This window comes from Spongorhabdus nitratireducens, from assembly GCA_947387575.1.
In the GTDB taxonomy this organism is placed as follows: domain Bacteria; phylum Pseudomonadota; class Gammaproteobacteria; order Pseudomonadales; family Endozoicomonadaceae; genus CANDOC01.
Window position 1 is genome coordinate 516,673 of sequence record CANDOC010000001.1, and the last position, 113,311, is coordinate 629,983.

Consider the following 113,311-nt stretch of genomic DNA (forward strand, 5'->3'; position numbering starts at 1 on the left):
TTCGGTACCAGCCTGCCGGAACTGGCTGCCGCAGTGGCTGCCGTTCGTCGTGGCATGCACGATATGGCACTGGCCACGGTGGTGGGTTCCAATATTTTCAATCTGCTGGGAGTGCTGGCATTCCCGGGGCTGATTGGCAATGGCATTGCCATTTCAGACGATGTCCTGAATCGTGATATACCGGCGATGATTCTGCTGAGTGCCATTCTGTTGCTGTCGGCTTATTCAGGTATGCGACGCAAGGTACTGGAAGCTGAAAGTGGTGACCATATACTGGCCGAAACCGTTGTCGCCCGCTGGAAAAGCCTGCTGCTGTTTGGCGCCTTTGTCATTTATATGGGCTGGCTGGCAATGACGTTTCAGTAATATCTCCTGCCTTCTGACCGGCATATCCTTATGACATTTGTTTATTGGCTAAAAAATAGACGATTCGCAGGGATCAGAGTAGCATCGGTCTACTGATGAGCCTCGACTTACAGTGTCAGAGGCTCTGACGACACAAAAATAATAAGAATAAAAAACGAGTCTCTTACGATGATTACTAGATTACTGCTATTAGTGGCTCTGGCTGTCGGATTTTCCCAGACAGCCAGAGCCGGCTGCTGGTCCTGGCAACAGTGCGATGAATATCAAACCCGTTTTCCGATAGTGCTGGTTCATGGTGTTGCCGGCTGGGATACCTTACTGGGTATCGATTACTTCTATGGTGTCAGGGATACCCTTGAGCAACGCGGAGCCACGGTTTATACCCCGAATGTGGCGGCCTGGCATGATGCCTATACCCGTGGTGAACAGCTGATTAACCAGCTGGATGATATACGGGCTATCAGCGGACAGAGCAAATTTAATCTGGTGGGTCACAGTCTGGGTGGCCCTACTGTACGTTATGTAGCAGGCACCCGGCCGGATCTGGTGGCTTCAGTGACCACGGTGAATGCAGTTAACTTCGGCTCCGACTTTGCTGATGCAGCGCGGGGAATTGTACCCGTTGATTCAGCAACTGAAGCACTTATTGAAGCGGCATTGAATGCAATGGGAAAAGTTACCGATATCCTGGCCGGCAACAGTGAATATGATCAGGATGCCCTGGCTGCGGTGGACTTTATGACTAGCCCCGGTGCTGACAAATTTAACCGGCTGTTTCCTGATGGTATGCCGGCATCCCGCTGTGGCAGCGGAGCGGAAAAAGTTAACGGGATCTATTACTACTCATGGGGTGGCAATGACTCATTGACCAATATTGCTGACCCGCTGGATCTCTTTCTGGGTGCTTCCGGGCTGCTGATTGAAGGTGAACATGATGGTCTGGTAGAACGCTGCGACCAACACTGGGGTCAGGTGATCCGTTCCGACTATGCCATGAATCATGCCGATGCGATTAATCATCTGTTTGGACTGCACGGTTTGTTTAATACCGATCCACTGGCCGTCTATGAACAGCATGCTGCCCGCCTGAAGGGGCTGGGGTTATAGCCGAAAGCCTTTGTTCGAACTTTTTATACCACCGTTGTCGATTGTCTCTGTAGAAAACGGTCGACAATGGTGAGTTGCTGTAGAGTAAAACAATAATGACAACAAAAGTGGCATATGCTGCCCTTTCCCTTACTTTGGTCATGACAGGACTCTGGCTGTATCAGCAGCTACCGGTCTATCTTGCGCCAGTCAGTCATTCGGTTATTGATGCGAAGGCCGTGCAACCGATAACGTTGCCTGAGTCGACACACACCACAATCGGCCCTCCCGGCCTGTCGACATTGGCGACGACTGTTCCTCAATTATTGGGGGACAATGCAGATGGGTGGAAGGCCCCTGTACGGCTAACCCTTGATAACAAGGGTAATTTCGTTATCGACCGTAATCTGAAGCGACTGTTTGATCACTACCTGTTGGAGTTGCCAGGCAAACCGCTGAATCAGGTCGTGTCAGCCATTCACAACGATCTGGCTCGTCAGCTTGATCCGACCGCAAGGGCTCTGGCTGAACAGATTATGACGCATTACATCGCGATGAAAATCGATCTGCAACAGCTGGCAGAAAGCGGTGCGGAAATCATGGCCACAGAGCTCACCGCAAGTTATCTACAGACAGGACTGGAACGACTGCGGTCACGGAATGAAATTCGCCAGAAGTGGCTGGAACCTGATGTCTATGAGGCGTTTTATGGTCATGAAGTCGCACTGGATAACTATATGGTTGAGCGGCTGCAGATTCTGGATGACCATTCACTGTCTGCCGAGCAACGGCAGCAAGCACTGGAAACCCTGGAACAAAACCTGCCTGATACCGTGCGTCAGAGTCGCGATAATACCCGTCAGCACTTGCAAGTCGCAGCTGCGGTTGCCGTCGCCAGAAGTAATGGCAGTACACCGGAAGAAATTCACGACCTGCGGGCACAAATGGTGGGAAGTGATGCCGCAAGCCGGTTGGCAGCACTGGACAGAAAACGAGCCGAGTGGAATCTGCGGCTGGACAACTATCGCGATCGCAGGGATCAACTGCTTGCCAACGGCGGCTCGGCCACCCAACTGGAAGCCTTACGGGGAGAGATGTTTTCCGGGCCAGAACGTAAACGTATCAGTTTGATGGATGATTCCGAGCTGGGGGCGAATAAGTTATTAAACTGACCACCCTGATGGAAAAAGGTGCCGACTATACTGCCGGGGAGTTGGAGTATTCGATATCACACCGGAATAACAATAAAACATGTACAGCCTCTATGGCGTCACTGTTGCCCTGCTCTGGCTGATTATTATGCGTCCCTGCCTGGCTGATCTGGATAGCGACCTTACAACGTGTGCCTGCAGGCAGTATCAGGAGTATAGCGGGGAGAAAATTGCCAGATCTGATCTGTCAACGCTGTACAGCCTGAAAGTCTCTATGCCCCAAGGTTGCTTTCCCGTGGTGCTCAAGGATGTTCTGACTGACGCAAGTAATGATGTGAACCGGGAACACCGGGTTCAAGAGGCTCGGAACGAAGAATTCTGGTTAGAGCGGCTGAAAGGTCATCAACATATTGTTTATCTGTATGGCACGGAAAAAACTGTTGAGCATTTCTATCTGGTAATGCCGCACTACTTCAGTGATTTGTATTTATTACTGAAAGCGCTGCATGCAAAAGAAAAAGATATGACAGTGCCTGAACTGATTCGGAAACCACAGCTGGGTCCGTTATTAAGTCACTATGATAGCCAGCTCTGCCCTCTTGTAACCGGGCTGGTCAAGGGGCTTATGGCAGTTCATGAGCAGGGTGGTGTACATAGTGATCTGACACCTTGGAATATCATGATGGAGCGCACTGCAGAAGGATATTTCCAATTGAGGCTGGGCGATTTTGGTGGCACGCAACAGGCAGGAGTAGTCACTGGTCACTTAACCGGAATATTTACCTTTTTTCCCCCAGAGATATTTGATCAGACCGGAATGAAGCCCGCCTTGCCCTGCGTAATCTATCAGTCGGTGGATTTATGGCAGCTGGGTATTGTTATTGCCATGCTGGCGGGTAAAACGTTTTACCCTGTTTTTACCGAGCAAACAGGCAAGAACTTCCAGGGCAAAAAGGAAAGATTGAACTATCGGGACTTTGCTGACGGATTGCTGTGCGATGTGGAAAATGAACTGAACGATTTGGCTGAAATCGTTGACCAGCAGTCTTTTGATAAGCTGCCTCATTACCTGGCAACTTGTAAGCCTGACTGTACATCCCGGGAAGTCCTGCTGATGGCGGCCTGGTATTTACTGGGTGAAGCCAGAAACAGGCCACGGGCAAAAGATATTCTTACTTTTTTGCAAACAGTGACATGTAAAAGCTAACAGGTTTATTGGCTACCATTCCTCTTGGCCCTCGCATAATCCTGTACTCTCAAACTGTAACTGAAGCAGTCCACTTCGCGACTATGCTGATTCGGGTTGGTATAGTGTCGTTCCAATTGACCGATTTGTTTAAATCCGGCTTTATCCATCACTCTCTGGGACGCGATGTGATTTACATCACAGTAACTGATCAATTCATCAATGTATGGCTATGAAGTGGCCCAGTTAACCAGCCCCTGAATCAGCTCGGTGGCTAACCCCTGCCCTGCATAGTCATGACTGATGCCGAAATGAAATTCCAGTTGCCTGCTGTCGCGGAATAAAACCAGTTGGCCAATGGGTTGTTGACTGTTTTTTTCCTCGATAATCAGTGCCACCCGGTTGTTGTGAGTCCATGATCTGGCACAGGACCAGTTCTGCAACAGAGCCAAGGTATCACTGACATCACGATGGGGTTTACGGGCCAGAAAAGCAGATTCTGCTGTACGCCCGGTATAGTTATCAAACAGTGCCTGACTTTCTGTCTCAAGGTCTTGCGTGCGACTGAATCGTGCCGTTAACCGCAGGGTATCAATGCTGAACATTCCAGTTCTTGTCGTTATTGTCACAGTTTGAGGGTCATGATCTGATTTCGAACCTGAACTCCGGATGGCAAAGTGATCATGCCTCCCTGCCCTGTCAGACTAAAACCCATTGCATAATAGAGGTCGATCGCCGGTTGGTTCTGCTGGTGCACATACAGGGTAATGGCAGTAAAGCCATACCTGCGGCTATCGTTAATGACCATTTCCATCAGTCTACGCCCAATTCCCTGATGTCGATAATCTCTGTGAATCTGAATGCCCAGCTTGGCCATGGTGTCGTTCCCGGTATCGTCTGACTGAAAGAAACGGGTTGGCAAAACCTCTGCTGCACCTACAATATCCTGCCCAGAGATAGCAACAAAACCAGGGAGGTTATTTGCAGCTACCCGCGTCAGTATCTGTTGGAGAACCTGGATGGAAGGTGGCCCCTTTTCAAAAAAGAGGCCTTCGCGATACACCGATTGCCATAGCTGATAAAGCCCGGCGGTATCAGTGATCGTTATTCTTCTTATGATTGTTTCCGGGCTCATAAAGACAGCTCTGTCTGGCTAGAAATAGCTCAGTTCTGCTTGTGCCAGCTGGTCATTGTCAGTGAAAGCCAGCAGCATACAGCAACTGTCACTGGACTGATGCACTGTTTCACTGAACCCCAGTTTTTTACAAAACGCCGGATCAATATCAGAAAACAGATAGACAGCCTCAGCACCATGGCTTTTTGCCATTTCTGTAACGCCTTCAATCAGAGCCGCTGCATACCCCTTGTTACGATGCCCGGGGATGGTCGCAACCGAGCCGATACCCAGCGTATTGGTCGGTAGCCCAAAGGCCTGCTCATAGATAATCAGTGAAGATACAATCTGCTGTTCTGCTTCAAGTACACACCAGGTGCCCTGCTGGTACTTCTCGCTGTTATGACATGTCTGGAGATAATCATCCGGGGAGTTTTCTTCTCCCCAGGTATCGTATCCCATCATAAATATGTCGTTCAGCTCTTCTTGTGTAGCTTGTCTGACAGTCACTTTTTGTTTCCGTTCTGCTGTTACCGGAAGTGCCAGCATGGTCTGATACGTCTTTATAATGCTGACAGCTGAAGCCGGGATTATGTAACTATCGGTGGCGTAGAGGCAAATATCAGTAAATATTCTGTATATCTGGAACTCTACGCTTAAGGCAGGATAACACTTGTCAGGCTGATTCGAGCGAATTAATACAACTGAAGCTCTTTGTAAGGTTTCTGTTGCAAAGAATTCAGCCGAGACTGAAGACTGCCTGCGTGGATCTCCAGCTTGTGCCCATCCGGATCCAGCAGATACAGGGAATCACCTTCACTTTGATTCTGCTTCCACTCCCTGACACCCGCTACCTGCAGCTTTTGCTGCATGCGGGGGAAATCAGTAGCTTTGATATCAAAAGCGATATGGGTGTAGTCCCGGGCGGGCTGACTCTGCTCAACCGACAGACAGAGCCAGAGTCCGGGTAGTGAAAGGTAGGCACCACCGGCCCAGCGGGCATGAGGCTTGAGCCCCAGCAAATCAACATAGAAGTGAAAGGCGCGGTCAAGGTCACTGACCGCGATCGTAATATGGTTCAGGCCTCTCAGCACAGAACGTCTTTGTGCCAGCAGAGCGCTTTCTTCTCGTGATGGCGGATAAACTCATCCTTGCTGGCGTAGTAGGCTTCGACATCTTCACCGCTTTCGGATGCAATCTGCCGTTTCAGCTCGGAGTATTCCTCGGCAATTTCCGGGAATGCCGTCAGGTAGTCACGGAATGCCAGGTGACGCTGGATATTGTCATCGCTGGCAGCGAAGGCATGAATCTGGTGGGTACGCTTGTCAGCGCCCTTGCGGAAATAACGGCGGCCGGGAATGCCGAATTCACCTTTGGCCTCGTAGCCCAGCTCTTCCAGTTTGGCTGACTGCTGATCCAGTGCATCTAGGCTTTCGACAGCAACCAGAATATCGATAACCGGTTTGGCAACCAGACCCGGTACGGAGGTGCTGCCAATATGGTGGAGAACCGGATTCAGTTCTGCCAGAGCCTGTCTAACCTGCTCTGCTTCAGTGCTGTAGTCCTGTTTCCAGCTTTCCTGATAATTGACGACTTCAATTTTTTTCATGATATTTATTGTCAATAAACTGTTGTAAGTTGTTATTTTTACGCCATATTTAAACGGTAATAATTGCGTTTAGTCAATAATCAGGCTTCCATCCGGATTAAATTTCCAGAAGTCGGCCCAGGCAATTTCCCACAAATGGCCGTCAGGATCGGCGAAATAGCCGCTATATCCCCCCCAAAATACGTCTTGAGCCGGTTTCATAATTTTTCCGCCAGAGGCTTCAGCTAATTGTAATAGCTGATCAACCTCAGCTTTTGTGCGGGTATTATGTGCCAGCGTTATACCGGAAAAGGCTCCGCGCTCTGAAGATTGCTCCGGAGAAATATCTTCTGCCAGTTTTTCCAGTGGATACAGTGCCAGACAAGTGCCTGAAGTCCGGAAGAACACAATACCGGGTGCCGGATCGTTACTTGGGGGTAGCCCGAGGGCTTTATAGAAGTCAGTCGACCGTTTCAGGTCAGTGACGCCGAGAGATATGATACTGACTCTTGGTTCCATACGGTTACCCTGGATCGTTATTATTATTTTCTGACTGGCTATTTGGCTATGTCATAACGGATAAAATGCATTGGCAAATCTTCATCAGTTTCTATAGCGCGGAAAAAGTGATTATCTGTCACCTGCCCTATTACTGATAACCAGAAAGCCAGTGCCGGTTTGTTTTCCAGTAACACGCGGGTTAACCACTGCCCGGGGAAAGTAGAAACGGATAGCTCAAAGGCTCTACGGCCAACGCCCATCCCCTTGTATTTACGCAGTATAAAGAATTGTCCGATATCGTATAAGGCTGAGTCGGCGGGATATTTTCGTAACAGTGAAAACCCGGCAATTTCACCCATGCAGCGGATCAGGAACGGGTAGTGATCATCCTGTTCCCAGTATTTGTTCAGTTTGGCAGCACTATATGTGAAGATACCCTTGTCTGAGGGAGCCAGCCCCAGAAAATCCGACATTTCATAGACGTAGTAGTGAAACAGGTTCTCGATAATAGCTTTATCTTCAATGCCTGCAGGAACAAGCTCGACGTCAAAATCTTTGCTATCTGCCTTACTTTTATCCACCTTATGCGTACTCCCCTGAAGGCCGAAAGACAGACAAATGCGATTCGCCTGCACAGTGCATCAGTATGCCGGAATAATGTAGTGCATCCTCAATCCAGGAAAAGTCTGCAATCTGCTTTGAATGACTGATTTTGTTTCCCACCAGTACAAAGTTGTAGCCAAGTGTCTGGCAGGCTCTTTTATCCCAGTCGCCGTCACCGAAGTATGTCAGGGGGTGTAACCCTGTGACACCACTTCGGCTGGCTGCAATTTTCATAATTGCGGTTCTTGAAAAGTGGTCGTCTGATGAAGCCATGGGTATACCGCTGATATCTATACCGGCCGACTGCAGTTTAAGCCGGGCTGTTGATTCCCAGCCTCCGGTAGCGATAGACAGGCTGATATTATCCATACGGCGCAGCCGGGTCATAAATGCTGCCGCGCCGGGAACCTCTGCTGCCGGATTACATTCCAACTGGCGCTGAACCTTGGCCGTAAATTGCTGCTTAACCTCGTGATGAATTTCATCCCGACGAGATAACAACCCCGTCAGCTTCAGGTGCTGATCGAGTATCCCGGCATCAGTAACATGCTGATAGCTGCTCCAGCCCGGGTTGAGGCTGTGGCCAAGAACATCTGAAACCGCCTCGATATAACAGATGTCGTCCATTTCGCAGGACTGAACCAGTGTGCCGTCCACATCAAACATTACATGTAGCAATATGGTCTCCCTACACAGGTATTTTAATTATTTTCAGGACCATACTTGATTCACGATCTAAAAAATACATCATGTGATTAACCAGAAATGGTTGTGACTTTCTTTTCTCTGTTATCGGGAATAATTACAGAGCTAGTTTTTAGCCATGAAAATGATCAGTGCGAGATGGCAGCAGGGCGTATTATTTTTGAATAGAAAGATGATTGAATTAAGTTCACAACAACTAAGGTAGAGGCCATACGGGAGGGCAAGATTTATACTCCCCGCTTAAAGTACCCAGATCATGGGTTTCATATTGATAGGCATCTCTGTCCGAAACAGTTTCCCAGTAGAAACGACTTGCATTTATTGCATTAGGCCAGTTGCAGTCAACGCCCTCAGAATATTTCACATAGTCCTCTGTTACCAAAACTACTTTTGCTATATTCCTGTATTTATTGGCAGCAATGAAATCAGATATTTTATCACATTCAGAAATGGCCGAATTTCCTTTCCAGTAACAATATCCCTCTATAAAAACATATTGATTGGTTAAATACTGGCTTTCATATGCAAATTGTACGTTTTCAAGCTCTATTGATGTGTTAGGTAGCAGAGCGAAGTTATAGCGCAGTGCATATGAAAAAACACTGTCTCGAACGGAAGGCCTGATATGATCTTTTGCAACAAGGTCGAAGAATATCCCATCTGGTCTGTTGCTCAAAGCTGCCCAGCGTTCAATCCACCAGATAGCATTATGACAGACTCCCCCCGGACAATCCCAGTCAGGACGGGCGGGCATCTGTCCACAGAAGGTACCAACCGGAGCATCAGCTGTAGCAGAAATATAACCGAAAATCTTTGCTGCAGGATTGAGAACTCTAATTTTTCCGATCAACTCACTCATATGAGGATAAACAGCATCATAGCAGCCATTGCCAAAATTAATGGATTCAACGTGAGTTAATACAATGATATCTGCAACAGCAAATTTCTTTGCTACTTCAGATACACTTCCCAGTCTCTTGTAATCACCCTGGTAAACAGCCAGTCGATTACCAGCAGAAACAATACTACCTACTAATAAGATAGTAAGGCAGGTCATCTTTATAAAATTTGCAAGTCCGCTGGTCATTATTAAATTGCTCAAGCAGTTTTTAATAAGATTTAAAGACTGTTTTATAAATGAAATCATCGGATCATTTGCTTTATCTTTTAATAACAAAATGAAATTAATGTTCGATGAATTATTATTAATTACTGAAAGCAAATTGAGAGCTTTTGAGTCATAGAGGAATTCTTCGCATTTTTTAATTTTGTTTTTGAAATCGAATGATACGAGCTGGAATAAAGTAAACCTGATACTGCAAGTGCGATAAGTGATATAGGGCCGGTTTCAGGAAGCTGATACAGTGTTCTGGTGATAGACTGCCCTCCAGTGCTGCCCGGTCAGGCCGTAATAGACACCAATTCTGGCCATTACCAGAAAGGCCTGCATAATCGCCGCAAATGGCTGTAAGAAACGTCAAGCCAGCTGCCCTCACAACTACACAGCGATAAACGTGCCGGGATTGATCCGGTCGTTCGCCATGATCAGAGAGCTGTCTCTGGCTCCAGCTGTTCTCTTGCCTGCCGGCACGCTATCAGTGCCGCATGTTTCCGGTTGCCAACGGAAGTGGGGCTCAGTTATTCCGAGATGAGGATAGATGGATTATTAATAGACTGAGAATAGATAACGAATCCTATAAAATAACGCGCTGCGCCCCCTATTCAATAATAAAAAGTAGATACAAGGCTAAAAACTGTGTCAATACATATCCTGACGCTGGACAACCCGCGGGAAGACATAGCCTATATTGATGAGCTGATGTCGCTGGTCGAACGTGCCCGGGCAGATAATGCTTCACCTTACATGTACCCGAACGGACGTGACTTTTATGCAGGGAATCTTGCTGGTGCAACGATCAATATACTGGCAATAAAAGAAGACAGCCTGGTGGCCTATGCTGCCCTGCGCAAGATGTCACCATGGCCGGAATATCTTGGCTTACCGAACGTAGATCCACAGAGCTGTGCCCTGATGCTGTTAAATCTGGTAGATCCTGAATATCGGGGCCGGGGGATTGGTCAACAACTTGCCAGTGCCCGCATTACTGCGGCCAGAGCACATGGCTTTAAGCATCTGTTTGCCACGGTTCATCCGGACAACATTGCAAGCAACCAGGTTCTGGAGCGACAGGGATTTCACCGGGTTGCACAACAGCCGATGTTTTCCGAACGGCTGTTGCGCAATCTGATGCGGCTGGATCTAACCGATTAAGCGGTTTCCAGACGCTCGGTAATCAAGGTGTTGGCAGCAATATAGTCTTCTGCCAGGGTTTTTATCCGTGACGGGATATCTACCTGATGGCGGCAGGCGGCACAGTACACCACCAGGCTGACCAGGGTATCGAATGCATAAACATCAGACTGATCCTTCATTTTGACGATCATCTGCCATACCGTGGTGCTGAATGGTAACTCCAGCCCCGGCAGACCATTGACATCAAAAGCTTTCAGGCGGCCATTCCGGTCCAGACGACAGTCGATTCGGGTAAACTCGGAAATCCCCACCGCATCGCATGCCGGCAATACAACCGACTCGATCTGCGCCAGCATTTCCGGCTCTTCCACCACCCGTAACCATTTGCCGTCGTCCCAGTCCCGCATCCGGACACTGTGGTCCAGTACTGCACCGGGGTCGTCGTAGATCTCGGTATCATAATAGGTGGCCAGAATCACCGGTCGTTCCGGTGTCATAAATACTGCCACGGTAATATCACGACCAGGCAGATACTCTTCCACCATCACCGGATAACCGAAACTATCCCCCATCAATAAAGCCTGCTGATGTAATTCTTCAAGATTGTGCACCACACAATCCTGAGTAATTCCCTTGCTGGACGACAGCGCGTTGGGTTTTACAAACAGCGGGAAACTCAGATGCCGTGTCTCAAGTATTGTTTCAAGGTCATTGAGCTGGGTTTTATCAAGGGATGCGAATGCAGGGATTGCCACACCGTGATGTTCCAGTACCCGCTGGCACTCATCCTTGAGCATTACATTCTTGAGGGCGCGGGCATTACTGCCGATCATTGGCAGCCCCTGTTCATCGATCACATCTGCCAGCCAGACAGTGTCACTGCTGCCCTCAAATGCATAGACCTGATAGGCATTGGGCCATACCAGACAGGGCTCTGATTTCAGCTGTTGCAGCACTTCAACCAGTTCTGCCTTGTGGCCGACTTCAACGATCTCAACCTCAACACCTGCACGTCGAAGTGAGCGTATAACATCCTGTTGACTGGCCGGATCCGTTGCCCATCCCATAGACCAGAAGTCAACACTATTAATAATTGTTATTTTCAAGTTCAATTCCTTGATCAAAAAAATCCAAAACAGAATCAATCAAAGGCACATTCGAAGAAGCGTATATTTTGTCTGATTTTGAATAGCTGTCTACTCAAAATTATTAGAGAAATGTTAATAAGGAAGATAAAGGCGGCGTTATCGGGGAAGGTGCTATCAATTCCGGAAGGTAAACATCAGCATTCAGCGGGATTTCCGGACCATTACAACAACATCCTGCTGCAAGTGCCGAAACCTGTCCAACGCAATAAAATCATACCCGGCATAGAATAACTCTGCCGTTGCCGTCCACAAGTAAAGATCACCAACCCCTAGCGCCGGAAGCTGTTTTATAAGATGAGCCATCAATAGTGAGCCAACCCCCTGCCTTCTATATTTCGGAGCAATCAGCAAACTGCCAATCCAGTGCTCGGCATCGGGAAAACGATCCGGCATATCCCTGATTTTGACAGTAATAAAACCCGCAGGCTGTTCACCACAAACAGCGACATAACAAACAGGTACAGAATCACTTTTCAAGCATTGCTGCAGTTGATGTCGGGCCGCCTCCAGCGAGTTTGAGGGGTCACGTTGCCCCCATTCCTGGTAGCTCCAGCTGGTAAGGGTCTCAAGAAAGCTTGAATATTCAGTCAGAGGAGCAATGTGAATTTTATTTACCGAGCGTATGTTTTTCATATATCGACCCTCAGACCATAAACTGCTGATAGTATAGTTATGCTGTTCTGCTTGACCCGACACCAGCTTTAACTATTTTATTATGTGCCTCTTGCTCCGATCTGATTTAAAAAGCAATCCCAACTGGTTACTCAAATAATAGAGATAGGATCATGTATTGCTGGTTAAGGTCTGCATGTCTATGTTTTCTGTACTTGTTTATGATTTCTGTACTTGTTTATGATCAGTGTATGCCTGTTTTTTAATAAGGCTCTGGCAATATCTCTTGCTTTTGGCTCACGGGCTGAATTGGTCAAATCAGATTTGCAAGTGAATTTTCCAGGAGGATGTGTGCCTTTGCAACTATCTCAAGGCGATCAATTCTCAACCAACCTTTTGTTTTCTCAGTCAACTGATTTTCCGCCGTATCTGAAAGTAGATGATACCGAATTCGCTTTACTCGGAGATACTACAAGAGGCAGGGTTCATCTGGTTTTTCAGTCGGATCCAGATAGCCCGTTACTGTCTGAAGATTGTCTTATTCTTGTATTTGAATCTGTCATGAGTGAGCAAGGGTTGTCAGTCGCAACTGGAAATTATCGGTTTGGCAAGGCCCGCAACTCAATAATTTGTAGTCCGGATGGAGGTCGTTTTGAAATGACCTATCCGAGAAAAAACAAGTTGAACTATGTGTCATCCATGTTTGGCGGACAGGCATTATCTGCTCCATTTCCGGACTCTCTGGATGATTTACCTTCCGATGTGCCTATAGAGTCCGAACCCTTACAGTCAGCACATTTTGTATTGATACAAACGCAGAAGGCGCCCTTCAGTGGCCATATGAGCCTAAGTCCAGTTGAAAAATCCACTTGTAAGGATAAATATATTTCGGTTGTCCAGTCTTACTCACCCGTTTTATATCAGCCGTCACAAGATCATGGTCGATCACGTCGCAAGCGCAAGCCAGATCATGCTCATAAAGATACGTCGGTAAGAGCTAAAGTATTCAAGCAGGATTCAAGCCCTGATGGTTCCGAAGATGAGAATGATGAAGACGGGGTAGTATCAGATAGCGACGAGGCTGCAACACTAAAATTATCTGATGATGAAGAAACTGATTCAGGTGTCCAGGAAGTCACTGCTATGGAAGCAATCTCGACTCAGGGAGAAAAGGGAAAGCGGCGGAAGGGAGCGGGTGGACCCAAAAGGCCAAAGAATGCGTTTATGTGCTGGTCAGTGGAACGGCGAAAGCAGTTGCAGGAACAGGATCCAGATATGCATATGGCTGAAATGTCGAGGAAACTTGGAAGAGAATGGAGGGCTTTAACAGACGAAGAGAAAAAGCCTTACGAAAAACAGGCTGAAGAGCTGAAAGCGAAATTGCTTCGGGAACACCCGGATTACAAGTATCGTCCCCGGAAAAGGCAAGCTCACTCAAAACCTGAAGCTTCAAAAAAGAATGTTTTCGGTTTAAATATAGCTACCGATCGCGCGGGCCTGCTTCAGCAGTTGGAGCAGATGCAGCATCAGCTTGATTATCTGAAACAGGGGGTTCTGCAGTTACTGCCAGAATAAATCATCTATTTTGAGGCATCAGGTGCCCGGCAATGAGTCCGGGCTATAAATTGGCCGATTTATTACTGAACTGGCTTCAGTGTAGCCAAAGCGGATTTCAATTGAGCTATTAGTTCTTCATCTATCAACTCTCGCTTTTCTGCATCAAACTGGTCATAAAAGCTGGGTACAGAAAGGCTGCCTTTCACGTCCATTCCGAAATACGGTGCAGAACCAACAGCACTGCCCAGAACACTCTGCGCTCCACCTGGACCGGGTGATGTTGCCAGCAGAATCACAGGCTTGTCCTGGTACACTTTCATATCAATGCGTGAGGTCCAGTCAAAGGTATTCTTGTAGGCCGCGGTATAAGAGCCGTTATGTTCGGCAAAGGAGATAATAACCGCGTCAGCCTCTCCTATCTTGTTGCGAAAAGCATGCGCCTGCTCCGGTATCCCGCTTTCAGCCTCCCGGTCAGCGCTGTAAATCGGCATTTCAAAATCATTCAGATCGATCATTTCGACTTCGGCATTACCATCAAACTCTGATTTCAGTAACTGGCCGGCATAGGCTGCCAGCTGTTTGTTGATGGACTGTGAACTGGTGGTGGCTGCAAAGGCTAATACTTTCATGCTGATTCCCCTGTGTCGTGTTTATCGTGACGTTTTAGCAATCGTGTAGCTATCTTATATTGACCACCTCAGATGATTAATTACCAGATCGTGGAATGATTATTTCCATTTGACTCTTAATCAGGGCAAACTTTTGATCCTGACCACTCGGGATCCGGACATATGGCTTATAACCCCAACCTGCTGGATGGCATGACAATCTTTGCCGAAGTTGTTGAGGCCGGCAGTTTTACTCAAGCAGCAGCCAATACCGGACATTCCACGTCTTATATCAGCAAGGAAATAAACAAACTGGAAGGACGGCTCGGGGTGCGGCTGATGAACCGGACGACACGCTCACTCAGCCTTACGCCGGAAGGTCAGCTCTATTATCAGCAGTGTCAGCAAATCATCAGTGATGCCGAGGAAGCCCGGCTGGCATTAATGGGACAGCAGCTGAAACCTTCGGGAACGCTGCGGGTCAGCTGTCTGACCAGCCTTGATATGAATCTGTTGCAGGCTATGTTTTCCGGTTTCCTCACCCAATTTCCGGAAGTGAATCTGGAGCTGGATATGAGTAACCGCAAGGTGGATCTGATTTCCGAGGGGTTCGACGTCATTGTCAGGGCGACACCGCAACTGGAAGATTCCAGCTTTATCAGCCGTCGTATCATGCAGTCACAAACCATTATTGTGGCGGCACCGGCATATCTACAACAATACGGTGTACCGGAGCGACCTGAAGATATTAAACAGCATAAATGTATCTGTTACAGCTACCTGAAACAGCCCCGGCTCTGGCATTTCAAAAATCAATACGGCAAAGAAACTCAGGTTGAGGTGGACAGCTATATCCAGACCAACAGCTCGGCTATGGAACTGTCCTTATGCAAATCGGGACACGGTATTGTGCGACTGCCTCAGTTTATGCTGCAGGATGAGATCGAAACCGGTGAGCTGGTTGAGATGTTCCCCGACTACCGGCAGCCGGAGGTTAATGTCTACCTGGTCTATCCCAGCCGTAAACACCTGTCTCCGAAGGTTCGGGCATTTATAGACTATGTGGCGAAGTATTTGTCAGAGAACCGATAGACAGATTATTTTACTGCTCCTGCTTTGGCGCCTCTTGCAGCCTGTCCCGCAAGAACAGCAACCCTTCCTGAAACATCGGATGCCACTGGTCACTGGCCGGCTGCTGCAGTGGATGCCAGCAGAACCGAAACATATGCCCGCCGGCATCTTCACAGAAGTGCTCCCAGCTATCAGGCAGATCTGCGGTGGTGTTTCCGGTGATGGCGCACTGAATGAAATGCCATTCATGCTCACCACCGTCAGGCGACCAGTTGCCGATATAGTGAAGCACTTCGCTGTTTTCAATACCGGACTCTTCCCGCAGTTCCCTTAGCGTGGCGGTAAACAGACCTTCGTCCGGCTCAACCGTACCCTTGATCAGCTGGATACCGGCGAGGGGATGCTGAAACACCAGCAGCTCGGTGCCCTGCCCTGCAGCCCGGGTAATTACCGGACAAACCTTGACCCTGCGGCCATTAACCTTGTCTTTGTTGATCAGCATGAATAATAGATTTCGGGTCAGTTATTCTGGTCGTAGTGATCGTCGCATTGATTGTCGTATTGTTCGCTGACTTTTTTAGTCAGAAATATTTTGGCTACACCCTGTTTAGGGTAATTATCAAACCGCCCTATTTCCCTGAAGCCGTACTTTTTATAAAACTCAGGGGCCTGAAATGAAAAGGTATCCAGCATTATCTGTTCAACCCCGGCTTTTTGCGCCTCCTGCTCCAGCCTTTGCAGAAGCGCCGTACCATAACCCTGCCCTCTCAACTCCCGGGAGAGCCAGAAATACTTTACAAAAATATTCTGGTACAGAATCTCTCCAGTCAACCCTCCGGCGATTTTTCCGTCACTGCCCTTTATAAAACAGGCAATGGGTTGTTCTTCGAAACCGGGAAACTCGGGTTGGTTAAACTCGACCAGACCTTCATAGATTGCAGTAATATCCTGCTCTGATGGTTTGCGAGAAAACTCTATTTTCATTTTTTACGATTCAAGCGCCGACTATCATTTATCGGGCATACATGCCCTAGTTTCTGATTAAGCTATCATGTTTGATCAAGGTCGGCAGCATATAACCTGTTAACGTGGAGAAATGCTCAAGACTTCTTGTCTGCCGGATGGTTTACTCCGTCATAGACTGTAATTTCGTTGATTTTCAGAGGATTGATACCCTCCAGGCAGGCAATATTGAAACCGTATTGTGTCGGATTTGAACGGCGCTGGTGGTGGGTATAGATACCGCACTCAGAGCAGAAGTAATGCTTTGCGGTATGGGTATTGAACTGATAGCAGCGAAGTGTATCCTCTCCCTGTAATATTCGGATACCGGACAGGGGTACCGAGGCAACAACAGTACCTCGCCGACGACACATGGAACAGTCACAACGGCGGATATCTTCCAGCCCGTTTGGTAAAGACAGCTCCATTACTACCTGACCACAATGACAGGAAGCCTTGTGGCTGGCCTGCACCGGGGCGCCATCAACGGAAGTCAGTGTTACCGGCATGGAGTTCTCCCTGAATTATGAGTCTATAAATCGGGTTAAAAACTTCGTCCTTGTTAGAATTGAAAGCCGCTTATCTTGTAATAGATAAACGGCTTTCCTTCGGTGATCCCTTCTGACACGTTACCACAGGAACCTGATAATCGGCGGCGTATTACAGGTATAGGCAGATCAAAAATATCAAACCGCAGCCCGAGCTGTAATAGCGAGCCCCAGCGAAGCACCATTTTCATGGTTCAGTACTGACATTCTGCACTCTGCCAGTCCCTGCTCCTTCATCATGTCCATCAGTGTGCTGACGCTTTTGTTGGTATATGCGACAGCACAGATATCCTCCATCCGCAGCCGATAGGCATTATATTCAGTAATCCACTCTTTCAGCATACTGCGGGCTTCATCGGCATCAGATTGCACTTTCATGGCGATCGCCATACCGCCGTTGATCAGAATTGCCAGCATATGGGCATCCTGAAACTGTGCCGCCTGTGTTCGCAGGCGATCAAAGCTGGCTTCCAGCTGTGCCGCTTGTTTATCGAGCACCGTACCGGACTTGCCGGCTGCAAAATCCCGGACCCATTTCTTAACCCGGTTAACCAGTCGTTCATCCTCACCCAGCCGGGCCTGCTCCAGCATGCCGCGTGCCTTGCGGACAATATAGGAGCCTTCATGGTGAACAATCATGGCCACCTTGCCAGCCGGTTTCAGAATACGCTGAATCTCCCGAACCACCTTTTCCGGGTCGCCGTATTCAAAACCGTAATGACTGACCACCAGATCGGCACTGTTCTTCTTCAGTCGCGTGTCTTCCATTGGCGTTTCCGCCTTGAAGCGGACTTTTACCCGTGCATCACGTTTGCGGTATTTTTTAAATTCATCGGAGGGGGCAATAGCGGCATTGTCGATACCGACAATCGAGATTTTACGAGGGCCGTCTTCCAGTTCACGGGCAAACAGCAGAGGCAGCGCGCCGTTACCGGAGCCCAGATCAACGATGCTGGCGCCATCATCAAGCCCGGGTAACTGCTGCAGCCAGAATGACTTGATATTACCCTGGTAACCATCTTCAAATTCAGGACCGCCGAACGTGGTCAGATGCCCCTGGCTCCAGTATTCAGCCCACTGGTCACTGGATACCCGGGTTGTTTTCAGGTTGCTTACATCCGGCATACTACACCTGTTGTTGTTATTTCACTGTTGTCTTTTGGGTCGACTTTTAGGTCGAATAGCCGCCCGGAACCATCCGGGCGGAAAAACTACATAATACATTAATCCTGTGAAGGGTCTAAGAGCCTGTTCTCAACATTCTTGCTATCCGCGAAAGATTATGAACAGGCTCTAATCAGTGGCTGAAACCGGAATCAGACTTTATCCAGTACCAGGGTAAAGTTGACTGGTACGGTTCCGGAAATTGGAATACCACCTACGGTTTTGGCCAGATTGATCAGATTGGCTTCAGGAATACCAAAATCTGCTGCACTGATAATCACCGGTTTGGTGGAGGCAACCAGCACCTGATCCTGCTGCCAGGAAACAACGACATCGGTGTTGTAGGTTCGTTTCTGGCCGTAGATTTCCACTTCAAACGCGACTGTCTGGGTGATGATTCCTTTAGCTTCTTCTACAGCAGAGGATTCAAGCTGTCCTGATACCTTGATATGAGGGAATTTGATGGCCTCAAAAAACAGCTCGTTCAGACGGCTGTCGCGGATGGGAATGCCGGTTTCAATGGCTTTGACCGGTATTGCAATATCAATCTTGCCATCCTTGATCTGCCCGGTTAACTGGCCAATGGTTGCCGCTTCAACCACATATTGATTCTTGATTGTGGCCAGACTGACCTGAGACAACGCCGGGTTCACGGTATATTCGGCTGCGGCTGCATATAAACCCTGCAGCGAAAGTGCAGAAAACAGCAAGACAGGGGCAAATCGTTTGAGCAGGGGGGATTTATTATTCATTTATTACACTCCATTGGTTGCCCTTTGGAGTGTAATCAGTCAGCTTCGATTAGTAATATTAATTTGTTCGATGGACCTGATTGGCGTTGTTAATGAATGATGCTAGGGAGTGTTCTCAATCAGCCGTTGCAGGTTCTGGCGACCGCTGTGCCAGAAACTCCTGTTTGATATGCTGATAAACCAGTGACAGCGCCGTAACGGTCAGCACAGTGGTGATGATATCCAGCGCTGCAGATAGTATGCCGGTGAACGGAATAAAGCTCAGCAATACTGAAGCCATGGCCAGCGCTGCCGGGAAAAATATAACGATCAGCACCATCAGCATTTTGTATTGGGCGGTTACCGTCCATGAATCCTTGAACTCAAAGTCATCATCAATAGCTATGGCAGGAAATATCAGCGAGCAGCGGCTGACAATATACAGTGCGAGCAGCATACCGGCATACATCAATGGTCCAGCGATAAAGCTGGGCAGCAGTACCAGTAACACAATCAGCATCACCAGTCCGATCTGGTAATAAACAAAGCTGCCGGCTTTCCTGATCAACTGACCAAGGCCCATAGTGGATTCCGGATTGTCACCCAGTAAAATCACCCGGTGAGTCAAGATCGAAACAAATACTTGTAGCAGGCCACTGAGCAGATAGATGCCCGCTGTTCCCATTTCTGAAGTATCGGGAGTAATCAGCAGCTGCAGCACAATATAGGCAATTGCCGGTGCTGACAGATGTTTGAGTAGAGTCGCCCGCTTCTCGAATGCAAGATATGCCGCCCCTGAAATAATCTTGAAGCTTTCCATGAATCCCTTTTTGAATAGTGATAATAGCGGTAAAAAACCGGAAATTCGTTATTAGCTTCAGTGCTGTCATTGCACTGATCAGCGGCATGATACTACAGACTATACTCCCGTTCGACGCGAGCTATTCGGGTGGTAAAGGTGGAATACCACTGATCTCGTCCCAGCTGCTGTGCTTGCAGATGTTCGGCATTCTGCTTCCAGGCCCGGATAGCTTCAAGATCACGCCAGTAGGACACGGTAATGCCCACCTCTTCCCGAGCAGATTCAACCCCGAGGAAACCATCCTGCTGTGAGGCCAGCTGCAGCATTCTGTCGGCCATTTTGCTGTAGCCATTGTCGTCAGATGTTCTGATCGAAGTGAAAATGACGGCATAGTAAGGTGGTTCCGGTGTGATGACGGGCTGACTCATACTTTCGGTTCTCCTGATTCAATGTCCTGATTCAATGATGGCGTCGAAAAAAGCCCTGTCTTTCACGCAGCGCTGAGGGTCACTGGCAAAGTCATCCCGACAGCCGGGATTGCAGAAACCCACAATAAAGCCCCGGTACTCAGTGAGTGAGTCGTCTTTTACCGGTTTGCCTGACCGCGGGCAGTTCTGGTTTATCGGTTTCATTATTTTTGTTGCCTTATAAATGAAGCAATAGTGTCTGTCAGCCCGGAAACAACAGGAAGCTCGGGATTGCTGTACGACGGGATCTGGGCGGCCAGTCCGCCATCAACCTGCTTCAGCACATGGTTCATGCCTTCTATAATCACCAGCCGGGAAGCTGGCAAAGCAGTATTCAACCGTCTGCCGTCTGATACCGGTACCTGAATATCAGTGGTGCCATAAAGCATCAACACCGGAACCTTTACCCGGGCAACTTCTTCGGCAGGATCATAACGGAACCAGGACATCATATAAGGCTGGACACTGGGGCGGAATAATACGGACAACTCCGGGGGCGTGTGATCAACTGTTCGTCCGGCCAGCAATTCATTAATAATGGTTTGTGTCTGCTCCATCAACGCGGGCGGCAGTCGGGGTTGCAGTTGCTGCAGGATGACATCCGATGCCCGCCGCCCTGCTCCAGCAACAATAACCAACCCGGCAGCGGATCCGGATTGAGCGACAAGTGTACTGATCAGAGCCCCTTCACTGTGCCCCAGTAACCATACCGGACAATCAAACCGGGTCGTCAGCCAGTCCAGCCACAGTCGGGTATCATTCACATAGGTATCAAAGCGAATATCCTGCTCCGACAGTGTGTCGGAAGCACTGGCACCAATCAGTCGTTTATCATACCGAAGTGTTGCGACTCCCTGCCCCGCCAACGCTTCGGCCAGATATTTCAGGCTGTTATTGTCACCGGGTAGTCCTTTTACATTGCCATTGCGGTCAGTTGGACCCGAACCTGCCACAATCAGTACCACAGCTTTGGTTGCCGTTGCGGGTGTCAGCAGTGTTCCGGCCAGTGGCCCGAGGGGAGTATCAAGAATGATCTCTTTATTTTCAGAGACACTGGCATCTGTTGCCATGGCATGGTTTCCCATCAACAACAGCCACAACAGCGCAAGACAGTTTTTCATTATTATCGGGTAGTTTTTTATGAAGTTGCTGACCGTACTTTACCCGTTACAAACAGGATTTTCAGCAGTGTTGCTGTTTTGAGGTAAAGTCCGGAATAGCGGTGCTCCTGCTACAGAAAAGCAGGAGCGGAGGGTTTTAAAGGCCGCAAGCTCTAGTAATAGAAAAACACCAGATCCTGACTATAGGCCATGGTCTGATCAAGCCAGTTAAGGAACTGCTGGTGCTGCTCCTCACTTTCAAACAGATCAGCCCGATGCTGCAACTTGGCTGACAGCCCGCCAAGTTTATTGCTTATGATACGGTAGACAACCGGATAGTCATCCACCATCGAAAAACCAAGCTCCCGGCTGAAACTAAAGGCGTGTTCAGCTTCAGGGAAGTCGATCAGAAACTCCGGGTAACGACAGGGGTAGAGGTTTCTGTTATCGAGTGCTTTCGAGTTCATTGCACAGCGGATCATTTCCTCGAAAATATACCAGCACGTGGTTCCGTCAAGCTGGCTCCGGTCCTGCTCTGTCAGCATGATACGAGCTGTCTCGACGGCGGGTCTGTCATCCCGCCCGAGGCCGTCCAGGGAAGTAAACCTGGCATGCCGACTTTTGAGGAAACTTTCGGTATAGACCGGATCATTGGCTCCCAGCAGGGCTTTGACAGAGTCAAAGTCGCACCGGTAACCCATCATTCCATAACTCATAAATATACTGCTTTGTGATTTTTATTTTAGTCAGGTACCTGACACCCGACAGACAGGGGTTTCTACATTGTCTGCATGGTGCCTGTATGGCCTGAAACATTCAGGTCATAGCCTAGCAATTTATATGCCGGATCAAGCCAGACCCGGAATCAGTCGTTTTTATTGCTGTCACTAACCCCGTGTCTAATGGGGTTTTTGTTATATCGAAACTTCGCCGGCCTTGATCCTGTCGCGTACTTCCATCAGGGCAAATCCAAGCAAGTTGAGTCCACGCCATAGTTCAGGCTGGCGGCAGGCTTCATCATGCTGATCCAGACCTATTCCCCAGATACGGTCAACCGGGCTTGCTTCCACCAGAATGTCATCACCGGTTGCCAGCAGAAAATCCCGCAGTTCCGCGTTCTGGCTGAACTTGTTGAGATTGGCCTGGACCACAATTTCAAAGCGATGTGCTTCCCATCGTTCGTCAATGAAGCCTCTGACCTTGCGTCCGGCAGCTTTTGCTGCTGCCGGGGTTGTTGCAACCAGCGCTTCGGCAGCTGCGCTCTCATCATTAAATAACAGCGCCTTGTGGTGCATCATATAGTGTTCAGCCGTTTCGAATGTTCTGCCCTGCTCTTCAAAAGAGGCCGGATACCACTGACTGAAACAGCTTTTGGAGACAGCCTGCCCGTTATTGCGGTGCCCCCAGAAAAAGACATATTCAACCTGATGACAGGTTTTGAGATAGTCGCACAGCGATTCTATTGATCGGGGTTTCACGCTCATGGCCTTATCTTCTTAAATCTGATCTGTTTCCAGTCCCGTACCTGCACTACCACCTTACCTTTACATTGTCGTGTTTATCAATCCCGGGCACAAAAAAAGCCCCCCTGAAATCAGGAGGGCTTTCCATCACTGCGACCCTGTTACAGCGGCTGCATCAGATTTTCCAGCAGTTCAATCTTGACTGAAGAGAGACCGGATGCCTTGCGCAGGCTGGCATTTACATCCAGCAGATTCACCGACTCATCAGCTTCCAGAATCACCAGCCGGGAGTTACCCATCTGGCGATAGACTGAAAGACCGTGCTGGTCAGCAAAATCTTCAGCATCAACGCCCCTGTCCAGCAATACCGTAAAGCGCCCGGTTACTGTAACCGGCTGGCCGGTCACGACACTGGTCAAAGTGGTACCCTTGGTAATCAGTGGCAGCACTTCTTCTGTTTCGACAGCTTCTGCCGCGGTTACCGCGCCATCGTCTTCACGAATCGAGAAAGAGCGTACTTTGGGTGCAGCAGCCGGAGCTGACTCTACATAATAACTGCGGTTATTGATGAGTACCGAGTTCTTCTGAACCTCAGCTTTTGCCGCCGGTTTTTCCGGCGCTTCAATCTTGAGATCCTGGTTGGCAGAGGCTGCAGAAGCGGCCACCACCATAATGGCTAACAGCAGACCATTGGTTGATTTCATTTTATTATTCTCCCTTTATACTTCCGGCCTTACTGCTCGCCCACCAGTTTGTTGGCAAAGTTCTGACCAAAGAGTTTGATCCCCCAGGCCTCCAGCTTTGAGTTTTCCTTGTTGTTGACAAAAGTAACATCCGGGTTGGCAGACAGGAAGTCCTTGCCATTGGTGTCGATAACCCGCAAGGTCCACGCGCCTTCCGCCGGCTCGCCGTAGAAGGCGTTACTCAGCAGCATCATGTCCTTGTACATGTACTTTTCTTCCTTCACATCCTTGGCCCAGTCATAGGATGCCATGGTGCCGGTACGGGCGGTCAGCATAATGCTCTTGGTGCCGGACGGTGAAGTCAGCTCGAAGGCGGTGTCACTACCAACAGAGGATGCTGTTTTTGGTCCTTCCTGTTCTTTCAGGGTTGAAAGGCCCTCAGAAGTCAGGGTCACCCGGATCTGCACTTCTTCTACGGCACCGTTGCGGCTATCAACATAGATGGTGTGAGTGACACCGCGGGCATTGTTGTCCGGAACCTCGACATTGGCTTCGGTATCGATCCAGCCGGTTTCACTGTAGTCACCCAGATCCTTGTGATACCGCTCGGCCATGGCAACCGCCTTGCCTGCATTGATACGGCCAAAGCCGAACAGGTTGTTGAAGGCGAAGCCTGCAGCGTTGGTAACCCAGCCTTCATGGGCAACATAGTCGCTGTCGCCAACCGGAAGTACGACCTTGGCATTTTCCGGATCAATCTGATCGGATGTCTTGGCAATAATCCGCTTCACATCACGCCAGGTCAGATCAGGATTGGCATCCAGCATCAGGGCAATGGCACCGGAAGTGTTCGGTGCGGCTGAGGAAGTGCCATTAAAGGTCTGAACATAGTTACATTCCTGATCATACTTGGCACTGGCATCGGATTTGGTACCGTTCAGCGGATAGATATCCCCGTACGGGTAACCCTTGTAGTTAGTGGCATAAAAGTCTTCGTTGATGCTACCACTGTAGCCGATTTCACAGCCACTCTGGTCGGTGGTTACCATCGCCGGTTCACGGAAGCCGTACTCACCCGCGGGAGCTGAAACCCACAATGCCGAACCGGCTGTGGAGTAACTGGTGTGGGTACCATCAGCATTGTTGGCACCGACAACCAGCTGGTACGGATGGTTATTGCCGGAGTTGATGGCAGCATTGGAACAGGTCAGACCAAACTCGGACGCACCGTTCTTTTTACACAGATCCAGCCCAAGCTTGAAAATACGCTGGGACAGGTCGGCGTCGTTGAAGCTGTTTCCGGAGGATTTAACCACCAGAGCGCCCTTGCCATCCCGCAGGTTCAGTGCCGGGTAGGCATCGATATAGCCGTCAATCTTCTCATCATGATAAACGCCGTTGCTCTGCAGCGGCACTGAGAAGCCCCAGCTCTTGTTGATGACATCAACGTCGGCGCCCTTGAACATACCGTGAATAGTGGCAGCCGCTTCATCGGTCTGGTTTTTCAGGTAGTTCTGACCCAGCAGGGTAGCGTCCGGTGCCACACCCCGGCCACCGATACCGTTACCAGCTTTTGCAGCAATCAGACCGGCGACGCTGGTGCCATGGTCGCCACGTTTGTCATAGATGTTGGTCGGGTCATTGGAGTCTTCTTCAACAAAGTTGAATGAACCGTCGGCCCGGTAATTGGGTGCCAGATCTTCATGAGCAGCTTCCAGACCGGAATCAGTTACGGCAACCACGACGCCTTTACCGGTATAACCACGAACATGGGCAGCAACCACATTCATATCCTGACCTTTGACTCTCAGGTCCGGGTTATAACTGTAACGTGCGGGATTATTGGCAATATCTTCGTCGTCCAGACCGAAGAATGATTTGGCCCACTCGATATATTTATCCATGCCATCCTGATTCTGGGCGAATCCGGACTGACCGTTATTCTGCAGATGCCACTGCTGGAAATAGAGTGGATCTGAAGTCATATTGGAAATATTCAAAGTGCCTTCAGACACGACCCGATTTCTTCTACCCTGGGTAACGGTAAAATCAACCGAGGCATCTTCGCCGGTTGTAGATACATAACTGAACAGGCCATTTCCAAGACGATGTAAAACACCGTGTTTGAAAACAAACTCGTCTTCGGTCTGGTTGATAACATCAGCAAAACTGAGTTTGCTGTTTCGATTCAGTTCAAAGTCCTGAACCAGCTCAAACGGTTCGCTGACCCAGTGATTCTGGCCGTCAACATCCACTTCTACTTTACAGCCGGCGAGCGCCAGTGCCAGCGCGCTGATGGCAAGGGGTTTTTTTATTGTTATTGGCATTATGCTTCCTGAACTGCCAGATTTTAATTGCCAGGCTCAAACATCTCGGGTTTGAAATGTTATGCCTGATCCTTGTTTTGATAATGAAATTGATTCAATAACAATTTGCCGCAGCCAGATCATTGGCCTTGAAATCAAATATTGAAGCAACCTCAGGGCAGCACAGTATTTGTCATCAAAATTTCAAATTCAATAGATAGAATTTTGATTATCAGAAGTGACAATTTTTGATTTTATTTCAGAATGGAATCTGTTTTTTTGAATTTTAGTTCCTTTTAAAGAATAAAATTTCAGCAAGAAATATTGATTATCTTTGAATATTTAGTGTTCGTTTGATTTTTAATTGACTTAAAATAGCTATCTGAATCGTCAATTAAAAATAAAAATTAAACGATATTTTATTCAACAAATTTGAATGATTCTGATGCGTTTCAATACAGGATATATTGAATATCTTTGCAGAGTTATCGGACGATATAACTACAAATATGAAGCAATAATTTTTTTCAAAAAATGGTATTTTTTTCAAAATTCTCCTGATTCGGGGTTTAAAGCAAGCCGGAAACAAACCAGAACAAGGCTGTTAACAGGTGCCGTTCCAGGGAAACGACACCTATTATACAGTGTTAGTCGTGCAAAATCAGGTCGGCAAGTACGGACCTGGCCTCTGCAAGATGACTGTCTCTGACACTTCGCCGGTCCAGAGAAGTCATCTGTTCACTGGAAAAAGCGGGTAGTTTAGCGGTGCGCTGTTGATGTTTCTGGCGCAGATCATTGGCTGGCAGACTATCCGGATTACTGAATCCTGTAACTGCTTCAATTTGGTGTGAAAGATCAGATACCAGGGTATAAGGGATTGGCTGCGGCGGTACTAATGCAGGAAATGCGATATCAGGTGTCAGCCCTGCTCCTTCAATCGGTAGACCGGTAACCCGGTAGAGCTCTGCCACAGATAGCTTTAGCTGACCGTGATTCAATGCCTGCATGGTCTGAAGTGCACCGGCACCAAAGGTTCTGGATCCAACGACTACAGCCTGGCCATAATCCTGCAGTCCGGCGGCCAGCAACTCTGCTCCGGACGCTGTCTGACCATCGACCAGTATAACCAAGGGTTTGCTGTACCGGCGGGAACTGTCCTTTGCTATTGGCTGCTGCAGCCTTTTGCGCTCTACAAATTGATAGCACGGGGTACTGCCCACAAACAGACCGCAGACATCAGTAACCTGCTGCAACGACCCGCCACCATTACCTCGCAGATCGATCAGCAGACCATCAATCTGTTGCTTGCTGAACGAAGCCATCCAGCGACGCACATCCCTTTCAGTACTGATAACATCTTTTTTGCCAGCCTGCTGCGCCTGGAAATCCACATAAAACGACGGAATGGTCAGAGTGGCAATTTTTAGTGACCGGGAGCCCTGCTTTACCTCGGAAACGGTAGCGCTGACGGCCTGGGCCTGTAGCGCCACCTTTTGCCGGGTCAGAGTGTGACGACTGATTTTGCCGGAGAGATTCAGTACCTCGAGTACGACCTGCGAACCAGCCGGCCCACGCAGCTGTTTAACAAAAGTATCGAGATCCATACCGCCGGTATCGGTCAGTGCCGCTGTTGATGTGGCTTCTCCTACCGCAATAACCCGGTCACCGGGATTCAGGGATTCATCTTGAGCCGCCGAACCTCCCGGTATCAGGCGGTCAATACGAGGATAGTCGCCCTGCAGAGAGATAACAGCGCCAATACCTTCTGCAGTCGGCAACTCAAACTTGCCCAGCGGAGAATAATAGACACTGCGGGGATCAAACTGCACCGTGTAGGCGTTGAGCATATCATTGAAGTACTGTTCACGGTCTTTCTGCTTGAGTGTGTTCAGCCGGTTCTGTTGTTGATGCTGCAACCGTGTCAGGAGTTGCTGGTCGGTCAGCGCAGTAGCCTGCAACTGTTGAATAGAGCCATTGAGCCGCTGCTGCCAGCGTTGCTGCAATCCGGCCTGATCCAGAGCCCTGTCAGCTGTTTGCGCTTCAATTTTTGTCTTGCCGGAAGTAGCGGTTCGCTGCTGGTGGATATAATCCAGCGTTAGCAGTGAACCGATAAAATCTTCCCGCTGTTTGGCACGTTGCTGGTGTTGTTTGGCAATATTGAACAGTGCCCTGAGATCTCCATTACGGAGATTTGTGATAAACCTGTTGTCTGAATACTCCGCAATATCCTGAATGGTGAAGAATTCATGCTGTGGATCGAGTCGATACAGATAGTGATTCAGATACTGTGCATTTAACTGGTCAGCGTCCAGTGTATTTTCCCGGTAGTTTATCTTCTCCAGGAGCTGATAAGTGTTAACTGCCGCGATAGCCTGACTCACGTTGGGCTTCAGTGCGGTACTAACAGTCCGGCCTGTCGATGATGAGGACGACACAGTTGGCGTAGAAGCACAACCGGTCAGTTGCAACAGCAGCGAACAGCCAATAATGCCGAGTCCGGCATGAAGTGTTTTCTTATTTAATTTCATTCGGAAGACCAAAGACAAAATAAATAGAACATGCAAATGCTGCTGTTCCGGAAAGCGGCTCAATATTTTCCTGACGGCAGGGCTGGTTTAGTAAAGCCACCCTGCCCTGAAAGAAACGCCGACAACAACAAAAAGAATCGAAAAGATGGTAACCGGAATAATATGCCAGGCCATATCCAGCAGCTTGTCAGCAGACAGGTTCGGTATAACCCGGAATCGGGCATCCAGGGCAAAGCAGAAGGTCAACCCAAGTAATAACAGTTTGGCGGCAATACCGTGGGCCAGCGGGTTGGCAAAATTAAACCACTGACTGATATCCGGCAGCAGGTTATAAGCCAGCATCAGTCCGGTAACAATCTGTACGATCAGGGCCGGCATGCCGATTCTTTCATAGACCGATTCAAATGCCAGTAACTGCTCCGGTGATCGTTCCCTCAGCACTTTGGGCAGCACAACGACCGAGAGGACAATATGACCACCGGTCCAGATAGTGGCAGCGAGGATATGTAGCAGAAGTAGCAGGCCGTACAAAGTATTCACCCGGAAAGTAATAAGGAAGTGAACTGCCGGCTGAAATCAGTTCCGGCAGTAAGTGACTACGAGATTATATCAGCCCGGCCTGCAGCTGATTAGTGATATGGTACAGTTCTTCCCGCTCTTCCGGGGTTCTGAAGGTTAGTACCAGCACCAGTGCGTACCCCTTGACGATAATGGCGGTATACTCCTGATAAATTGTCCTGGAACCTACCTTCAGGCTTGCCGGCAAAACATCAAAAGTCGTGTTACCTAATGTCCGTTCAAACCCGCTTTCAAAGTGATATTCCATACTGCTGTTCTGCAGCATTCTTTTTACAATGAAAAGATAGTCACTTCCCCGATTGATACCGGGGAACCCTGCTATATGCTCGGCGGCAGAGGCAACGCTGGGATTGGATTCAACCGGTGTTCCCGTTTCATATTTCGAAAAGGCAAACAGGTTGAGGGTTCTGGGTACAGCTGCCTTGAGTCTCTTTTTCAGGTTCTCATCATCACCGGCCAGCAGATCAACGCCTTCCTTCTGTATTTTTTGTATTTGGGCAGGGGTTTTTACAGACCAGCCTTTGGGTATAACAATCGAGAAGTCGAGATAATCGTTCTGGTAACGGCCGGCAGGGGTTATTACGCCATCGTCTATTTGCTGGACTGCGGCCACACTGTTGCCAGCCAGCAGCAATGAACAAAGGGTGAAAACGAAAGCAGTCTGAAGCTTCCTGATGTTAAACATATGGATCCTTTATGATTATTAAAATGTGCCAGTCCGGCGATTAACAAAAACCGACTCATAACGCGCCCCCATGAGTCGGCTCAGGTAGTGAATTTATACCACTTTATATATCACTTCAGGCAAGGCAGTCTTGTCTGGAAACATCAATAGTTGCAATATTGGCGCCCCATTTGCCGGAGTAACTGTATTTGACTTTGACATTCAGGTTGCGGAACTCGACCATGCCTTCACTGTTACAAAAATTATCCACCAGCTGTGGTTTCATATTGGCGATAAACAGGGCTTTATCAATCTCCTCAGCGGGGTGATTCACAACGGTGTACAGATAGGTCATGGTGCCTTCCATGCCGATAGCAGAATACAGCTCGGTATCATCGTCTATCATCAGCGGCAGTCGGCGATTGAGATTTTCGGCAGTCTCTTTAAGCACCTGCTCCAGCTGGGGTGGCACAATTTCGGCCGGATTGATTTCGGCCCGGGTGATCTCTGCCGGTATACGGGTTTTGGGAGTATCAGTCACCAGAAGCAGTGTCAGTACCAGCACTGTGGCTACGCTGACTGAGCCCAGCAATGGCAGCTCTTTTCTGTGCCTTTCCCGGGTGAAGGTATTTTTAACCCGCCGGGAGTGAATCATATACGGAATCCAGATGGCTGCACTCACCACGGACCGGATCAGCTCACCCTGGGAAACTTCCTCAAAATGATATTGTTGCGGCAATACCAGGGTACTGATAATGGCATCAACCACAATGATCAGGATGGATGCGATGAGGATCGTAATATAAACCCTCGGGAACAGTGCTTTCCTGCCAAGGTACAGATAGGCAAGGTACAGTGATGCCAAAATTATCAAGCTGTTGGCTATTATCTCGCCCAGCAGCAGTTGACCAATAAAGCTATTGTAACCGGCAGAACCCGGGATCGTCAGATAGCTCCATGCACCTTCAATATATAACGGGGAAAAACCCTCCCAGGCGGTACCCAGCATCCGCAACGGACCAAGAATTACTCCGATACCAACCAGTATCAGCCAGCCACCCAGCCCTTTCGGTTCAGGCTTGGCACTGTCCTGGGGTTTTGTACTATCCCCGGGGTTTGCACTATCCATTGTCATAACGACCACTTCTACTTCTGAAACTTCTGCACGATATTACTATCCGAGCAGCACTCCCCCAAGCTTTGTGAGTATCTGGCAGTCAGGGCAATAACCACTTGCCCAGATTGCTGACCTGCTTCTGCAGGGCGCCCATGGGTACAATAATAAAGTCAGCAAAGATCAGTGATACCGGTTTGTCGTGCCGTTTCAGTTCGGTATTCAGGGCCTGCAGATTGTCCACGCTCAGATCCAGCTGAGCTTCATTCGGCTGATAGTTAGTGCCAATGGGGTAATGCTGGCCGGGTATCGTCGTCATTTCGATATGACTTCCCAGTACCGCAGTCACCTTATGCCGGCTGGCAAAGTCAGCCAGCCGCGTAATGCTGGTCTTATAAGCCTTCCAGTCCTTGATATAGATATAACCGGGATACAGCGTATCACCGGTCAGCAGCCATTGATTCGCGTGATCGTACAGGGTGATGGCCTGCTCCTGATGACCCGGAGTGGCTATCAGTGTGATCCGGCGATTCCCCAAATCAATTTCACGGTTGGTTTCAGGCCAGTTTCCGGCACCAGGCAAGGCGGCCAGAGCCAACTCTGACGGGGCAATAACTGTAACGCCCGGCTGACCGGCAAAGTAACTGTCGCCCCGGGTATGATCCCGGTGGCCATGAGAGTGAATAACCAGTATCTCTTTTCCCGCCAGCTGTTTTTCACTAACCAGATTACGAATCTCCTGATACAGGGAAAAGCCGGGAAGATCATTCAGGTCACCGGTATCCAGCACCAGTATTTTGCGGGTACCGGTCAGCACATAGATAAAAGGCGCTTCAGCTGTCAGGCATTTGTTCTGGCGCAGAATAAAGCTGCGGTCATCATACTGCCAGCGGTCTATCACCGGATCCGGGTTAAGGTCACAGTCAGGTGAACCATGAATCCAGCTTTTGTCCGCAACAACTGACTTGTAAGATTTACCGGATATGGCGTTGTTGCCGGTAGCTGTGACATTAATGACTGGCGATGTCGTACAGGCGGATAAAACCGCTGCCAGACAGAAAATAACAAATAATCTCATAACGCCTTGTTATTGTTGTTATTGACGGCTGTTACCGGCTTCCCCGGATTCAGGCCTGTAACGGCTTGCGTCCGGTCAGCAAAAATACTGGATAGTCACCTGTTGGCTTGTGTACCACGCTGGCTGAACTGACTTCAATATCTGTAAAACCGGCAATCCGGGCAATACCCTTGATGGCCTCGCGTTCAAAACCGGTGTGATAGACACCGGTTTCCTCGATATGGAATGAACCGTCTTCTGTATCCAGATCAGCAATAGCGATAAAGCCGCCCGGCTTGATCAGGGTGAAAAGCCGGTCAAAAATAGCCCGGGTGTTTTCCACATGATGAAATGTCATGGACGACATTACACCGTCAAACTCGCCATCAATACCGGTTTCAACCAGATTGACCGGTTCAATCTCAAGCTCGCACGGTAGTTGCTCTCTTTTAGCTTCCAGCTGGGCATTCATTGACTCTGAAATATCCACCGCCGTTATTTTGCTCACCAGTGGCGCAATATGCTCTAGCAATAAGCCGGTACCGGAACCAAAATCAACAATATGCATCTGCGGGTTAAAGTTGACCTTTTCCTTGATGGCTGTGGCAATATTATTAACGTTATCAACCCGCCTTTTAACCTGATCGTAACTGCCTGCCTTGTGGGCAAAGAGATCGGCACTCATGCAAGACTCCTTCGGTTGTCTATACGAAAGTAACAGGGTCTGTAATCGGCTATAAACTGCCACTGTTCATTTTCTTTGACAAGCTATTAGAACTGATGCGGGATTATCCAAAGAGCCATTCATGTATTAATCGGCCGGGCATAAAAGCAAAACTGCCGGCAATCAGAATGCCACCACAATAAAGTCCGATCATCGTGTTGCGATGGGTGCGAATATCACCTCTTTGTGCCGCAAACCATGCTGCCGGCACAGAATACAATGTCAGTAAACTGAACAGGTGGATATAACCAAAATGTTGGAACAGTGCCGGTCCCACCCGAGCCGGCATTAACAGGGTAACAACTGCGGTCACGAGCATCAGTAACAGATAAAATTTTCCTGCGACCTTATGACCTGCCGTGCCTTTACGGTAGACCAGCAACCAGCTGCCGGTATTATCGTCCCCAGATGCAGATAGGTCAGGGTTATGTAATCCACAATACAACAGCTCTTTTTAGCGACAATTGCCCTATCCTTTTGACCCGACAAAAACCAGACAGTGAATGACTGGATGGTTATTGGGCTAGCTTGAGCTCGAGCAGTGGATCATCATCATAGTTCGATCCGATCTTTTCAAACCCCAATACGCCATAGAACCTGGCAGCCCTTTCAGAGTCTGGATGATGTGCGACACGAAGATGATGGTAGCCTTGTTGCTGCAACTGTGCCGCGATCATTCGTAAAACCTGTTTGCCATACCCCCTGTTTTGCTGCGCAGGCAGAATGACGATTTGGTACAGCTCGGCAATACTTTCCCCTTCCCTGTGGAGCAGATACTCGTCGCTATAGCACTGGCCAAAACAGACAAAGCCAATCGAATCAGGTCCGGCTTTGATCAGATAGCACTCGATATCTTCATGAGCAAAGGCATGACCAATCCAGTGCGCGTTGTAGTGCAGCTGTTGCAGTTCCGGTGGTGCGGGCTTGATGCTAATGGCATCGATGGCATTGGATGCGGTGACAGGTATCAGTCTTATTTCCATTAATTTTACTTCTTATTTTGTTATTTTTGGCGGCCTGCCTATTTACCCCGCACGAATGTGGTAACAACCTCGTGCGCTTCTCTCAGGTTGGCCAATAAAGCCTGACAGCTCTGAGTTTACAGTCTGCCTGCAGTGCCTTTCGGTAATAATCCGGTTAAAGGATATGTAAAAATCCGACCCTATACAAAGCTATCCATCACCTATACTGCACTCTGTACGAAATATGCACTATAGAATGCTAAATATTCAAAGGGTGTTGTCATGCTTGTATCACCCGCCGCTGGTCATCAGCCGCTGATATCCAAGCTTCGTCATAAGGCACTGTCACCATATCGGATTGTTGCAGTGTGGTTCAGTATATTCGCAAGTTTGTGTGCAGACACAGCTTACGCAGGCAAGAACCGGCTATGCATCGGTCAGGGTGGGGAAAATGTCACTCTCTCCTTTCTGTGGGATGATTTTTTTGAGCATAACAAGGATGTTAGGGAACTTGATTTTATTCGTGACAATCCGGAGCGTCGCCGAACTATCCTCCCCAATCTTCAGATTGAATATGGGACGAAACCTCGCCGCAGAAAGGCATATACAGTGACCAGGCTGCCAAGAGGCGTCAAATACGAAAAGGCTGAGAGCGGACATAAGTTTCACATGACAGACTGGCTCTTTCTGCGCAACACCGACCTGAGAGTACGTATCTCTGTTTTACATGGCCCCGGCCAAACATCCCAGTATAGCGATTGGTACTATCCCCCTCTGGAGCAGAACCCGTTTATTACGTCGGATACAACGCAGGTCGCTCCTTACAACGAAGAAAATCTTCCGGCAATATCAACGCATCCCTTGACCCAGGAGTATGTTGATATGCTGACCGAACGTCCGGGTGATCCCGTTCATTCGCCGATGTACTTTGGTTGTGAAACCTATGATGTCGGTATGCTGTTGGACGCCACTACCGGATTCCTGCCTCTACAGGATCAACTGGATTCTCCCGAGTTTGAGGGAAAACATGTGCTGGTTTTGTTAAGCGAAGCGCTGGGAGCGATCAGTATTTACAACCGGATCTGGATCAATGGCTCAGCAAAGTCGGTTACTCTGGCAGGTATTGGCTCACTGTTTGGCAATGAAACCGATACCAGTGAGTCCGGCTCGACTGTTGAGCTGCTGCAGCCATTAATTGAGAACGAACTGACAGTGGAGGACGATGGCAGTACAGAGCTGTATCAGCTCGCCCCAGATACCGAACTTGAACCGGGCAGTGGAAGTAGTGGCAGTATAGGCCCGGACATTTCAGGAAGCGGAGCAACCGGTGACAGCGGAAGCGATGGCATTCCGGATATCACTTTTTTTGATGAGTCGCTGGATACCCGGGGGCTGACAACCGTGACTGTCAAAGGCAGTGGCTGGCGGGGAGGTGCGGTTATTGAATGTCGCGGGGGGGCAACACTCAAGCTTCTCAATATGAATTTCAGGGAGGAGCTGGGAGAATCTGGTCTGCCTCGTGCATTTATCAGGTGCTACGGCAGTAAAGGGGTTGTGCTTAATTCGGTTTTTGATTCAAGAGGAAAGTTTGACCATGTCAGAGGTGACACCCGATCCGTCATTTATTACCGGAACGTGTTCAAATGTGACGCGACCTCTACCCTCGCAAGGACAACATGCCTTGTCGTGCATCCCCGCGTCATTTGCAATCCGGCCCTGGGGTCATCTTGCCAATATCGCCTGGATGGAAAACAGCAGACTCTGACATGCGAAGGCATGGACACGAGCACAAGTATTACCCCATCCAGGGTGCTTGCGAACGTGAGTTCCATTCTGGCCGCTCCCCTGTCAATGGCCAGTATGCTGCTGCCTTCGCCTTCTGGCACCATGAATACGGTAATGAACAGTATGCTGCCGTCGACACCTTCCACTTCAAGTGCAATGAATATGACGATGGAAGACGTGTTGCTGCCTACGCCTTCTGGCGCAATGAATTCGACCATGGACGAGGTTGTAGGAGAGGGTTCTGTACTGCCACTGGTTTTAGGATTTTTCGCAATGACAGGCTGGGCGACAGTTATTACGGGTGTTGAGCTTCGTAATATTTACAATGGTGAACAGACTTACACCATGATGTTCTTGAAGGCTTGTTCAAAAATTCCCGGAAGACTGTCTTCCAGAAAGGTGAAGGCCGGTAGTGATCCCTGATGCCTAAGGCGGGGTGAAATCGGTCCTGATGTAGGTGGCTTGTCTGGAGGAAGATCAGACAAGCCTGCTATAGAGTTTGTTATTTTTGCTGGCGGCCTATTTACCCCGCACGAATGTAGTAACAATTTCGTGCGCTTCTCTCAGGCTGGCTCCCGTATGTTGGCGATATAGCCTGATAGCCCTGATTTTTCGACCGGCCTGCAGTGCCTGCTCGACCTCTTCCGGTATAACTGTCTCTTCATGATGGTCCAGGCCATGCCGTTGAAGTAACAGGTTCAGCTTTGATTCAGTCCGTTGTAACTTTCGCCGAACATTGGTGAGTTCAATCAAGGTAATAGGTAACAGGGCAAACAAGGCCAAGGTTATTGTTTCTTCCATACCTGTAGATCTCTGGCAACAATGATTGTTGTTATTTTCAGACAGCCAAAGGCTTCACTGTTACTGCATACGGTCGCAAGACCCTAGTCTTTTATAATCTGAAACATCAGGCAGTGAAGCAAGCGACGAAATTATCCGTAGATTTATGGCAACGCCAATATCAGATCAGCATCGGCTCTGGTATCCTGCTCCGGAGTTTTCATCTCTCTTGCGGCAATATCCAGATTGTCTGTATCACCTAGCAGGCCACTACCCAGCGCGATAAATTCCTTCACCACAGGATCCTGTGGCCGATCAAATACCTGTTCCGTAGCTCCAAATTCGACCAGACGGGATCCGTTCTCTCCCGGTAAAATAAAACCGACCCATTTCGCCAGTCGTCTGGCCAACACTACATCGTGAGTGACCAGTACGACCAATCGCAGCCTGGCGGTATTTCTGATGACCTGCTCCAGCAATTGCACCTTGAAGGGATCGAGCCCGGTGGACGGCTCATCCATTAATAACACCGACGGATTGAGTGCTATAGCCCGGGCAATGGCCACCCGCTGGGCCTGACCACCGGAAAGCTCGGAAGCAGCTTTGTCCAGCGTTGGTAACTCACTGGTCACATCCACCTCGGCCAGAGCGGCTAGGGCTTTGGTGCGAATCTCTTCAGCTGAAAGTCTGGTCGTGTGCTTCAAGGCAAATTCCACATTTGCCAATACACTGCCATGCAACATACGCGGTCGCTGTGGAATATAGCCAATCTGCCGTGCCAGCTGATGACGCCCCAGCGAGCTGGCAAATACACTTTTGCCGTTCAGTAAAATATCGCCCGAACGCTGCCAGTGAGTATCATCGCTTTCGATCATTCGCTGGGTGGCACGCAACAGTGTGCTTTTTCCGGTGCCGGACGGGCCGAGCAAGGCAAATACTCCTGGCCCGTCGATTTCGAAATTGATCTGGTCAAGAATGGCTACATTATCTGACTTCAGGCTCAGATTCTGATATTCAAGCTGAATCAATGGGCGAACCTCCCTTTACCATTGGCTGCCGTTATCATCCACTGAATGGCCAGCATAATGACAAACAACACAGCTGCCGCCGTATAGGCTGCGGTTTGCCCGCCGGGGATAACAGTTAACAAATGAAACACAAACACTGCGAGCGTTGCGCCGGAGTCGTACAGCGATGTTGGCAAGGTTGTCGCTACGCCGGCAGTAAACAGTAATGCCGCAGCATCACCACACCCTCGTCCGGTAGCCAGCACTGCTGTAGCAATCAACGAGGGGCGTGCAGCCGGCAGCACCTGATTCCAGAGTGTGGACCAGCGCGTCAGCCCCAATGCCACACATTGCTTGCGCAGGGCCGGATCGGTTGCCTGCAGCCCGACAATAAAACCAGTCACCAGAATTGGTGCCAGCAGGCAGGCCAGGGTAATGATGCCGCTCAGAATGGAAAAGCCCAGATTGAAGTAACCAACAAACAGCACTCCGCCAAACAGCCCCCAGACAATCCTCGGCGCCCCGACACCAATGTCCAGAATGATATGCATCAGTCTCCAGAAACGGGTATCACGCTGAAACTCGGTATAGATGATGGCGGCAGGCAAACTGAACAGCACTGCCAGGACCACAGCCAGAGTCACAATCAGTGCAGTTGAAACCAGAATGGTGGCAATGCCGCCGCTACGCCCCATATCGGCAGGTGCTTCAAACAGATAGCCAAAATGAAAACCGGAGGCACCTCGCACCGCCATATCCACCCCCATCCAGACGACCAGCCCGATCAGCAGCCAGACAGATATTTGACCGATGGTTTTTATCATGTCCTTTTCCTGATGAGTTTGGGTCTGCAAAACAGGCTGACCAGGGTAATCAGTAACATAATCAGCAGTGCCAGAATATGGAGTGCTCCCCGGTGGGCGCCGGTTGCTACATCAAGCTCACCAATCAGCGTGGTGGTCAGGGTTGCTATCGGGCCGAACAGTTCCGGCCACTGGGCAATATTGCCGGCAACCAGATAGATAGCGACGGCTTCCCCCAATGCCCGACTTGCAGCCAGCACCAGCGCACGAATAACACCCTGTCGTGCATGTTGCAGAATAACCAGTGCCCGTATCCGGTCACTGCAACCGAGCGCACGAACATTTTCGTCAAGATTGGCCGGCACCTGCTTCAGGGCGGAAATACACAACAGGGTAAAGGTCGGTACAATCATCAAAGCAGCAGTAATTGCTGCGGAGCTCAGACTGTTTCCAAACAATGGCACGACCCAGGTCATGGCCCACAGGCCAATAACCACCGAAGGCAATGAGCCCAGCGTGCCCAGCGCGGTATTTGCCACCTGCAGCATTTTGGGGCGGGCATACAGTGTCAGATACAGTGATGTGCTCAACCCGATCAACAAGGTCAACACTAGCGCCATCAAGGTAACAGTTACTGTGCCCGTCAAAAGCAGCAGCACACCGTAACTGTCACCGGATGGCTGCCATTGGACAGCAAACAGCTCAGCGACGGGTATCTGCAACAGTGCAGAGATACTGCATACCACCAGATACATCCCGAGCAGTACTACCATCAAGGGCGGCACCGCCGCCAGACTGGCGAGCATTGCCCAGCGCTGCTTCTCTCTAAAGCAAGTGTTAAGGCAGCGGAACATAATTGCCCCGTTTAATAATCTGCTTGCCTTCCTCACTGCTCAGGAATTGCAACAACAGCGATGCGTTGCCAGCAGGTGGCACCTTGCTGACCAGGTACAGGGTTCGGCGTAACGGGTAAGCTTCGCTGGCGACCTGCTCTATCGTCGGTTCAATACCATCCAGATTGACCAGTTTCAGCTCCATACCAATTGCTGCTGCCTCAATCACTTCGCCCATGCTGACATAGGCTACTGCACCTCTGGTATTGGCAGCGATGCGAATAACCTGGGCATTATCACCGGCGACAACATCGGCTTTGATTTCATCCCGCGTCAGTCCGGCATGCTTCATAAATACCTTCAGCGTCGCATGACCGTCGGCCTTGTTAACTGCAACAATCGGCTCATTCGGACCGCCCAGCTGTGACCAGTTAGTGATCTCCTTGCGATAGATACGCTGCAGAGTTTCGGTGGTAATACTTTTCAGCGGATTGGATGCGTGAACCACAATGCCGATGCCATCGTAAGCAATGGGAAACACCTCAACCCGGGCGGCTTCTTCAGCGGTTAAATCCCGGGCCATGGCACCAAAATCATTGCGTCCGGCCAGAGTGTCTTCAAAACCACGGGTGCTGCCCCCGGCCTGCACATTCAGTCGAATATCATGTTGTTTGGTGAAGCCTTCCTTCGCCATCTCAATGATCGGGTACACGGTGCTGGCACCGGTAATATTCAGCTGGCTGGTGGTATCCCGGCCGCAGCCGGACAACAGCACCATGACCATCATCAGAGCAAGGCTGGCCACGTGTTTTATTTTGGAGTCCAGGTATGTCTTCATGAAAATCAGCCCAACAGGAAGTACTTGGTTGAATAACCGGCTAAATAATCAGCTAAATAAAAAACCCAGCTGTTTCAGCTGTTCATTTAAATCCTTGCGCCGTGGCTGGCTTAACTGCTTCACCATCCGCTTGGACCACTGTTCTTCAGCGGCAAAACCCGAGTATTGATGATGTTCAGCCAACATTGTGTCGTACTGTTGAACAGCAGCCGTTGGGAACTCCTGTTGGTAGCGTTCATTAAAAACGACAGCTTCCTGCGGCAAGCGGGGTTTGGCCGGAGGCGTTTGAATGGGCCAGCCGAGGCACAGACCAAAAGCGCAGAAAACCTTGTCAGGAAGATTCAGTAACTCAGCCGCCTGTACCGGATGGTTTCGAATACCGCCAATCATCACACTCCCCAGCCCCAGTGAGTTCGCTGCGAGCGATGCACTCATACCAACCAGCGAGGCATCAATGACTGACGTTAACTCCAGGTCACAGAGACCGGACTGCAGGTGCTCCCCTGAAGCTGCAAGCAGTTGCTCCAGCCGATACAGGTCGGCACAAACGGCAATAAATACCGGCGCCTTTGCGATGTGAGCCTGACCCCCACTGAGTTCAGCCAGCATATTGCGGGTGTCCTGCTGCTGGACCACAACCAGACTGTAGGCCTGCACATTGGAAGCTGTGGGCGCCTGGCGGGCAGCATCAAGGATGGTCTGCAATATTTCCGGGTTAACCGGTTTGTCTTCAAAGTCCCGCACACTGGCGCGGTTTTGAAGCAGTTGGATAACGTCTTTTTGTTTCATTTTTTATTATTCAGCTAAACAACGCTTAACCGGCAGGCAAAATGATTCCTGTCACGTAAATCCTGTTGATCATCATGTGCCGGTCATTCGCAGTTGATTGTGATTGTTTTCGCTAAACGATTGCGCTCGCTGAGCGCTTGCTAAACAAAAGCTTTATGCGTTGTTAAAGAATGACCGGTCATGTACTTCACCCAGAACTGACCTGCCGATTGTTGCCAGTAACTGGTCGTCATTGTCATGCCGGGTATAAATCGACAGATCGCGCATGATTCGTTCCAGCGGGCTGGGCTGCATCAGCGCGCGGGCACCACAGGCATGAATCGCATGCTGCACGCTCTCTGTCGCCAGCTGTTCCACTTGATAGCGAGCCATATTACCGGCCAGTTTGGCCTGCTCGGTTTGTTTTGCATTCCACTGTCCGGCGGCGTGATCCAGCCATTGTTCACAGGCCTGGATATTCAGTGCCATCTTTGCAATACGGTGCTGAACGTAGGGATCATTTTGCCGTGACTGGCTTGCGATATGGTCTCGGGTGTAATCGTAGGCAGCCTGGGCTCCCCCCAGAAAAGTAGCGGCATATTGCGGCGTCCAGTAGGTCTGCCATTCTTCCCGCAGAAACTGGCCCGGTTCGCCGATCTGGTTTTCAAAGGGAATAAAGGTGTTATCAAAGTTCACTACACAGCTGACCGAGCCGCGCATGCCCACTGGCTTCCACCATGATTCATCATAAGAGACAGAAGGCTGATCAAGATCACAGGCCAGCATAATCACTGATTCCGGCGAACATGACGCATGACGTGCTCCGCCAGCCCCGGCAGTGTTAACCAGCAGATTGGCCCAGCGGGCATGAGTGGCGCTGGTACAGAAGGTTTTGCTGCCATTGAGCAGGTACCCGCCGTCCGTAAGGGTTAAGGAGGTACCAAACTGTTGCTTTTGTCCGGGGGTTTTCAGTAGTGGCTCACCGCTCCAGACCGTCCAGAGCTCCCCTCTGTTGAGGATGCCATCATACCAGCGGTCTTTTTGTTCCCGGGTGGCGATCCGATCCAGCAGCATCAGCGCATTGTTATGTCCTTCCCAGCAGCGGGCAGTGGACATATCTGCTTTGGCAATGGCGGTCACCATTGACCATAACTGGCGTATATTGCCTTTATGGTTGCCCAGGCCGAGTCCACCGTATTCTTTCGAGATGGTGGCGCCGTTAAATCCGGCCCGATACAGGTCCTGGATGTTATCTATCGGAAAACTGTAGTTGTCGTCATACTGCTGTGCCCGCGGCGCGAACTGTTCCCGGGCAAGCCGTTGCAGGGTTGTCAGCTGTTCTGTCATCGGCATTACAGACTCCCTTCGCCATCGGTCTTATAGAAAAACTCGCGAACGAAAAAGCTGGACTGGCTGTTATCCTTGAACGAGAAATAGCCGGCAATAATCAGCAGTCCCTTGTTCTCATTCATGGCCAGCACCGCTTCAGTATTTTCCATATCCAGCCGGGCCTGACAGGCCACAAGATCGTTTGAATCCGGGGAGTAGCTGTGCAATTTGACCGGCGCACTGCCCCAGTCGCCCGGCTGAAAGCCGGTATTCGATCCGGTCAGGCTGATATACAGTCCATCCGGCTGCTGGTGGAATTTGACTGAACCGATGGCCCGGGCCTTGTTATAGGTGTTGTTCCAGTTACCCAGATAATACGAAGCATCGATGCCCTGCCCGTACTGCATCAGCTTTTTATCGGTTTTGTAAAAGAACTCACGACAGATATAGGCGTTACGATTGCTGCCGTCCTTAAATTTGTTATACGACTGAATCACCATCACGCCGTACTTCACATTGGCAACCACCTGGGTTTCCATAAAACCGAAGTCATAATTGCCGACAAAGCCTTCCACCACACTGGAGCTGACATTGGATGAAAAGGTCTCACACTGCAGCTCGCCCCAGTCCTGTTCCTGCTGATCCAGCAACCCGAAGCAGCGAATCTTTAACCCAGATTCGTCCAGTTTTACTTCAATACGGCTGATCTGACCGGTTTTGGGATTGTTGTTTTCCCACTGACCGGCAAGGTCTTCAATATCGGCACCCCATTCATGATAAAACTCGGACAGCACATCATCGTTTTTGGTCGACTTATAATTGTTGGAATTCATGCACTACACTCTTTCATCTGTTTACATCCCCTGATCTCTTGCCTGCTCACGACAGCAGTAGAATTTATGTCAAGGCCGGTCATAAACTTGAACTGATAGCGGGTTTGCAGCTCGGCTACTCTTTCACCATCGACACAACGCAGATTGTTTTTGCGGCAGTATTCAATTAGCGATGTGGCTTTATCCGGTAGATATACATACTCAATAACAGCGCAGTCTTTATTGAGCCGGTTAAAATCGAAGAGGTTGTTCCACTGGTTTTTGGCCAGCGGAGTAGTATGAATAATGATGTCATAGGGTGCCGGGTCGAAATCAGCCAGAGGAATAAAAGGCAGATCATGCTCGACTGCAAACCTGCTGGCCGTAGCCACTGACCGGTTCACCAGAGTGAGGTCGACCCCTTTGCTGCCAAGCGTTACAGCTACTGACTTGCCTGCCCCGCCAAAGCCGACAAGGGCAATCTTTTTATTGATCCAATCCGGATCCACCTCATTCAGGGCATCAAGACAGCCCGGCGCATCGGTGCTGAGAGCAAGCCAGCCGAGTTTATTGACCATCAGGTTGGAACAAGCCGATTCAATAACGTCGGTACCGCCATAACTGGTAGCCAGGTCGAAGGCCTGGTATTTAAACGGCGCGACGACTGTCAGTCCGGAAATGGCAGGGTTCATGAGTGGGTTGTTGATCACCGAGTCAAACAGCTCATGCAGACTGTCGGCCTGAAACGGCAGATATAAATACGGCAGGTTGAGGTTACGATAGGCAGAATTATGCAACCTTAATGAAGCACGCTTTAACGTCTTTGCTCCGGCGATACCGAAGATATGTTTGACCGGATAGATGTTGGGCAGGCCAAAGTCTGTCACCAGACTTGCCGCGTCCAGATAATCACTCTGCTCATTGGCATCAATTAAGGAAGGCATGATCGGGCTACCGTAAAAGGCAGCCAGTATCTGGGTCCAGATAGCCTGAGGGCCGATACCATAGGTAATCAGATCGGAACGCTGACAACGGTGCAACAGTGCCAGTGCAGGAACAGCATCACCTGTTGAAGCGGCGTCGAGCTGTAACCGGTAATATCGGGCCGGGGTACGTTGATATTTATCAAGACGCGAAGCCAGTTCCTCAACCGTCTCCGGTGTGCCCTGCCAGCTGATCAGCCGTTTATCTGCGGGAATAGCCTGAAGCACTTCAGGAGTCAGATCACGTTCGCCTTCCAGCTCGATCAGGTCATAATCGGGAGAAGCCTCGATCAGCCTGCGGTGCCTTAGCGTCAGCGGGCCGTCAAAATTGCCGCCTTCAGAAATGCTTTTCAGAGAGTAGAGTAAGGAGAATTGATCTAGCCTTTGCAGACAGGCTTCACTCGGATGCCACAAGTCACCGCGGACTTCAATCAATTCAACTTCAGAGGGTAAATCAACAACTTTATGTAGCTGATCATGTCCATAAATTACAGAAGAAAGCACGAATATCTAGACTCCATCCATAGAACTTGTCGCTAAATAAGCTACTTTTTTTGTTATTAAAGCCTGTTTTACAACGTGCTTTTTACTGCTGACGCATGTGTCAGCAACAGGTATATCACTACATCCATATGACCATGGATAGGTATCCTAACCTAGAGTTTTGCGTAAAACCATATCATTCACTATTAATTATTCTGATTTGGTGTCGAAAAAGAATGGCGGGCGTTTTCAGGAGATGCTGGCTGTATACTAGTGGAATTTCCTGAGCCTTGCGCCCGATAGTGAGCCTTGTGCTCGATAGATAGAAAGCCTGACTGAAATACATTGCAAACAGGTTAAGGCCACTGACTATTAATACGAGTGAGTCCTGCCCACAGCAAAAGCAAAAATAGCCAGTGTAATTTGCTGCTCTCTGGTGAGAGGGCCCGAGTGTTTCAACTCGGGCCTGATACATTACTTATCCGGGGAGCGTATATTTCTGACAAATACACGGGTACCCGGCATTATCCGTTTCAAAACTGGCCGCTAGCTTGAAACCAAAGCTTTTGTACAAGGCAATAGCGGTAGTATTCCCGTCCAGCACATAAGTCGAAGCCTCGTCTTCGATCTGGTCCAGCGCAACGGCAAGCAGCTTTTTGCCAATACCCTTGCCAAAATGGGCCGGGTCAACATAAAGCCAGGAAACAATATTGCCATTGATGCCCGCAAAGCCGGTGATGGTTTCGCCTTCACAGGCAACAAACTTGCGGGATGCCATAAAGTCTTCAATATCGTCCTTGTCATCCTGCAGCGGGATAAAGGCTTGGGGGTCGCAGGAGCCTTCAAGTTCTATCGGGCGGGCCCGGTCGTGGATTTCAAAAACCCGCTGCTTGTCGCTGGTTTCATAATTGCGAATGGTGATTACTGCTTTGTTATTCATTTTTATAAACGGCTTTATTTTGTGTTGTTATAGAAAATAGCCACAGGGCAACTATTTTTCTCCTGATAATACTATCTCCGGAAGTGGGAGCTTTTGTCTTAGTGCAGCAAACTGAGTTTGACTGAAAGGTCCAAATACAAACTCATCGCTGTCTGCAAATTTGTGATCTTTGGCCCGGTCAATGTAATAAAACACACATTGTTGTTCAGGGCAGGCATATACAGAGATGAAATCAGAGTTGGTCTTTATGGCTCGGGGTGCATCGACACGTCTGATATAAACCCCGTCCCCAACATGAAATCCGAGACGTTTTTGGCCATCAACCCAGTAAATCTCATAGGAACCGTCATGCCATGGTGAGCAACCTCCGACAAGTAATATAACGGTCAGAAGGATAAAGGGCCTTATGATAACGGGGGCTTTTAAGTTCATCATAAATTCTGATGCTATTCGTCTCGGACCGCGTATTTATTGGCTATAGTGAAAAACGAGGGCATATTCCCCCAAAGACAAGGAGTCACGTATGACACGGATGAAGATTTTACCCGCTATGCTCGTAATGGCAGGAATGGCCTCCACCAATATTTTGGCTGATTATAAGTATTGTGAGCCTGCCCATAAACTTCCGGAAGACTGTGACCGTTTTGCCATGGTCGCAGGGAGCCTGTCTCATAATATGGGAACAGCTGTTTTTTCAGTAATTACTGATAATACCGGCCATCCGGATATTCATACTATGCCTTTCGCGATAGACACGAATACAGAGGAGCGTGTACAGGCAGCAGCCTGTGAAGAAAATACCGTTATGCGCAATGTTGATATTCATAGAGTAGATGATGCCTATGGTGGCACAGCTACCTTTCTCTCCAGCACTGAAGTGTCCTGCGAATAATTACACAGCTTTTTTCTGACTTCTGTAAAACTAGATACTGTGCTTTATCGTAAGCGCAGTATCTTTTTATTTTCTACGCTTCTATCTGGTTTTCTTTTTCGAGCACGAACCGTTCGCAGGGAGTACCCTGGTGGTATTTCATTTGCCAGCCGGTTTCAGTCAGCATCCAGATTGAAGATCGCTTGGCGAAGTGGCTGAAATGCCCTTCCGCATCGACAGTGGCAGACTGGTACAACAGTAGGTAAACATCGGGCCCCAGCTTGATACTCTCGTAATCCTGGGAATGTATTCTGTTTCCCGAGGGCTGCTCACTGCCCAGCAGTTCAAGGATGCTATTAAGGTTATAACTGTTGCCAGACTCACCAACTTCCTGAAAGTCAGGATGTAGCAACTTTAATACCTGCTCCCTGTTTGTCCGGACTTCGTACTGATGAAGTGCTATTTCATTTTCAATGATATTGTTCATTTGATTCGGTTATAGAAATTCAAATAGCTGACTATTGCTATATTTCAGATGATTTTTCAATGTGTTGCGTGGCGTCATCCTTAGCTGTTCTGGTAAAGGTAAAATAGCCACAGGCGAGTACAGGAATATACAAAGCGGCTGCCAGGTAGTTGAGCCAGCTCGGATCTCCCGAATACAGGATTGCTGTGATAGCCATATAGGGTAAAAAGCCGACAACAGCCAGAATCTTGATATTCATGCTCTGGGTATCTTCGCTGGTTCGTGCTGATAAATAGCCGCCACCAAACACACAAGCCAAAGTAAATGCCAGTGCTGTGAAATGAACGGTAAGCCCGGTGAAATCAAGCAGATCAAGTACGCGGTAAAGGGCTCCACAACCAATCAACAGAATAAAGGTGATGGCGGCGAATGCCAGACCCAGAGCAGCCGGGCTGTGTGGTACTGGCCGGGTAAATGAGTGGATACAGTAAGCTCTGATAATCAGTACTGTAGCAGCAATATAGAGTAACCCTATCATTCAACTTTCCTGCACAAAATTAGGCTAAAACGACGCTACCACCCGCGGGCAAACACGCTGTTGCCTGAAATAAAGAAACGGTTGTCAGGAATAGCTGAGGAAAGGTGGCGACTGCAACAGAACTTTCCCGCACACCTGGATAGAGGCTGATATTCTTGCGCTTAAACGTCGACGATCATCTTATATCAACGCTTTGACTGACAATAGAGCATCTTTAGTGCTCAATCAGGGCTGAGATATGAGAGAGAAGACTGGTTATTCGTCTGCAGCTCCCCGTGGTTCATCAGAAGAATCAAGTTGATGAAACGGATCAAACATCATGCTGCCATCATAATCGGTATAGTCATTGTTGACCGGGCCGTTGAATGCACAGCCGGAAAGCAGGAATGCAAGTATGGTTGCGGGAATAAACTTCATATCTCTCTCCTGATCGTTGATGTTGGTGCGTCTGATTTTCAAATCATCGGCGGCTACTGGAGATAGCTGAAGGTTAAAATGCAGGCAATCCAAGAATAGACAGAAAAACAGCAAGGCAGAAAGCAAAAACGGGAACCGGACGGCTCAATGCCCGGTTCCCGCCGCAGGTACAGGCTTGCTCCCGGTTGCTACCGAAAGAACCTGTCTGGTAACACGAACGATTACATGGATTCAGTAAAGGTCCGGGTGATAACATCACGCTGCTGTTCCGGTGTCAGGGAATTAAAGCGAACAGCGTAGCCGGATACACGAATGGTCAGGGACGGATACTTTTCCGGGTTGGCGGCAGCATCTTCCAGCATTTCGCGGCTCATCACGTTGACGTTCAGGTGCTGACCACCTTCGCGCTCGGGACGAACCTGCAGATCCACTTCACGGAAGTCGAACTCCCCCAGCTGATCCAGGGCGACGATTTCGTCTTCCTTGAACAGCTCGTCCTTGACGCACAGGCAGCGTGCCTGACCCGCTGCTTCGTCCAGCAGCCAGAAGGAGTTTTCCAGCCCGGCAGTGGCTGCAGAAGTAATCTGAATACCTTTAACGCTCATTGCAAAACCTCATTTCACCCTCGAGGGTGATTTATATTTGCGTTCAACTTGAGTTGAAATTTACTCCGCTATTTGATTCTTTTGATTGATGTATATCAATATCTGTTTCGCTAGAGTCGCCGAAGCTACAGAGCTTAAGGATATGTATTGACCGAAATCAGTTTTCGTATAACCAGTAGATTTTGCGCTGCAGGGTAAAGAGTTACTCGCTTTGCTTGCCGATTTGCCTGCATACCCGCATTCAACAAAAGTTGAAACTCCCTAGGGGTAAACAACCTGCAGTTTCGGCCAGTGCTGCAACCATTGCTTGCGCTCAACTCTGGACTCAAACAGTGCCCGCTCTCTTCGGGTGTTATAAGTCAGATGCCCGGACACTAGTGACTGAACACCAAAGGGAGCAATCAATTCAATTTCACCATTGTCTTTCAATCGAGCGCCGACGGCAGTCTCACACTCAGGCCAGTAACTCATGGCATCTGCCGTGTTGCTGTAGGGGGCATGACCATTGCGCTGATGCATGGAGGCCTGGTTTTTGACTTCCCAAATAACTTCAGGCATCTGATCTTGTAGCTCTATCTGATATTCCTGTGCCTGCTGAGGATTCGGGTTGTTGCCATCGAAGTAAACCACATCAACATCATTCAGCGCTGTTGGCTGATAGCCGTGCAGAGAGTCCCATACCCTGTTCCTGACAAACCCGGCCGCTACCCAGCAGTCGGGCAGCTTCAGTGAGGCAACAGCAGCCAGGATCTGCATCCGGTGAGCGTCCTGTCGAATCAGTCGACTGATCAATTTTTCACCTGCTTCCGCCAGTTTCTGCATCAATACATTCCCTTTCTGTGCCCTGCCCCTCTTCCCCCGAAAAAAAAGGCATGGTTATAATCAAGACAAGAATAAAAACACAACATTTTCATGGAATATACGACAGCCATCAATCACAGGACGATCCTGAAACAATCCCGCATTGCCATTACACCGATTGCCACGCTGGGGGATGGCCTGATCTTTCTGGTAGTCGCCCAGTGTCTGGCTGACCAGGGTCACCATGTTTGCTTCTACAGTAATACCCTGCAGGGGCTGAATAACTGGTTTCCCGATATTGAGATCAAGCCATTGCCGCAAGGTGGTGACCTGACCGCAGAACTGAATCAGGCTGATCTGGTGATCTGTGATCCGCATCAGCCTCATGCAGCACAACGTATTAAAGGCAGTACCCTGTTGTCTGCTAAAAGTGCCTGGATAACTACCTCTCGGATGCCTTCAGGCCAGCCTATTGCCACTATCAACCCGAAGCTCAGCTTTTCTGTCCTTGGTACTGAAATGCCGGATGGGACTCTTTGTCGTCGTCATCTGGGGAACCTGAGTATGGTGCGATTTGCCATGGAATATTGCCGCGATGCCTTTGGGTGCCAGCAGCCCCGCAAGCACCCGCGGTTACAGGTTCCATCCCGGTTACGGTTTCGTAGTCGGCGTGAAAGGGTTGCCATTTTTCCGGAAACTCCCATTCCTGAAAATAATTATCCGCTCAAGTATTATCTTAAAATTGCCAGGGAGCTGCGGGATAACGGTTGTATTCCCGAGTTCGTCCTGACCCCGGGGCAGCAGCAAAAACTGGGGCTGGATTTGACACTACTGGGGCTGCGGCATCGCTCGTTTGATGATCTGGGCAGTCTGGCTGAATATATCTATGAATCAGGCTGTGTGATCAGTAATGACTCCGGCGGCGGCCATCTGTCATCGCTGCTGAATATCCCGACTGTAACGATTTATAAAAAGCGTGATGAGTTTGAATGGCGACCTGGCTGGAAGAACAGCCATATTGTCCGTCCGCTGTTTTCGCTGAAAGCAGGACAGAGGCGAATCTGGGGGCCTTTTGTCAATCGACGCCGGATTATTCGCTATGTACTGGACCATACCGACCATGTTACAGAGATGTAACATCTGCATATTCATGCGTATTAGCTACTTGTAATATGACCTGAAAATTCGCATTATGCCCCTGCAAAACATAGGGGAATGCGGGAGTATTCCCTAAGTTCTGTTTCATCAGCGTGTTTGTTGAAACAGAATTTTCTATTGCAACACACACAATTCAGGTCAGAACTACCATGAAAAAATCTGTTGTACTGATGCTGAGCCTGCTGGCTCTTCCGGGGATTTCAATGGCGGCCGGTGATGCAGCGGCAGGCAAGGCCAAGGCGGGTGTATGCGCAGCGTGTCACGGTGCTAATGGTAAGGCTATTATGCCGGCCTATCCTAATCTGGCTGGCCAGAACCAGGCTTACTTGGAAACGGCCCTGAAAGCTTACAAAAATGGCCAGCGTACTGGTGGCATGAGTGCTGTGATGGTGCCTCAGGCCAAGATGCTGACTGACAAGGATATTTCCAACCTGGCGGCTTACTTCTCCGGTCTGTAAGATCCTGCCCCCGGATACCGGAGCAACGTTCCGGTATCCCGACAGTTCCATTTTTGCCCCGCCAACCTGTCGACTGTAAAAAATTACACATATACTATGCATAGCTATCGATATACCTGTCGATGCTAAATCATATTCCCTTTACCTGTATTCCATCCATTCGAGTTTAAACACATGGCCGGCCGACCACGTAAAAGACCCGAAACCGTTACCGATAAAAGCACCCGTGAAACCATACTGGATATTGCTGAACGGCTCTGTGCCGAGCAGGGTCCTGAAGCGGTGAAACTGCGGCAGATTGCGCGGGATGTTGGTATAGAAGCGCCGTCCATGTTCAGTCACTTCAAGAACCGTGACGCCATTATGACCACCCTGTTCGAATCAGGGATGAAAGACCTGCGTCACAGCTACAGTCAGCTTTCCGGGAATGATCCGCGCCAGCAGATGCGCGAGCTGATTGAACTGCATACCGGGGTTTTCAGAAACCGTCCGGCCATTATGCGGTTGTTGCTGCTGGATCTGGCCAAACCTGGCGGTGAAACGGCCATAGACAACAATATGGCGTTGGTACGGGAAATCAATCAGCTGGAGCAGCAGATTCTGGATGAAGGCGTGCGTCAGAAGGTGTTTCGTCAGGTTGAGGCGCAAACGGCCATTCTGATGCGTATTACCATGCTGGCTTCATTGCTGGCTGCTGCTGATCTGGTGACTATTGAGACCGACCCGGCAGCATCGGTCAGTGACAATATGCTGCGTTATCTGGCAGCCTGAGATGTTTCAGCCGATGCAGATCAAAGCCTTTCCGATACTGGTCATACTGACAGCATTTTTACTGCCGGATATCGCCTTGGCTACCGTTGACCAGGTTCGGGTCGACAAGTCAGAACGAAAAATGTATCTGGTGCAGCAGGGGGAAACGGTTAAAAGTTATGATATTGCCCTCGGTGCCAGTCCTCGGGGACACAAGCAGCAGGAAGGTGACGAGCGTACTCCGGAAGGGATTTATACCCTCGACTACAAAAAGGAAGATTCCTCCTTTTACCGTTCAATGCATATCAGCTATCCCAATAGCCGTGACAAGGCCCGTGCTAAAAGCAAAGGCGTGAGCCCCGGTGGATTTATCATGGTGCATGGTCAGCGAAACGGTCTGGGCGCACTGGATTTTATCTTTCAGCGGTTTGACTGGACTGATGGCTGTATCGCCCTGACCAATGATGAAATGGATGAGTTTATGCAGCTGGTTCAGGTGGGCACGCCGATTCTGATTGAGTGGTAGTTGGTATGCTGCAACCGTTTAGCCAGCTGCAGCACATTCTTTCCAATGCCTTGCCCGAACACCTCAGCTTTTCATGATGATTCCCGTTTCCTCTGAGCTCCGGGAAAGCGTTACCGGAATCGCCTTGGATGTCGGGGTAAAACTCTGATCACCAAAGCTTTCCAACGGCACCAGCGGGTTGGTTTCCGGGAAATAGGCCGCCAGATTACCGGCCGGAATTTCATATTCTACCAGCGTAAAACCTTCGACCCGGCGACTGATACTATCGGTCCAGACTGATTCCAGATCGACACTGTCTCCGGCCTTCATTTCCAGTCGCTCAATATCCGCAGCACAGATAAACAGCACTTTGCGCTGGCCATAGATGCCGCGATAGCGGTCATCCAGACCATAAACCGTAGTATTGAACTGATCATGGGAGCGCAAGGTTTGCAGTACAAACAGGGGTGAGGAAACCTGCTGCTCAAGCTCGACAGGAATAATACTTTCAGGCAGATCGTGAGCAATAAAACGTGCCTTGTTGCTCTCTGTATTCCACGCCCTGTCACGGGCGCTGTTTCCCAGATAGAAGCCGCCGGGGTACTGCAATTCGTGGTTGAAATTATCAAACCCGGGAATAGTCATTTCAATCAGGTTTCGAATCCCATCGTAGTCTGCAATCAAGCTATCCCAGTCTACCGGCTGCCTGGCAAGCGTGGCTTTGGCCATACCGGCAACAATGGCAGGTTCTGACAACAGCTGATCGGAAACCGGATCAAGATGACCGCTGGAAGCATGAACCATGCTGAAGGAGTCTTCTACGGTGATTTTCTGCGGAGCACCCTGCTGCAAATCTTTCTCGGTACGTCCGAGGCAAGGAAGAATCAACGCTTCCCTGCCGGTGACCAGATGACTTCGGTTCAGCTTGGTTGCAACATGTACGGTCAAACGACACTGACTTAAAGCCTGTTCAGTACGAACACTGTCCGGCGTAGCCGCGGCAAAGTTGCCCCCCATACCGATAAAGACCTTGCTTTCACCTGCCAGCATAGCCTGTATGGCTTCCACCGTATTGTGACCGTGATTACGCGGACTGTTGATGCCGAACTGGCGGTCAATACTGGCCAGAAACGTTTCTGCCGGTCTTTCATTAATGCCCATGGTGCGATCACCCTGCACATTACTATGCCCCCTGACGGGACAGGCACCGGCACCCGGCTTGCCAATATTGCCCCGCAGCAGTAGCAGGCTGGTGATTTCCTGAATGGTGGCAACTGAATGCCGGTGCTGGGTAAGACCCATTGCCCAGGTGCAGATTACCCGGTTTGATTTCAGATAAATCCGGGCAGCATGCTCAATCTGCTTCCGGCTGAGTCCGGACTGATCAGTGATCTGCTGCCATGATGTGCTATCAACAGCTGCAAGATAGTCATCAATGCCTTCACAATGCTGCGCGATAAAAGCATGATCGAAAACAGCTTTAGTCTCTCTTTCTACTTCAAGCATTACTTTGACCATTCCTCGAACGGCAGCCATATCACCGCCAAGCTTTGGGGTCAGATACAGCCCGGTAATCGGCGTACCGCCATGACTCAGCATCTCTGCCGGGTTCTGGGGGTTGGTAAACCGTTCCAGTCCGCGTTCCTTCAGCGGGTTAAAGGTGACAATAGAGGCACCACGTTTTGATGCCTTGGAAAGCACATCCAGCATTCTGGGGTGATTGGTCCCTGGATTCTGGCCAAAAATAAAGATGGCATCGGCCTGCTCGAAATCATCCAGTGTCACCGTGCCCTTGCCGACGCCCAGTGTCTGTTTCATGGCCACACCACTGGCCTCGTGGCACATATTGGAGCAGTCGGGAAAGTTATTGGTGCCAAAGCTGCGGACAAACAGCTGGTACAGAAAAGCGGCTTCATTACTGGTGCGACCGGAGGTATAGAATTCTGCCTGATGGGGATGGTCCAGCTGGTTAAGGGTGCTGCCAATCAGTTCGAATGCGGTATCCCAGTCAACCGGATCATATTTGTCGGTTTCCCGGTTATAGCGCATGGGGTGGGTTAAACGACCCTGGTACTCCAGAAAGTAATCATCCTGTTGTTTCAGCCAGCTGACACTGTGGCGGGAGAAAAACTCGGGATCAACTTTCTTGGAAGTGGCTTCCCAGTTAACCGCCTTGGCACCGTTCTCACAGAACTTGAACGCTTTCTTTTCATGATCTTCACCCCAGGCGCAGCCGGGACAGTCAAAACCCTGATCTTGGTTAGTATCCAGCAGGGTCTTGATATTCTTCACTGCCTGTTTGCTTTTCAGCAGATGTTTGCCACTACTGGCCAGTGCGCCCCAGCCACCTGCAGGATGCGTGTAGGGTTTGACTTTTTTGGTCTCAGTCATTGTCGGTTCCGTCAGAATAAATACAGGGCGCGTTATTGCGGGGCAATTGAATCAGGTTAAGTCGGTACTGGCGGGCAGTCATTATGGCCAGCCGGGTTGGTGAGGAAAACGTTGCCAGTGTGCCAACACCGGTGCGGACTGCCTTTTGCACCAGTTCGATACTGCAGCGACTGGTCAGTACGACACAATGCTCAGCAAGGTTCAGATTTTGTCTGATGGCCGCACCAAGCAGTTTATCCATGGCATTATGACGACCGATATCTTCCCGGCTGAGCACAATATGACCTTGCCGGTTCAGCAGAAAGGCACCATGCATACCACCGGTTTCGCCTGCCTGATGCTGCAGGGATCTGACCCGGTTACGAATATCATTGAATATTTCTGCCGACGGTAGTGATTGCGATGTCAGCGGCTTCAGCAGTGGCAGCGCCGTTTTAAGTGACTCCTGACCACAAAGCCCACAACCACTGCGGCCCTGCAGCAGGCGTCGATGCTGCTTGATTCGGTGAAAGTCGCGGGCACTGATTTCCAGCTGCAGCACAATGCCCTGCTCCGCCTGTTCAATGCTGATACCCCGAATACTGTTGTAGCAGCTGACCAGCCCTTCCGATAGTGAAAAGCCAGTCGCAAAATCTTCCAGCTGATCCGGTGAAGCCATCATTACCAGATGGCTCAGTCCATTAAACGTCAGGGATATGGCAATCTCCGCTGGCTGAGTTTCCAGGTCTTCAGTTGCGATCGTATATCCCCGGTTTTCCGCACCTCTGCTCGGCGTCGTATAAGTTGTCGTTGTTATTGTGGTCATCGCCTATTCAGTACTGCTTATAACAAGGTGTTGACTTTTCGTATTATGGTATACCATCATACACGCCATAGAAACACCGAATAAAAAACAAACAATCCGGCTTTGATAAAGACCAACTCTGACAAAAAGGCATGTGACGTATAGAGCCTGAATAAATACAAGTCACTGTCTCTATAAGAATAAGAGGATGCAAATAATGAAGTTTTCCCTGTTTCTGCAGATGGAGCGCTATGATGCTGACAAACCCCACCACGAATTGCTGGCTGAACTGGTAGAGCTGGTACAGATCGCCGAAGCTGGCGGGTTTGAAACAGTCTGGATTGGTGAGCACCATGCGATGGAATTCACCATCGGCCCCAATCCCCTGTCCTTCCTCTCTTATCTGGCGCCACTGACCAAAAACATTCGGCTGGGGGCCGGCACCTTTATCGCGCCGTTCTGGCATCCCGTCAAACTGGCAAGTGAAGCAGCCATGGTTGATGTGATGTCAGGCGGACGCCTCGAATTCGGTATTGCCCGTGGCGCTTACCAGTATGAATTCGACCGCATGCTGGGTGGCAAGCCGGCAGCTGAAGGCGGCAAATACCTGCGGGAAATGGTGCCGGCACTGAAGCAGCTGTGGCAGGGTAACTACGCTCACGAAGGTGAGTGCTGGAACTTCCCTGTTTCTACTGCAGTGCCCAAACCACAACAGCAGGACGGACTGCCAATGTGGGTTGCTGCCCGTGATCCGGACTCCCATAACTTTGCGGTCAAGAACGGCTGTAACGTGATGGTAACCCCGCTGTTCAAGGGTGACCACGAAGTCGGCGATCTGATGGACAAGTTTGAAACCGCCTGCGCCAATAATCCGGAAGTACCCCGTCCGAAGATTATGTGCCTGCGTCATACCTTTGTTCACGAAGAAGAAGGTGGCTGGAAAGTCGGCGTTGATGGCATCCGTCGCTGGTACTCCTACTTCCAGGGCTGGGCCCGCAATAACCAGACCCCGGAAAACGGTTTCTGCAAGCCGATCTCCGAGGAAGAGCTGAACGAGATGGAAGGCTTTGATCCGGAAACCCTACGCAAGAATGTTGTTGTCGGTACGCCGGATGAAGTGGTTGAGCGCCTGAAGTACTACCAGAACCTGGGACTGGATGAGTACAGTTTCTGGAGTGACAACAGCCTCAGTCACGAAGAGAAGAAAAAGTCACTGCAGCTGTTTATCGACAAGGTCGTACCTGCATTTCAGTAATGGCTTGAGCTGTTACTGGTAACCAAACCTGCCTCTCCTGCTGTTTATCGCTGTCAGTTACAACCTTAGGGCTGGCTGACAGTGGGCAACAGCCGGAACATTTATTCTGTTTACCGGCGTTTTTCTATACGCCGCGCTGTATCAAGGATCCGTTTGTGAGCTTCCAGATTCGTAAAATCGTTACCACTATTGAAGAAACCCGTATTGAAGGTGGCAAGGCGGCTGACAAGCCGGTGACCATGGTGGGTGTTGCCGCCATTATCAAAAACCCGTGGCATGGTCGTGGCTTTGTTGAAGACCTGAGCCCGGAAATCAAGGCGGACTGCTCTGAACTGGGCGCGCTGATTGTGGAATATGTCGGCAAGCACATCGGCGGTTTCGATCAGATTGAAGCCTATGGCAAGGCCGCAGTAGTTGGCGCTGAAGGCGAGATTGAGCATGCGTCAGGTGTCATCCATACCCTGCGCTTCGGTAACCACTTCCGTAATGCTGTTGATGCCAAAAGCTATCTGGCCTTTACCAACAAGCGTGGCGGACCGGGCACGTCTATCCAGATTCCGATGATGCACAAGGACGACGAAGGTTTCCGTTCCCACTACATCACCCTGGAAATGTCGGTTGAAGATGCCCCGGCTGCTGATGAAATCGTGATCTGTCTGGGTGCCTCTGACGGTGGCCGTATTCATCCGCGGATCGGCAACCGCTATGAAGATCTGAAAGCACTGGCTGAAGAAGCCGAACAGGCAGCAGGCTGAAGGACGCTGCCATTATGAACTGCATGAATCCTGATAATAACAAGACCCCGGCTGGTACCAGCTACTCGATTCATGGTCAGGGTATGCCGGTTGTACTGATCCACGGTGTGGGACTGAACAAGTCCATGTGGGGCGGACAGCTGGCAGGACTGGCTGATCATTTTCAACTGATCAGCTATGACATGCTGGGACATGGTCACAGTCATCAGCCGGCGGATGGTGCCGGGCTGCAGGACTATGCTGATCAGTTGCGGGAACTGCTGGATCATCTGCAGATTCCCCAGGCAACCGTGATCGGCTTTTCCATGGGTGGTCTGGTGGCCCGGGCATTTGCCCTGGCCCATCCCGGCTACCTCTCCGGACTGGTGATTATGAACAGTGTGTTTGGTCGTACCGATGAGCAGCGCCGTGGAGTACAGGCGCGAACCCGTGAAGTAGCGGAGAAAGGCCCTGCAGCCAATGTGGATGCAGCGCTGGAGCGCTGGTTCAGCCGTGAGTATAGAGCGGCCAGCCCGGCCCAGATTGAACTGATTCGCCAGACGCTGGGACAAAACAGTCATCAGGGTTATCTCAAAACCTATGACCTGTTTGCCTCGCAGGATAATTATATGGCGGACCAGCTGCACCAGATCCGCACCCCGACACTGGTCATAACCGGCGAACTGGATTCCGGTTCAACCCCGCATATGGCCCAGAGTATGGCCAAGGCCATCCCGGGTGCGTTCTGTGAAGTGCTGCCGGAACAGCGTCATATGATGCCGATGGAATCGCCCCGCGAGGTGAATCATCATCTGCGAACATTCCTTAGTAACCTTTCAGCTACAAGGGAGTCTCTGGTATGAGCTTACAGACTTTCCGGATGTATATTGACGGCGCCTGGTGTGATGCTGAATCCGGCCAGACCTATGACAGTCTTGACCCGGCCGATGGCAAACCGTGGGCGGCTTTTCCGGATGCCGGTGAAGCTGATGTCGATCGTGCAGTAACAGCTGCTGACACCGCCTTTCATTCATCCGAATGGCGCAGCCTGACCGCTACTGCCCGTGGCAAGCTGCTGCGCAAACTGGGTGATCTGATTGCCGAAAACACCGAGTCGCTGGCACGGCTGGAAAGCAAGGATAACGGCAAACTGATTCGGGAGACCCGGGGTCAGGTAAGTTACCTGCCGGAGTTCTTCTATTACACTGCCGGCCTGGCCGACAAGATTGAAGGGGAAACCCTGCCGCTGGATAAGCCGGATATGATGGCTTATACCATTCGCGAACCGCTGGGTGTAGTGGCGGCGATTATTCCCTGGAACAGCCCGCTCTATCTGACAGCGATCAAGCTGGCTCCGGCCCTGGCAGCGGGCAATACCATTGTCCTCAAACCATCCGAACATGCGTCCGCCACCCTGATCGAACTGGTGCGACTGGCAGAACAGGCCGGTATTCCCAAAGGGGTGATTAATATTGTCACCGGACTGGGTGCCGGCGCCGGTGCAGCCCTGACCCGTCATCCACTGGTACGCAAGATTGCCTTTACCGGCGGCGCTGAAACTGCACGACATGTGGTGCGTAGTTCAGCGGATAACTTTGCCCGGCTGTCGCTGGAACTGGGCGGCAAGTCACCGCAAATCATCTTCCCTGACGCTGACCTCGACAGTGCCTTGAATGGCGTTGTAGCCGGTATCTTTGCTGCATCCGGCCAGAGCTGTGTGGCCGGTTCAAGAATACTGGTACACGCATCAGTTTATGCCGAGTTTGTTGACCGGCTCGTTGCCCGCGCGACCCAGATCAAGATTGGTCACCCGGGCGAAGACAGCAGTGAAATGGGGCCGATGGCTACCGAACAACAGCTGGCTGTGGTCGAACGCTTTGTTGAAAAAGCCAAAGCTGCCGGCGCCAAACTGAGACTGGGCGGCAAGCGGCCGGCTTCGATGCACGGTCAGGGCTGGTATTACGAACCGACCATTTTTGAATGCGAGAGCATTGCAGATGAACTGATGCAGGAAGAAGTATTCGGCCCGGTTGCGGCCCTGATTCCCTTTACCGATGAAGACCAGGCGCTGGCCATGGCCAATGACTCGCAATATGGTCTGGCGGCCGGTATCTGGACCAGGGATATCGCCAGAGCCCACCGCCTGGCCCGCAGTGTCCATTCCGGCATTATCTGGGTCAACACCTACCGTGCAGTATCCGCCATGGCTTCAATCGGCGGCTTTAAAAACAGTGGCTACGGCCGTGAATCCGGCATTGATTCAGTGCTGGAATATACCGAACGGAAAACGGTCTGGATCAACCTCTCCAGCGAACCCATGGCCGACCCTTTCGTGATGCGATGAGAAATAATAATGATAACTGAAGAACTCTATAAACAGGCTTTAGGCTCTTTTCCTGCCGGTGTGACCGTTGTTTCTGCCTATGACGACGAGGGTCAGGTCACCGGTCTGACTGCCAGCGCGTTCAGCGCCCTGTCCATGGAACCGGCACTGGTGCTGGTGTGTCCCAATTACACCTCGGATACCTATCCGGTACTGAGCAAGGGCCAGCGTTTCGCCATCAATATTCTGGCGGCTGACCAGCAGGGTCCGGCCTTTGCCTTCGCCAAAAAAGGTGCTGCCAAGGCAGAAGCCATCAGTGGTATAGAAATTACCCGGGGTGAGTTTGATACGCCGGTGATTAAAGGCGCTGTTGCGGTACTGGAATGCAGTCTGTGGAATGAATATGAAGGGGGCGACCACGCCATTCTGATCGGCAAGATCGAGCATATTCATCTGGAAAGCGACAGTAACCCCATGGTGTACTGCCGTGGACAGTTGTCGGCCTGGGCAGCGGAAGAAAGCTGTCAGTAACCGTGCTGCCACAGTAACCGCTCTGCCACAACTGCAAGCCAGGGAGTAACACCATGCAACTGTTTCGACAGCAGGCCTATATCAACGGCGAATGGCTGGACAGCCCGTCAGGTCAGGTTCAATCCATCTATGATCCGGCTACGGGTGAGCCTGTCGGTTCGGTGCCATTACTGGGTGCCGAAGAAACCCGACAGTGTATTGCCAGTGCAGAAGCTGCTCGCCATGCCTGGGCCGACAAAACCGCGGCTGAACGCAGTAAGGTACTGCTACGCTGGCATCAGCTTATGCTGGACCATGCGGATCAGCTGGCAGAAATCCTGACCCGGGAACAGGGCAAGCCGGTAGCCGAAGCCCGGGGCGAAATTCTCTACGCCGCCAGCTACCTGGAATGGTTTGCGGAAGAAGCCAAGCGCACTTACGGTGATATTATTCCGTCCCATAAAGCCAATGCCCGGTTGATGGTTATTCGGCAACCGGTGGGTACTGTCGCCGCGATTACTCCCTGGAACTTCCCGGCGGCGATGATTACCCGCAAGTGTGCGCCGGCACTGGCCGCCGGTTGTTCCTTTATCGTTAAACCGGCACCGGAAACCCCTTTCTCTGCCCTGGCGCTGGCCGCACTGGCTGAAGAAGCCGGACTGCCGGCCGGTTTGTTCAATGTTATCACCGGTGATGCGGTTGCTATCGGTAATGAACTGACCAGCAGTAAACTGGTGCGCAAACTGAGCTTTACCGGTTCAACCCCTATCGGCAAACTGCTGGCACGGCAGTGTGCAGATACCATGAAAAAGGTATCGATGGAGCTGGGCGGCAATGCGCCCTTTATCGTCTTCGATGATGCTGATATCGATGCGGCAATCGAAGGTGCATTGATCTCCAAGTTCCGTAATGCTGGCCAAACTTGCGTTTGCACCAACCGGTTTCTGGTTCAGGACGGTGTCTACGATCAGTTTGTCGACAAGCTGACAGCGGCTGTAAACCAGCTGCAGGTTGGTAATGGGTTTCAGAACGGGGTTGAAATCGGCCCGCTGATCAACCAGGGTGCGGTCAACAAAGTTGAGGATCATCTGGCCGATGCGCTGGATCGGGGCGCAGCAGTGACCACCGGTGGCGAACGACACCAGGCTGGCAAACTGTTCTTCAAGCCAACAGTTATCCGTGATGCAACCACGGCAATGAAAATTGCCCGGGAAGAAACTTTTGGCCCGCTGGCACCGGTTTTCCGCTTCAGCACCGAGCAGGAAGTGATCGAACTGGCCAATGATACCGATGCCGGATTGGCCGCTTACCTGTATACCCGCGATATTGGCCGCGCCTGGCGGGTCGGTGAAAAGCTGGAATACGGCATGGTCGGCATTAATGAAGGTCTGGTTTCCACCGCCGTTGCACCGTTTGGCGGGGTAAAAGAGTCCGGCTACGGGCGTGAAGGCTCACGCTACGGTATGGACGACTACCTCGAAATCAAATATATGATGATGGGCGGTCTCTGACGGTTTACTATCAGGCAGCCCCGGTCGTATATTGTGGCCGGGGTGATGTCATGACAAGAATGACGCGATAACAACTCTAGAATAACAGCGCGAAAATAACAAAAGGTAGCAGCGTGGCTTCTGAAAAATTCGAACAGGGTCTTGAGATCCGCAAACAGGTACTGGGTGAAGAGTACGTTAACAACAGTATTGAAAATGCGGATGACTTCACCATGCCGCTGCAGGAGCTGGTGACCGAATACTGCTGGGGCACCGTGTGGAAGCGGGAAGGTCTTGACCTGAAAAGCCGCAGCATGATCAATCTGGCAATGATTACCGCCCTCAACCGCCCCCATGAACTCAAGCTGCATATCCGTGGGGCACTGAATAACGGCTTGAGCCGTAATGAAATTCGGGAAGTTTTACTGCAAACTGCGATATACTGTGGCGTTCCGGCTGCCATCGATAGTTTCAGGGTAGCCCGCGTCGTCTTTGAAGAAGAAGACGCTAAGGAATAGACAGCCAACCCGGGCAGGTGAGCGCCGCCTGCCGTTGAATGTTGTGAACAAAGGGAGCGCTTTCGTTTATGGATACAATAATGCAACGCCGCCCGCTCGGGGGCGATGTAAAGATAGAGAGAGCCTCGGTAACCCTGCGCGAGAAGGTTCTCACCACTCTCCGTAATGCCATTATGAACTTCCAGTTCCTGCCAGGCGACCGGTTGGTCGAGCGGGATCTGTGTGATCTGTTGGGTGTCAGTCGTACCTCTGTGCGGGAAGCATTGCGGCATCTGGAATCCGAAGGTCTGCTGGAATACGTTGATGGCAAGGGCCCGCGAGTCGCCATTATTACCATGGCCGACGCCCGCGAGATCTACGAACTGCGCTGTTCGCTCGAGTGCATGATTGTCGAGCTGTTCACCCTGCGCGCCAATGATGAGCAGGTACTGGAACTGGAGTTTGCCCTGAAAAAACTCCATGCCCGGCTGGATGCCGGTGAACTGATTCCGATTCTGGATGCGGTCACCGCTTTCTACGAAGTGCTGTTTAATGGCTGTGGCAACCGCACCGCCTGTGACCTGCTGCGTCGGCTGCAGGCCCGGATCAGTTTCCTTCGAGCTACGTCCCTGTCCAGAAACAACCGCTCCAAGTTCAGCAGTGCTGAAATGAGCGATATTGTCGAAGCGATCAAGTCGCGGGATATTCAGAAAGCACACGACAGCTGCCTGAATCATGTGCGCAAGGCGGCCAGTGTGGCAATGGAAGTACTGGCGAGTCAGGAAGGGGGTGATGCCACTGCCCCGTCAAAACCGGCATCCGGCGATATATATTCACCCTTACCACTGGGCAGTGGTTTGCTGGAAAGCTGAAAACAGCGCCAGAGAGAAGCTATTTGAAGCGGTGGCTCCCCACCACCGCACCGGAATAAGAGATAATAATGAAATACTGTTCTGAGTGTGGCAGTTCCCGCCTGGAACGCCGCTTACAGGGGCATGATACCCACTATAGAATGTTCTGTGGTGAGTGTGACAAAGTCTTTTATCATAACCCCAAAATGATTGCCGGCTGCATTGTCGAGCACGAAGGAAAATTCCTGATGTGTCAGCGTGCAATCAACCCTCGTCCCGGCTCCTGGACCCTGCCTGCCGGTTTTATGGAATGTGGTGAAACCGTTGAAGAGGCCGCCGTACGGGAAGTCTGGGAAGAAACCGGCGCCCGGGTGGAAATTGTCGCCCCCTACTCGCTGTTCAGCGTGCCCCAGATTGATGAAGTCTACATTATGTTCCGCGCCAGACTGCTGGAGTTTACCGACCAGCCGGGCCCGGAAACTGCCGAAGCCAGACTGCTGGCACCGGAAGAGATCCCCTGGGAGAATATTTTCTACCCGGCGATCAAGGATATCCTGCAGCGTTATATCGCCGAGTACAACAAGAGCTCATTCGGTATGTATCTGGGATGCTCGCAGGAAGGTACCGTGCATTTCGCGCACTGATTACTTTGAATTATAAAGACAGGCACAGCAGGATGGCTCTGCCTGTCTGCCACCTCAGGCTATGCAGGCTGTTTCTGCTTCTAAAGACTCTGTAAACGGCACTGTCTCTACGACTTCGATACCGTAACCTTCCAGCCCGGTAAACTTCCAGTTCGGCCCCATATGACGGATACGGTTAACTCCCAGATCCTGCAAAATCTGGGCTCCGGTGCCGACCTCGGCAAACACCATTTTCCTGACTTCTTTCTGCTGACTCAGTTGCGGTGCCCGCTGTAACAGGCTGGCAGCAGTATCGGTATTGCCCAGCGCAATCACCACTCCCCGGCCCTCTTTTGCGACCTCTTCCAGTGCCGCCCACAGGCTCCAGTTGCGGGGGCCATTGTATTCGGCACCGATCAGATCACGCAGTGGGTCAATCACATGGACCCGGGTCAGTACCGGTGTATCTTCGGTCAGATCGCCCATCGACAGTGCAATATGCACCGTATCATCAAGCTTGTCCTGATAGGTGGTCATGGTAAAGCGACCATGGCAAGTATCCAGCTGCTGTTCGCCGGTATGGGTTACCGTGCTTTCAGTTGCCAGCCGGTACTGGATCAGGTCTGCAATCGAGCCAATCTTTAGCTCATGCTGTTGGGCAAATTTTTCCAGATCCGGTCGTCTGGCCATTGTTCCATCGTCGTTCATAATTTCGACAATCACTGCAGACGGACGAAAACCGGCCAGTGCTGCCAGATCACAGCCGGCTTCAGTATGACCGGCACGTGTCAGTACACCACCATTGCGGGCTTTCAGAGGAAAAATATGACCCGGCTGCACCAGATCTTCCGGTCTGGCATCCGTAGCGATTGCTGCACGGATGGTTTCAGCCCGATCGGCCGCAGAAATACCGGTGGTGACATTGTTGGCACCATCAATCGATACGGTGAAGGCAGTACCGTAGGCACAGCCATTATCCGGCACCATCAGAGGCAGTTTTAACTGATTACAGATGGACTCATCCAGGGTGAGGCAGACCAGCCCGCGGGCGTGGGTTGCCATAAAGTTAATTGCTTCAGGGGTGACAGCCTCTGCCGCCATCACCAGATCCCCTTCATTCTCCCGGTCTTCATCATCGACCAGAATCACCATTCGGCCGGCCTGAATATCACTGATGATTTCTTTACTGCTGTTGAATTTCATCTGAATCACGTCGTCTTGTTTTAGTTATGTCTTATTTTTTCAACCTTTCCGGATCGAATGACGCTGGAGATCATACGAACATGGGATTATGATAATATGGTATACCATAAGACAATAAGTAGAAAATATGAAAGGTTACTGGATTGCCTTTGTTGATATTCATGATGCACAGGGATATCAGCACTATCTTGATGCCGCCCCACAGGTGCTGGCCCGCTACGGCGCCCGTATGCTTGCCAGAGGCAGTGAAAACATAACCCCGCTGGAAGGTTTTGATTCTCAACCCGACCGTATGGTGGTGCTTGAATTCGACAGCTATCAGAAGGCGCTGGACTGCTATCACTCGGATGAATATCAAGCTGCGTGCAAGCTGCGCCAGGGTGCGGCTACTGCCCGGGTAGCGATTATGGAAGGACTGCCGGGCTGATAACGCCCCTGACCTTTACGGAATGAATTTACCTGCGATCATTGCCAAGCGTGTTTATGTCCGACATATTATGGTATACCATAATACCGTCGTTGACTGAAATGTCCTCAAAACATAAAAACAACAACGATTTGGTGTCTTAGAAAAACAACAAGAGGGAGCACAGAGATGCAACCCAGCAAGATGTTGGCCCGTTCCGGGCTATTAAGTGGTATACATCCCGGTATGGGGATAGCTTCGAAGGCCATGATTCTGGCTTTCGTGCTGTTCACCGTGCTGAATGTAGACCTGGCAAACGGTATCTACACCGATATCAAGAACTGGATTCAGAGCACGCTTAACTGGTACTACATCACTGTCGTCAGTGTAGTGTTGTTCTTTTCAGTATGGGTCGCGCTGAGCCGGTTTGGCCGGATTAAACTCGGGGCCGATGATGAAAAGCCGGAATTCTCCTTCTTTACCTGGTTCGCCATGCTGTTCAGCTGTGCTATCGGGGTGGGTATTCTGTTCTGGAGTATTGCCGAGCCGATCGCTCACTATCAGGGCAATCCGTTTATGGAGATGGCCGGGGTTGAAACCGGTACCGCCGAAGCGGCCCAGATTGCACTGCGTATTTCCCTGTTCCACTGGGGACTTCATGGCTGGGCAATCTATATTATCGTTGGTCTGATTCTGGCTTACTTCGCCTATCGTCGCGGTCTGCCGCTGACCGTCAGATCCGGCCTGTATCCGATCTTTGGTGATCGTATCTATGGCCCGATGGGACATGCGGTCGATCTGCTGGCTATTTTCAGTACCCTGTTCGGCACAGCTACAACCCTGGGTCTGGGTGTTGCCCAGATGAATGCCGGGTTGAATTACCTGTTTGGTATCGAGATATCGACAACAACCCAGATTATCCTGATTGCGGTGATCTCCATTGTCGGTACCCTGTCGGCTGTTTCCGGGGTAGAAAAAGGCATTCGCCTGCTGAGCGTCTGGAATATCCGTATCAGTGTGATTCTGATTGGTTTCTTCCTGCTGGCTGGACCCACCGTGTTCCTGCTGGGGCTGTTTGTGACCAGTATCGGTGACTATATGTGGAATCTGATTCCCATGGGTTTCTGGACTGATCCCAACTCCGAGCGTGGCTGGCAGGGTTGGTGGACCATCTTCTATTGGGGATGGTGGCTGTCTTGGGGCCCGATGGTAGGTATGTTTATCGCCCGTATCTCCCGTGGTCGTACCATTCGTCAGTTCCTGCTCAGTGCATTGATTATTCCGCCGCTGGCCGGCTTCCTGTGGATCACCATCTTCGGTGGTACCGCCCTGCATATCGAACTGTACGGTAATGGCGGCATTATTGAGGCGGTTAAAAATGATATGACACTGGCCCTGTACCAGACCATTGAAGCTCTGGGTGTTGAATCACTCACGGTACCGATGGCAGCGCTGGCCACACTGATGATTATCACCTGGTTTGTGACCTCTGCTGATTCCGGCACCCTGGTTATCTGCACCGTGCTGTCTATGGGCGACAAAAACCCGCCACGCCGGTTCCGAATCTTCTGGGGCCTGACCCTGGGTATAGCTGCGGCGGCACTGTTACTGGTAGGTGGTCTGCAAGCCTTGCAAACAGCAACCATTGCAGCTGCGCTACCCTTCTCGGTCGTACTGCTGATTATGTGTGTAGCGCTGGTCAAAGGCCTGCAGGATGAAGAGGAAGGGGTTAAATACAACGCAGAGGATAAAGTTGAGGAACAGGATTCAGTGATGAAGAATCCAAAAGTTTCCGAAGCCTGAGTCTAATCCTTCTGTAATAGCCCTTTTATTTCGTGCGTCGCCCCGGGCGCACGAAATATCCAGCTGATGACTTACAGCTGTTGCAGAATGGTTTTATCTTTAATCTTGTCATCATCCATCAGCAGAAACGCTTTCGACAGCACAATTGAAAGCCCGGCATCCCCTTCAAACGGCAGGAATACCTGATCAATCTTCTTGTCCTTGCCTCGTCCCGGCACAATACACAAATAGCGATCGTTAGGTGCTATCAGGATATTGCCACTGCCGATATGAATCTTGTACAGATGACGCTTGCCCTGCACTTTCAGGAACTTGCCGTCGATAGTCGCAACCTTCTTCAGCTTCAGCCTTGGCAATAACCGCTCCAGCACTGCCTTGCGGGTTTTGGCAATTTCAGTGAGATCACCAAAAGAGTAGCTGTGCCAGTAGTCGCGATAATCAGGTCGGGCATCCGGACCACCATCCTGCCACATGGGGTCATTGCCGACACTGGCCACACCGACAAACAGATCAACATCACGCATTATTTCCGACAATGCCAGTGCCGGTATCTGCGCCAACTCAACGGGCTCGCCATCGTTATCAATAAACCGCACCTGATCGGTAGCGACGTAATACCAGATCCCGGCATCGTTAAAGCTGTCGTTATCGTCCAGAATCTCGTTAATCCAGAACTGGGCTTCCAACCCGAAAGCCGGTAGCGGTTTGCAGGCAATTTCACCATCACGGCCATCATCGTAAGCACCCAGCAGTGAATAGCGCCAGCCACGCAGCGCGGCCAGTGAATTAAACTGGTGCTGTTTCAGAATATGGGCTGCCATCCGGTTGGAATAGATGCGGGTGGTCACTTCAGCATCAGTCAGCAGGTAGACTTCCCGGTAAGCCTGTTTCAGTGGCTGGCGAATCTCCAGCTGTTCCAGCCGGTCACGCCAGGCCAGGGTCTGCTCCGCGGTGCTGGCAACCGGATGCCAGAGCCTGATGCAGGTTTCAGCATTAACTGTCAGTACATTGCCGTTAACATCCTGCCAGCTGTTGTCGACAAACAGTGCCGGTGTGTCATCGAGCGTCCAGATCAGCTTTCTTGCGATCGTCGATACCAGACCATGATTCAGGTAATAACGCTCGAAATCGGCCAGTGACCAGCTCATATCCTCGGTAAACAGCCGGTCAATCCGGTCCCGCTGGGTAGTGGACGCCTGTTTGATCTGTTTCACCAGCTCCCGCATTTTTTTCAGCTTGTCGCTGAGCGGACTGCTTTCCCGGACAAAAGCCGGAACGGTTTTCTGGGGTTTGCCATCGGGTTTAAGCCACTGCTGTTCAACGGTGCCAACACTGGTGACGGTCAGCACCAGCTGATAATCCTTGAAGGCTTCTGTCCGGCAACCCAGTGTCAGGCCAAAGTCCGGTGCCGCCAGCTCTTCCACCTGTGCCGGAGTTATGCCCTGTCGTACGGCCTGTTCATCAATATATTTCTGAATCAGCTTTTGAGTATTGCTCTGGCGAATCCGCAGCTTCAGTCGTGATAGGTGGCTGATGCCGTCCAACCCTTTGGTATGAGCCAGGGTATAGATGCCGGCATTACCAACAGCAGCTGCAGCAGGTCCATGACCGGGTATTTTCTGGAAACATTTCTCGGTAAAGCGGGCCATCAGACTCAGTGTTGCACTGTCATGAAACCGCCCCAGGCTCCATAACAGACCTTTCATCAGGTTATGGCTTTCGTCTTCGACCCAGGCATGGACGGTATAGGTATAACGGTGAATACCGTTATTAATTGTGTTCTCAATTTCTTCGATAGTCAGTTCCAGCGCCTGCTTCATCCAGTGCTGTGAAGAGGTTTTGAATTCCCGGGTACCGATAGCATCAGTCAGTGTCCGGCTGGTATCCATAAACTTTTTCGAAGGCTTGCTGCCATTGGCCGTGCTCAAATGATGAAACAATTGATTCCAGTGGTCACGTTGCTCTCCTGCACAGTCCTGCAGCGAAGTCTTGATGATCCATCCCATCCGGCCAATCCCGAAATCATACTCCGGAACCTGGATATCACCTCCGGCTTCGTTCAGCAGCCGTTGCAGTTTGCCTGCCGCTTTGCCCACATCAGGCCCATAGTGATTACGTCCCCCTTCCAGCCAGGGACGTGTCAGCGGATGCTCAAGGATGATATTAATATCGCTTTGCAGCTGATCACTGAAACCCTGTGCTTTGGCATGCTTTTCTATCTGGCTGACCAGTGCCGTAAATGGCCTTAGTCCCAATGAAGCCCGTGGATTCTTATGGTCATAATGGCCGTAAAACAGGTCAAACAGTGATAAAAAGGAAAAATTCTCCGGGAATGAGAGCTTTGTGCGCATAATGGCATCAAGCAGGGAACAGCTGAATTGATACCGGGGATCCTGATGGTACCAGGATAGATCTTGCTCCGGTTTTTCCAACGCATTGCAGCGCAGGGCAAGGTAGATCACCAGATCAACCTTATCTTGCCCTTTCAGGGCCTTGAGAGTGGCATAGGCGGGTGACTGGTTAAAAGGCAACCGGCTTCCAGGCCAGATATGCCGCTTTTCCTGCAGAATGAACTGCTCGATTTCGGCAACAAGCCTATCAAAACGTTCATCCAGTGGTTCTGCTACTTTGGCGACCTCTTCCTTGCCGCCAGTCAGACGCATGATCAGTTTTTCCAGCATGGTAATTCCCCCGAACTAAAGCTTAACCACCCACCAGCGGTGTCAGTTTGATAAAGCTGACTACGGTTTCCGGCGTAATCATGACCCGCTGATCGATATCCTCGATCTGTTCGTTATCAACCAGCATAAAGAAACCGTTGCTGTGAAACGCCTCAACAGCAATATCGATCTGTCGTTCGGCGTTAACCTGAGGCCTCTCCTGGTATTTTTTGCCTGTTCCGTTCAGCAGGGTTTCTTCTGCCCTAGGGGCCACCAGCGTATGGGAGGCATATTGTTTCTGCTGCTGAGCCCGGTTGTTATAGGCGACCACTTCCTGCAGTACCCGCTCGGTAATAATATCTCTGGCCGTGACTTCTACCCGGTCAAACCGCAGTTGCAGTTCATGACTGATATTGCCCAGGGCATTTTCATCCCTGACCCGCAAAATGGTTTCATGCAGCATGGCGTCCCCGCTTGATATCGTCTTTTTTTTCGGGGTTATTATGGAGCGGCCGAGGCAGAGTTAAAAGACAGAAATAAAGGTAGAAACAAAAGAGATAACCGACTCTGGTTGCATGTAGAAACAGTCAAAATAGAATATGCCGTGATCTCAGAATTAAATTACCGGACCAAAACAAATGCTCAAAGCTTTAAGCATCAGCCTTGCGATTATCACACTCACAGCTTGCAGTCATATCAATACAGCCAACAGCAGTTCAAAACAGGCCCTACCCTCCGGGCTAAGCCTGGTTGAACAGGCGCAATTGCTTACAACAAAGGCTGCTTGTGAACAGCATGGTGGCAACTGGCAGAAAGTAGGTAAGTTACAGCGGTTTACCTGTATTCTGCCTGCTTCCGATGCGGGTAAGTCATGTACTGACAGCAGCCAGTGTCAGGTTTCATGTACTGTTGCGGGTAATGTCAGACCGGGCGACAGAGTTAGCGGGCAATGTACGGCGACGACCCATCAATTTGGCTGCCGCACCTATGTTTCCAATGGTCAGGCCGAGCCGACGCTCTGCATCGATTAATACAAACAAATCAATAGTAAGGCCCGGCAGTGTTGGTTTCGGGAAAAAAACGTAACCGGTTGGTATGGAGCAGGCTTTTTCCATAGACATGAAACGACACGGTATTCTGCTGGCTCCTGTTCTCTACCGAGTGTATACCCCGGGAAGTCATGGTCAGTACGTCTCCCCGACCAACACTGATCACCTTTCCCCTGCTGAGCCCGAGATCTTTTCTCTGTTCAGGCTGGCCGGAGATTTCCCACAAAGTATGGGTTTCACAGCCTTCCACCCCGACTGCAACGGCCCAGGTATTATGGTTGTGTACCGGGGTGATAGCTCCCGGTAGCCAGGTAATCGCCACAATATAGAGGCTATTGTCGTCTTCAAGATGTAACGGACTGAGAATAAAGTCTTCTTCCGGTGCGGGTTCACCGGTATGATCGGTATGCCAGTCCTGACTCAGCGCAGCCTCTTGTGCCAGCGGTGCAATCCGTTGCAGCAGTACGTCCTCATTAGCGGTATCCCGCGTCATTTTTTTGAGATCGTTCACAAAGGCTGAGAACCGGTACGGGCTTTGGCTCATGGTCGGGTTCCTGATATGTGAGATATTGTGTCGATACGATCGGGCCGGCAGTCGGTAAAATAATATTGGTAAGATAGTAGTAATAATGAAGTATTTACCGCTGGTTTTTGTTGTATTGGCTGAAGTTTGCCTGGCCTCTCAAGCTGGTGAGCAGCCGAAAACCTCACCGGAATCACTGGAACAGAAAAACAACGCTGCCCGGGAAATGTTGCAGGGAGAGTGGTGTGGCTCCAAAACCTACCCTAATGGTGCCCGCCAGCAGTGGGTTGTGAACCGCCATGAGGATGGCACTTACCGGATTGATTTCCTGACCAACCATGACGACGAGACCGAGAGCTGGTCTGAAATCGGCATCTGGGGTGTACGCTTTCCGGTGTACTTCACGGCTACCCGGGGTTTTGTGGATGAAAAGGGCCAGTATCCGGCCAAGACTACCAAACCGGATCTGTATGAGGCCTATCAAATCAAGGAGGTCTCTGAAGATAGTTTTAGCTATATCAGCTTCAGATCTGGTAACCAATACACTCTCAGCAGGAACTGTGAGATTTAATCTGAAATCCGGGGCTGGAATTTCAGCTCCGGGCTCAGTGCACTACAGGAAGAAATATTACAAACACGAAAATAACAGGAAGCCGGTGAACTCAGTAAAACTGGCATATTATCTTTGAATCATAGGTTCTGATTTTATGCAAAAAAATTGAAAAATAATTGTTTGTTTTGGTTCACTTTATACAAAAAAAACTACCTTGTTATAGGTTTGTTTCTTTATACATACCTTCCAGCCGTTCATGCGGTTTTATCCTCTCCCATCACGCTTCCAGACGGCAGTCATCTCGGCAGCATTTCTTTCCATGGTGAAATGCAGCGAGAGAATGCATCCGGAAGACATATTGATTGCCCGGTAGCTCACCGAAATATTCATATCTATGTGGATACAGGAGGCATAACGAAAGCTATTCACCTGCATCAAAAAGCAAGGGAGCACCATCATGGGCAGCCAAAAGAACTGAATATCAATTGGTACTGGTCCGCTACACCGGGCTCAAGAAGGGGTGAATCAGATATCGCCTTTAACGACATGCATGCCAGGCAAAGACGTATGGCAGACAATACAATAGAAAAGGGCAGAATATCTCTCGCCTTTGCACTTGGGAAGACCCCCGAACACGCATCTGTTCAGGTTCGGGCTATCATCAGGAAGCTGAAGGAGGGACGAAGAAATGTGCCGCCATCAGTCATGTGTCAATTTTTTTCGAGCCATCTTCAAGTCAATACACAAATAATGCCGTTAAGCGAAATCAGTAACCGCCTTGAATATCCGGCATTGGATCGTTCGATAGCCTATGTACACCTTTTCAGATCGGGGACACGATACGACATCAGCTCACACATGACATGGCATCCGGTTTTTGACTTCAGAGGTATGACCGAATTCAGCTTTGAGCCAGGTCGTCGCAGTAATCACATATTTACCATTGGTAAAGAGCCCTGGCAGCTCTGTTTTGATTTTTATACTGAGGCGGATTGCGAGAATCGGATAGAGCTTGAAAATGGCTTGATATTCAGTGCCATCAGGGCATACAACAATAAAACTACCCTGTTCACGTTAAGTAACATCAATTACTGGGCAGATGAGAGCTATCCAGCAGCACCGGTCAGGCTTTCTGAAGACCAACTGGAGCTGATTCTGAATGCATTACTGACATTCCCTCTGCCGCTGCACCCACATCAGGATTATGGGTATGATCCTGGCGGCATGAGAACAAAGCAAGAAGGTTTTGTTCCCGGAAAAAGACGCAGAGAGTGGGAAGGAGCAACCGTCAAGCTTGGTAATTACAAAAAAGTAAGGCTCAGTCATGAAAGGCTTGAGGCTCAAATCGACATACTGGCAAGAGAGAATGAAAGGCTCGAAGCTCAAAACAGTCGGCTAAAACACAATGAAGAGGAGCGCGAAAGAGAATATGGATGTGCTGTGGCCCGAGCCAGAGAGCTGGAGGAAGAGCTGTCTCATAACCGACATAGATTACGGGATCAGGATCAGTCCTATACCTCAGCTAAACGAGAGGCTGACTTGCTTGCGCACAAACTTGAGGCTGAACAACGACATTTTGACGCTGAAATAAGACAGGCCAGAAGTCGCGGAGACCGATACAAGGAAAAAGTGGTGCAGATGGCGTCACAGAATACGCAGTTACAGGAACGCATACTGGAACTTGAAGCTGAACTACAGGGGGTACGCGCAAAAAAACGTGATGGCTTGCCATCCGGAAATACAGATGATGCGCGGGTCCATTCTACGACAAGCCATCCTGACAGCCACAACTCCACACCTGAAGCTTCGCTGCCGGAAAACAGTAGTGGTACGGTACTTCATCGGGAAATTGTGCCTGTTTCCGCAACATCCTGTGCCCTGGATGAAAGTGAAGTGACTGCAGCTCTGTCTGAAGCAGACAAAAGGCTTTGTGAAAATATGCCATCAGGCTTCAGTCTGAAAATGATGCCTCGGGACGGAGACTGTTTTTATAACGCCGTTGCTGCTGCCTATAATCAAGCTGTTCGAGCCGAACCTGTACTTACAGGTTCCACCCTTCGCTCCAAGTTGGCTCTGTTGATCAATAACCTGGTTAAAAAAATATACAGCTACCAGACAGCACATAAATTACCCTTGCACCATCGAAATCACCGTTCTGAGCTGGAAAGCCAGTTCTATCAGCTGACGTCAAGTTTCCCGGATCAGCTGCAGAAGCGCTGTCAGCAAGGGTTTATCAGTTTTTCTGTTAACAAATGTGGAGCAAAACAGAACTCTGTTGATTTCTATGGAGACTGTGACCTATTGCCTCTGATATGTGTGCTCCTGCAAGTTGATGTCAATGCTTATGAATACGAAGCAGGTCGCGCAGGTACAATATGTCACAAGTTTTGCCTGATGGAATGGCTTCAAACTGCTCATGACCTGATGCCGATGTTGCAGGAACTCTATCCGTCCCCGAATGGAAGTCGGTTTAAGCCAGTCACAACAATTCACTTGATTTATAATCCCTGCCGTTTGAATGATCGGGATTTCACCAATGCAGGATCACATTTCCATGCACTGATTCCATCGTCATCTCCAGCTGTAATCCCCCCGCCTTCGGTCAAACCTGTTGGTTATGATCTTGACTTCCCTCCTCTGGATTCAAAAAAAGATTTTCAGCCTGCCGGGAGTGGTGAGTGGAAGAGTGTTAAACGCCGGTCGAGACGGAGAGCACATTAACGTGAAAAGGCAGAAGCCTGTGTTACTCGTGCCGATAACAGTTAACTATGAAAACCCTGATCATTGCCCTGCTACTGTGGCCCACACTCCTCCTGCCCTCACCGGCTCAGGCCTGGTTCGATGCCGGTCATATGGCCAGCAGCTGGATTGCCTGGCAGCAGCTGACACCTGAAACCCGGAAACAGGTGCAGACCTATCTTGATGTGCTGAAAGATGCCGAGCCGGAAACCGACAATTTTATGGTGGCCTCCACCTGGCTGGATAATATCAAACAGACCGGACTGGGCGTCACCCTTTACTGGCATACGGCCAGCCGTGAACAGGCCATAATGGGGCAGGCTGAAGGGCCGGCCAATCAGAATGGAGTCTGGATTGTTCAACAGGCTGTTCGTACTCTGGAAAACCCGCAGGCCAGCCGCTTTGCCAAAGCGCTGATGCTGCGGGCGCTGATCCATGTGGTTCAGGACCTTCATCAACCGCTGCATGTTTGTGATGATGATCCCGAGCGGCCCTATGGTGCCGCTCATTGCTATAAAGCTTTCAGAATCAGGCCTGTTCAATATGGACATGAACAACTGATCAATTTGCATGACCTGTGGGATAGCGCCTTAACCGCTGCTCCTTCTGTCCGTTATAACGACCAACAGGCACTGGCACAAGCCGAGCAGTACGGCAAAACCCTGTTGCAACGGGTCAATCTGGAAGATCTACCGGCACTGGATGAAACCGACCCGAAGGTCTGGGTGCTGGAAAGCGAGAAACTGTTGTCTGATTTTGCAGTCTCCGGACTTAAACCCGGCCAGCAACTGTCCGATAACTATCTGGCAGTCGGTAAACAGATCGCAGAACAGCGACTGGTTACCGCCGCCTGGCGGCTGGCAAACCTGTTAAACCGGGTTTTTGATGCGTCATCAGCCACAAAACACTGAAGTGATACTTTGTTCAATTAACTGCTATCAAGAGACTTTATCCGGCCGTTCAGCCGCGATATGGTGGGCAATCGAACGTACTCAACCTTATAGAGATAACAACAGGCTATGTTCTCCCGACTGATAAAATCTGCACAGGTGCTGGCATTGCTGTGCCTCACCCTGCTGACAACTGTTTTAACAACAGCCCATGCTGAAACGCCTCCGGCTCCTGTGACTGCCGCTGAAATCGATGAGCCGCTCTATAAGCCCTTTATCGAACGTTATATTCTAGATGAGCTGAAACAGCTGCGACAGGATCAGCAGGCGATGCGAACCGAGCTGGTCGACAAGGTCGCCGAAGCCAGACTGGACGCCTCTGACCGTGCGGTGCGATATACCACCGACACAATCAATAACATCTTCTTTATTATCACCGGTGCTGCTTCAATCCTGGTATTGCTGGGTTGGCGGTCGTTGCGTGAAGTGCGGGAAACCATCAAGGAGCAGGTTGAGAGCCAGGTATCCAAGGTGACCCAGGAATATGAAACCCGGCTGAATGAACTGGAAAGGAAGCTGCGCATCCGCTCCGAGGAAATCATTTCGGCCCAGGAGAATATATCCCAGACTAACCAGATGCACTCACTGTGGATGCGGGCCGGGCTTGAGAGCAACCTGCATGAACAGATCAGCATTTACGACCAGATTCTGGAAATTAACCCCAATGATGTTGAAGCGCTGACTTATAAAGCCGATTCCCTGCTGGATCTGGGCGAAGCCCGCTGGGCATTATCTCTGGCTGATCAGGCGGTCGAGCATGACAACGAGTATGCCCTGGCCTACTGGCAGCGCGCCTGCGCCAAGACTGCCATCGGACAGGAAGATGCGGCCATTCTGGATCTGGAAACGGCGATTGAACTGTCACCTGCCCTCAAGGATGAAGTCGCCGGTGAAGATGCCTTCGAAGCATTACATGATATGCCTGCGTTTCAAGTGCTGACGGGTGATGCTGAAGCAGCCGCCTGATTTTCTTATCGAATCATCATACTGCAAGTCGCAGGCTGGCTTGCAGTTAATTCATCATAAAATAGACATTAATGTTTAATTGAAATCAAAAATAATCCTAAAGAGTTAATCCTATTTTCCACTAGTGAAATCTTGTTTCTCATTTTCAATATTTAAGCCTGCTACATCTCCCCCCTAGAATAACTAACACAAAATAAACACAAGGCTAATTTGAGTTTCAGCATGTCTTATTTACGTTTTTCTGTACTGGGTCTGGGGCTACTACTTCTAGGTGGCTGCGTTGTTATCGATGATGGCGGATATGACGAAGTTATTGTCGAAGATGTCATTTATGAAGAGGTCATTATTGAAGAAGATGTGGTCTATGAAGAAGTGATTATCGAAGAAGAAGTTATTGTTTATTAATTTTCAGATAACAAGTTCAGCCCGTCTGATATGAGGCTGAACTTGTTGGAGCCGATTACAACTGTTGCAAAATGGTAGGATCGGTGATTTTGTCATCATCCATCAGCAGAAACGCCTTCGACAGCACAATCGAAAGCCCGCCATCGCCCTCAAAAGGCAGAAAAACCTGAGCCGCCTTCTTGTCACTGCTGCGGCCCGGTACGATGCAAAGATAACGATCATCCGGTGCAATCAGAATATTGCCACTGCCAATATGGATCTTGTACAAGTGCCGCTTGCCTTGCACATGCAGGAACCGGCCCTCGATCGTAGCCACAGTCTTCAGCTTCAGTCGTGGCAGTAAACGCTCCAGTACCGCCTTGCGGGTTTTGGCAATTTCGGTGAGTTCGCCAAATGAATAACTGTTCCAGTAGGTTTGGGCGTAACGCGGTGCATCGGGACCACCATCCTGCCATTCGGGATCATTACCAACACTGGCAACACCGACAAACAGATCGATATCCCGCATGACTTCCGACAAAACCAGTGGCGGAATGCGGGCCAGTTCAACCGGATCGCCTGCAGCATCAACAAACCTGACCTGATCGGTTGAGATATACTGCGAAAAACCGCCGTCGTCATTGCCCATGATATCCAGTACCTGGTTGGTCCAGAACCAGGCTTCCAGCTCATATTCCGGTAAGGATTTACGAGCGATCTCATTACTGTCGTTGTAATGTCCAACCAGGCTGTAACTCCAGCCCCGCAGTGTGGCCAGCGCATTAAACTGATATTGCTTCAGAATATGTGCTGCCATCCGGTTGGAATAAACCCGGGTCGTTACCTCGGCATCGGTCAGCAAATAGACTTCCCGGTAGGCCTGTTTCAGCGGCTGGCGGATTTCCAAGACCTCAAGCCGGTCACGCCAGGCCATAATTTGTTCGGAACTGCTAAAGACCGGATGCCATAACCGCACCTGCGTCTGCTTGTCAGGCGACAGCGATGCACCCTGCACATCCTGCCAGCCCTTGTCGTAAAACAGTGCCGGAGTATCGTCCAGCATCCAGATCAGTTTGCGAGCCAGAGTGGAGATCAACCCGTGGTTCAGATAGTCTCGTTCAAAGTCGCCCAGTGAGCGTCCGGTATCTTCGGTAAACAGCCGGTCAACCCGGTCCCGCTGGGCGGTAGAAGCCAGTTTGACCTGTTTGGCTAGACTGCGCATTGCGGTCAATTGCTTACTGAGTGCCTCATCCTTTTTAACAAAGGCCGGAGCGGTTTTCTGGTACTTGCCATCCGGTTTGATCCATTGCTGGGCCACCGTTCCAACTCCAGTGACTGACAGTTCCAGCTGGTAGTCATTGAAGGATTCGGTATAGCGACCATTAGTTAAACCAAAGTCTGGGGTTGACTGCTCTTCCAGCCTTGCTGCAGTTACTTCCTTATCAACGGCTTTCCGGTCAATATACGCCTGAATTTGATCCCGAGTTTTGTTTCTACGAACCCGCATCTTCAACCAGGAAAGCTGCCCTACAGCTTCCAGACTCTGAGAGTTACCCAGCGTATATAAACCCGCTTTACCGACTTCAGTTGCATTCCAGCCGATGGTCGGGTTCTTCTGAAAGCACTTTTCAGTAAAGCGCCCGATTATATTCAGTGTTGTTGGATCATCAAATCCGTCCATGCTCCATAGCAAACCAGTAAATAAGCTGTGTCTTTCCTCCAGCCAGCTATAAAAAACAACTGTTCGACTAATATCGTACTTTTCTTCTCTTTTTCTTAGTGGCATGGCGGTGATTCGTTCAAGCCAGTGACAGACAACTGATTCAAAATTGCTGGCGCCTAACTTATCAATCAGCTGATGACTTGTTTGCAGAAAATCGCTCGACGGCCACATTCCTCTGGCTTCAGCAAGATGATGTAACAGACGATGCCAGTCCTGTTTCTGATCTGTGGTCATATCTGCCAGAGAGTCCGACATCAGCTGCCCGGTGGGGCTATCACAAAACTCATACTCCAGAACGCCAACATCTCCTCCTGTTGCAACTAATAGCTGCTTGAGTCTGCCAGTTATCTTGCGCAGATCAGTAATTGATGTATCCAGATAAGGGCGTATCAGCGGGTGTTCCAGTATGGCGTGAAGGTCCTCCTGTAAATGTTGGCTGGGACCTTGTGCCTTGATGTGTTTCTCGATTTGACCAACAAACGCCGCCAGAGGCATTTTGCTGAGCGTTATAAATGTATATCTGGAAGTCAGGCCGCTATAAAAATGATCAAGCAGAGCCAGGAAAGAAAAATTCCCGGGAAACTCTATTTTGGTACGCAGCAGTGCTTGCAACAGACAGAAACTGAAATGATGACGTGGATCTTTTTTAGCGCTATATGAGTTCGAGTCCTCGGGCTCCAGTGCCTTCACCCGCTGTACCAGATAGAAAATCAGACCAATCTTATCCTGACCCTCTAGCGCTTTTAGTGCCGTATAACTCTTCTCTTTGGTACAGGGCAACTTTTTACTGTATAGGCTGAATGAATCGCTTTGTAATACCGCCTGCTCAAACTCGCTAACCAGCGTATCAAACCGCGGATCAGAAGGCTCAGTAAAATGCTGTGCTGCTTGTTTCTCGCCTGTTTCAGGCATCACTGCTTGAGTCATTATCCATTCACCCTTAACTGCTGACCAGAGAGGTCGTCAGGTGCATTTCTTTTTGCAAGAGGACACTGATAGCAGCGACCACTTTATCCGTTTGTTCCCGATGCGGCATATGACCACAGTCAGGCAACAGCAACATCTCCCCCTTCCCGCTGCTATTGCCAGCAATAAATACGGGAAAGGCCCGGGAACCGTACTCATCCAGCTCACCATGAATAGCCAGTACCGGGCACTGTACCTTGCCAATAACCGGCTGCAGGCTCCAGTCGGCAAACTCTGGCGATAACCATACGCCAGTCCATGCGTTTAGCACCCATGCTGCCTTGTTGCCATGCCATTTTTCCAGTCGCGCCATTTGTCGCGGTTGCTGAAATAGCTGGCTGCCTTCAGCTATACCTTTGGTTGTCAGAGGTTCAACAAAAGCCTGGGCCGCCAGCGTAATGACGGCCTGACAATCATTGTCATGAGCCGCAATATTAATCGCCATACAGCCGCCAACACTATGTCCCAGCAGCGCATACTGCTGAATACCCAGTTGCTGCTTGATGGCCGGGAAGTATTCAGTAGCTTCTTCACTGATAAAATTCAGCGAAGGCAGTTGTTGTCTGGCGCCGGACTGGCCAAATCCCAGCCGGTCATAGGCAATAACCCGACAACCGAGGCTTGTTGCCAGTTGTTGCGGAAAATCCCGCCATAAACCAACACTGCCAAGCGAGTCGTGCAGCAGAATCAAAGGAATATCGATGGTCAGGTTGGCAGGTATCCATTGCCTTGTATAAACAGGCCCCTGTGGCAGAGTCACAGTAAGGTCTTCAGTGGTTATCTTCATTGAATTCTTATTTTGATATGCAGCGACACCCTCTTTTACAGAGGGTGTTTTTAGTCGGTTATTGATGTATAGGGATGATGATCAAGCGGGGTTATACACGTCAGGCACCCAGATTTCCATAAAGGTCTCCGGCCGGGCCAGCGGCTTGAAACCATACTGCTCATACAGACCATGAGCATCAGCGGTCGCCAGGGTAATACGTCGCAGTCCCTGTAGCTGTGGATGGGAAATAATCGCTTCCATCAGTCGTTTGCTCAGACCGTGTCCCCGGTGGGCTTCCAAAATAAAAACGTCGGCCAGATAAGCGAATGTAGCCGAGTCGGTAATCAGCCGGGCAAACCCGACCTGTCGCCCTGAGGTAGTAAGAACGGCAAAGCAGAGAGAGTTTTTAACTGCCTTCTCTACAGTTTCCTGAGGTATATCGCTGGCCCAGTAGGACTGGGTCAGGAACTCATGAATAACGGAGAGATCCATATCCTCGACACAGGTACTGATTTTATAATCGCTCACCCTGACGCTCCTGCAGTTAATCCTGCTTTATTCTTGTTCTGTCGCCTTATTCTGCAGTCTGTCCCTCAGCGCTTCAACCGATAATGCCGGTTTCTGGCGGTGAACCATGGCATGGCAGTTGGGACACAAGGGGCGCAGATCTTCAGCAGGATTAAGCTCGTAAGCTTCGCCGATCTCGGATAAGGGTTTCAGGTGGTGAATATGGATGAAGCCGGCACCCAGGCTACCGTAGCGGGACTCAAAGTCGAAATCGCAAACAAAACAGCGAATGCCCCATTTTTCAATACACTTCTCACGGGCAGAACGGTCCCGCTCATAGCGGTTAACAGTGACCTGTTTACGGGCGCCTTCTATTATCGTTTCGCTGCTTTCAAGTTCTTCAGGAAAGAAGGTGCCGCCGTACTGGCTGCGACTCTCAACCCAGTATCTGATAATTGGGCTACCCCAGCCCTCCGGCGCCTTGCGATAGTCGAGCTTTTCCAGCTGCTCGTCTTTTGATTTCTGGTCCAGCCAGTGAGCTATCCGGCTATTGGCACTGTAATGACGACCGGATCCCTTACCGCCTTCGCCATATTCCGCAACGATTTTCTGCCAGCTGATTGAAAACTGCCGGGTGTATTCGTCGATAAAGTCCTGAGTAGAAAAGGACTTTCCATCAAAAGCATCAACTACAGTGCTAAATTCGATGTCTTGCACAGCTTTTCCTGAAAGTAAATTCAAAAAAGAAGCTGATACCTTACCGATTCTTTTCAAAGCGCACTTTGATGCAGATTATACGACAAGTGTATTTCGCTGTAGGGTTATTTCACCCGATCCATAGCAATCAAATACGGCACAGCATTTTTATGTTCTGCAAAATAGTCATGCACGTCACCCTTCAGAGCCGTAACGACTGAGTCATTATGCAGAAACCATTTGCCATCATGCTGTTCCAGAGTGACATAATGGCCGGAGTTGGCAGATTCACCGCCGCCATGTACCACAATACTCTGGATTCTGAACGGGATAGACTCAGGTTTGCCGGTAGTGGTATTAAGCAATGGCAAGTTAAAAACTGGTTTCAGCCCTTCAATTAATGCCCTCCCTTCTTTAGTCAGGCGCCGGCTGCGGCCATACATATCCATCGCAAATACTTTGCCTTGCACTTTAACTCGCTGCAGGCTGGATGGATCATGATAACCGTATCTCTGACTGACGCTGGAATCCCGGTCAATGTCATCAGCCCATCTGATGGCATTTGCTCCTTCCATCCGTTCAACGGATGCCTCAAAGCACTGGGGAAGGCTCTGCCCCCGGACCTCCATCGGCATATAAGGTGCTGTATCATTACTCTTTTCCCGGGATTTGCTTCCATCCAGGCTGGTGGTTTTTTTATAGAGCTCAAATTTTTTATAAAATCGATTCAGTCCCATAAAATCACTGAGCGTGGTTAACATTTCCTCCGGGTCTTGCTGGGGCTGGGAGCCATTTACAGGGAATAGTTTTTTATAGTTTCTGGCACCACGCTCATCTGACTGGCCAAAGGCTTTGACGGCTTCGAAGAATGTTGCATGCGTCCGTCGAACAACTTCTTCATCTCCCCGGCCCTGACGTTCCAGCAATACGGCTTCTGCCAGATCAGCAAAGGCACGAGTAACGGCAGCTTTATACGGTGAAACCGTTTCGTTCTTTGCTCCTGCAACTTCATGCCTGAGCTGATCCTCTCTGACGCCTTCTGCCCGGGCTTTTTCTTTAGCGAGATTCTCGGCTTCTTCCTTTGATTTTGGCTTGGCCAGCATACGGGCATTTTGTCTCAGAACATCAATATCTTCTAATTTGAGCCCGGTGATTAGCTGCTTCAGACCTGCATTGGCAAAGCAGTGGTTACCGGAAATATTGTTAAAGCCGGGCGTCAGTTGAGCTTTTGCCGTTGACTCTGTTCTGGCCGTTGGATTGGTTAAGGGAGACAGTGTTTCGGGCCTTGGCGTCACCGGTGTGTTGTGAGTCTCCGGTACTGGTGTTGGAGCTATTGGCTGAGGGTTAACCGGAATCGCGGTAAGGTGAGGAACACCGCCATGAGCCAGTATTTGTTCCCGTAATTCGGCAGCACTGAAGACCATGCCGCCAATTGACAGTTGCAAGCCGTTCCAGCGCTCCCCGAGCTGCTGTTGTAGTGCCGTATCCAGATCTGCATCACTACCGGTCAGAGGCAAAATAACATCTAACGGCCCGGAGCTTCCTGGCAGTGTAAGCTGGGCATCCCGGTAATTTGACTGCTGATCATAATGCTGTACCGGCGATACGCTGGCTGTTGGATCAGTTCCTTCCAGTTGCGGGACCCCGTCAGGGTTTGCCTGCAGCATCTCTTTCAAGGCTCCGGCATTCACCGGCATACCGCCAAAAGTCAGTTGCAATCCTTCCCAATCATCACCCAGTTGACCCAGTATGTGCGCTTCCAGTTCCGAAGCATCATCCGTCAATGGTAGTGATAGTGTTCTCGGTGTCGTGTCGTTTGGCAGTTTGATCTCCACCGGTCTCAACGTCGGTGTTGGGTTTTGCCGGGAAGCCACGGTGTTACTGGTTTGAACCGTTGTCCGGGGTTCTGGTGTAGAAGGCTCCGGCGTAGATGGTTTTGGTGGCAGTGTCCCCGTTTGAGCTGAAACAGGCTGGAAAGTCGGTGGTGGTGTGGTGTAGTCAGATGTTGGGAAAACAGGTGTGGGCAAAATGCCATCCGGCTCAGATACAAAATCAAGTTCCAGCTCGATTTGTGAGGGTGGCCTGCTTTCCAGACTTTCTGATCGTACCGAGCTGCGCCGGGATTCTGGTTGTGATGAATGCTGCAATGAAAGTTCCTGTGAACCGGAGCTTGTGGTGGAAACCTGGTCAACAGAGCGCTTTCTCGGTACAAATGTCGGCGGAAAGACGTCAGGGTGAAACGAGGCCGCAGAAGAAGGTCGGGAAAATGATCCCGATAACCGGCCGGATTCTGGCCGGGTGGACTGAAATACCGGTTCGGCATCCGGTACCGTTTTGACCTTGCGTTTAAATAATTTGGCAAAGGCTGATTTCAGGCTGCGATGCGGGTGAAGGAAAAAGTAGGCAATGCCTGACAATATCCGCCCTACCCTGCGCTGTTGCCATTTACCCTGCGGGACCTGTTCCTGGGGGGATGCGGGTGTACTGCCATGAAGCTGTGTTGGAGTAGAAGACGAGACCTTGCCTGACTGTGGCATTGAAACATTCCCTGCAGTGAAATATGTCCTTATCTTTCTGATTATAGTTATAACTTTTCGAAACAATGACTATCCAAGGCGAAATATACTGTCAGCGACTAACCTTTTATGACGTTGATCTATCCTCTCATCCGAAGAGAGCCATGCGAGCCCGACCCAGTTTCCTGCACTGGTATTAAATATAGTCTTTCACTGTCACTCGTCTGCTGTTTGATATCTGATCCTGACTATTCATACAGAGGTATCACATATGAAAAGCACACTGATATTCCGTTGCTCAACTCTGCTGATTTTGCTTTTAACTGTAATACAAGTACATGCCGCACAAGTCACCGGTATCTTGCTTTCTTTCAAAGTGGCAGAAGTGCCCGACTTTATTAATAGCAACTCATCTCTACCGGTTGCCTGTTCGGATCTGGGGCGAACGATACAGTCTCTTCCGTGGGAACTGCTGCAAATAGGATTGGTTGAAGAAGGAGATACAGGTCAGGAGCAGGGTTTTAAACTGACCAGTTTCAATGATGCCATATCTTCAGGCAGTGAATTTAAGTTATTGACGTTGAGTCAACCCATTCAGGCTGCTGAGCCAGATTGTCGAGCAGTAATACTCGAAGATGTTGAGGGTGAAAGTAGTGATGAACAAACCATCGTTACAATGGATACAGGTCCGTGGCAAAGATATGTGCTGGCAATTATTCCTCCGGATGGTGTCTGGTACCAACTTTTATTTATTTATAATGAAGCTTTCAAGTACGGGGCTCGTCTTGATGAGCCCTGCCAACTGGTCAGTCATTACCCTCCGGCAAAAATGACAGCAGCTGGGAGTCCTGTTCTGAACTTTACCAGGTTTCCTGAGGTTTCCGATGAGTATACGGATAATCCCGAGCTGGCATGGTTTGGTTGGTACTGGCCGATCAGGGTTTTGCAGTCGAGGATGATCGATTGTCTGGATCCTGAATATTTAAAGCACCATCCGGTTTGCCCGACCTTGTTCTGGAGTATCAAGCCAAGCAAGGAAGGCGAAGAGGTAGAGCCAACAACTGTTACACCCGAGAGCACTGAAGACCCCCGAATTTATCCGCTCTGGAGTCTTGATAATCATTGCCCCAACGGCCAGTTTGATGTTTCAGCTGACTCGGCCTATGAGTGTACAATTGGCCGCCATGGAGGCAGCTTTGACCGGAAATTGTTAGTCAGTGTACCGAAGCCTTCTGATGAGAGCCCTCTCCTGCATCAGGTGGAGCCCTTTCCTACGGCAGGAAATGTAGAAGTTGCCGCATTGAATTATACCTTTTCGGACCTTAAACAATGCTGCAAAAGCAGCCTGGAAGCAGCCATAGCTTCTGACCGGAGCCAGCTTTCCGAGATTAATCGTGGCAAAGTACTGTTGTTCCAGGCCTTTGAGTGTGATGAGTGCAGTGAAATTTTTGCCTTGAGCTCACCGAATTCTGTGGTCCCCCCTGACCTGATGCAGCAGTATCGTTCAGGTTATGCATTACTGATAAAAAGCGGGCTTGCCCAAAAAGCAGCACGACTATATTTTTCCCGTGCCAGCGGGGATCAGTGGTTTATGGCATTTGGTGCGATGGAGTTTTCGATAGAACAGTTGGCAGACCAGTGCGGGGCTGATTTTGGCAGGGTTAAACAAGCGGCAATTGTTGCTACAACCGCTCTTACTGATTTTCACAACAAAGGTATGGTTTACCTTAACCTGAATACTACCAATATATTGCAGCATACAGAGACCGGGGATATGGCTCTTTCCGGGTGTGGTCAGTTACGTCCAGTTCCGGAATCGCCTGTAAACACTTTGCCGGAATCTATTGCCTGGGATGATATCCCGTTACCACCAGAATGTCTGGTGCATGCCGTGATTGATGGCCGCGCGCAGGATTCCTGGTTACTGGGCGTCTTTATTTACAAGATGATCACTTCAGGCATTCTGGATTCTGTACTGGAAAAGAGTCAGGGGTTTGATCCTGAAGGGCTGTTCCCAAAGAGTGATACCGATCATGAAAGCAGTGCTCAAGTGATCAAACTATTATCCCAGCTGCTGCGGTCTCATCCGGCCGAGCGGACAGCCCCCGCAGCATTACTGGAAGGCGTACTACAACAGTGGGACCAGAGCCATTAACTGCGGATTAAACTGTGAATTAAAAGTATCAAGTTAACTATCGAACAGCCCGCCCATGTATTGTAGCGGCGGGCTACTTATGTCAACAGAACCTGGATAATATAAATCTACATGGAAAGCACCAGCGGCAGACTGATCATGGAAAGCAGTGTCTGCAGGGTGATAATAGCTGACATCAGCTTTACATCTCCGCCCAGCTGGCGCGATAGCATCTGTGCTGTCGGTGCTGTCGGCAAGGCTGCAAACAGCACCAGTATTGCCAGTGCCAGACCTTCCACCCCGAGAAAATTGCCAGTCACCATAACCACTGCCGGGAATACCAGGAGTTTAAAGACACTGGCAACAATGATCTCCAGCCGGGCCGACCGAATCTGTTCCAGATGCAGGCCAACACCTACGGATAATAGCCCCAGTGGTAGTGCGGCAGAACTCAGGATGGCCAGGGTTTTTTCCACCGGTGGCCAGATGGTTACGCCGGCATAATTCAGACCACCACCAATAAAGCACGAAACAATCAGCGGGTTGGTGACCACCGAGCGTACAAAGGCGCCGAATGTCAGCCGGGTCTGGTGAGCATAAAGCGAGAAGATACTGATGCAGCAGATATTGATCACCGGTACAAAAAAGGTAATCAGAAAGGCCACCAGAATCAGCCCTTCATCGCCGTATACTGCACTTGCCAGCGCCAGCAACACGTAGGAATTGAAACGCACCGAGCCCTGGTAAACAGAAGTAAAGGCGGCACCATTGAATTTGAAGAGCACATTATTCAGCAGCATCAACAGCGGCGTCATAATGGCAACAGTAATCAGGCTGCTGCTGACAAAGGCAAACCCGTCAAGATTAGTCAGGTCGGCAGTAGCCAACTTGTCGATAAAGAGCGCGGGAAATAGAATAAAGTAAATAAAACGGTTGGCCTGGGACCAGAAATTATCGCCGGGAAAGTCCACATGTTTGAAAGTGTAGCCAAGAAATATAAGGAAAAAGACCGGTAGCAGGGATTCGAGAACAGCATGCATTTTGAGTATCGTTATTGTTTACAGCTCGAAGGTGAGCTCTGAAGATAGCTTGGTTATACCTGAAATGCATGCAGTTTTTGGGTTTTCAACGACAGATTACGTATATACCCTGATTTATTCCGGGAGGTGTGAGTGCTTAGTAACCTGATGGTGATTTTTGAATCGTTATAATATAAAAAAATTGACCCGGCCGGATTCACGATTCACTTGAGACAATGAGGAATTCTTTTTCTTCTATTGGATCATACCGAAGATTCAGTTGGTAACCACCCGAAAATACCAGCTGAAGGTTGTTATTATCAGGCATCCTTCTTTTCAGTAATGCGCCGGCATTCTGCCCTGTCACTGGCTGATATTTTGTATAGGGGTAATAGCAACTACTGTTGCCGCCAGGATACTGTTGCCGCCAGGATTATTGAGATCCGGCCTTTCTGCCAGATATTCTGTGGCCCAGATGCATCGCTCATCATCGTAATAAATTTTTTCACAGCATCCGTTTTCATAAATGATAAACAGGCAACAGCAAGGTGTTACCTGATCCCCTTCAAGCCAGAATTCTCTGGCCACAATTGATGTAACGGGCTCAGCTGTCACAGACAAAGCCATGATCCTTTTTGTACCGATCGACAGTTGCCTGATCCATGCTTTTGAACATGACGCACACGGTAAAGCTCCCGATCTGCTTGCCGTTCAGCACATAGCCCCAGTCGGAAATCTGGTCTTGTCGGAACGCATAGACCTCGCCATATTTCATTGAGCGGATGGTGCCGGGCTGATTTACCAGAATGCCGGCATAACCGCCTTCTATCTTCCTGAAAGGAGAGAACCAGAGGTGTTCGACACCGTTTTCGTCCGCCACCATGACTTTCAGCTTGAACCGCTCGGTACCTGCAGGCGGATTGGCGGCAATCTCGAAGAAACCGTCGAGCTGGCTGCGGGCGGTCTGTATCGCCTGATTCATAGCCTGATTTTGTTCATGAATCATTACAACCCGATCGTCGATTTTATCCTCAGCCATAACAGCCAGAGACACTAATCCTAATAGTAAAAAGGCGGCATGTTTCATTGTTGTATCCCTTTCCCGACATTGTATTCGGGCTAATCACTGATCTGGAACCAGTAACTTAATAATTATGAGTGTCGCTTATGAGTACACGACCTTAAACCGTTCCAGCACCAGCATCATATTTTCATCAGGATCAAGGCCCTGCTCTCGGCATTCCCGGGAAAAGAATTGCCAGTGGGCATCGCGCCACCATGCCAGTGACTTGTCGCCCTCGCCCTCAGCAGCCGCAAATTCGGCGGTGACTTCCGAATATCGGCATTCGCGCACTTCGGTGGTTTCGATAATGGAAGTCGGGTTGCCCTGCCAGTCCGTTACAACCATTAAACTGCCCGGCTGTGGCATAGGCTCCTGTCCGGATTCATACCAGTATTTCATGCTGCAGGCAGCCGTCTTCTCTCCACGGCGGATCAGCGCGGCACAAAGGTTGGCATTTTCCTCGTCAGCACAGAAATAATCAGCCGTGACAGAGGGGTGTTGTTGTTCCGGACTCAGGGTATCGAGGTAGCGGTTCAGATAATCTTGTTGTTCTTTATTCATTTAAGCGAGAGTTTGTTAGCGTCGAAAAGGTGTTGGCTATATTGCCTTCTTAGCTGCAGACAATGCCCTTTTACAGGAAAGTTCAGGTGTCATCTCTGGATATAAAGTGTTTTCGAAGTTCACGGCATGGCGCTGATATTCAAGGACAGCATAAGCTTCATAAACCCGGGCAGTATATCCCCCTGTTGATGTGGTGGCATTACCATAAACTGAAACCCTGCAATAATAATCCTCTTCCCTATCCGTTTCATACTCGGTCTGTAAATCGCCCAGTCCCAGCAACACGCCGAAGAACAATGGAATAGCCAACGCAGGCAGTACGAAAAATGGGAAGGCTGCAATACAACCGGACAGCTTCGCTGCCCGGTTTCGAAAGGCGGTCATTTTAAAAACCGCGATGCCTGTAACGAAGTAGCTCAGATACAGTCCGACAATATCGGTGGTAACGCCGCGCAAGGAAACATCTGAATACCAGAATATAAGGCTGATAGCAGACAGAACGCTTGCGACAACGCCAAACCAGAGGTCATACCGGGTAAATCGCCGTCGTATTAACAGGGCTATAGATGGTGTCAGTAACAGCGTGAGATAGAGGCCATAAAACTGTATATCAAACTCATTCATAATTCGGGTTGCCTGAGATCATCATGGCTTATAGCCTGATGCAGGTAATCATTTCCTTGCTTTCATCACCAATACCTATCTCGGCAAGGCATAAAACTCTCTGGTGATCAGATTTGTACAACGAAAGACTGCTTAACATGGGAAAACATCAGAATTTTGCCTGATGTTTTGCCATTGCCTTCAGACAGCTTTCACACAAAAGCTGCTCAAGGTCTTTGCCGGTAAACAGCGGGCTAAAGCTGAAAATTGCCCGGATTGAAAACACTCTCCCCAGATAGGCTTTCCATGGCGTTTTGGACGTTACTTTAACTTTGCTTAAGATCTTGCCGCTTTTGAGATTGTAGATGTGGCTTACAATCTGCACCTTGGGCCGCCAGAACAGGGGCAATGGTGTGCCGCCAATATGGCCGAACAACAGGGCACCGCCCTGGTATTTGGGAATGATAACGTCAATGGCCAGGTCATCATCAGCAAACTGATCAATCTCTTTAGCCAGGGGTAATTCAAACACTTCGATCAGCCTGCGATGCAGCTGACTGTTGATCGATTCGGCAAGAAAGGCTGGTGGTTGATCCAGGATCCTTTTGATATCACTTCTTTCAGCCACATAGATGTTGCCAAGATAAAGCCTGAAGTCTTTTTTTCTGAATAATCTGGATAACATTACGGGACTCTGTAAATGACACTACCCTTGCAGGAGCTATTTCTGTAGCTATTTTCTCAGCTATTCCCTGAGCCATTGCCGAAGAATGATCGTCCGTGCAGGTGTTATTTTTATCAGATAAGTTCTTCGAACGTATACTTGGACACATTGCCACTGGCATTTGTCGTTTTCACACAAATATTATCAGCAGCCATTATGTCTAGTAGCTCTCTGGATTGCTTGTAGGAAACTTTTCCTTCAGATGCGAGGGAAGCCGCTGTAATGACACCATTCTGGGTAATGGCATATCTGAATATATAGGATTCAAGCTCTCTCGATTCAACCTCTGCAATCTTGCTGCGGATTTTTTTCAATAGAAAATCACCTGATCCGTAGCCCAGTGCTGACAATACAAACCCGAAAAGCGCTGTCTTCAGGTCATCGGTTGCCATATAGAGGGAAAGCATGAAAAGCAGTACTGAAAAGATAATGACCAGATAAGCAGCTAATTGGGTAATTCTTAAAACTCCGGCCATAAACCCGGCAACTCCATTAATTTGTTGTTTTCTTCAGCGGTGATTTTTTGTTGTCCTGCAGTGGCGATATGATACTGAAAATATATCGTTGGGTCGCCTGAATAAGTCTCGATAAACCTGTCTGCTGGCTAGTCACTGGTAGAATTCAACAACCTCACCCTGTTTTATATACCCCCAGATCCTGATGCCATAATCTGTCAGTGTGAACCGTGCCTTTGCTTTGGCTGCGACCTCTATAGCGAGCGGTGTGTGGTCAGTAACAAGTGGTGGCACCAGTTCCCCGTAATGCTTTATCTCTTTTGTGTGAACTTCCAGCCACTTGATCGTAGAGAAGTGTCGAGGAAACACCTCCCTGATATCAAACCTGAGGTGATCAGCTGGAAATATTTCACCGAAGATATCGACAGATCTGTACTCAAAAGGCAGATCCTGAGACTGGAAGGCTTTATAAACAGACTGCCATCGGGTGTCGTTCATGACGCCATAAAGCTTTCGGGATTCAACTTCTCTTCTGATGCTGTGCAGGGTCTCCACTGATATTTAAACTCTTATGGTTTTACATGCCGGTTGACCAGCAATGGAATCCCCTTTCTGACCCAGAACTCAGGGCTGATAAGACCGCTGGACATACCATGGCTTTGCAAATGTTCTACAAAAAAATCCTGTTCGTCACTGACTGGATGCCTGGTAGCGACTTCGTATTCCTTCTCAATAAGCGCTTGCAGGGTCTCAGGTGTTTCGGGCATATCAACATTAATGAAACGCTGTCTCAATTCGCGCCAGAGCATCGGATCGCCTCTCAGGCCCCACTGCTCGGGTTCATGCTCAAATATTTCGGATACTTTCACGGTTCGTAGCCTTTGTGATAGATGTAATCGCCAGAAGGCCGTTTCAACCAACTGTCATCATCACAGTGGGTATGGGCCTGATAGTAAATGCTCTGCTGGTGTCATTGCCAGGTACCAGAATCACTAGCTGGTTGTCTCGGTATGCTTTCATATGCTCAGAACCGAGCCATCAGGGTTAAGTGCGATAATGTCTTGAGAGCCTTTAAATACAAGATTCACCTGACCGCCAAAAACGTCATCGATCGCAAGATGTATAGCACCGCCCATGTCGAGTGTCTCTGCGCCTGAGATAGCCCTGTTGATTCCATCTATATCGGCGTAGTTTGCCGTCGTCACTTCATTAACGTCGTCAATCTTGATAAACAGATAAGGCCAGTCATCCACCAGCGGGGAGTATGCTTTTATATCATCCGGCAGCCAGAAAGAGTCCCACTGAAATGCCAGGGTTACTGATCGGTCAAACGCCAGATGATGAAATAACCCTACCCAGTGCGAGTCATGCAATGTGTATTTTTTAAGAAATGAGTCCAGGTCAAGAGTGGACTTTTTGTCCCATGACAGGTCGTCTTCTATCAGCTTTTTGTAGAGCCAGTCCGGATAAAACTGTTCGTCGTCCAATTGCTGTTTCTCTTTATTTCATTCCGTGCTCTGGCTGTATCAGCCAAGTCAAATACTGGTTGGATCCACTGGCTGCCCAGCCAGTTTCAGGCCGTCAGCAGAGTAAAAGCTCTGATGGGTAAAAATAAAGCCATCATATTGACCGGCAATGTCCTTTAGCAGACCTGCAACTTTACCCTCAGGGTCATAGCCCGGCCGAATAACACAACCGAGAATATCACTGGCATTGCCAATCTGACGTACAAAGGCAGGATCGACCCGCGGATTTATAGCCTTGACCCAGTGTGTCATGCCGTTGATCTGAATATCCCGGTCACTCCAGTCATATTTGGTATGGATAGTAACCGTTACATCCGGCCATGAAATTTTGAAGGCGTGCCCTTCTTCGTCGCTGCTTTTTTCCACGCTGGCTCCGGCAGCAAGTTCACGAATCTGTATTTCAGCCGGGTTAAACCGGGATAACAGGTAGATACCGGCGTTATCACTTGCCGTAACAGTGCCACTTGCTGAGAGCACGCCTGCCAATAGTGAGACAGGTAGCAGTATCTTTCTGAGTATTGTCATGGTTTTTATGGGAATCGTTAGCATACGCCGACGCTATCGCACCTGACTGTGATTATTCAAGTAAACGTCATTTTATTTGTATCTTGCATGATCAGGCTCAAGCTCATACAGAGTTCAGTTCTGGTTGTTTATATGACGCTATACTCTTTCTGTCCGTGCAGGATTTTATTCATATATTTGTGTTAACTCGTCAGGTTTCGTGCCTGAAAACAGCAATAAGAAGCACTTATATGACTTATCAGATAAATAGCTGTCGCTTTATTCTAGCGGCTGGCCTGTTACTTTTTCTGATCGAACTTGTACTCTGTCCCAGTGCCAGCAGCTCGGATAAAACAGGAGGCACTTTTACCCTGCCCTCAGAATCCACATTCACTGAGGATGATGACAGCAGTACACAGCGTCAAGCTACGTCAAAGTCGGTCGCTACACCCACTGCAGATAGCAAAGAGACGACAGTTGAATGTACAGAGGAGTCGGTATCTACATCAATATCCGCCTCCTCCCAGGTCACAGGGGCATCGCAGCCGGAGCTGTTGAATTCACTCTCAGAGCTTTGCCTTGAGCAGCCGTTTTATGCCTTGAAACAATTGGGTCTTGATAGTCCGGGAATATATTTTACCCGTGATGGTTTTTCTCCCCTTCGTGTACCCACTGAAGACTTTCTGAAAAAGCAGCTGCTGCATTATAACAATCCTCACTATCATGAAAGACAACAACAGTGGCGGGAGCAGTTTATGAAGCTGCTGGCTCTCGACCCGTGCCTGCCCGCCAGTATACTGCCACCAGGACTGGCAACAGAAATGGATCGCTATCTGAATGATTCAGTAGCGGTCATGAAACGAACGGATCGTAAACATCTGGGCGAGCGCTGTCTGGTACTGGCTGCTTTTCAATACTGCCTTGAAACAGTGATGGACATGGCCAAAGAGCCCTGCCTGTTTTCGCTGGTCAGTCAGAAAGAAGCAGCATTGATACTGGCTATCTATAAGTCAGGTCCTGTCAGAACCCGCGAGGTTATTACCCACTTTTACCCGGCCACTGCCTCTGAATCCCCTGAGGGTAATGCTGCCAAAGGAATGCTGCTGAAAGAACTCTGCGCCATTATGTATGATCAGCTGCCTTTCTTTTGCTGGCACTATTATCAGGCGGATGAATCTTTGCGCTTTGTTAAAGAGGCCAGAACCTGTTATGCCAAAGAAATGGTATTGCGACTGAAAGCGGTTACTGCCCCTGAAGTTACCCGGGAACATCTGACCGGATTAATCCAGCTGATTGGCTGGCTGCAGCAAAGTGAATACTGTGGTCGTTTCTTCCATGAGACCGGGGATATGGAACAGGCCGCACGTAAGGTCAGGCTGGCAGGCAAGCAGCTCATGGTTAAATACCAGACAGAACTGCTTGCCTCCCCGCTTTGCCAAAAACCGTTATGGAAATCGGATGAAGAGCCGCAAAAACCTTTGAAGGGCGCATATCTTGTTCAGAACGGCCCCTTCTCATCCCCGCTGTTGAGCTATAACAGTGCTCCAGTTGTTTGTGACACAGCGGACAGCTTCAGGCAGTGCCTGGCATTCAACCCCTCCGTACAGATGATCGCTGCACTCAGAACTATCGGCGCCAGTATTGATTCCACACTCAGGGGACAGGGCATTCAACCTCAGCCACAAACCCAGTTTATGAAAGATTATTTTATGTATCTGGCAATGCGGGAATCCTGTGTTCAGGATGGTAAAATTACCGCTATTGGTGAAGCGCTGCTAGCAACCTGTAATAGTAAATTGCTGGTTAGTGGCCCCGTAGGTGATGCTATTCACTACTGGGTGGCGGCAGAATATTCTGATAGTAAAAACCGACAGGGCAATATCGCCATGATGGTTCGGCTTCTGCTTCAGAGCATCCGGGATGCCCAATAAACCTGCTTTTTTTACGGAGTGGCCTGAATACGCCTGAAGTGAGTCAGCTGTTGTACCAATAACTCTATCTTGCCTTTTTCAGCATTCAGGCCGCTATCATTGAAGGACAATCTAAAAAATAGCAGGGCCCCATTTTTCAATGAAAAAAGACCCTGCGTATACCTGAACGATATCAGATCTGTGCGACCGGTTTATCAGCCCCCATTTAATAGCTTGTCACTTCAGCCTTCTGGCCATCATAGACAACATGTACCATTGGTTTCTTTTCAGGGTTGATACAGGGTGGATTGATTGCAACAGCGTAGACATCCCATGTCACCTGCTTCTCTTCCAGTGTCAGTACAGCAAAACCATGCTGGCTACTGTCGAAATGCTTCAGGTGGTGATTCTGTATTTGCAACCACTTATGGACTGCCTCCATTAAATGTTCAAATGTGCCCAGAATACCATGCTCTTCCTTGAGGTTTGGAGAGGTGACCGAGGGTGTCATCAGTTCAAGGGCGACATGATCGGGAGACTCTGGTTCATCAGCCGGGGTAACGTAAGAAACCAGTGAGGTATGCATATCACCGGTGATAATAATAACGTTTTTAAGGCTTAGAGCTTCAATAGCCGATTTAATAAGTTTTCGTTCGTGAACGAAACCATTCCACTGATCGGAGTTATGCAGTACATCAGGAATCAGCTTGATAAGTCCGCCCAGTATCTGAAATCTGGAGAACATGGTCTGGTTGCCCCATAGCCGCCAGCAAGCATCGCTTTGTTCAAGACTTTTCAATAGCCATGTCCGCTGCTCCAACCCTAACATGGTTTTATCCGGATGATCATTATCCACCTCTTTGCCGTCACGGTAGCTACGAGTATCGGTCATTACCAGGTCAGCCATTTTTCCCAACCGCAATGATCGCTGAAGAGTGACAAAGCTATGTGGGTCGGTTGCTTCCCAGTTCACTTTTGCATTGCTGGGGTTATAGATCACCCAGGCCTTTCGTGCTGCCAGCACCAGATCAGTTTTTTGCTGTGGAGACAATCTCTGATAACGCTTGCCGGGAAGCCCCGGACAATCCAGCTTCCGGTCCCAGTAAATATTATCTGCTACTTCATGATCATCAGGAATCAGCGTGCAGGCTACAGAGGCCAGCATCTTCTGCAGCGGTTCATCACCAAGATATGAGCGGTAAATATGGCAGAAATCTTCAAACGTCATGGCAGAACGCTTTTGGCTGGGTAATGTCAGCCGGCGCAATATTTCGGCATCTTCAGAATCATACTCGGCATATTCGTAAATAAAGTCACCGTCAAAGAAAAGCAGATCGACCTCACCTTTCATTGCCATCTCCGCCACCAGATGATGGGCATTGAAGTGGCCGGTTGAATAATCCTGACAGGTCATAACCACCACTTTCAGTGGACGTATCACATCAGGCTTGGGTAATGTCCGGGTTCTGCCGGTCCGACTGGATTGCTGCTGATAGGAAAAGCGGTAGAAATACACCGTATCTGGATTCAGCCTGCCGCTCAGGTCAACATGAACCGTGTAATCCCTGTCAGGAATGACATCATGTTGTTCTGTGAACAGTATTGGATTGAAACTTTCGTTAAGAGCCACTTCAAGTGTCACCGTGTTCCCGGCGGTACACATTCCGGGATCAAGCCGGGTCCACAGTACAACACCATTATCTGAGGGATCGCCCGATCGAACGCCCAGACTAAAGGGGCCTGTGGCATAAGCACTGCTGTAAAACAGTGACATGAATAAAAAAAGAAACGCTGAACAGCGAAGAGAAAAAAGATGTTTCATGGTTCTGACCCCACGGTATAGAGCAGAAAGTAGCAGGAAGGACTGACCGTGAAGTGTAGTTAGCTTTTTGGTGGGGCATTAATCTTGATCGTCTTTTGGACGCTTGCTTCAATATTTTTTCAAAACCCGGGACTAAAAAATAATCTGTGACGTCTATAGAGATAAAAGTGATGTTTGCAAGACAAAACATTGCTTTAACTTCAACAAAGATCAGATAGGCAAACTATGACGTCAACTCGCTTCAGCCTGATTCGCCCCCTCCCAGGCCTGCTGCTGACAATATTACTGACCAATGCAGGACTGACTTCTGCTGCAGCCCCGGAGATCAGTGATGAGCAGCGGGAAAAGATCGAGCAACAATTGCAAGATACCAAAGCCCGTCTCAAGTTAACCCCGGAACAGGAAGCCAAACTGACGCCCATTCTGGAAGCCAGCAGGGAGAAGCGTATGGAGGTATTCGAAAAATACGGCTTGGGCAACAGTGGAGAAAGGAAGAAGCTCAGCTTCCGCGAAAAACGTGCGCTGGGCAAAGAGATGAAAACCCTTCGGACGGAAACCAACAAGCAAGTAAAGGAGGTGTTGAGCGAAGATCAATATAACGAATACCTGGTCATTCAGGACGAGCGCAAGCAGAAAATGCGCGAACGCATCCAGAACCGCAACAGCTGACGGAGGCAAGTAATGGAGTTGTCAGTAATGAGCGGAGGTCTCCGGTTTTTAGTGTTTCTCGGGATTTTTGTCCTGCTTGAAGCCGGCTGGTTAATACTGCAGCGTCGTCAGTCATACCCCTGGAAGCCGGCGCTGGCTTCCTTTGCGGTCGCAGCCATCAAACGGATTATTGAGGTAGCGACAGCCGGTATTGCCGCCGGTTTTATGTTCTGGGTATACAGTCATCGGTTCTGGACCATTGAAATCACCGGTCTGGCCAGTGGTTTCCTGTTTTTCCTGTTACTGGAATTCTGCTATTACTGGCATCACCGCTGGGCTCATGAAATCCGCTGGCTGTGGGCGACACACTGTGTTCATCATACCCCGGCTGATATGAATCTGTCGGTATCCGGCAGGCTGGGCTGGACCGGACTGATATCCGGCAGTGTGATCTTCTTTGCACCACTGGCATTGATCGGATTTCATCCGCTGGCGATATTCCTCGGGCTATCGGCCAGTCTGTTTTACCAGATCTGGATTCATACCGAACTGGTGGGGAAACTGGGGCCGCTCGAATGGGTGTTCAACACACCTTCCCATCACCGTGCCCATCACGGCTCCAACCGAAGGTATATCAATAAAAACTACGGTGGCGTACTGATTATCTATGACCGGATTTTCGGCACTTTTGTTGAGGAGATTGTCGATGAGAGCGAACCCGTTGTCTACGGACTGACCCGGCCTGTTAACAGCAATAATCCGTTCAGGATTGCCCTGCATGAATGGTTTAATATGGCCCGCGATCTGAATCAGGCCACCAGCTGGAAACATATTCCGGGCTATCTGTTCGGCCCGCCTGGCTGGAAGCCCGGACGCCGGCGTACCGGCCAGCAGCGACAGGCCTGATGGGAGTATTGACTGTTGCGACCGATTTCGAACAACCCGGTGACAGTAACATCAGATACTTCGGACTCTGACCTGGTGGCTGCCGTAACAGGCGGCAACCGGCAGGCTTTCCGGCTGATTGTAGAACGTTATGAAGGTGCTGTTGCCACTACCGTTATCAGTATGCTGGGCAATATTACCGAAGCGGAGGATATTGCCCAGGAAACCATGATCCAGGCCTATCGCGCCCTGCCCTCTTACAAGGGCGAGGCCAGTTTCAAGACCTGGCTCAGCCGGATTGCGGTCAACCGTTCGCTGGATGCCCTGCGACGGAAAAAACGCCGCTTTTTATGGTTTCTGAATAAAGACGACGATGATTTATTGAACGATGTACCTCAACAGCACTGCACCAATCAGCAACGGGAGCAACGGGAAGCCATTCAGCAAAGCCTGCTGCAGTTGCAACCCGAATTCAGGGCTGTCGCGGTGCTGCGACTGGTACAGGGCTATAGCACAGAAGAAGCTGCCGATATTCTGCAACTGCCAACAGGTACTGTGCTATCACGCCTGGCCCGGGCCAAAAAACAGCTGGCAGCCCAGCTGCGGGAGAGACTTTGATGAACCATGACGATGAACAGGAAAAGCAACTGCGGCAACAATTAGCCAGTCTGCAGGTGAAAGGCTTTGAAAGCGGTTTTTTTGCCGATCGGGTGATGCAGCAACTGCAACGGGAAACCGACTCAGGATTTTTATCCGGACTTCATGAAGAATTGCAGCGAATGTTTTTCCGGGTCAGCCTCCCTGCCGCCGCTTTTGCGCTGGTTCTGGGCGCTGTCAATCTGATGATTTATTCAACCCCGGATCTCACCGTCAGCGGTTTTGTCGATGCCCTGCTGGGTATCCGAGGGCTGGAATCCGATCTGCTTTTTACGATCTGAGTATAACGACTTTAAAGGCCTGATATTTTTATGCAGACACAGAAGCTGAAAACCCTGTCGATCCTGCTTGCGACCCTGTTGGTTGGAGGTTTGATCGGCGCATTACTGACCGGCGCACTGGTGCGTAACAAGCTGCAGGACGTTCGGGCGCTTGCGAGCCGCGATGGTTTTATAGCCAAAATGGAAGAGGTGATAAAGCCCGATTCACCAGAACAGCAACGTGAGGTGCAGCAGATTCTGAGCCACTACGGCACTCGAATCGAATCCATTACACAACACTCCAAAGCGCTGTTGAAACATGAAATGGACAGCATGACCACTGCATTGCAGGAAGTAGTCAGTCCGCAACAACTGGCACAGCTGGAAAAACGCAGGCAACTGTTGGGCCGGATATCCGGGCACAGCCCGGACTGAACAGCTCAAGGCAGGAGCATCCTGAATATAAAGGTTGCTCCCTGTATAACAATCACGACTCCGGCAATAGCAAATACCGTACCTGTGAAATACAGTATCCTGGTCCTTGCCTGTTGCAGCTTGTTTTGTATGGCTGCAATAGTCAGCGCCTGCGACATACCGCCAAACCACAGCAGGGAGATCATAAATATCTCCAGTGCCAGCAGGCTTTTCAGTACCAGGCTGCTGGATGGTGACACCACACTGGCCATAATACTGGCGAAATAGACGATCGCTTTAGGGTTCAGCAGGTTAGTCATATAGCCTCGAACCCAGGTAGTGGTAACCGTCTCGGAAACAGCAACTGCCGTCGTTAATCCGTTATCGGGTGCCGTGCTCTTTAGTAAGTTATGATGCGCCCTGCCCTCAATAAGTGACTGATAGCCCAGCCACAGCAGATAAAATCCGCCCAGCAATTGCAGTATCCCTTTGGCCAGCGGATATTGTTCCAGCAACAAGGTTACACCGGCCAGTACCAGTATGGCATGAGTAAGAATGCCACAGGACAGCCCGACAGCGCCCCATAATGCCTGCCGGGGTGACAGGCAGGTACTGTTACGCATCACCAGCGCTGCATCCGGCCCCGGTGAGATTACCGCCATTAAATGGGTCAGTCCGATAAATAAAAAGGGATACTCCATTATCACTACCTCGCCTTTTATCCGTTGTTGTTACGGTGGTATATGTTGTTACGATGGGATATTTCCATTGGGCCGCAGGATGACATATCAGGCTGAGGTCTGACTTGGATAAAATTGCACCGGTGTTAACGGGTGAATGAGGAAGGCGTAATACCGTATGCCTTGCGGAATACCCGGCAGAGGTGGCTCTGGTCACAAAAGCCCGAGGCATGGGCAGCTTCGCAAATAGAAGTCTTTCCACTTCGTAGCAGCTGGCGGGCATAATCAAGTCGCAACTGAACCAGCCAGGCATGGGGGGTGAAATGCATGGTCTTACGAAACTGGCGGAGCAACCGGTATTGATCCAGATCCAGCAATTTTCCGAGTTCTGTCAGGGAAATTTTTCGGTCGATATTAGCCAGACAATAATCCCTTATTATATTAACCGCCTGCGTTGATAAGCCTGAATGGTCTGACGGCAACTGAGTCGAATCAGTTCCTGAAATCAACTGCTGCATCAATTCCAGCCAGCGGCTCTGAACCCAGAGTGGATCAGCATCGGGGTTTGTCACCGTACGATGAAAGCTGACGAGGTCCTGAAACAATTGTGGGTTCTCAATAACCGGCTGGTTAAAGTTAAGTGTCGTACTACCTACTCCCCAAAGCGGCTGCAGCTGTACTGCCAGATCCGGGCTGATACCAAAGACTCTCAGTTCAAACCCATCCCGCGCCAGATCCTGCCCGTAATGCAGTTCATCTGGATTGGTCAGCGCTATCATGCCTGGCCCGAGTGAATGATTTGCTCCCTTCTGGTACTGGCGCAGGCCGCCCCGGCAGATCAGCCCGATATGGTGATCACCATGACAGTGCCGTCCGAAATCAAACTCGCGCACCTTCAGATGGCCGAGTTCAAGCCCGGGAATCAAACGGGAATGGTGATATTTGACCTGATGCTGTGGCACAGGCTGTCCTCTTGCGACTGTCAGCCTGAATATTCTAGAGAGGATGTTGTTACAGAGCTATTCGACATTGGTTGAAGCACAAAATAGTTGAATAACAAAAAAGTTTGAAGAATAACAAAACTGTGGTCATTCCCTGCAGTCATCGTGACAAGTCTGTTGCAAGCACAGCAACCCGTTACCTTTTGGTAGAAATAGTGTTGTCAGACTCTTTCATTTATTCAATAAGTTATCTTGTATTCAGTAATAGCTTTGATGTGTCTATATCTGCCCTTCAGGGAGAAAGGTCAATATAACAGCCCGGAGGCTGAGTATGCGTCACAAGATACAACCGGGACTTCAGGTACTTTTGTCGCTGGTGCTGCTATTGCCGGTTAGCCGGGGGTATGCAGAGCATGACTATGACTCAATCGAAGTAATGATTCCCCGCTGGTTATATGTTGTTACCCTGCCAGATTCTACCGGCAAGATGGCCTGCTCCCATATACAGCTGAACAGTATGTCCGGAAGCCCCGATAATCTCTCATTTCATTATCTGGGCCATGCTGCGGGCAAGGGAAATACGCTGAAGTACTATCCGATCAGAAAGACAGATGACTATCTGCTTGATCCGGCCAAAGTCATTATGATTTTTGCTAATCGGCAACAGGATAGCCGTACAGAAGGTTTCTATCTGATAACCAGCTACCCGGCGAAAATTATGGATGTACTGTTCGGAAGTGCAGCCAAAGAACCTGCTCCTGTAACTAAAGGAAGTCTAGGAGCCTGCCCGGTTTTTTTTGCGTTTGCTTTTCGTTGTATACCATCAGAGGGTAGACCGGCATATTGGCTGGCCGATACATTTTTAACCAAAGAAGCTCGTCAACAGAGGCGAACGATTGCTGCTCTGGAAAAATCCTGGCTGGTAAGACTGACTCAGGCGCTGATAACCGAATGCACTGTCGATGAATTTCTGAAGTGCCCCGCTGGCTGTAGTTCTGTGCCTGTGATTATGGTTCAGGGCCGGATTGACACTAACCTTGACTGCACCTTCAAGTTTACGGCAGCGCTGGTTGCCTCAGGTGCCGGACTGGAGCCAAGCCCGGGAGGTGATGGTTGTGTCTTTCTGGTTGCAGACTCGCGGTCGGGATTTCGCTTGCAAAAATTCAACACCACTTCTGGTGAGTTTGAAGCCTTTTCCGATAAGTCGTTTCATTTGCCAAATGCACCCTGGTTTAATGCACCGTTTTATATAACAGGCTGGCACAATCCACCGAAACCACGTTACAACAAACCAGGTGCAAACCTGGGCTCAACTGATTTTGCATGGAAGCCGGTTTGCAGACCGCAGGAATATCTTGCTTACAAACCCGCCGACACAACTACCGACCCTTTTTCAACAAGTAGAACACTGTCTTCCAGCCTGCCTGTGAGCAGTACTCGAAGGGCTCCCATTGATGAAGCAATCTATACCGAGCCTGGAACCAATGGCCCGCAATTCAGCCTGCGAATACAACCCGGGCCGCCCCTGAATAGCCATTTACATTACGAGCCAGTGAGCCCTCCACCCGGCCCGGTGCGTGTTGGCTCTGTGTCCCGGAACCTGGCGCATTCTGTTCCGATTAGCACTAACTGTGCTTATAACCGCACAAGCGGTTTATGGGATTATCGTTTAAGTACAGCTCTTGGTTCGCGCTCGAGCATAATGAGCAATTCTTCGGGATCTCCTCTACGGTTTACCAAAGATCGAAGTGACTCCGACTCTTCAGGCTACACTTCTCCAGGTCATAATGGTTTTCCTGCTCCGGGATACTCTGCAGAGTTTTCGGCCGTTGTTGAACATGCGGTGTTGCATAATAATGAAGCTGTCTTCAGTTCCGGCGCTGAACAGTGCCATGTAGAGCTGTGTTTGCAGGAAGCAAAAATGTTACTGAAGACTTATATGGAAATTATTGCACATGCATTCAACAAGAAACCCATTGAAGGGCCTTGCCAGACTATCACCAAAAATCACATGCCGGACAAGTTGAAACTTCTTCCGGGGCAGGTGATAAAAATGGGGGAACCGAGAAACCAGCAAACCGCTGCCTATCAGGATTTCAATGATAAAATAAGGCCATATCGTCCGGGGTACATCTCGGAGTACTGTCAATATTGTCAGCCCGGAAATAAGGAATATACCAGATCAGGCATGGGGCATTTTGCAGGTCGATGTTTTACCCAGTGCCAACTGGATGACTGCCGGGGGCTTGATAGCTCAGGCTCAGGGACAGAGCTTGTATTTAGTTGTGAGTATGACAGTCAGGGACTGATCAGCTCACCCTCCATGACCTCCTCCATGACCTCCTCCATGTTACCGCCAATCTCATATGATGTTGCGATTGCCCAATTTACCTCGATTGTACGGCATGCGCTGTTTCATCTGGACGAGATGCTGTTTGTCGCGGGATGTGATGAGCAGCATGTTGCTCTGGTGGCGCAGTATGCCGGCATTGTGCTGAAACAGCATATTGAAGTAGTGCAGCAGATGTCTGGCAAAAAATTGCCATCACGTATGAAGAACTTTCCGAAACTTCAGAGACAACTGGAGGAATTGGGACAGCAACCTTTTCTGGATCGACAGACCTTTGAAAGCCTCAGGAAAGCATTGGTCGCAGATCATCCTCCTTTTGTATCCCGGGTATGCTTGTATTGCAGGCCGGATAATCGTCAGTTTACCGACAAAGGCATCAGCTACTTTGCCCGGCAGCTGCTTGAAGCCCAACAGGATGAGCATGACTATGTGAGGCATAGACCTGTACTGGAAAAAAATCCTGTACTGAAAAATAGTCCTGTACTGAAAAAAGACACTAACCCATTGTTACTGTGCAAGGAAAACCTACGACGGCAAATCAGGTTGTAATCAGCAATTCATTCACGGGTAAAAGCCCTTCGCAACGCTATGAAAATCAGCCCGGAAACTGTTACGGTAAACAGACCATAACAGGACATTGATATGACCGAAACGCCTGAAGCCCTGAGTCTTAAAGCAGTTACGCACCTGCTGGATAAATGGCAACTGTCGCCAGAACAGAAAACCGGTATTCTGCCACTGGAGCAGGATGATACGTATGAACGTGTTGCCCTGCTGCTGTCTATTCATCGCAGTTTACGACTGCTGTATCCCCATAACCCGGAGTTGCTTTACGGCTGGCCAATGATGCAGAGTAAAGAGCACGACGGGCTGAGCCCGCTGGATATTATGCTGGATGAAGGTCTGGCGGGTATTCGTATGATTGCCAGCAGTTTGGAACATAGTTTGGAACATAGTCTGCAACGTTAATATTATGCGCCCTCCCCTGTTTCTCCCTGCTTTTTCGCTAGCCGCGGGGCTCAAGAGGATTGCGCATGGTCTGGGTAAGATAACCTTTCAGATCTTCCATTGCTGTATCACGGCGAGCCAGTGACTGCTCTACCCCGGTAAGGTAAGACTGATGACTGAAACCCTAGGCACGCCGGGGTTTGACACAGGAAAAACTGAGTCCGGCACTGCTGCGGTGTGGCGCATAGCCCGCCATTCTCAAGCCGGTCAGTTCCCGCATCAATACTGCGGGATAAGGCTGGCCTGCCGGCCAGAACAGTTCCGGTTCTGCATCAATTAATCCGACGACATCAGCATCACTGTTTTTACCCGCCAAAGCCGGTAGCGCCAGTTCAAACTGGCTGTCACCATGCACACCGCCAAGGATAAAGGCGTCATTAAGCATTAATGACCAGCCGCGGTCACACAGTACACTGCCGGGGCCCAGTAACTGGTTATGGGGTTCATCTGGATGAGAGCGGGATTTTCTTCTCTTTTGGGTGCCTTCCCAGGCCAGCTGTTCCGTCACGCCGTGCTCAGTGCCGTGTACAGAGGTATAACCAAAATTACAGACCAGTACACCATCGAGCCGAATATCACTCTTGCCCAGTAGCAGCAGGCCAAGATCGTTATCTCTGGCGGCCTGATACATCAACCAGGCTTTCTGGATTTCATCGTCCCGGGCTGCAGGCTGATACCCGGGTAACTGATGTTTGCTTTGATAATCCGGCAGGCAGAGTTTCAGGGCTTTACTGTAATCCGGCTGGTTATAACTGCAGTGAAGTTTGCGTTCATCATCTCTGACAGGTGGAGGATTAACTGCCATCCGGAGAACAATAGCCAGCCGCTTCCATTGCTCAAGCGACTGTGAGGAGGGTGTGACACTGATATTTCTTTTTTCCAGCGGCTCTTGCGACGCCTTTGCTTCAGGCTCAGAACGCGCCCCGGCAACATAACCGGGCTGATCCTGCTCGCTCTTCTGCCCACCATCATGCCCTGCCCCGGCTGCTGCCTGCCCCTGAGGCTCAGACCCTGAAGTATTGCGGTGGCTGCCTGACGGTATCCTGAATGGCATCATTCATCCCTGTGACATGACATTCTAAGTATAGATCAGGCACCTTTTTGCCAATCCTGCTGAGTACTATCAACCCTGCTGGCTATAAACGTCGCCAACAAACAGCGAGACCTGATTTACAAACTGGCGAATAGCATCGTTCTTTGAGCCCGCAACGGTCAGCTTTGAACGACTCTTGATATCCACTTCCCGGGTATAAATCCTGAAACCTTTCCTGATCTCGATACTGGCCCGCAGTAGCAGTGCTGAACCTTTGATACCATCGTCAACCATTCCGGCTTCAGAGAAATAGACTCGAAGCGAATTTAGTGAATCACTTTCCCGAGTCAGCTCAACGCGGGATTTTTCAAAGCTTTCAAACACCGACAGATAGAGGTTCATCTGATCCGTTTCATCAAAACGATAGGTATGGCTGACCGGAATGTAAGCGCCAGAGCTGGCAATAGTCGTTTCCTGACTGTCAGTCAGTGTCGTCGCCGGATAGATAAACCCCGGCAGATAGATGGCCGGTACGGTTTCAGGCAACTGCAGCTCAACGGTTTGTACTTCACTGGAAACAAACAGCCCCCGGTCCGGATCATAAAGGGCGCAGCCACTGAACATGGATACTAACAGTGACAGGATGATGATATGGCGCTTTTGCATGGACTGTTCTTTATTCTGCTGGATATCTCGAGGCAACCAATATACCAGACTTTCCACTTAACTTTGCTGAGAGGAAAAGGTAACGCTGAGATAACGAACCAACAAGCACCGGAAAATCAGGCCTTACTCATTACAAACGTACGTGAAGGATCGACTAAAACAAGGTTACCCATCCCCTCCCTGCCGAGCAGCATCAGATAGGTCATATCGGAGCGATTGGTCAGAGTGATATCGATAAGCCATGAAAAGCCGCCAATTTTAAAAGCAGTATTGATCACATATCGCTTTTCTGAAATGCCATTGGAAGACTTGATTGTTCTGATATCTTTTACCGGCGCCTTGCACTGCACAATATCATTCACATTGTGAATATGCGGATGAATATCAAACTTGACCCAGGGTTTGCCGGCCTTTTTGAAGGGGCTCAGGTTGTCGACATGCAGAGATGATGTTTTTGCGCCGGTATCGATGCGTACTTCAAGATCAGTAATAAGCAGGTCGGGTAAATCGCAGATTTCAACGCAACCAATAATGATCTTGTCATCTGACGGTTTTCTGGCTTCATCCATGACGTTTACTCCAGCACTGACTCATCAGTTTGCAGTGTTTCCTGCATGGTTTCTATATCCTCGGCAATATCATCATCCGGTTCTGAAAAAAAGGCGATATGGAACATGGCTTCTCCCTCCTGAATCAGGGGAATATTCTGCTTGCCAATGATAATCCCCGACCGTGTTGCCCGAACGGTTTCGATAGTTTCACCCAGTGGACTGCCAATGGTGGCGAGGGGCGTTCCCTTTTCAACCTGGTCGCCCAGCTGTTGCAGACTGTTGACAATACCGCTGGCACTGGCCCTGATCCAGGCACTGTTATTGGCAATATAAGGGGTAAAGGATTTCAGCTTGCGCCTTGATCTGACCATGCCCAGCTGCGCCAGTACATTAACGACACCATGCACCCCGGCACGAATCGCAACTTCATCAAACCTCAGGGCTTCACCGCCCTCATAGAGTAGAATCCGGGTATTGGACTCAACTGCAGCCTGTCGCAATGAGTTGTCCCGAATATTGGCATTCAGCAATACCGGAACCCCAAAGGCCTGAGCCAGCGCCAGAGTTTCCTTATCCTGTAGATTGGCGCGAACCTGGGGCAGATTTGAACGATGAATAGCGCCGGTATGCAGATCGATCCCGTAATCACAGTGGCTGACAATTTCAGTCAGAAACATATCGGCCAGTCGCCCGGCCAGCGAGCCTTTGGCTGATCCCGGAAAACTGCGGTTGAGATCGCGGCGGTCGGGCATATAACGGCTCTGATTAAGGACGCCATACACATTGACCATCGGTACCAGAATCAATGTTCCGGCAGAGACTTTAAAGGATTTCAGTTTTATCAATCGGCGGATAATCTCGACGCCGTTCAGTTCATCCCCATGCACCGCCGCAGAGACAAAAACAGTCGGGCCGGGCTTGCGGCTGCGAATAACATGCACCGGCACCGAAAACTCGGTATCGGTATACAGCTTTGCCACGGCGATTCGAATTTGTCGGGTTTGTCCTGCCTTGACAGCAAAGCCTCCTATTTCAAGATCTGCTATTGCCATCTTTGCTTCACCCTTTACCGCGGGTGCGGGTTGACCGGGATGCTCTGGACTCAATAAATTCGTAGATCATACCAGCCACATTTTTGCCGGTGGCAGATTCGATACCTTGTAATCCCGGTGATGAGTTGACTTCCATCACAACCGGTCCATTGTCGGATTGCAAAATGTCGACACCACAGACATTCAAACCCATGACTTTGGCAGCATTTACCGCTGTCGCCCGCTCTTCCTTGGTCAGCCGGATCAAAGTGGCGGTGCCTCCACGATGAAGATTGGAGCGAAACTCGCCTTCCACCCCCTGTCGTTTCATTGCAGCAACAACCTTGCTGCCGATCACAAAACAGCGAATATCCGCCCCGCCGGCTTCCTTGATAAATTCCTGCACCAGAATATTGGCCTTCAAACCCATAAACGCTTCAATAATGGACTCAGCGGCTTTCTGGGTATCCGCCAGAACAACCCCGATCCCCTGGGTACCTTCCAGCAGTTTAACAACTACCGGAGCACCACCGACATTTTTAATCAGATCCTTGATGTCATCCGGTTTGCAGGCAAACCCGGTTCTGGGCAGCCCGATATCTTTCCTGGACAGCAGTTGCAATGAACGCAGCTTGTCACGGGAACGGGTAATCGCCACCGATTCATTGACACAAAAGGTGCCCATCATCTCGAACTGCCGGACAATGGCGGTGCCATAAAAGGTAATAGAGGCACCAATTCTCGGAATGACAGCATCATAGAACGGCAGTGCTTCCCCTTTGCAACGAACCACCGGGCGACTGCGGGTCACATCCATATAACAATGCAGGGTATCAACCACATCGATTTCATGACCCCGCTCCTCCCCCGCCTCTTTCAGACGCCGGGTTGAGTAAAGGTTGGGGTTGCGGGACAGTACGGCAACTTTCATGTGGGCTCCGGGTCACCTCATTAATAAAGTTATGGAGTGATATGTAGACCACCTGATGAAACTATGCTTGTCACTATTTCAAAAATACGACACTGGGGAGCCTAAGGTACGATGCTCCCTTGATACAGGATTATTAAAATGCGTTTTATATATCAATTGAATATTGGATGAGGGAGTAGCGATCGATTGTAATTTCCCCGTCAGCAGTAAAGCCGGAATCCCATGCTCATGGCCCTGGTTGGCTGATCCACCAGGTTTATGAAGCTTTTGTTATGACAGTCCCTTCAAGCCAGCATGCTTTTATCTTCCTGCAGTTTGTCAGAGTTGGTTACCTGTGCCTTGCGCTCATTGCTTTTCTTGTTGCGTTCAAAACAGCTCGCGCCCCGGAATCTGTGACTGAAACAGAGACTGCGCTTATCGTTACAGATGTCGGAGGCTGGCAGTCACTGCGCGATGGTTTTCAGCTGAGCGAACACTATCAGGCTAAAGAAGTCAGCAACCATCTCCAGCGCTATGACCAGTACTATTTTACTGAGCTTCAGCCGCGGATTCAGCTTTACCAGCGGCATCTTAATATTCGTTTCCTGCAAACCGGATTACCTGCGGAACTGGCCCTGTTACCGCTGATTGAAAGCCGGCTCAAGGGAAGCGCTCGGTCTCAAGCCAAAGCGGTTGGGTTCTGGCAGTTTACCGAAGTCACGGCAAAGTCTTATGGCCTGGTAATCAACAAGCACTTTGACGGACGTAAAGACTTTCTGCTGTCTACAGAAGCCGCGATCTCTTACCTGCAGGATATGCATCGCCGGCTGGATAACTGGTTGCTGGTCGTTGCAGCCTATAACGTTGGTGAAACGCATATTCGCAAAGTATTGAGAAGAGCGCTTAAAACCGGCAAAGCGGATTTCTGGCGGCTCAAGTTGCCCCTCGAAACCCGGCAACATGTCGCCCGGCTGCTGGCGCTAAGCCATATCATTCATACAGCCGGAGATTGCGGGATTCAGCTGCCATCACTAGAGCTTGATGGAATGGATATTTTTTACCCTGACAAATCCGGTACCTTGAGTGAAATGGCTGCCCGGCTGCAGTGCTCTGAAGCCATGCTGCGCCAGTTCAACCAGGGCTACCTTTCGCGGCAATACAGGGTTTCCCGGGATGCCGGACTGATACTCCCTAAGAACAGAGCGCTCTGGATTGGAAACGCTGCCAGCACCAACAGCCTGTAAGGACTGTCGGGACGGGGGCTGTTGAGTCATTTCAGACACCACGATTCAGGATTACAACTACACTTTCCACGGTCTGCACTCAACCTGAGCTGTCATTGTGTTGCGTTTTATTTCCCCCCTGTCAGGGCTGGCGATTTTTGCCATTGCCAGCGGCTATTTGATGACCCTCATCCCCTTACGCATCAGCCATATAAGTGAGGACAGCCTGTTGGCGGGTTATCTGGGAGGTGTTTACTATCTGGGTTTGCTGGCCGGCTCTTTTCGCTCCGAACATACTGTGATGAGAGTCGGCCATATCCGTTCTTATGCAGCATTCATGGCTTTACTTTGCAGTGCAACTCTGGGGCTGGGATTATTTGATTCGACCTGGGCCTGGCTTGGTCTGCGCTTTATCAGTGGACTCTCGGTTGCCGGTATTTTTGTAGCCATCGAATCCTGGCTGTTATGCGAAAGCACAGCAGAAAGCCGTGGTCGTATTCTGGCCATCTATATGGTAGCCCTTTACGGCTCAAATGCGCTTGGGCAGGCTTTTGTCAGTATGCTGGATCCGACCAGTCTGTTACCGTTTATCCTTATCGGTGCCTTCTTTTCGCTATCCATTCTGCCCCCGGCCCTGACCAAAATACCTTCACCGGAAATTGAAACTGCATCATCCCTCAATCTCATCAAGCTGTTAAAGCTGACACCCTCTGCCATGATCGGTTGCCTCGCGGGCGGGTTAATCCTGGGTGCCCTGTACTCGCTGCTGCCAATTCAGTTACTGAATGATACCCAAAGCAGTAACAGTGTCAGCATGATGCTGGCTGTTACCATGCTGGGCGGCATGTTATTACAGTATCCCACCGGGCATTTTTCAGATTATGTTGACCGCAGGAAGGTGCTGGTTGCTATCAGTGCCATTGGCAGTCTCTGCTGCCTGGCCTATATCTGGGTCAACAACACAAGCTGGATGGGCATTGTCCTGCTGTTTCTGATTGGAGGCACAACATTTACCCTCTATCCGCTGGCTATCAGTCACGGTTGTGACCATTTGCAACCGGAAGATATCGTTGCCGGAACCCAGGGGCTACTGCTGGGATACAGCAGTGGTGCCTGTCTGGGGCCGGTTATTGCGGGCTATTTTATGCAAAGCATGAAGCACGGGTTAATGCTGTACTTTGCCACCATTATGGGGCTGATTGCCCTGTTCTTCTTTATCCGGATCCCGTTCCGGCCGCAGATCTACTCCAGTGATGAGCAGCCGTTTATTCCGGTACCACGCACGACACCTGTTGTCGCCCAGATAGATCCGCGGGGAGATATTGAACCCGAGCCAACAACAGGGAGCACCGAGCCATGAAAAAATACTTTGAAAATCTGGCCAAAGCGCTGATGAATCAGCCCTACAGTACACTGGATGCTTCCGGCCAGAAAATCATAGAAAGTATTGCCACCCAGACCCCGGTTGCAGAGAACATCAACGATACCTTTCAGGATACCCTGACCTTTGGCCAGCGGGTGGCAGATGCAGTCGCCCGGTTTGGTGGCTCGTGGCTGTTTATAGGGATGTTCTTCGGCTTTATTACCGTCTGGATTCTGCTGAATATCTGCCTGCTGGCCACGGATCAGGTGTTTGACCCTTATCCCTTTATTTTGCTGAACCTGGGGCTTTCAACCCTGGCCGCTTTCCAGGCGCCGATCATCATGATGTCCCAGAATCGTCAAGCCGCCAAAGACCGGATCAAGCAGGATGCTACCTACGAGATCAATCTTAAACTGGAGCTTGAAATCATGCGGTTGCATCAGAAAATTGATCAGCTGCAACAACAGTCTTCTGCCGGTAAAACTGGCACACAATAGATACAAGTTACAAACATCCTGGCCTTTTTTTGATCTGTTTTTTGAGCATTAAAACCAGATTAATAGATGATTTTATTATTGGCTCGACAGCCAGAAATCCCTTTTAATCGCGGCACTTTCCACAAACACGTGGTTGTTATGAGTTGTTGTTATTTGTGTGACATAGCGTCAGGCTGAAAACCGAAGTCAATGATCCAAACCTCGGCAGCCTGATACATTTGGCTTGTTGAGGTTAAGGTCATGACTGTTGTCCTTTGCCGGCGCTCTGGCTCCAGCCAGAAGACTGCCTTTGTTGTCTGCCTGTCTGCCACATTTGTTGTATTCCTGTGCTTTTCATCTTTTCTGCCGGGCTTTGGTGCCGCATCAGGCTCCTGTGTAGCGCCTGCTCCAGAAACAATCCATGCCGGTGACTGGGAGAGCATGCGCCGCGGATTCAAACTGGGTGATCACTACCACGGTAAAGAGGTTGCTGCCTATACCGGTGCCTATGGACAGCGTTATTTCAATTATGTGGGGCCGCAGGTACTGCTGTATCAAAGCTATCTGAACAACAGAGTACTTCAAACCGGAATACCGGCGGAACTGGCGCTGTTACCCCTGATTGAAAGCGGACTTCAGGGTAAAGCCCGATCCCCTGCCCGGGCTGTTGGTTTCTGGCAGTTTATGGAAGGTACAGCCAAAATATACGGACTCACTATTGACCCGCACTTTGACGCCCGGTGTGATTTTATCCTTTCTACCGAAGCCGCCATCACTTATCTCGAGGAAATGCATCAGCGGCTGGGCTGCTGGTTACTGGTCATTGCCGCCTATAACGCCGGAGAAGGATATATTCGCAGGGCGTTAAAACAAGCTGGAAAGAATGGCCAAAGAAATTTCTGGCAACTTAAATTGCCGGCTGAAACCCGACAGCATGTCGCTCGTATCCTTGCGCTTAGCCGTGTCATTGCAACACCCGAACGTTACCGGGTAAAGCTGCCTGTGCTTGAGTCTGGCGGGATTGCTATTTTTTATCCTGATGAAAGCTCATCTTTCACCGAACTGGCCGTTGCCTTTCACTGCTCCGAAACATTGTTATATCAGCTCAATCCGGGATTTCGGAGCGGCCAGTATAACCCCTGTTATCAAGCCGGACTGGTGATACCCAGAAGAACATTGATCAGATAATGGCATCTGTCAGGTTAATATCATAATGACGGAATCAGGCCTGTATGAAGCACATGCCGCAGGCTTGATCCCGCCATGATGCCTCCCATTCCGGGAACGCTGGTTAAAAAGACCTGATAAAAATGACTACAGTATTTTCCATCGTCGAATCAAATGTTGAAGTTGGAATAGCATGCAAAAGTTATTTGAAAACATTTCAACCTTTATTTATTCAGTCTCCGCTATCGCCCTTGCCATGATGGCGATATCAATCATCGGCTTCTCACTTTACTCTGCCTGTGATGCATTTTTTATCGAAAATAAAAATACCGATTTTGTTTTTGTCATTTTGCAGTCGGTCAGCTCGGTCATCATCTCCATTGCCATTATCGATGTCGCAAAATATATGGTTGAGGAGGAAATTCTGCGGGACAAGGAGCTCAGAAAACCAAGGGAGGCCAGGGAAACCATCACCAAAATCATGGTAATCATTGCTATTGCGGTGAGCATTGAAGGGCTTGTCTATATTTTCAAGGCCGGAACCAAAGATGTCAGCTTGCTGGTTTATCCATCCATTCTGATCCTGTGTTCGGTTCTGGTGATTGTCGGCCTTGGAATCTATCAAAAGTGCAGCGCCGCCATTGAGGAGAAGGATACTCAGAAATTTATTCAACCGGGTGATACCCATTAACGTGGGTTATCTCTATCGACAGGCCTGCTCTGCAAAAATATGGCTCGGTGATGTGGATGCCGTTAATATCAGCCCTTACTTTTTGCTTGCTGTTATTACCCTTTGAGTCATCCAGCGCTCAGCCTGCACTGATGCAGGGTGCGTTTAAACAGCTACAGCAGCTGATACCCGCCGAGCAGGCAACTTCTGGCCCGCGGGATACGGATATTTCTCTGGAACAATTGCGGCAGGAAGCGGTCCAGCTTGAAACACGTATTCGTGAACTCAAGAGCCAGCTGCCACAACCCATCCTCGCCAGCACAGCCGATATCAGCCAGCTGACACCCGCGCAAGTTGCAGAGCGACAAGCGGTGTTACAGGATGCTCTCTATTCATGGTGGCAGAAACAGGAGTTATCTGAACAGGCATCCGTGCGGCTAAGCAGGGAACGGCTGGTATTGCAAAAACAGCTGGATGATCAGAATGAAAGCACGGACGGTGATACCAGTGAAAAACGGATATTGTTGCAACAAAAGCTGCATAACCTCTCACTTAAAATTCGTTTTACCGAGCGGTTTCTGGTGTTTTGCAAACAGCAAATCGACCTTATTGAAGTTGAGGTCCGGCAGCTCAATCCGGAACCTTTGCCTCCGCAGAAATCATCACCACAGCCCTCGCCAGACGTTGATGCTAAAGACCTGTCCCGGCTCAGTGTTCATCACAGGTCAGCACTAAGAGAGCGCCTGAGCCAAACCCGCAAGGATCTAATTCAACTTCATAACCTGCACTATGAAGTGAAGTATCAACTCGAT

123 protein-coding genes (2 of these 123 running past the window's edge) are annotated in these 113,311 nt (G+C 49.9%); 45 read left to right on the forward strand and 78 right to left on the reverse strand.

What is annotated here, in order from left to right; genetic code table 11:
- The 4 genes from ACYZZ0_RS02310 to ACYZZ0_RS02325 all read left to right on the forward strand — a co-directional run.
- On the forward strand, positions 1-366 hold the 3' end of the coding sequence (locus tag ACYZZ0_RS02310; protein WP_461534954.1) for a calcium/sodium antiporter. It extends 639 nt beyond the left edge of the window; the window shows 366 of its 1,005 coding nt (coding positions 640-1,005); its start codon lies beyond the left edge, outside the window; its stop codon occupies positions 364-366.
- 168 nt (positions 367-534) lie between these two features.
- On the forward strand, positions 535-1,473 hold the full coding sequence (locus ACYZZ0_RS02315) for a lipase family alpha/beta hydrolase (RefSeq protein ID WP_461534955.1): 939 nt from the start codon (positions 535-537) through the stop codon (positions 1,471-1,473).
- Between the two features lie 95 nt (positions 1,474-1,568).
- The gene (locus ACYZZ0_RS02320) at positions 1,569-2,624 is read left to right on the forward strand and encodes a lipase secretion chaperone (RefSeq protein WP_461534956.1); all 1,056 of its coding nucleotides are present in this window, start codon (positions 1,569-1,571) and stop codon (positions 2,622-2,624) included.
- A 79-nt stretch (positions 2,625-2,703) separates the two neighbouring features.
- Positions 2,704-3,810, forward strand: coding sequence for a protein kinase domain-containing protein (locus tag ACYZZ0_RS02325; protein ID WP_461534957.1), 1,107 nt, complete (start codon positions 2,704-2,706; stop codon positions 3,808-3,810).
- 209 nt (positions 3,811-4,019) lie between these two features.
- Here the strand turns inward: ACYZZ0_RS02325 and ACYZZ0_RS02330 are convergent, their stop codons facing one another.
- The 9 genes from ACYZZ0_RS02330 to ACYZZ0_RS02370 form a co-directional block, all read right to left on the reverse strand.
- On the reverse strand, positions 4,020-4,394 hold the full coding sequence (locus ACYZZ0_RS02330) for a GNAT family N-acetyltransferase (RefSeq protein ID WP_461534958.1): 375 nt from the start codon (positions 4,392-4,394) through the stop codon (positions 4,020-4,022).
- A gap of 20 nt (positions 4,395-4,414) precedes the next feature.
- On the reverse strand, positions 4,415-4,924 hold the full coding sequence (locus ACYZZ0_RS02335) for a GNAT family N-acetyltransferase (RefSeq protein WP_461534959.1): 510 nt from the start codon (positions 4,922-4,924) through the stop codon (positions 4,415-4,417).
- Positions 4,925-4,942: 18 nt separating this feature from the next.
- Positions 4,943-5,413, reverse strand: coding sequence for a GNAT family N-acetyltransferase (locus tag ACYZZ0_RS02340; RefSeq protein WP_461534960.1), 471 nt, complete (start codon positions 5,411-5,413; stop codon positions 4,943-4,945).
- 185 nt (positions 5,414-5,598) lie between these two features.
- On the reverse strand, positions 5,599-5,997 hold the full coding sequence (gene fos, locus ACYZZ0_RS02345; RefSeq protein ID WP_461534961.1) for a fosfomycin resistance glutathione transferase: 399 nt from the start codon (positions 5,995-5,997) through the stop codon (positions 5,599-5,601).
- Positions 5,991-6,512 (reverse strand): GrpB family protein, encoded by a 522-nt coding sequence (locus ACYZZ0_RS02350; protein ID WP_461534962.1) that lies wholly within the window; start codon positions 6,510-6,512, stop codon positions 5,991-5,993. The genes fos and ACYZZ0_RS02350 overlap by 7 nt, the downstream gene beginning before the upstream one ends.
- 69 nt (positions 6,513-6,581) lie before the next feature.
- Entirely contained in the window at positions 6,582-7,010 is a 429-nt protein-coding gene (locus ACYZZ0_RS02355) for a VOC family protein (protein ID WP_461534963.1), read from the reverse strand.
- Positions 7,011-7,048: 38 nt separating this feature from the next.
- Complete coding sequence (locus ACYZZ0_RS02360) at positions 7,049-7,573, reverse strand: GNAT family N-acetyltransferase (RefSeq protein ID WP_461534964.1); 525 nt, start codon at positions 7,571-7,573, stop codon at positions 7,049-7,051.
- A 1-nt stretch (position 7,574) separates the two neighbouring features.
- On the reverse strand, positions 7,575-8,273 hold the full coding sequence (locus ACYZZ0_RS02365) for an HAD family hydrolase (RefSeq protein ID WP_461534965.1): 699 nt from the start codon (positions 8,271-8,273) through the stop codon (positions 7,575-7,577).
- Positions 8,274-8,496: 223 nt separating this feature from the next.
- Positions 8,497-9,522 (reverse strand): hypothetical protein, encoded by a 1,026-nt coding sequence (locus tag ACYZZ0_RS02370; protein ID WP_461534966.1) that lies wholly within the window; start codon positions 9,520-9,522, stop codon positions 8,497-8,499.
- A 534-nt stretch (positions 9,523-10,056) separates the two neighbouring features.
- On the opposite strand from ACYZZ0_RS02370, the gene ACYZZ0_RS02375 reads away from it, so the two are divergent.
- Complete coding sequence (locus tag ACYZZ0_RS02375; RefSeq protein WP_461534967.1) at positions 10,057-10,572, forward strand: GNAT family N-acetyltransferase; 516 nt, start codon at positions 10,057-10,059, stop codon at positions 10,570-10,572.
- On the opposite strand, the gene ACYZZ0_RS02380 is transcribed toward ACYZZ0_RS02375, so the two are convergent.
- Entirely contained in the window at positions 10,569-11,660 is a 1,092-nt protein-coding gene (locus ACYZZ0_RS02380; protein ID WP_461534968.1) for a D-alanine--D-alanine ligase family protein, read from the reverse strand. The two genes, ACYZZ0_RS02375 and ACYZZ0_RS02380, sit on opposite strands and share 4 nt — an antisense overlap.
- 183 nt (positions 11,661-11,843) lie before the next feature.
- Positions 11,844-12,335 (reverse strand): GNAT family N-acetyltransferase, encoded by a 492-nt coding sequence (locus ACYZZ0_RS02385; protein WP_461534969.1) that lies wholly within the window; start codon positions 12,333-12,335, stop codon positions 11,844-11,846.
- Between the two features lie 219 nt (positions 12,336-12,554).
- Between ACYZZ0_RS02385 and ACYZZ0_RS02390 the strand changes: the two genes are divergently transcribed.
- Positions 12,555-13,889 carry an SOX family transcription factor gene (locus tag ACYZZ0_RS02390; RefSeq protein ID WP_461534970.1) on the forward strand — a complete coding sequence of 445 codons (1,335 nt, stop codon included), beginning with the start codon at positions 12,555-12,557 and terminating at the stop codon, positions 13,887-13,889.
- A gap of 62 nt (positions 13,890-13,951) precedes the next feature.
- Here the strand turns inward: ACYZZ0_RS02390 and ACYZZ0_RS02395 are convergent, their stop codons facing one another.
- Positions 13,952-14,500 (reverse strand): NADPH-dependent FMN reductase, encoded by a 549-nt coding sequence (locus ACYZZ0_RS02395; RefSeq protein WP_461534971.1) that lies wholly within the window; start codon positions 14,498-14,500, stop codon positions 13,952-13,954.
- A gap of 162 nt (positions 14,501-14,662) precedes the next feature.
- On the opposite strand from ACYZZ0_RS02395, the gene ACYZZ0_RS02400 reads away from it, so the two are divergent.
- Positions 14,663-15,571, forward strand: coding sequence for a LysR family transcriptional regulator (locus tag ACYZZ0_RS02400; protein WP_461534972.1), 909 nt, complete (start codon positions 14,663-14,665; stop codon positions 15,569-15,571).
- Between the two features lie 10 nt (positions 15,572-15,581).
- Here ACYZZ0_RS02400 and ACYZZ0_RS02405 read toward each other — a convergent pair whose 3' ends face one another.
- From ACYZZ0_RS02405 to ACYZZ0_RS02505, 21 genes are all read right to left on the reverse strand, one after another.
- Positions 15,582-16,052 (reverse strand): NUDIX hydrolase, encoded by a 471-nt coding sequence (locus ACYZZ0_RS02405; RefSeq protein WP_461534973.1) that lies wholly within the window; start codon positions 16,050-16,052, stop codon positions 15,582-15,584.
- 17 nt (positions 16,053-16,069) lie between these two features.
- Entirely contained in the window at positions 16,070-16,534 is a 465-nt protein-coding gene (locus ACYZZ0_RS02410; RefSeq protein ID WP_461534974.1) for a GNAT family N-acetyltransferase, read from the reverse strand.
- 116 nt (positions 16,535-16,650) lie between these two features.
- Complete coding sequence (locus ACYZZ0_RS02415; RefSeq protein ID WP_461534975.1) at positions 16,651-17,061, reverse strand: GFA family protein; 411 nt, start codon at positions 17,059-17,061, stop codon at positions 16,651-16,653.
- Positions 17,062-17,238: 177 nt separating this feature from the next.
- Positions 17,239-18,225, reverse strand: coding sequence for a class I SAM-dependent methyltransferase (locus ACYZZ0_RS02420; RefSeq protein ID WP_461534976.1), 987 nt, complete (start codon positions 18,223-18,225; stop codon positions 17,239-17,241).
- Between the two features lie 191 nt (positions 18,226-18,416).
- Entirely contained in the window at positions 18,417-19,016 is a 600-nt protein-coding gene (locus ACYZZ0_RS02425; RefSeq protein WP_461534977.1) for a YceI family protein, read from the reverse strand.
- A 115-nt stretch (positions 19,017-19,131) separates the two neighbouring features.
- Positions 19,132-19,815 carry a hypothetical protein gene (locus ACYZZ0_RS02430; RefSeq protein WP_461534978.1) on the reverse strand — a complete coding sequence of 228 codons (684 nt, stop codon included), beginning with the start codon at positions 19,813-19,815 and terminating at the stop codon, positions 19,132-19,134.
- Positions 19,816-19,907: 92 nt separating this feature from the next.
- Positions 19,908-20,225: an antibiotic biosynthesis monooxygenase family protein gene (locus tag ACYZZ0_RS02435; protein WP_461534979.1), complete on the reverse strand. Its 318-nt coding sequence runs from the start codon at positions 20,223-20,225 to the stop codon at positions 19,908-19,910.
- An 18-nt stretch (positions 20,226-20,243) separates the two neighbouring features.
- Complete coding sequence (locus tag ACYZZ0_RS02440; RefSeq protein ID WP_461534980.1) at positions 20,244-20,429, reverse strand: hypothetical protein; 186 nt, start codon at positions 20,427-20,429, stop codon at positions 20,244-20,246.
- Positions 20,429-21,385, reverse strand: a complete 957-nt coding sequence (locus tag ACYZZ0_RS02445) for an alpha/beta hydrolase (protein ID WP_461534981.1) — start codon at positions 21,383-21,385, stop codon at positions 20,429-20,431. Before ACYZZ0_RS02445 ends, ACYZZ0_RS02440 begins: the two co-directional genes overlap by 1 nt.
- A gap of 152 nt (positions 21,386-21,537) precedes the next feature.
- The gene (locus ACYZZ0_RS02450; RefSeq protein WP_461534982.1) at positions 21,538-22,080 is read right to left on the reverse strand and encodes a DUF7691 family protein; all 543 of its coding nucleotides are present in this window, start codon (positions 22,078-22,080) and stop codon (positions 21,538-21,540) included.
- A 198-nt stretch (positions 22,081-22,278) separates the two neighbouring features.
- Positions 22,279-22,848, reverse strand: coding sequence for an NADAR family protein (locus ACYZZ0_RS02455; protein ID WP_461534983.1), 570 nt, complete (start codon positions 22,846-22,848; stop codon positions 22,279-22,281).
- Between the two features lie 140 nt (positions 22,849-22,988).
- Positions 22,989-23,531: a hypothetical protein gene (locus ACYZZ0_RS02460; protein WP_461534984.1), complete on the reverse strand. Its 543-nt coding sequence runs from the start codon at positions 23,529-23,531 to the stop codon at positions 22,989-22,991.
- Between the two features lie 29 nt (positions 23,532-23,560).
- Entirely contained in the window at positions 23,561-25,837 is a 2,277-nt protein-coding gene (locus ACYZZ0_RS02465; RefSeq protein WP_461534985.1) for a S8 family serine peptidase, read from the reverse strand.
- 626 nt (positions 25,838-26,463) lie between these two features.
- Positions 26,464-28,344, reverse strand: coding sequence for a S41 family peptidase (locus tag ACYZZ0_RS02470; protein ID WP_461534986.1), 1,881 nt, complete (start codon positions 28,342-28,344; stop codon positions 26,464-26,466).
- An 87-nt stretch (positions 28,345-28,431) separates the two neighbouring features.
- Positions 28,432-28,875, reverse strand: coding sequence for a CopD family protein (locus ACYZZ0_RS02475; protein ID WP_461534987.1), 444 nt, complete (start codon positions 28,873-28,875; stop codon positions 28,432-28,434).
- A gap of 73 nt (positions 28,876-28,948) precedes the next feature.
- Entirely contained in the window at positions 28,949-29,608 is a 660-nt protein-coding gene (locus ACYZZ0_RS02480) for a hypothetical protein (RefSeq protein ID WP_461534988.1), read from the reverse strand.
- Positions 29,609-29,723: 115 nt separating this feature from the next.
- Positions 29,724-30,722, reverse strand: coding sequence for a DUF2569 domain-containing protein (locus ACYZZ0_RS02485; RefSeq protein WP_461534989.1), 999 nt, complete (start codon positions 30,720-30,722; stop codon positions 29,724-29,726).
- Between the two features lie 82 nt (positions 30,723-30,804).
- On the reverse strand, positions 30,805-31,779 hold the full coding sequence (locus ACYZZ0_RS02490; protein ID WP_461534990.1) for an MBL fold metallo-hydrolase: 975 nt from the start codon (positions 31,777-31,779) through the stop codon (positions 30,805-30,807).
- Between the two features lie 49 nt (positions 31,780-31,828).
- Positions 31,829-32,443 carry a class I SAM-dependent DNA methyltransferase gene (locus ACYZZ0_RS02495; protein ID WP_461534991.1) on the reverse strand — a complete coding sequence of 205 codons (615 nt, stop codon included), beginning with the start codon at positions 32,441-32,443 and terminating at the stop codon, positions 31,829-31,831.
- A gap of 103 nt (positions 32,444-32,546) precedes the next feature.
- The gene (locus ACYZZ0_RS02500) at positions 32,547-32,864 is read right to left on the reverse strand and encodes a DUF2306 domain-containing protein (protein ID WP_461534992.1); all 318 of its coding nucleotides are present in this window, start codon (positions 32,862-32,864) and stop codon (positions 32,547-32,549) included.
- 133 nt (positions 32,865-32,997) lie between these two features.
- Entirely contained in the window at positions 32,998-33,465 is a 468-nt protein-coding gene (locus ACYZZ0_RS02505; protein ID WP_461534993.1) for a GNAT family N-acetyltransferase, read from the reverse strand.
- Between the two features lie 648 nt (positions 33,466-34,113).
- Here ACYZZ0_RS02505 and ACYZZ0_RS02510 point away from each other — a divergent pair.
- Positions 34,114-35,652: a hypothetical protein gene (locus ACYZZ0_RS02510; RefSeq protein WP_461534994.1), complete on the forward strand. Its 1,539-nt coding sequence runs from the start codon at positions 34,114-34,116 to the stop codon at positions 35,650-35,652.
- Positions 35,653-35,748: 96 nt separating this feature from the next.
- Here ACYZZ0_RS02510 and ACYZZ0_RS02515 read toward each other — a convergent pair whose 3' ends face one another.
- From ACYZZ0_RS02515 to ACYZZ0_RS02560, 10 genes are all read right to left on the reverse strand, one after another.
- The gene (locus ACYZZ0_RS02515; protein ID WP_461534995.1) at positions 35,749-36,030 is read right to left on the reverse strand and encodes a hypothetical protein; all 282 of its coding nucleotides are present in this window, start codon (positions 36,028-36,030) and stop codon (positions 35,749-35,751) included.
- Positions 36,031-36,173: 143 nt separating this feature from the next.
- Positions 36,174-37,037 carry an ATP-binding cassette domain-containing protein gene (locus ACYZZ0_RS02520; RefSeq protein ID WP_461534996.1) on the reverse strand — a complete coding sequence of 288 codons (864 nt, stop codon included), beginning with the start codon at positions 37,035-37,037 and terminating at the stop codon, positions 36,174-36,176.
- Positions 37,034-37,840, reverse strand: a complete 807-nt coding sequence (locus tag ACYZZ0_RS02525; RefSeq protein ID WP_461534997.1) for a PstA family ABC transporter permease — start codon at positions 37,838-37,840, stop codon at positions 37,034-37,036. The genes ACYZZ0_RS02520 and ACYZZ0_RS02525 overlap by 4 nt, the downstream gene beginning before the upstream one ends.
- A complete protein-coding gene (locus tag ACYZZ0_RS02530) occupies positions 37,837-38,625 on the reverse strand; it encodes a PstC family ABC transporter permease (RefSeq protein WP_461534998.1) in 789 nt (262 codons plus the stop codon). Before ACYZZ0_RS02530 ends, ACYZZ0_RS02525 begins: the two co-directional genes overlap by 4 nt.
- A gap of 31 nt (positions 38,626-38,656) precedes the next feature.
- Positions 38,657-39,490, reverse strand: a complete 834-nt coding sequence (locus ACYZZ0_RS02535; RefSeq protein ID WP_461534999.1) for a phosphate ABC transporter substrate-binding protein — start codon at positions 39,488-39,490, stop codon at positions 38,657-38,659.
- A 48-nt stretch (positions 39,491-39,538) separates the two neighbouring features.
- The gene (locus ACYZZ0_RS02540) at positions 39,539-40,279 is read right to left on the reverse strand and encodes an NADPH-dependent oxidoreductase (RefSeq protein ID WP_461535000.1); all 741 of its coding nucleotides are present in this window, start codon (positions 40,277-40,279) and stop codon (positions 39,539-39,541) included.
- A gap of 153 nt (positions 40,280-40,432) precedes the next feature.
- Complete coding sequence (locus ACYZZ0_RS02545; RefSeq protein ID WP_461535001.1) at positions 40,433-41,611, reverse strand: acyl-CoA dehydrogenase family protein; 1,179 nt, start codon at positions 41,609-41,611, stop codon at positions 40,433-40,435.
- Positions 41,611-42,420 carry a hypothetical protein gene (locus ACYZZ0_RS02550; protein ID WP_461535002.1) on the reverse strand — a complete coding sequence of 270 codons (810 nt, stop codon included), beginning with the start codon at positions 42,418-42,420 and terminating at the stop codon, positions 41,611-41,613. The genes ACYZZ0_RS02545 and ACYZZ0_RS02550 overlap by 1 nt, the downstream gene beginning before the upstream one ends.
- Entirely contained in the window at positions 42,417-43,886 is a 1,470-nt protein-coding gene (locus tag ACYZZ0_RS02555) for a type I 3-dehydroquinate dehydratase (protein WP_461535003.1), read from the reverse strand. Before ACYZZ0_RS02555 ends, ACYZZ0_RS02550 begins: the two co-directional genes overlap by 4 nt.
- A gap of 457 nt (positions 43,887-44,343) precedes the next feature.
- Positions 44,344-44,805, reverse strand: coding sequence for a GNAT family N-acetyltransferase (locus ACYZZ0_RS02560; RefSeq protein WP_461535004.1), 462 nt, complete (start codon positions 44,803-44,805; stop codon positions 44,344-44,346).
- A gap of 523 nt (positions 44,806-45,328) precedes the next feature.
- Here ACYZZ0_RS02560 and ACYZZ0_RS02565 point away from each other — a divergent pair.
- A complete protein-coding gene (locus tag ACYZZ0_RS02565; protein WP_461535005.1) occupies positions 45,329-45,697 on the forward strand; it encodes a hypothetical protein in 369 nt (122 codons plus the stop codon).
- A gap of 73 nt (positions 45,698-45,770) precedes the next feature.
- On the opposite strand, the gene ACYZZ0_RS02570 is transcribed toward ACYZZ0_RS02565, so the two are convergent.
- The 5 genes from ACYZZ0_RS02570 to ACYZZ0_RS02590 all read right to left on the reverse strand — a co-directional run bounded on the left by ACYZZ0_RS02570 (position 45,771) and on the right by ACYZZ0_RS02590 (position 48,524).
- On the reverse strand, positions 45,771-46,163 hold the full coding sequence (locus ACYZZ0_RS02570; RefSeq protein WP_461535006.1) for a nuclear transport factor 2 family protein: 393 nt from the start codon (positions 46,161-46,163) through the stop codon (positions 45,771-45,773).
- A 37-nt stretch (positions 46,164-46,200) separates the two neighbouring features.
- Positions 46,201-46,680: a hypothetical protein gene (locus ACYZZ0_RS02575; RefSeq protein WP_461535007.1), complete on the reverse strand. Its 480-nt coding sequence runs from the start codon at positions 46,678-46,680 to the stop codon at positions 46,201-46,203.
- A gap of 255 nt (positions 46,681-46,935) precedes the next feature.
- Complete coding sequence (locus ACYZZ0_RS02580) at positions 46,936-47,097, reverse strand: hypothetical protein (RefSeq protein ID WP_461535008.1); 162 nt, start codon at positions 47,095-47,097, stop codon at positions 46,936-46,938.
- A 221-nt stretch (positions 47,098-47,318) separates the two neighbouring features.
- Entirely contained in the window at positions 47,319-47,702 is a 384-nt protein-coding gene (gene grcA, locus ACYZZ0_RS02585; protein WP_461535009.1) for an autonomous glycyl radical cofactor GrcA, read from the reverse strand.
- A gap of 261 nt (positions 47,703-47,963) precedes the next feature.
- A complete protein-coding gene (locus ACYZZ0_RS02590; protein WP_461535010.1) occupies positions 47,964-48,524 on the reverse strand; it encodes a nucleotidyltransferase family protein in 561 nt (186 codons plus the stop codon).
- Between the two features lie 90 nt (positions 48,525-48,614).
- Here ACYZZ0_RS02590 and ACYZZ0_RS02595 point away from each other — a divergent pair, with 90 nt between their 5' ends.
- The 4 genes from ACYZZ0_RS02595 to ACYZZ0_RS02610 all read left to right on the forward strand — a co-directional run bounded on the left by ACYZZ0_RS02595 (position 48,615) and on the right by ACYZZ0_RS02610 (position 51,395).
- Complete coding sequence (locus ACYZZ0_RS02595) at positions 48,615-49,640, forward strand: glycosyltransferase family 9 protein (RefSeq protein ID WP_461535011.1); 1,026 nt, start codon at positions 48,615-48,617, stop codon at positions 49,638-49,640.
- A 170-nt stretch (positions 49,641-49,810) separates the two neighbouring features.
- Positions 49,811-50,119, forward strand: a complete 309-nt coding sequence (locus ACYZZ0_RS02600) for a c-type cytochrome (RefSeq protein WP_461535012.1) — start codon at positions 49,811-49,813, stop codon at positions 50,117-50,119.
- Positions 50,120-50,293: 174 nt separating this feature from the next.
- Positions 50,294-50,890, forward strand: coding sequence for a TetR/AcrR family transcriptional regulator (locus ACYZZ0_RS02605; protein WP_461535013.1), 597 nt, complete (start codon positions 50,294-50,296; stop codon positions 50,888-50,890).
- Position 50,891: 1 nt separating this feature from the next.
- A complete protein-coding gene (locus ACYZZ0_RS02610) occupies positions 50,892-51,395 on the forward strand; it encodes a L,D-transpeptidase family protein (RefSeq protein ID WP_461535014.1) in 504 nt (167 codons plus the stop codon).
- A gap of 63 nt (positions 51,396-51,458) precedes the next feature.
- Here the strand turns inward: ACYZZ0_RS02610 and ACYZZ0_RS02615 are convergent, their stop codons facing one another.
- On the reverse strand, positions 51,459-53,765 hold the full coding sequence (locus tag ACYZZ0_RS02615) for an FdhF/YdeP family oxidoreductase (protein ID WP_461535015.1): 2,307 nt from the start codon (positions 53,763-53,765) through the stop codon (positions 51,459-51,461).
- The gene (fdhD, locus tag ACYZZ0_RS02620; RefSeq protein WP_461535016.1) at positions 53,758-54,570 is read right to left on the reverse strand and encodes a formate dehydrogenase accessory sulfurtransferase FdhD; all 813 of its coding nucleotides are present in this window, start codon (positions 54,568-54,570) and stop codon (positions 53,758-53,760) included. The genes ACYZZ0_RS02615 and fdhD overlap by 8 nt, the downstream gene beginning before the upstream one ends.
- 196 nt (positions 54,571-54,766) lie before the next feature.
- Between fdhD and ACYZZ0_RS02625 the strand changes: the two genes are divergently transcribed.
- The 9 genes from ACYZZ0_RS02625 (at position 54,767) to ACYZZ0_RS02665 (ending at position 62,853) form a co-directional block, all read left to right on the forward strand.
- Positions 54,767-55,804: an LLM class flavin-dependent oxidoreductase gene (locus tag ACYZZ0_RS02625; RefSeq protein ID WP_461535017.1), complete on the forward strand. Its 1,038-nt coding sequence runs from the start codon at positions 54,767-54,769 to the stop codon at positions 55,802-55,804.
- A gap of 155 nt (positions 55,805-55,959) precedes the next feature.
- Complete coding sequence (locus ACYZZ0_RS02630; protein ID WP_461535018.1) at positions 55,960-56,559, forward strand: amino acid synthesis family protein; 600 nt, start codon at positions 55,960-55,962, stop codon at positions 56,557-56,559.
- A gap of 14 nt (positions 56,560-56,573) precedes the next feature.
- Positions 56,574-57,401, forward strand: coding sequence for an alpha/beta fold hydrolase (locus ACYZZ0_RS02635; protein ID WP_461535019.1), 828 nt, complete (start codon positions 56,574-56,576; stop codon positions 57,399-57,401).
- The gene (locus tag ACYZZ0_RS02640; RefSeq protein WP_461535020.1) at positions 57,398-58,882 is read left to right on the forward strand and encodes an aldehyde dehydrogenase; all 1,485 of its coding nucleotides are present in this window, start codon (positions 57,398-57,400) and stop codon (positions 58,880-58,882) included. The genes ACYZZ0_RS02635 and ACYZZ0_RS02640 overlap by 4 nt, the downstream gene beginning before the upstream one ends.
- A 9-nt stretch (positions 58,883-58,891) precedes the next feature.
- Positions 58,892-59,392 (forward strand): flavin reductase family protein, encoded by a 501-nt coding sequence (locus ACYZZ0_RS02645; protein WP_461535021.1) that lies wholly within the window; start codon positions 58,892-58,894, stop codon positions 59,390-59,392.
- 53 nt (positions 59,393-59,445) lie between these two features.
- Positions 59,446-60,882: an NAD-dependent succinate-semialdehyde dehydrogenase gene (locus tag ACYZZ0_RS02650; RefSeq protein ID WP_461535022.1), complete on the forward strand. Its 1,437-nt coding sequence runs from the start codon at positions 59,446-59,448 to the stop codon at positions 60,880-60,882.
- A 113-nt stretch (positions 60,883-60,995) separates the two neighbouring features.
- Positions 60,996-61,379 carry a carboxymuconolactone decarboxylase family protein gene (locus ACYZZ0_RS02655; protein WP_461535023.1) on the forward strand — a complete coding sequence of 128 codons (384 nt, stop codon included), beginning with the start codon at positions 60,996-60,998 and terminating at the stop codon, positions 61,377-61,379.
- A gap of 68 nt (positions 61,380-61,447) precedes the next feature.
- Positions 61,448-62,230, forward strand: coding sequence for a GntR family transcriptional regulator (locus tag ACYZZ0_RS02660; protein ID WP_461535024.1), 783 nt, complete (start codon positions 61,448-61,450; stop codon positions 62,228-62,230).
- 68 nt (positions 62,231-62,298) lie between these two features.
- Positions 62,299-62,853, forward strand: a complete 555-nt coding sequence (locus ACYZZ0_RS02665; protein WP_461535025.1) for an NUDIX hydrolase — start codon at positions 62,299-62,301, stop codon at positions 62,851-62,853.
- A gap of 54 nt (positions 62,854-62,907) precedes the next feature.
- Here ACYZZ0_RS02665 and ribBA read toward each other — a convergent pair whose 3' ends face one another.
- Complete coding sequence (gene ribBA, locus ACYZZ0_RS02670) at positions 62,908-64,035, reverse strand: bifunctional 3,4-dihydroxy-2-butanone-4-phosphate synthase/GTP cyclohydrolase II (protein ID WP_461535026.1); 1,128 nt, start codon at positions 64,033-64,035, stop codon at positions 62,908-62,910.
- Between the two features lie 127 nt (positions 64,036-64,162).
- Here ribBA and ACYZZ0_RS02675 point away from each other — a divergent pair, with 127 nt between their 5' ends.
- Both ACYZZ0_RS02675 and ACYZZ0_RS02680 read left to right on the forward strand, forming a co-directional pair.
- Positions 64,163-64,462, forward strand: coding sequence for a DUF1330 domain-containing protein (locus ACYZZ0_RS02675; RefSeq protein ID WP_461535027.1), 300 nt, complete (start codon positions 64,163-64,165; stop codon positions 64,460-64,462).
- Positions 64,463-64,630: 168 nt separating this feature from the next.
- Positions 64,631-66,244, forward strand: a complete 1,614-nt coding sequence (locus ACYZZ0_RS02680) for a BCCT family transporter (protein WP_461535028.1) — start codon at positions 64,631-64,633, stop codon at positions 66,242-66,244.
- Between the two features lie 71 nt (positions 66,245-66,315).
- On the opposite strand, the gene ACYZZ0_RS02685 is transcribed toward ACYZZ0_RS02680, so the two are convergent.
- Together ACYZZ0_RS02685 and ACYZZ0_RS02690 are read right to left on the reverse strand one after the other, a co-directional pair.
- Positions 66,316-68,925 (reverse strand): DUF4132 domain-containing protein, encoded by a 2,610-nt coding sequence (locus ACYZZ0_RS02685; protein WP_461535029.1) that lies wholly within the window; start codon positions 68,923-68,925, stop codon positions 66,316-66,318.
- Positions 68,926-68,947: 22 nt separating this feature from the next.
- Positions 68,948-69,367, reverse strand: a complete 420-nt coding sequence (locus ACYZZ0_RS02690) for a hypothetical protein (protein WP_461535030.1) — start codon at positions 69,365-69,367, stop codon at positions 68,948-68,950.
- Between the two features lie 175 nt (positions 69,368-69,542).
- Between ACYZZ0_RS02690 and ACYZZ0_RS02695 the strand changes: the two genes are divergently transcribed.
- Positions 69,543-69,935 carry a hypothetical protein gene (locus ACYZZ0_RS02695; RefSeq protein WP_461535031.1) on the forward strand — a complete coding sequence of 131 codons (393 nt, stop codon included), beginning with the start codon at positions 69,543-69,545 and terminating at the stop codon, positions 69,933-69,935.
- Positions 69,936-69,945: 10 nt separating this feature from the next.
- Here ACYZZ0_RS02695 and ACYZZ0_RS02700 read toward each other — a convergent pair whose 3' ends face one another.
- Positions 69,946-70,497, reverse strand: coding sequence for a cysteine dioxygenase family protein (locus tag ACYZZ0_RS02700; RefSeq protein WP_461535032.1), 552 nt, complete (start codon positions 70,495-70,497; stop codon positions 69,946-69,948).
- An 85-nt stretch (positions 70,498-70,582) separates the two neighbouring features.
- Here ACYZZ0_RS02700 and ACYZZ0_RS02705 point away from each other — a divergent pair, with 85 nt between their 5' ends.
- The 5 genes from ACYZZ0_RS02705 to ACYZZ0_RS02725 all read left to right on the forward strand — a co-directional run bounded on the left by ACYZZ0_RS02705 (position 70,583) and on the right by ACYZZ0_RS02725 (position 76,089).
- On the forward strand, positions 70,583-71,047 hold the full coding sequence (locus ACYZZ0_RS02705; RefSeq protein WP_461535033.1) for a hypothetical protein: 465 nt from the start codon (positions 70,583-70,585) through the stop codon (positions 71,045-71,047).
- Between the two features lie 840 nt (positions 71,048-71,887).
- Positions 71,888-73,750, forward strand: a complete 1,863-nt coding sequence (locus ACYZZ0_RS02710; RefSeq protein ID WP_461535034.1) for a hypothetical protein — start codon at positions 71,888-71,890, stop codon at positions 73,748-73,750.
- Between the two features lie 47 nt (positions 73,751-73,797).
- Positions 73,798-74,679, forward strand: a complete 882-nt coding sequence (locus tag ACYZZ0_RS02715; RefSeq protein ID WP_461535035.1) for a S1/P1 nuclease — start codon at positions 73,798-73,800, stop codon at positions 74,677-74,679.
- A gap of 108 nt (positions 74,680-74,787) precedes the next feature.
- Positions 74,788-75,684, forward strand: coding sequence for a tetratricopeptide repeat protein (locus tag ACYZZ0_RS02720; protein WP_461535036.1), 897 nt, complete (start codon positions 74,788-74,790; stop codon positions 75,682-75,684).
- A 222-nt stretch (positions 75,685-75,906) separates the two neighbouring features.
- On the forward strand, positions 75,907-76,089 hold the full coding sequence (locus tag ACYZZ0_RS02725) for a hypothetical protein (RefSeq protein ID WP_461535037.1): 183 nt from the start codon (positions 75,907-75,909) through the stop codon (positions 76,087-76,089).
- A gap of 55 nt (positions 76,090-76,144) precedes the next feature.
- Here ACYZZ0_RS02725 and ACYZZ0_RS02730 read toward each other — a convergent pair whose 3' ends face one another.
- The 5 genes from ACYZZ0_RS02730 to ACYZZ0_RS02750 form a co-directional block, all read right to left on the reverse strand.
- Complete coding sequence (locus ACYZZ0_RS02730) at positions 76,145-78,718, reverse strand: DUF4132 domain-containing protein (protein ID WP_461535038.1); 2,574 nt, start codon at positions 78,716-78,718, stop codon at positions 76,145-76,147.
- A gap of 13 nt (positions 78,719-78,731) precedes the next feature.
- Positions 78,732-79,544, reverse strand: coding sequence for an alpha/beta fold hydrolase (locus ACYZZ0_RS02735; RefSeq protein ID WP_461535039.1), 813 nt, complete (start codon positions 79,542-79,544; stop codon positions 78,732-78,734).
- 81 nt (positions 79,545-79,625) lie between these two features.
- Complete coding sequence (locus ACYZZ0_RS02740; protein WP_461535040.1) at positions 79,626-80,054, reverse strand: GNAT family N-acetyltransferase; 429 nt, start codon at positions 80,052-80,054, stop codon at positions 79,626-79,628.
- Positions 80,055-80,081: 27 nt separating this feature from the next.
- Positions 80,082-80,750, reverse strand: coding sequence for an HNH endonuclease (locus ACYZZ0_RS02745; RefSeq protein ID WP_461535041.1), 669 nt, complete (start codon positions 80,748-80,750; stop codon positions 80,082-80,084).
- 104 nt (positions 80,751-80,854) lie between these two features.
- Positions 80,855-83,266, reverse strand: a complete 2,412-nt coding sequence (locus ACYZZ0_RS02750) for a hypothetical protein (RefSeq protein ID WP_461535042.1) — start codon at positions 83,264-83,266, stop codon at positions 80,855-80,857.
- A 250-nt stretch (positions 83,267-83,516) separates the two neighbouring features.
- Here ACYZZ0_RS02750 and ACYZZ0_RS02755 point away from each other — a divergent pair, with 250 nt between their 5' ends.
- Positions 83,517-85,400, forward strand: a complete 1,884-nt coding sequence (locus ACYZZ0_RS02755; RefSeq protein ID WP_461535043.1) for a protein kinase family protein — start codon at positions 83,517-83,519, stop codon at positions 85,398-85,400.
- A gap of 107 nt (positions 85,401-85,507) precedes the next feature.
- Here the strand turns inward: ACYZZ0_RS02755 and ACYZZ0_RS02760 are convergent, their stop codons facing one another.
- The 11 genes from ACYZZ0_RS02760 to ACYZZ0_RS02810 all read right to left on the reverse strand — a co-directional run bounded on the left by ACYZZ0_RS02760 (position 85,508) and on the right by ACYZZ0_RS02810 (position 91,855).
- Positions 85,508-86,419: an AEC family transporter gene (locus ACYZZ0_RS02760; protein ID WP_461535044.1), complete on the reverse strand. Its 912-nt coding sequence runs from the start codon at positions 86,417-86,419 to the stop codon at positions 85,508-85,510.
- Positions 86,420-86,761: 342 nt separating this feature from the next.
- The gene (locus tag ACYZZ0_RS02765) at positions 86,762-87,019 is read right to left on the reverse strand and encodes a hypothetical protein (protein WP_461535045.1); all 258 of its coding nucleotides are present in this window, start codon (positions 87,017-87,019) and stop codon (positions 86,762-86,764) included.
- A complete protein-coding gene (locus ACYZZ0_RS02770; RefSeq protein ID WP_461535046.1) occupies positions 87,003-87,485 on the reverse strand; it encodes a YegJ family protein in 483 nt (160 codons plus the stop codon). Before ACYZZ0_RS02770 ends, ACYZZ0_RS02765 begins: the two co-directional genes overlap by 17 nt.
- 78 nt (positions 87,486-87,563) lie before the next feature.
- Positions 87,564-88,022: an ASCH domain-containing protein gene (locus ACYZZ0_RS02775; RefSeq protein WP_461535047.1), complete on the reverse strand. Its 459-nt coding sequence runs from the start codon at positions 88,020-88,022 to the stop codon at positions 87,564-87,566.
- 36 nt (positions 88,023-88,058) lie between these two features.
- Positions 88,059-88,646, reverse strand: a complete 588-nt coding sequence (locus ACYZZ0_RS02780; protein WP_461535048.1) for a hypothetical protein — start codon at positions 88,644-88,646, stop codon at positions 88,059-88,061.
- A gap of 148 nt (positions 88,647-88,794) precedes the next feature.
- A complete protein-coding gene (locus ACYZZ0_RS02785; protein WP_461535049.1) occupies positions 88,795-89,310 on the reverse strand; it encodes a hypothetical protein in 516 nt (171 codons plus the stop codon).
- A 113-nt stretch (positions 89,311-89,423) separates the two neighbouring features.
- Positions 89,424-89,825, reverse strand: coding sequence for a hypothetical protein (locus ACYZZ0_RS02790; RefSeq protein ID WP_461535050.1), 402 nt, complete (start codon positions 89,823-89,825; stop codon positions 89,424-89,426).
- Positions 89,826-89,957: 132 nt separating this feature from the next.
- Positions 89,958-90,359 (reverse strand): DUF6678 family protein, encoded by a 402-nt coding sequence (locus tag ACYZZ0_RS02795; protein ID WP_461535051.1) that lies wholly within the window; start codon positions 90,357-90,359, stop codon positions 89,958-89,960.
- 14 nt (positions 90,360-90,373) lie between these two features.
- Positions 90,374-90,673 (reverse strand): hypothetical protein, encoded by a 300-nt coding sequence (locus ACYZZ0_RS02800; RefSeq protein WP_461535052.1) that lies wholly within the window; start codon positions 90,671-90,673, stop codon positions 90,374-90,376.
- Positions 90,674-90,820: 147 nt separating this feature from the next.
- On the reverse strand, positions 90,821-91,291 hold the full coding sequence (locus tag ACYZZ0_RS02805) for a hypothetical protein (protein ID WP_461535053.1): 471 nt from the start codon (positions 91,289-91,291) through the stop codon (positions 90,821-90,823).
- Between the two features lie 48 nt (positions 91,292-91,339).
- Positions 91,340-91,855 carry a hypothetical protein gene (locus ACYZZ0_RS02810; RefSeq protein ID WP_461535054.1) on the reverse strand — a complete coding sequence of 172 codons (516 nt, stop codon included), beginning with the start codon at positions 91,853-91,855 and terminating at the stop codon, positions 91,340-91,342.
- Between the two features lie 230 nt (positions 91,856-92,085).
- Here ACYZZ0_RS02810 and ACYZZ0_RS02815 point away from each other — a divergent pair, with 230 nt between their 5' ends.
- Complete coding sequence (locus ACYZZ0_RS02815) at positions 92,086-93,765, forward strand: hypothetical protein (RefSeq protein WP_461535055.1); 1,680 nt, start codon at positions 92,086-92,088, stop codon at positions 93,763-93,765.
- 205 nt (positions 93,766-93,970) lie between these two features.
- On the opposite strand, the gene ACYZZ0_RS02820 is transcribed toward ACYZZ0_RS02815, so the two are convergent.
- Positions 93,971-95,518: an alkaline phosphatase D family protein gene (locus ACYZZ0_RS02820; protein WP_461535056.1), complete on the reverse strand. Its 1,548-nt coding sequence runs from the start codon at positions 95,516-95,518 to the stop codon at positions 93,971-93,973.
- 273 nt (positions 95,519-95,791) lie between these two features.
- Here ACYZZ0_RS02820 and ACYZZ0_RS02825 point away from each other — a divergent pair, with 273 nt between their 5' ends.
- From ACYZZ0_RS02825 to ACYZZ0_RS02845, 5 genes are read left to right on the forward strand one after another with little or no spacing between them, the layout of a single operon-like run.
- A complete protein-coding gene (locus ACYZZ0_RS02825; protein ID WP_461535057.1) occupies positions 95,792-96,235 on the forward strand; it encodes a hypothetical protein in 444 nt (147 codons plus the stop codon).
- Positions 96,236-96,262: 27 nt separating this feature from the next.
- Positions 96,263-97,120, forward strand: a complete 858-nt coding sequence (locus ACYZZ0_RS02830) for a sterol desaturase family protein (protein WP_461535058.1) — start codon at positions 96,263-96,265, stop codon at positions 97,118-97,120.
- A gap of 15 nt (positions 97,121-97,135) precedes the next feature.
- The gene (locus ACYZZ0_RS02835) at positions 97,136-97,717 is read left to right on the forward strand and encodes an RNA polymerase sigma factor (RefSeq protein WP_461535059.1); all 582 of its coding nucleotides are present in this window, start codon (positions 97,136-97,138) and stop codon (positions 97,715-97,717) included.
- Complete coding sequence (locus ACYZZ0_RS02840) at positions 97,717-98,037, forward strand: hypothetical protein (RefSeq protein WP_461535060.1); 321 nt, start codon at positions 97,717-97,719, stop codon at positions 98,035-98,037. Before ACYZZ0_RS02835 ends, ACYZZ0_RS02840 begins: the two co-directional genes overlap by 1 nt.
- Positions 98,038-98,067: 30 nt before the next feature.
- The gene (locus tag ACYZZ0_RS02845; protein ID WP_461535061.1) at positions 98,068-98,451 is read left to right on the forward strand and encodes a hypothetical protein; all 384 of its coding nucleotides are present in this window, start codon (positions 98,068-98,070) and stop codon (positions 98,449-98,451) included.
- Positions 98,452-98,456: 5 nt separating this feature from the next.
- Here ACYZZ0_RS02845 and ACYZZ0_RS02850 read toward each other — a convergent pair whose 3' ends face one another.
- Both ACYZZ0_RS02850 and ACYZZ0_RS02855 read right to left on the reverse strand, forming a co-directional pair.
- On the reverse strand, positions 98,457-99,131 hold the full coding sequence (locus ACYZZ0_RS02850) for a LysE family translocator (protein WP_461535062.1): 675 nt from the start codon (positions 99,129-99,131) through the stop codon (positions 98,457-98,459).
- 125 nt (positions 99,132-99,256) lie between these two features.
- Complete coding sequence (locus ACYZZ0_RS02855) at positions 99,257-100,072, reverse strand: AraC family transcriptional regulator (RefSeq protein WP_461535063.1); 816 nt, start codon at positions 100,070-100,072, stop codon at positions 99,257-99,259.
- 310 nt (positions 100,073-100,382) lie between these two features.
- Between ACYZZ0_RS02855 and ACYZZ0_RS02860 the strand changes: the two genes are divergently transcribed.
- Both ACYZZ0_RS02860 and ACYZZ0_RS02865 read left to right on the forward strand, forming a co-directional pair.
- Positions 100,383-102,950, forward strand: a complete 2,568-nt coding sequence (locus ACYZZ0_RS02860) for a hypothetical protein (RefSeq protein ID WP_461535064.1) — start codon at positions 100,383-100,385, stop codon at positions 102,948-102,950.
- 93 nt (positions 102,951-103,043) lie between these two features.
- Positions 103,044-103,370 (forward strand): hypothetical protein, encoded by a 327-nt coding sequence (locus ACYZZ0_RS02865; RefSeq protein ID WP_461535065.1) that lies wholly within the window; start codon positions 103,044-103,046, stop codon positions 103,368-103,370.
- Positions 103,371-103,533: 163 nt separating this feature from the next.
- Here ACYZZ0_RS02865 and ACYZZ0_RS02870 read toward each other — a convergent pair whose 3' ends face one another.
- From ACYZZ0_RS02870 to rimK, 5 genes are all read right to left on the reverse strand, one after another.
- The gene (locus tag ACYZZ0_RS02870; RefSeq protein WP_461535066.1) at positions 103,534-104,466 is read right to left on the reverse strand and encodes a hypothetical protein; all 933 of its coding nucleotides are present in this window, start codon (positions 104,464-104,466) and stop codon (positions 103,534-103,536) included.
- A gap of 66 nt (positions 104,467-104,532) precedes the next feature.
- The gene (locus ACYZZ0_RS02875) at positions 104,533-105,165 is read right to left on the reverse strand and encodes a hypothetical protein (RefSeq protein WP_461535067.1); all 633 of its coding nucleotides are present in this window, start codon (positions 105,163-105,165) and stop codon (positions 104,533-104,535) included.
- A 59-nt stretch (positions 105,166-105,224) separates the two neighbouring features.
- A complete protein-coding gene (locus ACYZZ0_RS02880; RefSeq protein WP_461535068.1) occupies positions 105,225-105,677 on the reverse strand; it encodes an ATP-dependent zinc protease family protein in 453 nt (150 codons plus the stop codon).
- Positions 105,678-105,682: 5 nt separating this feature from the next.
- The gene (locus ACYZZ0_RS02885; protein ID WP_461535069.1) at positions 105,683-106,711 is read right to left on the reverse strand and encodes a succinylglutamate desuccinylase/aspartoacylase family protein; all 1,029 of its coding nucleotides are present in this window, start codon (positions 106,709-106,711) and stop codon (positions 105,683-105,685) included.
- A 7-nt stretch (positions 106,712-106,718) separates the two neighbouring features.
- Entirely contained in the window at positions 106,719-107,621 is a 903-nt protein-coding gene (gene rimK / locus ACYZZ0_RS02890; RefSeq protein WP_461535070.1) for a 30S ribosomal protein S6--L-glutamate ligase, read from the reverse strand.
- A 272-nt stretch (positions 107,622-107,893) separates the two neighbouring features.
- Between rimK and ACYZZ0_RS02895 the strand changes: the two genes are divergently transcribed.
- The 6 genes from ACYZZ0_RS02895 to ACYZZ0_RS02920 all read left to right on the forward strand — a co-directional run.
- Positions 107,894-108,844: a lytic transglycosylase domain-containing protein gene (locus ACYZZ0_RS02895; RefSeq protein WP_461535071.1), complete on the forward strand. Its 951-nt coding sequence runs from the start codon at positions 107,894-107,896 to the stop codon at positions 108,842-108,844.
- 97 nt (positions 108,845-108,941) lie between these two features.
- On the forward strand, positions 108,942-110,183 hold the full coding sequence (locus ACYZZ0_RS02900; RefSeq protein ID WP_461535072.1) for an MFS transporter: 1,242 nt from the start codon (positions 108,942-108,944) through the stop codon (positions 110,181-110,183).
- Positions 110,180-110,683: a DUF1003 domain-containing protein gene (locus tag ACYZZ0_RS02905; RefSeq protein WP_461535073.1), complete on the forward strand. Its 504-nt coding sequence runs from the start codon at positions 110,180-110,182 to the stop codon at positions 110,681-110,683. Before ACYZZ0_RS02900 ends, ACYZZ0_RS02905 begins: the two co-directional genes overlap by 4 nt.
- A 240-nt stretch (positions 110,684-110,923) precedes the next feature.
- Positions 110,924-111,850, forward strand: a complete 927-nt coding sequence (locus ACYZZ0_RS02910) for a lytic transglycosylase domain-containing protein (protein ID WP_461535074.1) — start codon at positions 110,924-110,926, stop codon at positions 111,848-111,850.
- Between the two features lie 172 nt (positions 111,851-112,022).
- Positions 112,023-112,520 (forward strand): hypothetical protein, encoded by a 498-nt coding sequence (locus tag ACYZZ0_RS02915; RefSeq protein WP_461535075.1) that lies wholly within the window; start codon positions 112,023-112,025, stop codon positions 112,518-112,520.
- A gap of 56 nt (positions 112,521-112,576) precedes the next feature.
- On the forward strand, positions 112,577-113,311 hold the beginning of the coding sequence (locus tag ACYZZ0_RS02920) for a mechanosensitive ion channel family protein (RefSeq protein ID WP_461535076.1). The gene runs 2,220 nt beyond the window's last position; 735 of the gene's 2,955 nt are visible here — the first part of the coding sequence; it begins with the start codon at positions 112,577-112,579; the stop codon falls past the right edge of the window.

Bases quoted from the DNA above. Each gene is read 5' to 3' on its own strand.
- ACYZZ0_RS02450 (WP_461534982.1), bottom strand. From the start codon at position 22,080: ATGAGTTATGGAATGATGGGTTACCGGTGCGACTTTGACTCTGTCAAA.
- ACYZZ0_RS02605 (WP_461535013.1), top strand. From the start codon at position 50,294: ATGGCCGGCCGACCACGTAAAAGACCCGAAACCGTTACCGATAAAAGC.
- ACYZZ0_RS02515 (WP_461534995.1), bottom strand. From the start codon at position 36,030: ATGGAAGAAACAATAACCTTGGCCTTGTTTGCCCTGTTACCTATTACC.
- ACYZZ0_RS02790 (WP_461535050.1), bottom strand. From the start codon at position 89,825: ATGGCCGGAGTTTTAAGAATTACCCAATTAGCTGCTTATCTGGTCATT.
- ACYZZ0_RS02625 (WP_461535017.1), top strand. From the start codon at position 54,767: ATGAAGTTTTCCCTGTTTCTGCAGATGGAGCGCTATGATGCTGACAAA.
- ACYZZ0_RS02425 (WP_461534977.1), bottom strand. From the start codon at position 19,016: ATGAATAATAAATCCCCCCTGCTCAAACGATTTGCCCCTGTCTTGCTG.
- ACYZZ0_RS02710 (WP_461535034.1), top strand. From the start codon at position 71,888: ATGACATGGCATCCGGTTTTTGACTTCAGAGGTATGACCGAATTCAGC.
- ACYZZ0_RS02715 (WP_461535035.1), top strand. From the start codon at position 73,798: ATGAAAACCCTGATCATTGCCCTGCTACTGTGGCCCACACTCCTCCTG.
- ACYZZ0_RS02720 (WP_461535036.1), top strand. From the start codon at position 74,788: ATGTTCTCCCGACTGATAAAATCTGCACAGGTGCTGGCATTGCTGTGC.
- ACYZZ0_RS02455 (WP_461534983.1), bottom strand. From the start codon at position 22,848: ATGAGCGTGAAACCCCGATCAATAGAATCGCTGTGCGACTATCTCAAA.
- ribBA (WP_461535026.1), bottom strand. From the start codon at position 64,035: ATGAAATTCAACAGCAGTAAAGAAATCATCAGTGATATTCAGGCCGGC.
- ACYZZ0_RS02495 (WP_461534991.1), bottom strand. From the start codon at position 32,443: ATGAGTGCCGATCTCTTTGCCCACAAGGCAGGCAGTTACGATCAGGTT.
- ACYZZ0_RS02535 (WP_461534999.1), bottom strand. From the start codon at position 39,490: ATGAAGACATACCTGGACTCCAAAATAAAACACGTGGCCAGCCTTGCT.
- ACYZZ0_RS02755 (WP_461535043.1), top strand. From the start codon at position 83,517: ATGAAAAGCACACTGATATTCCGTTGCTCAACTCTGCTGATTTTGCTT.
- ACYZZ0_RS02315 (WP_461534955.1), top strand. From the start codon at position 535: ATGATTACTAGATTACTGCTATTAGTGGCTCTGGCTGTCGGATTTTCC.
- ACYZZ0_RS02400 (WP_461534972.1), top strand. From the start codon at position 14,663: ATGGCTTATAACCCCAACCTGCTGGATGGCATGACAATCTTTGCCGAA.
- ACYZZ0_RS02860 (WP_461535064.1), top strand. From the start codon at position 100,383: ATGCGTCACAAGATACAACCGGGACTTCAGGTACTTTTGTCGCTGGTG.
- fdhD (WP_461535016.1), bottom strand. From the start codon at position 54,570: ATGACCACAATAACAACGACAACTTATACGACGCCGAGCAGAGGTGCG.
- ACYZZ0_RS02820 (WP_461535056.1), bottom strand. From the start codon at position 95,518: ATGTCACTGTTTTACAGCAGTGCTTATGCCACAGGCCCCTTTAGTCTG.
- ACYZZ0_RS02705 (WP_461535033.1), top strand. From the start codon at position 70,583: ATGAAGTATTTACCGCTGGTTTTTGTTGTATTGGCTGAAGTTTGCCTG.
- ACYZZ0_RS02690 (WP_461535030.1), bottom strand. From the start codon at position 69,367: ATGCTGCATGAAACCATTTTGCGGGTCAGGGATGAAAATGCCCTGGGC.
- ACYZZ0_RS02905 (WP_461535073.1), top strand. From the start codon at position 110,180: ATGAAAAAATACTTTGAAAATCTGGCCAAAGCGCTGATGAATCAGCCC.
- ACYZZ0_RS02590 (WP_461535010.1), bottom strand. From the start codon at position 48,524: ATGCAGAAACTGGCGGAAGCAGGTGAAAAATTGATCAGTCGACTGATT.
- ACYZZ0_RS02760 (WP_461535044.1), bottom strand. From the start codon at position 86,419: ATGCATGCTGTTCTCGAATCCCTGCTACCGGTCTTTTTCCTTATATTT.
- ACYZZ0_RS02540 (WP_461535000.1), bottom strand. From the start codon at position 40,279: ATGAAACAAAAAGACGTTATCCAACTGCTTCAAAACCGCGCCAGTGTG.
- ACYZZ0_RS02550 (WP_461535002.1), bottom strand. From the start codon at position 42,420: ATGAATTCCAACAATTATAAGTCGACCAAAAACGATGATGTGCTGTCC.
- ACYZZ0_RS02870 (WP_461535066.1), bottom strand. From the start codon at position 104,466: ATGATGCCATTCAGGATACCGTCAGGCAGCCACCGCAATACTTCAGGG.
- ACYZZ0_RS02355 (WP_461534963.1), bottom strand. From the start codon at position 7,010: ATGGAACCAAGAGTCAGTATCATATCTCTCGGCGTCACTGACCTGAAA.
- ACYZZ0_RS02465 (WP_461534985.1), bottom strand. From the start codon at position 25,837: ATGCCAATAACAATAAAAAAACCCCTTGCCATCAGCGCGCTGGCACTG.
- ACYZZ0_RS02840 (WP_461535060.1), top strand. From the start codon at position 97,717: ATGAACCATGACGATGAACAGGAAAAGCAACTGCGGCAACAATTAGCC.
- ACYZZ0_RS02915 (WP_461535075.1), top strand. From the start codon at position 112,023: ATGCAAAAGTTATTTGAAAACATTTCAACCTTTATTTATTCAGTCTCC.
- ACYZZ0_RS02650 (WP_461535022.1), top strand. From the start codon at position 59,446: ATGCAACTGTTTCGACAGCAGGCCTATATCAACGGCGAATGGCTGGAC.
- ACYZZ0_RS02330 (WP_461534958.1), bottom strand. From the start codon at position 4,394: ATGTTCAGCATTGATACCCTGCGGTTAACGGCACGATTCAGTCGCACG.
- ACYZZ0_RS02850 (WP_461535062.1), bottom strand. From the start codon at position 99,131: ATGGAGTATCCCTTTTTATTTATCGGACTGACCCATTTAATGGCGGTA.
- ACYZZ0_RS02435 (WP_461534979.1), bottom strand. From the start codon at position 20,225: ATGAGTCAGCCCGTCATCACACCGGAACCACCTTACTATGCCGTCATT.
- ACYZZ0_RS02530 (WP_461534998.1), bottom strand. From the start codon at position 38,625: ATGCTCGCCAGTCTGGCGGCGGTGCCGCCCTTGATGGTAGTACTGCTC.
- ACYZZ0_RS02750 (WP_461535042.1), bottom strand. From the start codon at position 83,266: ATGCCACAGTCAGGCAAGGTCTCGTCTTCTACTCCAACACAGCTTCAT.
- ACYZZ0_RS02575 (WP_461535007.1), bottom strand. From the start codon at position 46,680: ATGATAGGGTTACTCTATATTGCTGCTACAGTACTGATTATCAGAGCT.
- ACYZZ0_RS02775 (WP_461535047.1), bottom strand. From the start codon at position 88,022: ATGAATAAAGAACAACAAGATTATCTGAACCGCTACCTCGATACCCTG.
- ACYZZ0_RS02680 (WP_461535028.1), top strand. From the start codon at position 64,631: ATGCAACCCAGCAAGATGTTGGCCCGTTCCGGGCTATTAAGTGGTATA.
- ACYZZ0_RS02695 (WP_461535031.1), top strand. From the start codon at position 69,543: ATGCTCAAAGCTTTAAGCATCAGCCTTGCGATTATCACACTCACAGCT.
- ACYZZ0_RS02635 (WP_461535019.1), top strand. From the start codon at position 56,574: ATGAACTGCATGAATCCTGATAATAACAAGACCCCGGCTGGTACCAGC.
- ACYZZ0_RS02485 (WP_461534989.1), bottom strand. From the start codon at position 30,722: ATGACAATGGATAGTGCAAACCCCGGGGATAGTACAAAACCCCAGGAC.
- ACYZZ0_RS02325 (WP_461534957.1), top strand. From the start codon at position 2,704: ATGTACAGCCTCTATGGCGTCACTGTTGCCCTGCTCTGGCTGATTATT.
- ACYZZ0_RS02405 (WP_461534973.1), bottom strand. From the start codon at position 16,052: ATGCTGATCAACAAAGACAAGGTTAATGGCCGCAGGGTCAAGGTTTGT.
- ACYZZ0_RS02595 (WP_461535011.1), top strand. From the start codon at position 48,615: ATGGAATATACGACAGCCATCAATCACAGGACGATCCTGAAACAATCC.
- ACYZZ0_RS02665 (WP_461535025.1), top strand. From the start codon at position 62,299: ATGAAATACTGTTCTGAGTGTGGCAGTTCCCGCCTGGAACGCCGCTTA.
- ACYZZ0_RS02320 (WP_461534956.1), top strand. From the start codon at position 1,569: ATGACAACAAAAGTGGCATATGCTGCCCTTTCCCTTACTTTGGTCATG.
- grcA (WP_461535009.1), bottom strand. From the start codon at position 47,702: ATGAGCGTTAAAGGTATTCAGATTACTTCTGCAGCCACTGCCGGGCTG.
- ACYZZ0_RS02545 (WP_461535001.1), bottom strand. From the start codon at position 41,611: ATGCCGATGACAGAACAGCTGACAACCCTGCAACGGCTTGCCCGGGAA.
- ACYZZ0_RS02730 (WP_461535038.1), bottom strand. From the start codon at position 78,718: ATGACTCAAGCAGTGATGCCTGAAACAGGCGAGAAACAAGCAGCACAG.
- ACYZZ0_RS02640 (WP_461535020.1), top strand. From the start codon at position 57,398: ATGAGCTTACAGACTTTCCGGATGTATATTGACGGCGCCTGGTGTGAT.
- ACYZZ0_RS02810 (WP_461535054.1), bottom strand. From the start codon at position 91,855: ATGACAATACTCAGAAAGATACTGCTACCTGTCTCACTATTGGCAGGC.
- ACYZZ0_RS02700 (WP_461535032.1), bottom strand. From the start codon at position 70,497: ATGAGCCAAAGCCCGTACCGGTTCTCAGCCTTTGTGAACGATCTCAAA.
- ACYZZ0_RS02770 (WP_461535046.1), bottom strand. From the start codon at position 87,485: ATGAAACATGCCGCCTTTTTACTATTAGGATTAGTGTCTCTGGCTGTT.
- ACYZZ0_RS02525 (WP_461534997.1), bottom strand. From the start codon at position 37,840: ATGATAAAAACCATCGGTCAAATATCTGTCTGGCTGCTGATCGGGCTG.
- ACYZZ0_RS02865 (WP_461535065.1), top strand. From the start codon at position 103,044: ATGACCGAAACGCCTGAAGCCCTGAGTCTTAAAGCAGTTACGCACCTG.
- ACYZZ0_RS02660 (WP_461535024.1), top strand. From the start codon at position 61,448: ATGGATACAATAATGCAACGCCGCCCGCTCGGGGGCGATGTAAAGATA.
- ACYZZ0_RS02895 (WP_461535071.1), top strand. From the start codon at position 107,894: ATGACAGTCCCTTCAAGCCAGCATGCTTTTATCTTCCTGCAGTTTGTC.
- ACYZZ0_RS02600 (WP_461535012.1), top strand. From the start codon at position 49,811: ATGAAAAAATCTGTTGTACTGATGCTGAGCCTGCTGGCTCTTCCGGGG.
- ACYZZ0_RS02335 (WP_461534959.1), bottom strand. From the start codon at position 4,924: ATGAGCCCGGAAACAATCATAAGAAGAATAACGATCACTGATACCGCC.
- ACYZZ0_RS02470 (WP_461534986.1), bottom strand. From the start codon at position 28,344: ATGAAATTAAATAAGAAAACACTTCATGCCGGACTCGGCATTATTGGC.
- ACYZZ0_RS02415 (WP_461534975.1), bottom strand. From the start codon at position 17,061: ATGCCGGTAACACTGACTTCCGTTGATGGCGCCCCGGTGCAGGCCAGC.
- ACYZZ0_RS02445 (WP_461534981.1), bottom strand. From the start codon at position 21,385: ATGAAAAACTGTCTTGCGCTGTTGTGGCTGTTGTTGATGGGAAACCAT.
- ACYZZ0_RS02350 (WP_461534962.1), bottom strand. From the start codon at position 6,512: ATGAAAAAAATTGAAGTCGTCAATTATCAGGAAAGCTGGAAACAGGAC.
- ACYZZ0_RS02430 (WP_461534978.1), bottom strand. From the start codon at position 19,815: ATGGAAAGCTTCAAGATTATTTCAGGGGCGGCATATCTTGCATTCGAG.
- ACYZZ0_RS02580 (WP_461535008.1), bottom strand. From the start codon at position 47,097: ATGAAGTTTATTCCCGCAACCATACTTGCATTCCTGCTTTCCGGCTGT.
- ACYZZ0_RS02460 (WP_461534984.1), bottom strand. From the start codon at position 23,531: ATGAAATCAACCAATGGTCTGCTGTTAGCCATTATGGTGGTGGCCGCT.
- ACYZZ0_RS02410 (WP_461534974.1), bottom strand. From the start codon at position 16,534: ATGAAAATAGAGTTTTCTCGCAAACCATCAGAGCAGGATATTACTGCA.
- ACYZZ0_RS02735 (WP_461535039.1), bottom strand. From the start codon at position 79,544: ATGAAGATAACCACTGAAGACCTTACTGTGACTCTGCCACAGGGGCCT.
- ACYZZ0_RS02390 (WP_461534970.1), top strand. From the start codon at position 12,555: ATGATCAGTGTATGCCTGTTTTTTAATAAGGCTCTGGCAATATCTCTT.
- ACYZZ0_RS02825 (WP_461535057.1), top strand. From the start codon at position 95,792: ATGACGTCAACTCGCTTCAGCCTGATTCGCCCCCTCCCAGGCCTGCTG.
- ACYZZ0_RS02420 (WP_461534976.1), bottom strand. From the start codon at position 18,225: ATGCCGGATGTAAGCAACCTGAAAACAACCCGGGTATCCAGTGACCAG.
- ACYZZ0_RS02565 (WP_461535005.1), top strand. From the start codon at position 45,329: ATGACACGGATGAAGATTTTACCCGCTATGCTCGTAATGGCAGGAATG.
- ACYZZ0_RS02570 (WP_461535006.1), bottom strand. From the start codon at position 46,163: ATGAACAATATCATTGAAAATGAAATAGCACTTCATCAGTACGAAGTC.
- ACYZZ0_RS02845 (WP_461535061.1), top strand. From the start codon at position 98,068: ATGCAGACACAGAAGCTGAAAACCCTGTCGATCCTGCTTGCGACCCTG.
- ACYZZ0_RS02815 (WP_461535055.1), top strand. From the start codon at position 92,086: ATGACTTATCAGATAAATAGCTGTCGCTTTATTCTAGCGGCTGGCCTG.
- ACYZZ0_RS02780 (WP_461535048.1), bottom strand. From the start codon at position 88,646: ATGAATGAGTTTGATATACAGTTTTATGGCCTCTATCTCACGCTGTTA.
- ACYZZ0_RS02645 (WP_461535021.1), top strand. From the start codon at position 58,892: ATGATAACTGAAGAACTCTATAAACAGGCTTTAGGCTCTTTTCCTGCC.
- ACYZZ0_RS02480 (WP_461534988.1), bottom strand. From the start codon at position 29,608: ATGTTTAACATCAGGAAGCTTCAGACTGCTTTCGTTTTCACCCTTTGT.
- ACYZZ0_RS02490 (WP_461534990.1), bottom strand. From the start codon at position 31,779: ATGAGATTATTTGTTATTTTCTGTCTGGCAGCGGTTTTATCCGCCTGT.
- ACYZZ0_RS02440 (WP_461534980.1), bottom strand. From the start codon at position 20,429: ATGAAACCGATAAACCAGAACTGCCCGCGGTCAGGCAAACCGGTAAAA.
- rimK (WP_461535070.1), bottom strand. From the start codon at position 107,621: ATGAAAGTTGCCGTACTGTCCCGCAACCCCAACCTTTACTCAACCCGG.
- ACYZZ0_RS02725 (WP_461535037.1), top strand. From the start codon at position 75,907: ATGTCTTATTTACGTTTTTCTGTACTGGGTCTGGGGCTACTACTTCTA.
- ACYZZ0_RS02885 (WP_461535069.1), bottom strand. From the start codon at position 106,711: ATGGCAATAGCAGATCTTGAAATAGGAGGCTTTGCTGTCAAGGCAGGA.
- ACYZZ0_RS02685 (WP_461535029.1), bottom strand. From the start codon at position 68,925: ATGCTGGAAAAACTGATCATGCGTCTGACTGGCGGCAAGGAAGAGGTC.
- ACYZZ0_RS02505 (WP_461534993.1), bottom strand. From the start codon at position 33,465: ATGGAAATAAGACTGATACCTGTCACCGCATCCAATGCCATCGATGCC.
- ACYZZ0_RS02510 (WP_461534994.1), top strand. From the start codon at position 34,114: ATGACAGACTGGCTCTTTCTGCGCAACACCGACCTGAGAGTACGTATC.
- ACYZZ0_RS02395 (WP_461534971.1), bottom strand. From the start codon at position 14,500: ATGAAAGTATTAGCCTTTGCAGCCACCACCAGTTCACAGTCCATCAAC.
- ACYZZ0_RS02880 (WP_461535068.1), bottom strand. From the start codon at position 105,677: ATGGATGAAGCCAGAAAACCGTCAGATGACAAGATCATTATTGGTTGC.
- ACYZZ0_RS02560 (WP_461535004.1), bottom strand. From the start codon at position 44,805: ATGAATAACAAAGCAGTAATCACCATTCGCAATTATGAAACCAGCGAC.
- ACYZZ0_RS02830 (WP_461535058.1), top strand. From the start codon at position 96,263: ATGAGCGGAGGTCTCCGGTTTTTAGTGTTTCTCGGGATTTTTGTCCTG.
- ACYZZ0_RS02385 (WP_461534969.1), bottom strand. From the start codon at position 12,335: ATGAAAAACATACGCTCGGTAAATAAAATTCACATTGCTCCTCTGACT.
- ACYZZ0_RS02610 (WP_461535014.1), top strand. From the start codon at position 50,892: ATGTTTCAGCCGATGCAGATCAAAGCCTTTCCGATACTGGTCATACTG.
- ACYZZ0_RS02910 (WP_461535074.1), top strand. From the start codon at position 110,924: ATGACTGTTGTCCTTTGCCGGCGCTCTGGCTCCAGCCAGAAGACTGCC.
- ACYZZ0_RS02615 (WP_461535015.1), bottom strand. From the start codon at position 53,765: ATGACTGAGACCAAAAAAGTCAAACCCTACACGCATCCTGCAGGTGGC.
- ACYZZ0_RS02785 (WP_461535049.1), bottom strand. From the start codon at position 89,310: ATGTTATCCAGATTATTCAGAAAAAAAGACTTCAGGCTTTATCTTGGC.
- ACYZZ0_RS02675 (WP_461535027.1), top strand. From the start codon at position 64,163: ATGAAAGGTTACTGGATTGCCTTTGTTGATATTCATGATGCACAGGGA.